General features: G+C 65.2%; 106 protein-coding genes (1 of these 106 cut by a window edge). 58 read left to right on the top strand and 48 right to left on the bottom strand.

Features of this window, described 5'->3' with window-relative positions:
- The 3 genes from panC to DAAJ005_RS08575 all read left to right on the top strand — a co-directional run.
- Window positions 1-273, top strand: partial view of a pantoate--beta-alanine ligase gene (gene panC, locus DAAJ005_RS08565; RefSeq protein WP_226342687.1) — the end only. It extends 615 nt beyond the left edge of the window; the window shows 273 of its 888 coding nt (coding positions 616-888); the start codon falls outside the window, past its left edge; its stop codon occupies window positions 271-273.
- The gene (locus DAAJ005_RS08570) at window positions 270-1,346 is read left to right on the top strand and encodes a PilT/PilU family type 4a pilus ATPase (RefSeq protein ID WP_151846747.1); all 1,077 of its coding nucleotides are present in this window, start codon (window positions 270-272) and stop codon (window positions 1,344-1,346) included. Before panC ends, DAAJ005_RS08570 begins: the two co-directional genes overlap by 4 nt.
- Before the next feature lie 233 nt (window positions 1,347-1,579).
- On the top strand, window positions 1,580-2,797 hold the full coding sequence (locus tag DAAJ005_RS08575) for an ABC transporter ATP-binding protein (RefSeq protein WP_075832611.1): 1,218 nt from the start codon (window positions 1,580-1,582) through the stop codon (window positions 2,795-2,797).
- 84 nt (window positions 2,798-2,881) lie between these two features.
- On the opposite strand, the gene DAAJ005_RS08580 is transcribed toward DAAJ005_RS08575, so the two are convergent.
- From DAAJ005_RS08580 to DAAJ005_RS08590, 3 genes are read right to left on the bottom strand one after another with little or no spacing between them, the layout of a single operon-like run.
- A complete protein-coding gene (locus DAAJ005_RS08580) occupies window positions 2,882-3,670 on the bottom strand; it encodes an ABC transporter permease subunit (protein WP_151846748.1) in 789 nt (262 codons plus the stop codon).
- The gene (locus DAAJ005_RS08585) at window positions 3,660-4,571 is read right to left on the bottom strand and encodes an ABC transporter ATP-binding protein (RefSeq protein ID WP_151846749.1); all 912 of its coding nucleotides are present in this window, start codon (window positions 4,569-4,571) and stop codon (window positions 3,660-3,662) included. Before DAAJ005_RS08585 ends, DAAJ005_RS08580 begins: the two co-directional genes overlap by 11 nt.
- Window positions 4,568-5,071 carry a GbsR/MarR family transcriptional regulator gene (locus DAAJ005_RS08590; RefSeq protein WP_192930905.1) on the bottom strand — a complete coding sequence of 168 codons (504 nt, stop codon included), beginning with the start codon at window positions 5,069-5,071 and terminating at the stop codon, window positions 4,568-4,570. The genes DAAJ005_RS08585 and DAAJ005_RS08590 overlap by 4 nt, the downstream gene beginning before the upstream one ends.
- Window positions 5,072-5,407: 336 nt before the next feature.
- Here DAAJ005_RS08590 and typA point away from each other — a divergent pair, with 336 nt between their 5' ends.
- A complete protein-coding gene (gene typA, locus DAAJ005_RS08595) occupies window positions 5,408-7,189 on the top strand; it encodes a translational GTPase TypA (RefSeq protein ID WP_151846751.1) in 1,782 nt (593 codons plus the stop codon).
- Between the two features lie 93 nt (window positions 7,190-7,282).
- On the opposite strand, the gene DAAJ005_RS08600 is transcribed toward typA, so the two are convergent.
- The 4 genes from DAAJ005_RS08600 to DAAJ005_RS08615 all read right to left on the bottom strand — a co-directional run bounded on the left by DAAJ005_RS08600 (window position 7,283) and on the right by DAAJ005_RS08615 (window position 10,982).
- Window positions 7,283-7,846, bottom strand: coding sequence for a hypothetical protein (locus DAAJ005_RS08600; RefSeq protein WP_151846752.1), 564 nt, complete (start codon window positions 7,844-7,846; stop codon window positions 7,283-7,285).
- Between the two features lie 97 nt (window positions 7,847-7,943).
- Complete coding sequence (locus tag DAAJ005_RS08605) at window positions 7,944-8,960, bottom strand: prohibitin family protein (RefSeq protein WP_226342647.1); 1,017 nt, start codon at window positions 8,958-8,960, stop codon at window positions 7,944-7,946.
- A gap of 290 nt (window positions 8,961-9,250) precedes the next feature.
- Complete coding sequence (locus DAAJ005_RS08610; RefSeq protein ID WP_151846753.1) at window positions 9,251-9,925, bottom strand: outer membrane lipoprotein carrier protein LolA; 675 nt, start codon at window positions 9,923-9,925, stop codon at window positions 9,251-9,253.
- 73 nt (window positions 9,926-9,998) lie between these two features.
- Entirely contained in the window at window positions 9,999-10,982 is a 984-nt protein-coding gene (locus tag DAAJ005_RS08615; RefSeq protein WP_151846754.1) for a hypothetical protein, read from the bottom strand.
- 76 nt (window positions 10,983-11,058) lie between these two features.
- Here DAAJ005_RS08615 and DAAJ005_RS08620 point away from each other — a divergent pair, with 76 nt between their 5' ends.
- From DAAJ005_RS08620 to DAAJ005_RS08635, 4 genes are all read left to right on the top strand, one after another.
- On the top strand, window positions 11,059-11,553 hold the full coding sequence (locus tag DAAJ005_RS08620; protein ID WP_151846755.1) for an LEA type 2 family protein: 495 nt from the start codon (window positions 11,059-11,061) through the stop codon (window positions 11,551-11,553).
- A gap of 89 nt (window positions 11,554-11,642) precedes the next feature.
- Window positions 11,643-12,818 (top strand): amidase, encoded by a 1,176-nt coding sequence (locus DAAJ005_RS08625; protein ID WP_151846756.1) that lies wholly within the window; start codon window positions 11,643-11,645, stop codon window positions 12,816-12,818.
- Complete coding sequence (locus tag DAAJ005_RS08630) at window positions 12,815-13,237, top strand: hypothetical protein (RefSeq protein ID WP_226342648.1); 423 nt, start codon at window positions 12,815-12,817, stop codon at window positions 13,235-13,237. Before DAAJ005_RS08625 ends, DAAJ005_RS08630 begins: the two co-directional genes overlap by 4 nt.
- Window positions 13,238-13,242: 5 nt before the next feature.
- A complete protein-coding gene (locus DAAJ005_RS08635; RefSeq protein ID WP_151846757.1) occupies window positions 13,243-13,797 on the top strand; it encodes a DUF1572 family protein in 555 nt (184 codons plus the stop codon).
- Here DAAJ005_RS08635 and DAAJ005_RS08640 read toward each other — a convergent pair.
- Entirely contained in the window at window positions 13,790-14,206 is a 417-nt protein-coding gene (locus tag DAAJ005_RS08640; RefSeq protein WP_151846758.1) for a hypothetical protein, read from the bottom strand. The two genes, DAAJ005_RS08635 and DAAJ005_RS08640, sit on opposite strands and share 8 nt — an antisense overlap.
- Before the next feature lie 77 nt (window positions 14,207-14,283).
- Here DAAJ005_RS08640 and DAAJ005_RS08645 point away from each other — a divergent pair, with 77 nt between their 5' ends.
- The 4 genes from DAAJ005_RS08645 to DAAJ005_RS08660 are packed head-to-tail and all read left to right on the top strand — an operon-like array spanning window position 14,284 to window position 18,401.
- Window positions 14,284-15,246 carry an NAD(P)-dependent oxidoreductase gene (locus tag DAAJ005_RS08645; RefSeq protein ID WP_151846759.1) on the top strand — a complete coding sequence of 321 codons (963 nt, stop codon included), beginning with the start codon at window positions 14,284-14,286 and terminating at the stop codon, window positions 15,244-15,246.
- Window positions 15,243-16,088: an MBL fold metallo-hydrolase gene (locus tag DAAJ005_RS08650; RefSeq protein WP_151846760.1), complete on the top strand. Its 846-nt coding sequence runs from the start codon at window positions 15,243-15,245 to the stop codon at window positions 16,086-16,088. Before DAAJ005_RS08645 ends, DAAJ005_RS08650 begins: the two co-directional genes overlap by 4 nt.
- Window positions 16,081-17,415, top strand: a complete 1,335-nt coding sequence (locus tag DAAJ005_RS08655; protein ID WP_226342649.1) for a F390 synthetase-related protein — start codon at window positions 16,081-16,083, stop codon at window positions 17,413-17,415. Before DAAJ005_RS08650 ends, DAAJ005_RS08655 begins: the two co-directional genes overlap by 8 nt.
- On the top strand, window positions 17,412-18,401 hold the full coding sequence (locus DAAJ005_RS08660) for a 3-oxoacyl-ACP synthase III family protein (RefSeq protein ID WP_151846761.1): 990 nt from the start codon (window positions 17,412-17,414) through the stop codon (window positions 18,399-18,401). Before DAAJ005_RS08655 ends, DAAJ005_RS08660 begins: the two co-directional genes overlap by 4 nt.
- Window positions 18,402-18,540: 139 nt before the next feature.
- Here the strand turns inward: DAAJ005_RS08660 and DAAJ005_RS08665 are convergent, their stop codons facing one another.
- A complete protein-coding gene (locus DAAJ005_RS08665; RefSeq protein ID WP_151846762.1) occupies window positions 18,541-18,978 on the bottom strand; it encodes an OsmC family protein in 438 nt (145 codons plus the stop codon).
- Window positions 18,979-19,074: 96 nt separating this feature from the next.
- On the opposite strand from DAAJ005_RS08665, the gene DAAJ005_RS08670 reads away from it, so the two are divergent.
- The gene (locus DAAJ005_RS08670) at window positions 19,075-19,929 is read left to right on the top strand and encodes an alpha/beta hydrolase (RefSeq protein WP_151846763.1); all 855 of its coding nucleotides are present in this window, start codon (window positions 19,075-19,077) and stop codon (window positions 19,927-19,929) included.
- A gap of 43 nt (window positions 19,930-19,972) precedes the next feature.
- Here the strand turns inward: DAAJ005_RS08670 and DAAJ005_RS08675 are convergent, their stop codons facing one another.
- Complete coding sequence (locus DAAJ005_RS08675; protein WP_151846764.1) at window positions 19,973-20,914, bottom strand: DUF808 domain-containing protein; 942 nt, start codon at window positions 20,912-20,914, stop codon at window positions 19,973-19,975.
- A 119-nt stretch (window positions 20,915-21,033) separates the two neighbouring features.
- Here DAAJ005_RS08675 and DAAJ005_RS08680 point away from each other — a divergent pair, with 119 nt between their 5' ends.
- On the top strand, window positions 21,034-21,936 hold the full coding sequence (locus DAAJ005_RS08680) for a UbiA family prenyltransferase (protein ID WP_151846765.1): 903 nt from the start codon (window positions 21,034-21,036) through the stop codon (window positions 21,934-21,936).
- Window positions 21,921-23,282 (top strand): NAD(P)/FAD-dependent oxidoreductase, encoded by a 1,362-nt coding sequence (locus DAAJ005_RS08685; protein WP_151846766.1) that lies wholly within the window; start codon window positions 21,921-21,923, stop codon window positions 23,280-23,282. Before DAAJ005_RS08680 ends, DAAJ005_RS08685 begins: the two co-directional genes overlap by 16 nt.
- A 45-nt stretch (window positions 23,283-23,327) precedes the next feature.
- Here the strand turns inward: DAAJ005_RS08685 and pruA are convergent, their stop codons facing one another.
- The 10 genes from pruA to DAAJ005_RS08735 form a co-directional block, all read right to left on the bottom strand.
- Window positions 23,328-24,899: an L-glutamate gamma-semialdehyde dehydrogenase gene (gene pruA / locus DAAJ005_RS08690; RefSeq protein ID WP_151846767.1), complete on the bottom strand. Its 1,572-nt coding sequence runs from the start codon at window positions 24,897-24,899 to the stop codon at window positions 23,328-23,330.
- A gap of 58 nt (window positions 24,900-24,957) precedes the next feature.
- On the bottom strand, window positions 24,958-25,890 hold the full coding sequence (locus tag DAAJ005_RS08695) for a proline dehydrogenase family protein (RefSeq protein WP_151846768.1): 933 nt from the start codon (window positions 25,888-25,890) through the stop codon (window positions 24,958-24,960).
- A 59-nt stretch (window positions 25,891-25,949) separates the two neighbouring features.
- On the bottom strand, window positions 25,950-26,627 hold the full coding sequence (locus DAAJ005_RS08700) for a GntR family transcriptional regulator (protein ID WP_151846769.1): 678 nt from the start codon (window positions 26,625-26,627) through the stop codon (window positions 25,950-25,952).
- Between the two features lie 62 nt (window positions 26,628-26,689).
- The gene (locus DAAJ005_RS08705) at window positions 26,690-27,160 is read right to left on the bottom strand and encodes an MgtC/SapB family protein (RefSeq protein WP_151846770.1); all 471 of its coding nucleotides are present in this window, start codon (window positions 27,158-27,160) and stop codon (window positions 26,690-26,692) included.
- 79 nt (window positions 27,161-27,239) lie between these two features.
- Window positions 27,240-27,827, bottom strand: a complete 588-nt coding sequence (gene msrA / locus DAAJ005_RS08710; protein ID WP_151846771.1) for a peptide-methionine (S)-S-oxide reductase MsrA — start codon at window positions 27,825-27,827, stop codon at window positions 27,240-27,242.
- A 366-nt stretch (window positions 27,828-28,193) separates the two neighbouring features.
- Window positions 28,194-30,530 carry a DNA polymerase III subunit gamma/tau gene (gene dnaX / locus DAAJ005_RS08715; RefSeq protein ID WP_151846772.1) on the bottom strand — a complete coding sequence of 779 codons (2,337 nt, stop codon included), beginning with the start codon at window positions 30,528-30,530 and terminating at the stop codon, window positions 28,194-28,196.
- A gap of 133 nt (window positions 30,531-30,663) precedes the next feature.
- Complete coding sequence (locus tag DAAJ005_RS08720; protein WP_151846773.1) at window positions 30,664-30,849, bottom strand: hypothetical protein; 186 nt, start codon at window positions 30,847-30,849, stop codon at window positions 30,664-30,666.
- A gap of 48 nt (window positions 30,850-30,897) precedes the next feature.
- Window positions 30,898-31,272, bottom strand: coding sequence for a histidine phosphatase family protein (locus DAAJ005_RS08725; RefSeq protein WP_151846774.1), 375 nt, complete (start codon window positions 31,270-31,272; stop codon window positions 30,898-30,900).
- Entirely contained in the window at window positions 31,224-32,969 is a 1,746-nt protein-coding gene (locus tag DAAJ005_RS08730) for an NAD-dependent malic enzyme (RefSeq protein WP_151846775.1), read from the bottom strand. The genes DAAJ005_RS08725 and DAAJ005_RS08730 overlap by 49 nt, the downstream gene beginning before the upstream one ends.
- Window positions 32,970-33,067: 98 nt before the next feature.
- Window positions 33,068-33,502, bottom strand: a complete 435-nt coding sequence (locus DAAJ005_RS08735; RefSeq protein WP_151846776.1) for a thioesterase family protein — start codon at window positions 33,500-33,502, stop codon at window positions 33,068-33,070.
- Between the two features lie 54 nt (window positions 33,503-33,556).
- Between DAAJ005_RS08735 and DAAJ005_RS08740 the strand changes: the two genes are divergently transcribed.
- The gene (locus DAAJ005_RS08740) at window positions 33,557-34,726 is read left to right on the top strand and encodes a YihY/virulence factor BrkB family protein (protein WP_151846777.1); all 1,170 of its coding nucleotides are present in this window, start codon (window positions 33,557-33,559) and stop codon (window positions 34,724-34,726) included.
- A gap of 25 nt (window positions 34,727-34,751) precedes the next feature.
- On the opposite strand, the gene DAAJ005_RS08745 is transcribed toward DAAJ005_RS08740, so the two are convergent.
- Window positions 34,752-35,771 (bottom strand): hypothetical protein, encoded by a 1,020-nt coding sequence (locus DAAJ005_RS08745; RefSeq protein WP_226342650.1) that lies wholly within the window; start codon window positions 35,769-35,771, stop codon window positions 34,752-34,754.
- A gap of 239 nt (window positions 35,772-36,010) precedes the next feature.
- Here DAAJ005_RS08745 and DAAJ005_RS08750 point away from each other — a divergent pair, with 239 nt between their 5' ends.
- On the top strand, window positions 36,011-37,330 hold the full coding sequence (locus tag DAAJ005_RS08750) for a sodium:proton antiporter (RefSeq protein ID WP_151846778.1): 1,320 nt from the start codon (window positions 36,011-36,013) through the stop codon (window positions 37,328-37,330).
- Here DAAJ005_RS08750 and hisA read toward each other — a convergent pair.
- Complete coding sequence (gene hisA, locus DAAJ005_RS08755) at window positions 37,327-38,058, bottom strand: 1-(5-phosphoribosyl)-5-[(5-phosphoribosylamino)methylideneamino]imidazole-4-carboxamide isomerase (protein ID WP_151846779.1); 732 nt, start codon at window positions 38,056-38,058, stop codon at window positions 37,327-37,329. The two genes, DAAJ005_RS08750 and hisA, sit on opposite strands and share 4 nt — an antisense overlap.
- Before the next feature lie 381 nt (window positions 38,059-38,439).
- Here hisA and DAAJ005_RS08760 point away from each other — a divergent pair, with 381 nt between their 5' ends.
- The 5 genes from DAAJ005_RS08760 to DAAJ005_RS08780 all read left to right on the top strand — a co-directional run bounded on the left by DAAJ005_RS08760 (window position 38,440) and on the right by DAAJ005_RS08780 (window position 43,762).
- Complete coding sequence (locus DAAJ005_RS08760; protein ID WP_151846780.1) at window positions 38,440-39,594, top strand: glycosyltransferase; 1,155 nt, start codon at window positions 38,440-38,442, stop codon at window positions 39,592-39,594.
- A gap of 58 nt (window positions 39,595-39,652) precedes the next feature.
- A complete protein-coding gene (locus tag DAAJ005_RS08765; protein ID WP_151846781.1) occupies window positions 39,653-41,218 on the top strand; it encodes a DUF4127 family protein in 1,566 nt (521 codons plus the stop codon).
- 34 nt (window positions 41,219-41,252) lie between these two features.
- Window positions 41,253-41,603, top strand: coding sequence for a hypothetical protein (locus DAAJ005_RS08770; RefSeq protein ID WP_151846782.1), 351 nt, complete (start codon window positions 41,253-41,255; stop codon window positions 41,601-41,603).
- Between the two features lie 49 nt (window positions 41,604-41,652).
- On the top strand, window positions 41,653-42,042 hold the full coding sequence (locus tag DAAJ005_RS08775) for a hypothetical protein (RefSeq protein ID WP_151846783.1): 390 nt from the start codon (window positions 41,653-41,655) through the stop codon (window positions 42,040-42,042).
- Window positions 42,043-42,184: 142 nt separating this feature from the next.
- Window positions 42,185-43,762 (top strand): L-glutamate gamma-semialdehyde dehydrogenase, encoded by a 1,578-nt coding sequence (locus tag DAAJ005_RS08780; RefSeq protein ID WP_151846784.1) that lies wholly within the window; start codon window positions 42,185-42,187, stop codon window positions 43,760-43,762.
- A gap of 191 nt (window positions 43,763-43,953) precedes the next feature.
- Here DAAJ005_RS08780 and DAAJ005_RS08785 read toward each other — a convergent pair whose 3' ends face one another.
- The gene (locus DAAJ005_RS08785) at window positions 43,954-44,232 is read right to left on the bottom strand and encodes a cold-shock protein (RefSeq protein WP_029476324.1); all 279 of its coding nucleotides are present in this window, start codon (window positions 44,230-44,232) and stop codon (window positions 43,954-43,956) included.
- Between the two features lie 356 nt (window positions 44,233-44,588).
- Between DAAJ005_RS08785 and DAAJ005_RS08790 the strand changes: the two genes are divergently transcribed.
- On the top strand, window positions 44,589-45,101 hold the full coding sequence (locus DAAJ005_RS08790; protein ID WP_151846785.1) for a gamma carbonic anhydrase family protein: 513 nt from the start codon (window positions 44,589-44,591) through the stop codon (window positions 45,099-45,101).
- Between the two features lie 150 nt (window positions 45,102-45,251).
- The gene (locus tag DAAJ005_RS08795; RefSeq protein ID WP_226342651.1) at window positions 45,252-46,352 is read left to right on the top strand and encodes a hypothetical protein; all 1,101 of its coding nucleotides are present in this window, start codon (window positions 45,252-45,254) and stop codon (window positions 46,350-46,352) included.
- Window positions 46,353-46,411: 59 nt separating this feature from the next.
- Here the strand turns inward: DAAJ005_RS08795 and DAAJ005_RS08800 are convergent, their stop codons facing one another.
- From DAAJ005_RS08800 to DAAJ005_RS08815, 4 genes are all read right to left on the bottom strand, one after another.
- Window positions 46,412-47,293, bottom strand: a complete 882-nt coding sequence (locus DAAJ005_RS08800) for an SDR family oxidoreductase (protein WP_226342652.1) — start codon at window positions 47,291-47,293, stop codon at window positions 46,412-46,414.
- 311 nt (window positions 47,294-47,604) lie between these two features.
- Window positions 47,605-49,950, bottom strand: coding sequence for an ATP-dependent DNA helicase RecG (gene recG / locus DAAJ005_RS08805; protein WP_151846786.1), 2,346 nt, complete (start codon window positions 49,948-49,950; stop codon window positions 47,605-47,607).
- A gap of 106 nt (window positions 49,951-50,056) precedes the next feature.
- Window positions 50,057-50,941 (bottom strand): phosphotransferase family protein, encoded by an 885-nt coding sequence (locus DAAJ005_RS08810; RefSeq protein WP_226342653.1) that lies wholly within the window; start codon window positions 50,939-50,941, stop codon window positions 50,057-50,059.
- A 129-nt stretch (window positions 50,942-51,070) separates the two neighbouring features.
- Window positions 51,071-52,144, bottom strand: coding sequence for an HD-GYP domain-containing protein (locus DAAJ005_RS08815; RefSeq protein ID WP_226342654.1), 1,074 nt, complete (start codon window positions 52,142-52,144; stop codon window positions 51,071-51,073).
- 481 nt (window positions 52,145-52,625) lie between these two features.
- Here DAAJ005_RS08815 and DAAJ005_RS08820 point away from each other — a divergent pair, with 481 nt between their 5' ends.
- A complete protein-coding gene (locus DAAJ005_RS08820) occupies window positions 52,626-53,906 on the top strand; it encodes an RsmB/NOP family class I SAM-dependent RNA methyltransferase (protein ID WP_151846788.1) in 1,281 nt (426 codons plus the stop codon).
- Window positions 53,907-53,914: 8 nt separating this feature from the next.
- On the top strand, window positions 53,915-54,583 hold the full coding sequence (locus DAAJ005_RS08825) for a hypothetical protein (RefSeq protein WP_151846789.1): 669 nt from the start codon (window positions 53,915-53,917) through the stop codon (window positions 54,581-54,583).
- Between the two features lie 65 nt (window positions 54,584-54,648).
- Here the strand turns inward: DAAJ005_RS08825 and deoD are convergent, their stop codons facing one another.
- The 7 genes from deoD to gluQRS form a co-directional block, all read right to left on the bottom strand.
- Entirely contained in the window at window positions 54,649-55,359 is a 711-nt protein-coding gene (gene deoD, locus DAAJ005_RS08830) for a purine-nucleoside phosphorylase (RefSeq protein ID WP_151846790.1), read from the bottom strand.
- A gap of 29 nt (window positions 55,360-55,388) precedes the next feature.
- Window positions 55,389-56,567, bottom strand: a complete 1,179-nt coding sequence (locus DAAJ005_RS08835; RefSeq protein ID WP_151846791.1) for an alanine--tRNA ligase-related protein — start codon at window positions 56,565-56,567, stop codon at window positions 55,389-55,391.
- Window positions 56,564-57,562, bottom strand: coding sequence for a thioredoxin domain-containing protein (locus tag DAAJ005_RS08840; protein ID WP_151846792.1), 999 nt, complete (start codon window positions 57,560-57,562; stop codon window positions 56,564-56,566). Before DAAJ005_RS08840 ends, DAAJ005_RS08835 begins: the two co-directional genes overlap by 4 nt.
- A gap of 59 nt (window positions 57,563-57,621) precedes the next feature.
- Entirely contained in the window at window positions 57,622-59,415 is a 1,794-nt protein-coding gene (locus tag DAAJ005_RS08845; protein ID WP_151846793.1) for a diguanylate cyclase, read from the bottom strand.
- A gap of 62 nt (window positions 59,416-59,477) precedes the next feature.
- Window positions 59,478-60,278, bottom strand: a complete 801-nt coding sequence (gene trpA / locus DAAJ005_RS08850) for a tryptophan synthase subunit alpha (RefSeq protein WP_151846794.1) — start codon at window positions 60,276-60,278, stop codon at window positions 59,478-59,480.
- On the bottom strand, window positions 60,275-61,537 hold the full coding sequence (trpB, locus tag DAAJ005_RS08855) for a tryptophan synthase subunit beta (protein ID WP_151846795.1): 1,263 nt from the start codon (window positions 61,535-61,537) through the stop codon (window positions 60,275-60,277). Before trpB ends, trpA begins: the two co-directional genes overlap by 4 nt.
- A gap of 56 nt (window positions 61,538-61,593) precedes the next feature.
- Window positions 61,594-62,508: a tRNA glutamyl-Q(34) synthetase GluQRS gene (gluQRS, locus tag DAAJ005_RS08860; RefSeq protein WP_151846796.1), complete on the bottom strand. Its 915-nt coding sequence runs from the start codon at window positions 62,506-62,508 to the stop codon at window positions 61,594-61,596.
- 57 nt (window positions 62,509-62,565) lie between these two features.
- On the opposite strand from gluQRS, the gene DAAJ005_RS08865 reads away from it, so the two are divergent.
- A complete protein-coding gene (locus DAAJ005_RS08865; RefSeq protein ID WP_151846797.1) occupies window positions 62,566-63,318 on the top strand; it encodes a TSUP family transporter in 753 nt (250 codons plus the stop codon).
- A 404-nt stretch (window positions 63,319-63,722) separates the two neighbouring features.
- Here the strand turns inward: DAAJ005_RS08865 and dtd are convergent, their stop codons facing one another.
- The 4 genes from dtd to DAAJ005_RS08885 all read right to left on the bottom strand — a co-directional run bounded on the left by dtd (window position 63,723) and on the right by DAAJ005_RS08885 (window position 65,736).
- Window positions 63,723-64,163 carry a D-aminoacyl-tRNA deacylase gene (gene dtd / locus DAAJ005_RS08870; protein WP_151846798.1) on the bottom strand — a complete coding sequence of 147 codons (441 nt, stop codon included), beginning with the start codon at window positions 64,161-64,163 and terminating at the stop codon, window positions 63,723-63,725.
- Entirely contained in the window at window positions 64,163-64,450 is a 288-nt protein-coding gene (locus DAAJ005_RS08875) for a DUF1844 domain-containing protein (protein WP_192930907.1), read from the bottom strand. The genes dtd and DAAJ005_RS08875 overlap by 1 nt, the downstream gene beginning before the upstream one ends.
- A 184-nt stretch (window positions 64,451-64,634) precedes the next feature.
- The gene (locus DAAJ005_RS08880; RefSeq protein ID WP_151846800.1) at window positions 64,635-65,306 is read right to left on the bottom strand and encodes a uracil-DNA glycosylase; all 672 of its coding nucleotides are present in this window, start codon (window positions 65,304-65,306) and stop codon (window positions 64,635-64,637) included.
- A gap of 13 nt (window positions 65,307-65,319) precedes the next feature.
- Window positions 65,320-65,736, bottom strand: a complete 417-nt coding sequence (locus DAAJ005_RS08885; protein ID WP_151846801.1) for a hypothetical protein — start codon at window positions 65,734-65,736, stop codon at window positions 65,320-65,322.
- A gap of 390 nt (window positions 65,737-66,126) precedes the next feature.
- Between DAAJ005_RS08885 and DAAJ005_RS08890 the strand changes: the two genes are divergently transcribed.
- The 7 genes from DAAJ005_RS08890 (at window position 66,127) to DAAJ005_RS08920 (ending at window position 73,187) form a co-directional block, all read left to right on the top strand.
- Window positions 66,127-66,753 carry a C40 family peptidase gene (locus DAAJ005_RS08890; RefSeq protein WP_151846802.1) on the top strand — a complete coding sequence of 209 codons (627 nt, stop codon included), beginning with the start codon at window positions 66,127-66,129 and terminating at the stop codon, window positions 66,751-66,753.
- A gap of 97 nt (window positions 66,754-66,850) precedes the next feature.
- On the top strand, window positions 66,851-67,843 hold the full coding sequence (gene galE / locus DAAJ005_RS08895; protein WP_151846803.1) for a UDP-glucose 4-epimerase GalE: 993 nt from the start codon (window positions 66,851-66,853) through the stop codon (window positions 67,841-67,843).
- Window positions 67,844-67,860: 17 nt separating this feature from the next.
- Complete coding sequence (locus DAAJ005_RS08900; RefSeq protein WP_151846804.1) at window positions 67,861-68,421, top strand: Uma2 family endonuclease; 561 nt, start codon at window positions 67,861-67,863, stop codon at window positions 68,419-68,421.
- A 17-nt stretch (window positions 68,422-68,438) separates the two neighbouring features.
- On the top strand, window positions 68,439-69,785 hold the full coding sequence (locus tag DAAJ005_RS08905) for a M20/M25/M40 family metallo-hydrolase (protein ID WP_151846805.1): 1,347 nt from the start codon (window positions 68,439-68,441) through the stop codon (window positions 69,783-69,785).
- Window positions 69,786-69,971: 186 nt separating this feature from the next.
- Complete coding sequence (dxr, locus tag DAAJ005_RS08910) at window positions 69,972-71,132, top strand: 1-deoxy-D-xylulose-5-phosphate reductoisomerase (protein ID WP_192930908.1); 1,161 nt, start codon at window positions 69,972-69,974, stop codon at window positions 71,130-71,132.
- Window positions 71,129-72,259: an RIP metalloprotease gene (locus DAAJ005_RS08915; RefSeq protein WP_151846807.1), complete on the top strand. Its 1,131-nt coding sequence runs from the start codon at window positions 71,129-71,131 to the stop codon at window positions 72,257-72,259. The genes dxr and DAAJ005_RS08915 overlap by 4 nt, the downstream gene beginning before the upstream one ends.
- A 79-nt stretch (window positions 72,260-72,338) precedes the next feature.
- On the top strand, window positions 72,339-73,187 hold the full coding sequence (locus tag DAAJ005_RS08920; RefSeq protein WP_151846808.1) for a hypothetical protein: 849 nt from the start codon (window positions 72,339-72,341) through the stop codon (window positions 73,185-73,187).
- A 75-nt stretch (window positions 73,188-73,262) separates the two neighbouring features.
- Here the strand turns inward: DAAJ005_RS08920 and DAAJ005_RS08925 are convergent, their stop codons facing one another.
- Window positions 73,263-73,826 (bottom strand): peroxidase-related enzyme, encoded by a 564-nt coding sequence (locus DAAJ005_RS08925; protein ID WP_151846809.1) that lies wholly within the window; start codon window positions 73,824-73,826, stop codon window positions 73,263-73,265.
- Between the two features lie 32 nt (window positions 73,827-73,858).
- Between DAAJ005_RS08925 and DAAJ005_RS08930 the strand changes: the two genes are divergently transcribed.
- The 5 genes from DAAJ005_RS08930 to DAAJ005_RS08950 all read left to right on the top strand — a co-directional run bounded on the left by DAAJ005_RS08930 (window position 73,859) and on the right by DAAJ005_RS08950 (window position 79,952).
- Complete coding sequence (locus tag DAAJ005_RS08930) at window positions 73,859-74,515, top strand: MBL fold metallo-hydrolase (protein WP_151846810.1); 657 nt, start codon at window positions 73,859-73,861, stop codon at window positions 74,513-74,515.
- A gap of 61 nt (window positions 74,516-74,576) precedes the next feature.
- Complete coding sequence (gene hrpB, locus DAAJ005_RS08935; protein ID WP_151846811.1) at window positions 74,577-77,102, top strand: ATP-dependent helicase HrpB; 2,526 nt, start codon at window positions 74,577-74,579, stop codon at window positions 77,100-77,102.
- Window positions 77,099-77,728 carry a class I SAM-dependent methyltransferase gene (locus DAAJ005_RS08940; RefSeq protein WP_151846812.1) on the top strand — a complete coding sequence of 210 codons (630 nt, stop codon included), beginning with the start codon at window positions 77,099-77,101 and terminating at the stop codon, window positions 77,726-77,728. The genes hrpB and DAAJ005_RS08940 overlap by 4 nt, the downstream gene beginning before the upstream one ends.
- Window positions 77,729-77,846: 118 nt before the next feature.
- The gene (gene wecB, locus DAAJ005_RS08945; RefSeq protein ID WP_151846813.1) at window positions 77,847-78,983 is read left to right on the top strand and encodes a non-hydrolyzing UDP-N-acetylglucosamine 2-epimerase; all 1,137 of its coding nucleotides are present in this window, start codon (window positions 77,847-77,849) and stop codon (window positions 78,981-78,983) included.
- A 33-nt stretch (window positions 78,984-79,016) separates the two neighbouring features.
- On the top strand, window positions 79,017-79,952 hold the full coding sequence (locus DAAJ005_RS08950; protein ID WP_151846814.1) for a diacylglycerol kinase family protein: 936 nt from the start codon (window positions 79,017-79,019) through the stop codon (window positions 79,950-79,952).
- Window positions 79,953-79,979: 27 nt separating this feature from the next.
- On the opposite strand, the gene DAAJ005_RS08955 is transcribed toward DAAJ005_RS08950, so the two are convergent.
- The 3 genes from DAAJ005_RS08955 to DAAJ005_RS08965 form a co-directional block, all read right to left on the bottom strand.
- Entirely contained in the window at window positions 79,980-80,450 is a 471-nt protein-coding gene (locus tag DAAJ005_RS08955; RefSeq protein WP_151846815.1) for a hypothetical protein, read from the bottom strand.
- Between the two features lie 41 nt (window positions 80,451-80,491).
- Window positions 80,492-81,835, bottom strand: coding sequence for an asparagine--tRNA ligase (gene asnS, locus DAAJ005_RS08960; RefSeq protein ID WP_151846816.1), 1,344 nt, complete (start codon window positions 81,833-81,835; stop codon window positions 80,492-80,494).
- Window positions 81,836-81,951: 116 nt separating this feature from the next.
- The gene (locus DAAJ005_RS08965; RefSeq protein ID WP_151846817.1) at window positions 81,952-82,656 is read right to left on the bottom strand and encodes an ABC transporter ATP-binding protein; all 705 of its coding nucleotides are present in this window, start codon (window positions 82,654-82,656) and stop codon (window positions 81,952-81,954) included.
- Between the two features lie 57 nt (window positions 82,657-82,713).
- Between DAAJ005_RS08965 and upp the strand changes: the two genes are divergently transcribed.
- From upp to DAAJ005_RS08995, 6 genes are all read left to right on the top strand, one after another.
- The gene (upp, locus tag DAAJ005_RS08970) at window positions 82,714-83,337 is read left to right on the top strand and encodes a uracil phosphoribosyltransferase (protein ID WP_151846818.1); all 624 of its coding nucleotides are present in this window, start codon (window positions 82,714-82,716) and stop codon (window positions 83,335-83,337) included.
- An 80-nt stretch (window positions 83,338-83,417) separates the two neighbouring features.
- Complete coding sequence (locus DAAJ005_RS08975) at window positions 83,418-84,557, top strand: MraY family glycosyltransferase (RefSeq protein WP_151846819.1); 1,140 nt, start codon at window positions 83,418-83,420, stop codon at window positions 84,555-84,557.
- A gap of 169 nt (window positions 84,558-84,726) precedes the next feature.
- The gene (locus DAAJ005_RS08980) at window positions 84,727-85,530 is read left to right on the top strand and encodes a nitroreductase family protein (RefSeq protein ID WP_151846820.1); all 804 of its coding nucleotides are present in this window, start codon (window positions 84,727-84,729) and stop codon (window positions 85,528-85,530) included.
- A 173-nt stretch (window positions 85,531-85,703) separates the two neighbouring features.
- Complete coding sequence (locus DAAJ005_RS08985) at window positions 85,704-86,552, top strand: tetratricopeptide repeat protein (protein ID WP_151846821.1); 849 nt, start codon at window positions 85,704-85,706, stop codon at window positions 86,550-86,552.
- Between the two features lie 111 nt (window positions 86,553-86,663).
- Window positions 86,664-88,130, top strand: a complete 1,467-nt coding sequence (locus DAAJ005_RS08990) for an NAD(P)H-hydrate dehydratase (RefSeq protein WP_151846822.1) — start codon at window positions 86,664-86,666, stop codon at window positions 88,128-88,130.
- Between the two features lie 78 nt (window positions 88,131-88,208).
- The gene (locus DAAJ005_RS08995; RefSeq protein WP_151846823.1) at window positions 88,209-88,952 is read left to right on the top strand and encodes a DUF4388 domain-containing protein; all 744 of its coding nucleotides are present in this window, start codon (window positions 88,209-88,211) and stop codon (window positions 88,950-88,952) included.
- Between the two features lie 75 nt (window positions 88,953-89,027).
- Here DAAJ005_RS08995 and DAAJ005_RS09000 read toward each other — a convergent pair whose 3' ends face one another.
- Window positions 89,028-90,719 carry a chloride channel protein gene (locus DAAJ005_RS09000; protein WP_151846824.1) on the bottom strand — a complete coding sequence of 564 codons (1,692 nt, stop codon included), beginning with the start codon at window positions 90,717-90,719 and terminating at the stop codon, window positions 89,028-89,030.
- A gap of 211 nt (window positions 90,720-90,930) precedes the next feature.
- Here DAAJ005_RS09000 and sodA point away from each other — a divergent pair, with 211 nt between their 5' ends.
- Window positions 90,931-91,554, top strand: a complete 624-nt coding sequence (gene sodA, locus DAAJ005_RS09005) for a superoxide dismutase [Mn] (protein ID WP_151846825.1) — start codon at window positions 90,931-90,933, stop codon at window positions 91,552-91,554.
- 473 nt (window positions 91,555-92,027) lie between these two features.
- Here sodA and DAAJ005_RS09010 read toward each other — a convergent pair whose 3' ends face one another.
- Entirely contained in the window at window positions 92,028-93,167 is a 1,140-nt protein-coding gene (locus DAAJ005_RS09010) for an NAD(P)/FAD-dependent oxidoreductase (RefSeq protein ID WP_151846826.1), read from the bottom strand.
- 309 nt (window positions 93,168-93,476) lie between these two features.
- Between DAAJ005_RS09010 and DAAJ005_RS09015 the strand changes: the two genes are divergently transcribed.
- From DAAJ005_RS09015 to DAAJ005_RS09035, 5 genes are all read left to right on the top strand, one after another.
- Window positions 93,477-93,971 carry a (2Fe-2S)-binding protein gene (locus DAAJ005_RS09015; protein ID WP_151846827.1) on the top strand — a complete coding sequence of 165 codons (495 nt, stop codon included), beginning with the start codon at window positions 93,477-93,479 and terminating at the stop codon, window positions 93,969-93,971.
- Window positions 93,972-94,056: 85 nt separating this feature from the next.
- Window positions 94,057-96,453, top strand: a complete 2,397-nt coding sequence (locus DAAJ005_RS09020) for a xanthine dehydrogenase family protein molybdopterin-binding subunit (protein WP_151846828.1) — start codon at window positions 94,057-94,059, stop codon at window positions 96,451-96,453.
- A 122-nt stretch (window positions 96,454-96,575) separates the two neighbouring features.
- Window positions 96,576-97,370 (top strand): xanthine dehydrogenase family protein subunit M, encoded by a 795-nt coding sequence (locus tag DAAJ005_RS09025; RefSeq protein WP_151846829.1) that lies wholly within the window; start codon window positions 96,576-96,578, stop codon window positions 97,368-97,370.
- A gap of 158 nt (window positions 97,371-97,528) precedes the next feature.
- Entirely contained in the window at window positions 97,529-98,002 is a 474-nt protein-coding gene (locus DAAJ005_RS09030; protein WP_151846830.1) for a (2Fe-2S)-binding protein, read from the top strand.
- Between the two features lie 133 nt (window positions 98,003-98,135).
- The gene (locus DAAJ005_RS09035) at window positions 98,136-100,319 is read left to right on the top strand and encodes a molybdopterin cofactor-binding domain-containing protein (protein ID WP_151846831.1); all 2,184 of its coding nucleotides are present in this window, start codon (window positions 98,136-98,138) and stop codon (window positions 100,317-100,319) included.
- A 12-nt stretch (window positions 100,320-100,331) separates the two neighbouring features.
- On the opposite strand, the gene DAAJ005_RS09040 is transcribed toward DAAJ005_RS09035, so the two are convergent.
- A complete protein-coding gene (locus DAAJ005_RS09040) occupies window positions 100,332-100,778 on the bottom strand; it encodes a TlpA family protein disulfide reductase (RefSeq protein WP_151846832.1) in 447 nt (148 codons plus the stop codon).
- A 44-nt stretch (window positions 100,779-100,822) separates the two neighbouring features.
- Here DAAJ005_RS09040 and DAAJ005_RS09045 point away from each other — a divergent pair, with 44 nt between their 5' ends.
- Entirely contained in the window at window positions 100,823-101,590 is a 768-nt protein-coding gene (locus tag DAAJ005_RS09045) for an ABC transporter substrate-binding protein (protein WP_151846833.1), read from the top strand.
- Between the two features lie 210 nt (window positions 101,591-101,800).
- Here DAAJ005_RS09045 and DAAJ005_RS09050 read toward each other — a convergent pair whose 3' ends face one another.
- Window positions 101,801-102,328: a hypothetical protein gene (locus tag DAAJ005_RS09050; RefSeq protein ID WP_151846834.1), complete on the bottom strand. Its 528-nt coding sequence runs from the start codon at window positions 102,326-102,328 to the stop codon at window positions 101,801-101,803.
- 271 nt (window positions 102,329-102,599) lie between these two features.
- Window positions 102,600-104,444, bottom strand: a complete 1,845-nt coding sequence (locus tag DAAJ005_RS09055) for a hypothetical protein (RefSeq protein ID WP_151846835.1) — start codon at window positions 104,442-104,444, stop codon at window positions 102,600-102,602.
- Between the two features lie 220 nt (window positions 104,445-104,664).
- On the opposite strand from DAAJ005_RS09055, the gene DAAJ005_RS19155 reads away from it, so the two are divergent.
- Complete coding sequence (locus DAAJ005_RS19155) at window positions 104,665-104,811, top strand: hypothetical protein (RefSeq protein WP_226342655.1); 147 nt, start codon at window positions 104,665-104,667, stop codon at window positions 104,809-104,811.
- An 11-nt stretch (window positions 104,812-104,822) separates the two neighbouring features.
- A complete protein-coding gene (locus tag DAAJ005_RS19160) occupies window positions 104,823-105,008 on the top strand; it encodes a hypothetical protein (RefSeq protein WP_226342656.1) in 186 nt (61 codons plus the stop codon).
- 206 nt (window positions 105,009-105,214) lie between these two features.
- On the opposite strand, the gene obgE is transcribed toward DAAJ005_RS19160, so the two are convergent.
- Complete coding sequence (gene obgE, locus DAAJ005_RS09065; RefSeq protein ID WP_151846836.1) at window positions 105,215-106,555, bottom strand: GTPase ObgE; 1,341 nt, start codon at window positions 106,553-106,555, stop codon at window positions 105,215-105,217.
- A 452-nt stretch (window positions 106,556-107,007) separates the two neighbouring features.
- Between obgE and uvrA the strand changes: the two genes are divergently transcribed.
- The 4 genes from uvrA (at window position 107,008) to DAAJ005_RS09085 (ending at window position 112,045) form a co-directional block, all read left to right on the top strand.
- Window positions 107,008-110,034, top strand: coding sequence for an excinuclease ABC subunit UvrA (gene uvrA, locus DAAJ005_RS09070; protein WP_151846837.1), 3,027 nt, complete (start codon window positions 107,008-107,010; stop codon window positions 110,032-110,034).
- Window positions 110,031-110,804: a hypothetical protein gene (locus DAAJ005_RS09075; protein ID WP_151846838.1), complete on the top strand. Its 774-nt coding sequence runs from the start codon at window positions 110,031-110,033 to the stop codon at window positions 110,802-110,804. The genes uvrA and DAAJ005_RS09075 overlap by 4 nt, the downstream gene beginning before the upstream one ends.
- Window positions 110,805-110,872: 68 nt before the next feature.
- A complete protein-coding gene (locus DAAJ005_RS09080; protein WP_151846839.1) occupies window positions 110,873-111,586 on the top strand; it encodes a DsbA family protein in 714 nt (237 codons plus the stop codon).
- A gap of 21 nt (window positions 111,587-111,607) precedes the next feature.
- Complete coding sequence (locus DAAJ005_RS09085; RefSeq protein ID WP_151846840.1) at window positions 111,608-112,045, top strand: disulfide bond formation protein B; 438 nt, start codon at window positions 111,608-111,610, stop codon at window positions 112,043-112,045.
- The last annotated feature ends 31 nt before the right edge of the window (window positions 112,046-112,076 follow it).

A 112,076-nucleotide genomic window follows, 5' to 3' on the forward strand; every position in this document is an offset into this window, starting at 1 on the left:
GCTGCCGTACTGTCGCGCGCCCTGATGGCGGTACAGGCCGCCTACGCCAGTGGCGAGAGGTCAGCCCTGAAGCTGCGTCAGGCCGGGCTGGACGTGCTGGCCCAGGACCCGGAGGTGGCACTGGATTACCTGAGCGTTGTGGGCCGTGACATAGAAGAAAGAGAAGTTGTGGACAATGGTCCCATGACCCGTGTTCTGGTGGCTGCCCGCATGTTCGGCGTCCGGCTGATCGACAACATGCCCCTCGTTTTCGGGGAGCCTGATTCCGCATGACCCTCGACGAGCTGCTGCGCGAGATGGTGGGCCGCCGGGCCTCCGACATCCACCTGCAAGCGGGCAGCCCGCCGATGGGCCGCGTGGACGGCCATCTGGTCCCTTTCGGCACGCAGGCGCTGATGCCGCCCGACACCGAACTGCTGGCGCAGGCGCTGATGTCCGCCGAGCAGTGGGACGACTTCGCCTACCGCAACGAGCTGGACATCGCCTACGGGGTCTCGGGGCTGGGGCGTTTCCGCTGCAATATCTTCCGGCAGCGCGGCTCGGTGGGGATCGTGATGCGGGTGGTCAGCGACGCCATTCCTGGCTTCGAGTCGCTGGGCCTGCCCACCGGGGTCCTGCAACGGCTGGCCGACGCCCCGCGCGGTCTGATTCTGGTCACGGGTCCCACCGGCAGCGGCAAGACCACCACGCTGGCCAGCTTGGTCGATCACATCAACCGGACCTTTGCCTATAACGTCATCACGGTGGAAGACCCCATCGAGATCCTGCACAAGAACAAGAAGAGCATCGTGGTGCAGCGTGAGATCGGCAGCGACACCCGCGACTTCCGCACTGCCCTGAAATACGCCATGCGCCAAGATCCCGACGTGATCATGATCGGTGAGATGCGCGACAAGGAAACGGTGGAAGCGGCCCTGAGCGCGGCGCAGACCGGGCATCTGGTCCTCAGCACGCTGCACACGCAGGACGCGGTTCGCAGCGTCAACCGCATCATCGATTTCTTTGCCCCCTACGAGCGCGATCAGGTCCGGCTGCAACTGGCCGAAACGCTGGTGGGCATCGTCAGTCAGCGTCTGCTGCGGCGTGCGGACGGCGTGGGCCGCGTGCTGGGGCTGGAAATCATGTTGAATACGCCGCTGATCCAGGATTACATCAAAGACGAGGATAAGACCCCCCTGATCAAGGACGCCCTGATGGAAGACGATATCCGGGGCATGCACACCTTCGATCAGCATCTGGCACAGCTTTACCGCCACAACCTGATTAGCATCGACGAGGCCACCGCCGCTGCCACCAGTGCCCACGAACTGAAACTGATGGTGACGCGCAGCGGCTACGCATACTGAACGCGGGTTGTCCGCCTAAAACTCATTTTACGCCTGTATAGAAGGCATGTCCCGCCCGCCGGGTTTCTTCCGTCTGGCCTGACCGCTGTGTTACACTCTGAGCGTCAGATTGGCATAAGCGTAAGCAATGGGTTTCTCGTCCACGTACCCCGGTTGTCCGAACCCGTATCGGCGCGCTCCGGCGTGTCCTGTACACACTCACGGACAAGAGTAGGGGCAAAGGCAGGCACAACATGGCAGAAGTTATCCTGGAACACATCGAAAAGATGTACGGCAGCAAGCAGCACGCGGTAAAGGACTTCAATCTTCATATTCAAGACCGCGAGTTCATGGTCTTCGTGGGACCGTCCGGCTGTGGCAAGTCCACCACCCTGCGGATGATCGCGGGCCTGGAAGACATCAGCGACGGCATCCTCAAGATCGGTGACCGCGTGGTCAACGACGTGCCGCCCAAGGACCGCGACATCGCGATGGTGTTCCAGAACTACGCGTTGTACCCGCATATGAACGTGTACGAGAACATGGCCTTTGGCCTGAAGCTCCGCAAGACGCCCAAGGACGAGATCGAGCGCCGCGTGCGTGACGCCGCCAAAATTCTCCAGATCGAGCACCTGCTGGGCCGCAAGCCCAAGGAACTCTCTGGCGGTCAGCGTCAGCGTGTGGCGATGGGCCGCGCCATCGTGCGCGAACCCGCCGTGTTCCTGATGGACGAGCCGCTGTCTAACCTGGACGCCAAGCTGCGCGTGGAAATGCGCTCGCAGATCAACCAGCTTCACCGCCGCCTGGGCGCAACCATCGTCTACGTGACCCACGATCAGGTGGAAGCCATGACGCTGGGCAACCGGATCGTGGTGATGCGTGACGGCCTGATCATGCAGGTCGATACCCCGATGAACCTCTACGATTTCCCGCAGAACAAATTTGTGGCGGGCTTTATCGGCAGCCCCAGCATGAACCTGATCACGGGCACCGTGAAGAATGGTCAGTTCATGGTCGGCAACGATCCTGTGGCCGCGATGGGCAAGCTGGCGCAGAGCCTGAAAGCCTACGAGGGCAAGGAAGTCCTGATGGGCATCCGCCCCGAACACATCGGGCTGATCGGGCTGACCGAGACGCCGGTGGGGACCAACGTGATTCATGGCAAAGTCGTGGTCGTCGAGCCGCTGGGCGCGCAGACCGATCTGATCGTGGAAGTGGCCGGGCAGGACATGACGGTCAAGGTGGAAGGTCAGGCGCTGGTGCAACCCGGCGACGACATCGAACTGGTCATTGATCAGACCCGCCTGCACGCCTTCGATACCGCCACCGAACAGGCGATTGACCGTGGCACGGCCCTGGGCAAGCGTGGACAGGCCGATACCCCGGACCTGGGCTATGAGTACCCCGGCGTGGCCAAGAAAGGCGCCGAGGCTATTTTGAGCAAGGAAAGGATGGCTGCCAGCAGCGACTGACCCGGATCAGTCAATCTGGAGATCAGACAGTTCAGAAGGGGGCCAGAAGCGTGATCGCTGTCCGGCCCTTTTCTTGTACCAGAATCAGCCCCGCACGTCCCGCTTGCCGAACGTGGGCGCGGCGATCCAGACCAACGAGGCGCCCAGCAGCAGGCAGATCAGCAGGGGCGTGGGGCTGACCGCGTGTTCCAGCGGCAGGTCGCTCAGCGCGTATTTCCAGGGGTTGAGCCACGCCAGATCGCTCAGGAGTTGCACCTGCGAGGCCACGCTTTGCAGCACCACCAGCCCGATGCCCAGGCCCGCGCCGATGCCCACCGCCAGCCCGCCCCGCCCTGTCGCCGCGCCGATAGCGAGGGCCAGCGCTCCGAACAGCCACGCGCCCAACGTGTGCAGGGCCACTGCGTCCAGCAATCTTCCGGCAGGTAGCGGAGCCTGAAAGACCTGCCCGGCCAGCCAGATACTCAGGAACAGTATCAGCCCCAGAACCAGCAACATGGTCAGTAGCGCGGCGGCGCGTCCCAGCAGCAGCGTGGCGCGCGGCAGCGGCTGGGCCAGCGGAAATTCCAGCCAGCCGCGTTCCTCCTGTCCGGCGATCAGCGCCGAGCCTTGCAGGGCGGCGAAGACGGTCAGCAGAATCGGCATCATGCTCAGCAGCTTGCCGCCCACATATCCGGCAGGGGTGCCCAGGTTGTCTCCGGCCAGCGCACGCAGCGATTCGGGCAGGCTCTGCATGAGGTCATTAATAGCGCTGTTTCCCTTCAGCAGCGGGAAAAAGGCCAGCAGCATCACCGTGTACAGGGCGATCCCCACCGCCCACCACAGCAGGCTGCGGCGCGAGTCCTGCATCGTCTGAGACCACGCTTCAAGCCACATGCGCTTCCTCCTTTCGTGGCGTTTCGCTGCGGTACTCGTCCATGAAGGCGTCCTCCAGCGTGGACGGCGTGAGGCTGAAACTGGTCAGCGATTCGCCCGCCAGCGCCCGGATCAGTTTGTCGGGACTGCCGCGCCACTGGCCCCGGAAATCCAGGCCATCGGCCACGGCACCACTCATCCCATCCAGTGTCATCAGGTCTACGCGCGGGGGCAACGCGAAACCCACGTCCACCTGCTGCGGGAGGCTGGCCTTCAGTTCCCGCACCCCTTCTACCCGGATCAGTTCGCCGCGCCGGATGATGCCCACCCGCCCGGCAATGCGCTCGATCTCGCTCAGGACGTGGCTGGACAGAAACACGCTGCGGCCCTCGCTCCCGGCCTCGCGCAGCAGGTCCAGCACGGTTTCCTGCACCAGCGGGTCCAGGCCGTCGGTGGGTTCGTCCAGCATCAGCAGTTCGGGGCGGTGCATCAGCGCCAGGGTCAGGCCCACCTTCTGGCGGTTGCCCTTGCTCAGCGTGCCCAGGCGGGCGTCCAGCCGCAGTTCCAGCCGCCGGGCCACGTCCAGACCGTAGGTGTTGCTGGCCCCGCCGCGCAGCCTGCAACTGCGCCCCATCAACTCGCGGGCGGTGTGGTCACGCGCAAGATGGACCTCGCCGGGCAGGTAGCCCACCCGGCGGTGAACCGCCACCCGCTCCTGCCACACGTCATGGCCCAGGATGTGCGCGCTGCCCCCGCTGGGCCGCAGAAAGCCCATCAGCGTGCGGATGGCCGTCGTCTTGCCCGCCCCGTTTGGCCCGATAAAGCCGAAGATCTCGCCCGCTGGCACACTCAGATTCAGTGGGGCCAGTCCCACGCCGGGGGCATACAGTTTGCTGAGGCCGGTGGTTTCTATTGCATTCATGACTCCTCCCTCTCCTCTTTGCTGAGCTGATGCCATTCCTCCAATACGGCGGGGAACAGGCGCAGCCAGTGGCCGTAGAACTGCTCCATCTCACGCAGGGGTGCGGCGTCTGCTCCCTGAGGCAGCGCCCGCAAACCCTCGGCGGCCAGATCGTGCAGCGTCTGCAATTTGCGGTTGCCCTGCTCAGTCAGGGTGGCCCAGGCGTTGGGGCGCACCCGGAAACGGTCTGCGCGTTCGCCGGGGTTGGGCGCACGTTCGGCCAGGCCCATCAGGGTCAGGTACTTGATCGCGCCGCTCATGCTGGCGCGGCTGGCCTGCAAAGAGGCAGACAGTTCGGCAGGGGTAAGCCCGCCTGCCGGGGCCACCAGAAGCGCGCCCAGCACACGCCCCGCCGCACGCGGCATCCCCACCATCTCGAACAGCAGGCCGGCGCGTTCCATGAACTGCCCGCTCTCGGGGGTGGGGGCGAAACTGGCGGGGGATGGCGGCGTGTCGGACATGGCTGAATGATACGACTTTTTAGTCATTTGTGAAATCTAAAAAACTGGCATTCAGTTTATTCCTTCATCTTTGGTCTCATGAGGGCTATCGTGACCTGGACCTGACATCGCGGGAGCGCGAATCTGCTAAAATCTCCGTTTGGGTGTCCCGCCCACTGCACATGGCCGTCAAGGCGCGGCAGTCGAGGTGGGCTTTTTGAGGTCGGTTCTGGCTCCCCAGCGCGCTTTTTCCAGCATCTGACGCAGACCGGCAGCACCACGCAAACAAGAGAACTGTCCTCCACCCTTGTCGGGCGTCTCCCGGCAGGCCGCGCCGGGCAGAAGAGAGGCAAAAATATGGAATACCGGAATATCGCCATCATCGCGCACGTCGACCACGGCAAGACCACCCTGGTGGACGCCCTGCTTCGCCAGACCCTCAAGCTCGGCCACGGTGAGGAAATTGCCGAGCGGGCCATGGACAGCAACGATCTGGAAAAGGAACGCGGCATTACCATTCTCGCCAAGAACACGGCGGTGGAATACAACGGCGTCAAGATTAATATCGTGGACACCCCCGGTCACGCGGATTTCGGCGGGGAAGTCGAGCGCGTGCTGGGCATGGTCAACGGCTGCCTGGTGCTGGTGGACGCGGCGGAAGGCCCGATGCCCCAGACCCGCTTCGTGCTGCGGAAGGCCATCGAACTGGGCCTCAAGCCCATCGTGGTCATCAACAAGATCGACCGCATTGACGCCCGCCCGGAAGAAGTGGTCAACCTGACCTTCGACCTGATGGCCGATCTGGGCGCGAACGACGATCAGCTCGACTTCCCGATCCTGTACGCGATTGCCCGTGAAGGCAAGGCGTTCAAGGATCTGGACAACCCCCAGGAAGACATGCACGAGCTGTTCGAGATGGTGCTGGAGCATATTCCCGCGCCGCCCACCGATCTGGAGGCGCCCTTCCAGATGCTGGTGACCAACCTGGATTACTCCGAGTACCTGGGCCGCATCGTTCTGGGTCGGGTACAGCGCGGCACGGTTAAGAAGGGCGACTATGTGCAACTGATGCACAAGGACGGCACGATGACCAAATCGCGCATCGTCCAGCCCTTCACCCACATGGGTCTGCGCCGTATCGAGGCCGATCAGGTCAGCGCGGGCGACATTGTGGCGCTGGCCGGCATCGAGGACGCGCAGATCGGGGAAACCGTGGCTGATCTGGCGGACCCCGAAGCCTTGCCGATCATCACCGTGGACGAGCCGACGGTCAGCATGACCTTCCAGCCCAACACCAGCCCCTTTGCAGGCAAGGACGGCAAGTACGTCACCAGCCGCCACCTGAATGACCGCCTCAAGCGCGAGGTCATGACCAACGTGTCGCTGAAGGTGGAAGAAGTCCGTCCCGACGAATTCATCGTGTCTGGGCGCGGCGAACTGCACCTGTCGATCCTGCTGGAAACCATGCGCCGCGAGGGCTACGAGGTTCAGGTCGGCAGCCCGCAGGTGATCATCCGCGAGATCGACGGCGAAAAGCACGAGCCGGTGGAGCATCTGGTCATCGACGTGCCCGAGCATCACGCCAGCACCGTGATCGGTGTGCTAGGGGGGCGCAAGGGCCAGATGGTCAACATGGAGCCGCAGGGCAAGCGCAGCCGGGTGGAATTCAAGATCCCTTCTCGGGCGCTGTTCGGCTTCCGCAACCAGTTCCTGTCCATGACCCAGGGCGAGGGCATCATGAGCCACGTCTTCGACGGCTACGCGCCGTGGGCCGGGGACATCAAGATTCGCCAGAACGGCTCGCTGGTCAGCATGGAAGACGGCGCGGCCTTCGCGTACTCGATCTGGAAGTTGCAGGACCGTGGAGCGTTCTTCATCGACGCGGGCGCGGAAGTCTACGTGGGCATGATCGTCGGTGAAAACGCCCGCGAGCAGGACATGAACGTCAACGTCTGCAAGAACAAGAAGCTGACCAACGTGCGCTCCAGCGGCGCTGACGATGCTTTGACGCTGACCCCGCCGCGCAAGATGAGCCTGGAAGACGCCCTGGAATACATCGGCAGCGATGAACTGGTGGAATTGACCCCGCACAACATCCGGTTGCGTAAGAAAGTGCTGAACCCCAGCATGCGGAAGTAAGCCGAACCAGACTCAAGATCAAAGCCCCCGCTGCCTTTGCAGGAGCGGGGGCTTTTGCAGTGGGTTGTAGTCGTGATACGCCCGAATTCGTGCTTAGCCCTTCCGCAGCCCCGGCTTCAGGCTCAATTCCGATTCCGCTGCGCCGAAGCGTTCGCGCAGGAAGCGGCCCTGGCTCAGCAGGCGGTCTGCGGTGGCGTGGTCGTGGCGCAGGGCCTCGCGCACGCCGTCTTCCAGCAGACCCAGTTGCTCGGACAGCAGGGTTTCTGGCGGCTGGCCCTGGCCTTCCAGCGTGCGCCGCGCGCCGTCGGTGAGGCTCAGGTAGGCGCGCAGGGTATCAGGCAGGTACGACTGACGGGTTTGCGAGAGCAGGTAGGCGGTGCGGGTGTCGCCGTTCACACCGTCCTTGCGGGCGTCGATGACCATACACAGCAGCTTCCACGCCTGGGTGCGCGCGGGTTCGGGCAGGCGCAGGGCCAGCGATTCCGGGGTGTCGGCCTGTTGGGCGGGCAGAGCGGTCTGTGCGGCAGCAGGCAGCGGCTGGGCCTGCTCCTGGGTGGACTGGGAGAGGGCCTTTCGGCCCGCCTTGCCCGCGTTGTCCACGTAAACGATGGCGGTGATGCCGCCGAAGATCACCAGAAGGATCAGGACGGCGATCATGCGGCGAACCTCCTGCGGACAGGCTGCGGAAAGGGCGTTCGGCTCATTTCAGACAGTCTAGCGCCCGCGTGGGACGCGCCGCTACGCTGTTCCCTGCTCAATTGCCGGGTTGGGCAGGTGTGGCTGACGTCTGGGCCACCTTCGGGAGCGTCTGCGTTCCCAGCGATTTCAGGTCCAGCAGAAAGTTGCCATCGCTGGGCAGCATCACGGTCTGGATGCCGGGGGCCAGGCGCTCGGCCACCGTGAGCTGGATCAGTTGTGGGTTCTCCTTGAGGGCGCGGCCCCGCAATGACAGCGCCTCGGCCTGTCCCTTCGCCGTGGCGACGGCGGCCTTGGCCTCGCCCTCAGCCTTGACCACCGCGCGCTGGGCACTGATCTCGGACTGGCGCAGTCGGTTGGTCTCGACGGCCACCTGCTGCTCTGCCGTCTGTTTTTCCTCAATGGCGTTGGCCACACTCTCGGGAATCTTCAGCTCGCGCAGCAGGATGGCGTCCAGAACCAGGTTGTTGCGGGTAAAGGCCTTTTCCAGCTCGGTGGTGATGCTGGTTTCCAGTTGCGTGCGCTGGTTGCTGATCAGGTCGGCGGCCCCGAACTGCCCGATAGAATCGCGCACCTTGCTGCGAACCTGCGGGCGCAACACGGTGTTGATGTAGTTGCGGCCCAGTTCCTTGTGCAAAATGGCCGCCTTGTTGCGGTCAATGCGGAACTGCACGGTCACGTCTGCCGTGATGTCCAGGCCCTCCTTGCTGCGGGCGCGGATGGATCCCTCGTCGCTCTGGGCCGTTTCGCGCGCCAGCGTCACTTCCTGAAGGCGGGCGTCGTACAGCGTCACCCCATCCACGAAGGGCATCACGAAATGCAGCCCGGCTTCCAGTGGAGTGGGCTTGACGCCGCTCAGGGCGCTGAAGACCACACCAACGAAGCCCGCCGGGATGACCCGCACACTCTGCGACACGATCAGGCCCACCACCACCACGCCGCCAATGATCCAGCCCAGGCGGGGCGAGAAGCGCATCTGGGGGCCGGGGGGAGGGCCGCTGGGATTGTTCACCGGATTGGGTCGCAGGGGCGAGGAGCCACGGTTATTGTCATTGCCAGGGTTGGTCATGCTCATGGATACGCGGCTAGACCGCCAAAAGTTGCGTTCAGGCGATTGGCGGCGCTGGATTCAGCCTGCCTAGGGCATCAAAAAAGGGAGCGGCATTTGCGCCCCTCCCCCTGGATCAGCTCTTATACGGATTCCGTCTGTTCCGTTAACAAACTGGGAAAGCGCCAGTTTGCTAACTCCACGCCCGGAACCCGTTCTTCTCATTCTCGCTCTCGTCATGAACAGACGCCCATGAAGACGCTATTCCTCCCGCTCGGATTTCACCGTTTTTGCAAACGATTCAATCGGAGTCCGTATTACTGCCGGATGATCTCGGCGTCCTTGGGCAACTGCTTGAGTCCGGCCACGCTGAGGCCCGAATTGACCTTGTAATTGCTCACGTTCAGATCGGCCAGCGACTTGCCCGCGCTGCTGACGATCTGGATGCGGGTGGGCCGCCAGCCCGCCTCGGTGATGTACACGCGGGTCTTGTCGGTGGTGTTCCCCTTCTTGGGAATGGCCTCCAACTGAAACAGGCGCTTGCCTGCCGCGCCCGTGGTGGACAGCAGTTTCACGTCGTACTGTGAAAGCAGCGAGGCCGTGTTGCTGAGCTGTGTGAAATCCAGCCCGCCGAAGCCCGCGCCGTCTGCCGCCTTCTTGGTGGAGGTCACGGTGACCTGGTTGGTCAGGAACAGGTACTGGCGAATCTCGTTCTTGTCGGCCACCACGATGTTATCGGCCAGCGCGTCGGGGGCGTTGAATTGCAGGCGGGCCAGACCCTGCGCCGGAATGCTCTTGACCGTGAAGTCAATCTTCTGTGGGCTGGATTCCAGCGAGGCGCTGCCGCTCAGGCGAAAGGAAATGTCCTTGGCGGCCTTCTGTGCGGCGTCCACTTTGGAGATGATGTCCTGAACACTCTGGGCGCTGGCGGAAGGGATCAGCAACACACCGCTCAGGGCGGCGAGAACAGTGAATTTGAGAGGTTTGCTCATGCCAAAAGTATCGCGTCCGTTCTCATGAGAAGGCGGCGCAGCGGCTGACGTGGGGTTCACGCTATAGAGGGGTTCAGGGCTGGCTCTCTGCTCCCAATGGCAGGCTGTAGGTCAGCCGTGCGCCGTACCCGGTCTTGCCGTTCACGCCCCGTCCGCCGCTGACGTTCAGGCCCACCTCGCCGCTCTCCAGGGGCCGGGTGGCCGTGATTCCGGCCCGCAGCGGGGTGCTGGCGGTGCGCCACGGCTCATAGGCCGCGTACAGCCGCACGCTGCTGCCGGGGCCGAGCAGTTCGCCCGCGTCCACGCTGCCCGTGATGCCAAAGGTCTTCGGCCCCACCAGCGCGTCCAGACCCAGATTCAGCCCCGATTCGGCTGCGTAGGACACGCCTCCAGTGACGCCCAGGATGTTCTGGCCCGCCCGGACGCCCGCGCGCCACGTCAGCGTGCCGATGGTTTCGGTTTCCGGTTCATCGCCGGGCTGCGCTCCCTCGTCCAGTGGCAGAATGCGGGTCAGTTCGCGGCGGCCCTCCACGCCCACCGTGCCCATATTCTGCCCGCCGAACTCGCCGCCTGCCACGGCGATCAGGTTGCGGCTGATGCGGTAGCGGGCGCTCACGTCGGCGTTGAAGCCGCGCTCCCGGCTGTCGGTGGCGTCAAAATTCCAGACCGAGAGCGGATCAATTCGCGCTGCCGAGGTGCTGAAGACAGTCGCCCCCAGGTTCAGCGCCACCGGTCCCGCGCTGCCGCCCAGCCGCGTGGAAGCCCGCACGCCTCCGGCAAAGGCCACCGCCACATCTGCGCGGGCGGTGACCACGCCCAGCGGCGGCAGCGCCAGACTGCGCGCGTACCCTACCTCGGCGGCACGGGTGGACAGGCCCGCCGAAAAGCGCCCGCCCAGCGCCGGAAAATCTGAGACCCCCACGCGTGCCCAGCCACCGCTCTGCCCATTTCCAGCCTGGACGCCGCCGTGATAGGACACGCCGAAGTCCAGAGTTGTCGCCCCTGCCGTTCCTGCCAGCGTTCCCGCTAGCGCCAGTGCCATCCACCTGTTGATCATGGGTGCAGGGTAACAGCGCCGGGCCGCTAAACTTCCCCATCAGCTTTTTCAGAGTCGGGGCGGGTAGGCTACCTGCATGCGTCTTCTTCTTCCCGCCGCCCTCGCCGCCTGTGGTCTGGCTGCCTGCGCGCCCGTGCCTCAGGCTTTGCAGGTTCCCACCATTGAGGTCCAGAGCGTCCGCCTGACCCGCCTATCGCTCCCCGGTGGGCTGGGCGGCGCGCCCGTGGCGGACGTGAAGCTGAAACTGCGCGTGACCAATCCCAACGCCGTGCCACTGAAGATGAGCAACATTGAGGCCAAGCTGGTGATTGACGGCGCACAGGTGGGTCAGGCGGAATTTCCGCGCGTGAACGTCCCGGCGCGCGGCTCGGCAGATCAGGACGCCGACGTGAGCCTGCCCGTCACCCTATCCACCGCTGCCTCATTCCTGAAGGTGGCACGCGGGCAACAGGTCACGTACCGTCTGGACGGCACTTTTACCGCCGATTTTGGCCCGCTGGGTCCGAAGAATTTTGGCCCTTTTACGCTAAGCCAGGGGCAGTGGAAGCAGAATCCGATCATTCCGTTTTGAGGCGAGCAATGGAAGAGCGGGCGTTTGGCAGTCCGGTGGAAACGGCACTCTGACGCCGCCTAGCGGTCTCAACGCCGTACCCTGTCCTCATGTCCACCCCTCCAGAGTTCCCCGATCCCCAACGCGCCTGGGCCTACCGTCCCGCCGAAGCCCTGGCGGGCGCACCGGGCGGGCCGCTGTCTGGCCTGAGCTTCAGCGTCAAGGACCTGTACGGCGTTCCCGGCTGGCCGCTGACTGCCAGCACCCGCGCGCCCGTCACTGATCCCGGCGAGAGCGTGCTGGTGCGCCGCCTACTGGGGCTGGGAGCGTCTGCTGTAGGCAAGACCCACCTGCACGAGATCGCGCTGGGCATCACGGGCATGAACGGTTACGGCAGCACTACTCACCCGCAGGACTCGGCGAGGATTCCCGGCGGCAGTAGCAGCGGCGCAGCGGTCAGTGTGGCGCTGGATCAGGCCGATTTTGCGCTGGGAACGGATACAGGGGGCAGCATTCGCGTTCCAGCGGCGTGGTGCGGCGTGGCGGGCTACAAGCCGACGAAGGGCCACCCGGACTGGAGTACGGAAGGTGTTCTGCCGCTGTCGTGGACCTGTGACCACACCGGGCCACTGGCGCGTGATCTGGCAACCATTGCGCGGGTGCAGGAGGCGCTGACCGGGCAGCAGATAGAGGCCCAGGACTGGAACGGCGTGCGCGTGGGCCTGTGGCTGCCAGAAGGCTGGACGGACCGCACAGTGCGCGAGGCGACGCTGGCCTTCGCCACCGATCTGGAACGGCGCGGCGCAACCGTCACGCCCGTCCACCTGCCCGAGATGCTGGACGCCTACTCGCCCATCGTCCTCAGTGAGGCAGCCACCATCCACGCCGAGGCGCTGAAACTGGATGACCCCGGTTTCCAGCCCTTCACGCTCGCCGCCTTGCGCCAGGGGGCTGCGCTGAGTGATGAGGAGGTCCAGAACGCCTTTGACCGCCGCGCCGATTACGCGTGGCTGCTGAACGGGCTGTTCACCGCCTTTGACGTGCTGCTGGCCCCTGCCGTTCCCACTCCACCCCCCCTGATCGGGCAGGATGAGGTGGAGGTTGAAGCTGGAACGCTGCCCCTGCGCCGCGTCGTCCTGCGCCTGACCGCGCCGTTCAGCATGCTGGGAGTGCCCACCATCTCGCTGCCCACGACTACACCGTATGTTGGCGTGCAACTCGTCGGACGGCACGGAGAGGATGACCGTCTGCTGGGTCTGGGACTGGCCTGGGAGGTTGGAGCTTGAAGCGATTGCTTCCCATCGCCCTGTTGCTGGCGGCCTGCGCGCCCGCTGTCCGGCCCCAGCCCGTGCAGGTCTGGGAGGGTTCGGCGCGCGTGCTGCTGACCGTGCAGCAGTACCGCCTGACCTTTACGGTCAATCCGGTGAATTACGCCCTGAGCGGCACCCTCGCCAACCTCAGCAGCGGGGACCGCTTTGAGGCGACAGGCACGCTGCTGCCCGGTACAGATGGGGCGGAAATGAGCGTCCAGGTCACGCCGGGCAATGTGCCTCGCTTGAACGCGGGCATCCTGGGCTTCGGCATCAGCGGTGTGGCCCTCAAGTCAGATGCCTTTCTGAGCGGTCAGGTGCGGGACGGGCTGTTTGACGGCAGCCTGCGCGTCAACGGCATTCGCTCCCCTATGACGCTGCGGCGGGTTCAGTGAGCGGTATGGACGTGGCTGCGCTGTACCTCTCGGACGTGCGCGGGCGGATGCGCGGTGTCAAGGCACTGGGGGACAGGGCGCTGGCCCAGATCGGAAACGACGAGTGGCACACGCCGCTGGCCCCGGACGGCAACTCCGCCGCCGTACTGGTGCAGCATCTGGCGGGCAACATGCACTCGCGCTGGGGAGGCTTGCGCGGTGGCTACAACGCAGGAATCGAGGGCGAGAGTGCGGTCCGCAACCGTGACGCGGAATTTGAGGAGGGCACGCAGGATGGGGCTGCCCTGATAGACCGCTGGGAGGACGGCTGGCAGGTCTTTCTGGACGTGCTGGACCACCTTAACCCCGAAGACCTGACCCGTCCGCTGACCATCCGGGGCGAGGTCCATACCGTGCTGGAAGCTGTTCAGCGGCAGGTGGCACATTACAGCGGGCATGTCTATCAGCTTATTTTGCTGGTCAAGACCCTGCGCGGCCCGGCGTGGCAGACCCTGAGCATCGCGCGCGGGCAGTCGGCGGCGTACAACGCGGCCATGCTGACTGGGCCAGACTCTACTTGAGCTTGTTCTTCTGAAACAGCGGATTGCCCTCGGATGGGCGCGGCGTGTTCACGGCCTCTTCCAGCGCCGTCACGATCTGCGCGACTTCCAGCGTGAAGACGCCCGCCTCGCCCCGCTCGTGCGCCCCACGCCACTGCTCGTAGCCACTCTGGTCCTCGGGCAGCGGCGCACCTTCCTCCAGCAGATCGGTCACGCTGGCCCGCAGCGCGCCTGCGGAAATGGGCGAGTGCGGCAGATCGGTCTGGACGCCGCCCGCCGTGTACGGGTTTTTCAGGTGCAGGCCGTCCACCGTGATGTGCCAGGTGTCCCCGCCGCCGCGCAGGATCAGCAGCGTGGAGGTTCCCTCGCTGGGGCGGGTGTGATAGGCCCAGCGCTGGCCGGGGGCAAACGGCGTTTCGGGGGCGGTCATGGCTCCACGATACCTGATCACTTGAACGGCGTTCCAATCCACGCGGGGAGAAGTGGCGCACCCTTTAAGCTGCCCCCATGCGAATCCTGGTGACGGGAGCAACCGGCTTTCTGGGCGGCGTCACGGCCCGTGAGCTGGCAAGGCGCGGTCACACGGTCACGGGGCTGGGCCGCGATATGGGCAAAGGCGCGGCGCTCCAGGCAGATGGAATTAGTTTTCTGCGTGCCGATCTGCGGAACCCCGCCGACTGGCTCCCCGCTCTGGCCGATGCTGACGCCGTGCTACACGCTGCCGCCCGCTCAACCTTGTGGGGTCAGTGGGACGATTTTGTGGCCGACAACATCACGGTCAGCCGGGAGATTGCACGGGCCTGTACTGAGCGGGGCTTGCGACTGGTTCACATCAGCACGCCCAGCGTGTACAACGCTACCGGACTGTCCCAACGCGTACCGGAATCTGCGCCGATTGGCCCACACTTTGACAGTCTGTACGCCCGCAGCAAGTTTCTGGCCGAACTGGAGGTGACGGCGGCCCATCCAGAGGCCACCATCCTGCGCCCACGCGGCATTTACGGCGTCGGTGACACATCCATCATTCCCCGCCTCAGCCGCGCCCTGCGTTCGGGCCGGTTACCGCGTCTGGTGCGGGGCGAGGTTCACACCGAACTGACCCACGTCCGCAACGTTGCCCACGCCGCGCGGCTGGCGCTGGAGGGGTCTGCTCCCGGCATCTACAACGTCACCGACGGCGAAACGGTGCCGATCTGGGCCATGCTGGACGCGCTGGCCGATGCGATGGGGGTGGCCCGTCCGGCGCGCTATGTTCCGGCCCGTCTGGTTGAGAACGCGGCGCGAGTGGTGGAACTTGCCGCCCGCCTGCACCCCGCCCGGCCCGAGCCGACGCTGACCGCCAGCGGTGTGCGCCTGCTGACCCGCCCAATGACTCTGGACCTGACCCGTGTACGGGCACGGCTGGGTTATGTCCCTGTCATTCATCCACGGGAAGGGCTGGCGGAAGTGCTGAGAGGCATGCGCCCATGACCCATCTGCGCGTGATTCCCCTGGCGGCGGGCGAGTGCCTGAACATCTCGGCGCTGACCCAGCGCGGGGCGGCGTGGCGGGTCCAGACGTACCCGGCGGGGTTCGCGCTGCTGCTGCGCCCGCTGCTTGGCCCGGCGCTGTTTGACACGGGCTATTCGGTGCGGGTGCAGGCGTCCATGCGGCGCTGGCCCGGCGTGCTGTACGGCCTGCTGACCCCGGTGCGTCTGGACCCCCGCGAGACGGCGCTGTCGCAACTGGCCCGCCTGGGCTTCGCGGCAAACGAGGTGGGGGAGGTCATCGTGTCCCACCTGCACGCCGATCATGTGGGCGGCCTGCGCGATTTTGGGGCGGCGCGTTTCCATCTGGACGCGGCAACCTACGCGCCGCTGCGTGATCTGCGCGGCGTGGCCGCCATCCGCAAGGCGTTCATGCCCGAACTGCTCCCCGATGACTTTGAGGCGCGCCTGCACCCGCTGGATTTCCAGCCTGCTCCGCCGGGGCTGTCGCCTTTCGCAGTCGCTGCTGACGTATTCAGGGACGGCAGCGTCTATGCGGTGAAGGTCCCCGGTCACGCGGCAGGAATGATCGCGCTGATTGTCCGCACCACGCCAGAAGCCGTGCTGGACGGCGACGGCGCAGGCTTGATGTTGCTCGCCGCCGACGCCGCCTGGAGCGTGCGCGGCTTGCGCGAGGGATTGGAAGTTCATCCGCTGGCCCGCGTGATCTTTGACGATGCCGCCGCCGAACGCCGCAGTGCTGGACAGTTGCGCCAGTGGCTTCTGGCCCACCCCCGCGCCGGGGTCTTCGTCAGCCACGATGCGCCGGAGACTGGACATGTCTGAAGTGCTGGACCGTCTGACCGTTCTGAAACACGCGCTGAGCGAGGGTGGTTTGATGTTCCGTGACCGCGCCACGCTGGAAAAGCATCAGGGGCGGCTGGCGACAGAACATCTGCGCTGGGTGGCGGCGCACAGCCCATTCACCGCCGGGCGATTCCTGAGCGCGGGTCTGGGCCTCAGCCAGTGGCGCGAGTTACCGCCCGTGGGGAAGGCGGAGATGATGGCCCATTTTGATCAGCTCAACACCGCCGGGCTGCACCTGAAGGATGTGCTGGAAATCGCCCGCCGCGCCGAGGACACCCGTGATTTCACGCCCACGCTGCCCACTCCGCGCGGCCCCGTTACGGTGGGCCTGTCCAGCGGCACCAGCGGCAACGCGGGCGCGTTCGTGGTGTCGCGCGCCGAGCGCTTGCAGTGGGCCGGGGTGGTGCTGCGGCATCTGCTGCCCGCTTTCCCACTGGGCCTGCTGAAAAGGCAGCGCGTCGCCTTCCTGCTGCGGGCCGACGGTGGCCTGTACCGCAGCGTGGGCAGTGGACGGCTGGACTTCAACTTTCTGGACCTGCTGCGCCCGCTGGACGAACTCGCTGCCGAACTGAGTGCCTACGATCCCACCCTGCTGATCGGCCCGCCCAGCGTGTTGCGCGCCCTGCTGGACGCGGGAGCCACGGTACAACCCGAACGGGTGGTGAGCGTGGCGGAGGTCCTTGAAGACGATGACCGCGCGGCGTTGGAACGCGGCTTCGGCCCGGTGGTGCAGGTGTATCAGGCCACCGAAGGGCTGCTGGGCCTGCCCTGTCGGCACGGAAATCTTCATCTCAACGAGGCGCATGTTCACTTTGACTTTGAAGCGGCGGGGGACGGGTATCTGCGCCCCATCCTGACCGACTTGCGCCGCACCACCCAGCCGATGGTCCGGCACCGACTGGACGATCTGCTGGTGCTGGCGGACGGGTGTTCGTGCGGACTGGCTTCCTGCCGGGTGCTGCGCGTGGCCGGGCGGCAGGACGACGCACTGGACCTGCCGGGAGCATCGGGGCGCGTCACAATCTGGCCCGATTTTCTGCGTGGAGCCATGAACCGCGTCCCCGGCCTGCGCGAGTACCGGGTGGAACAGACTGGCCCAGCCGAACTGCGTCTGTTGATTCAACCTCTCACGCCTGAAATCCGGCAGGAGGCGTGCGCCCAGGTTCGCCGCGCGCTGGAGTGGGGTGGGGGAGACGTTGCGCGCATTCAGCTTACTGTTCAGCCCTTGCCCGCCACGCTGCCAGGTTTCAAACGCCGCCGGGTCAGCCGTCTCTGGCTGCGTGGTGAAATGGGAGAATCGCCATGAATCAAGTTCTCGGTCTGCGAATCCTGTCCACGGCTCAGGCATTGCCCGCTCGCATCGTCTCTACCGCCGAGGCCGCTGCCCTGTGCGGGATGCCGCCCGAAATCGCCGTCAAACGCACGGGCGTTCAAGAACGCCGCTGGCTGTCCGGTTCTGAAACGGCCTTGACCCTGGGTGCACAGGCTGCGCGGGAGGCGGTGGCGGCAGCGGGGCTGGAACTTTCCGACATTGACACCCTGCTGAACGCCAGCGGCAGCCAACTCCAGCCCATCCCGGACGGCGCGGCGCTGTTTGCCCGCGAGTTGGGCCTGCGCGGCGCGGCCACCTACAGCATTCACGGCACCTGCCTCAGCTTTCTGCTGGCGCTGAACCATGCGGCCCTGCTGATCGGCGCAGGTCAGGCAAAGCATGTCCTGATCGTCAGCAGTGAGGCGGGCAGTCCCGGTCTCAACTTTGCCCAGCCGGAAAGTGCGCTCCTCATCGGGGACGGTGCGGCGGCAGTCGTCGTCGGTCCCGCCACGCGTGACGGTCAGGGTATCCACGCCATGCGCGTCGCTACCTACCCGGAGGGCGCGGACCACACCCGTATTCGCGGCGGCGGCTCCCTGCTCTCGCCCCGGCACCCGGACGCCGTCCCGACAGACTTTACTTTTGACATGCACGGCCTCTCGGTGCTGCGGCTGGCCTCACAGGTGGTTCCCGATTTTCTGGAAACGCTGCGCCCTGGCCTCAGCACGGGGCTGCCCGGCATTGACCGCGTCGTGCCCCATCAGGCCAGCGCGGCGGGCCTGGACCTGATGCGCCGCTACGGCTGGCCCGCCGAGCAGACTGAGGTGACCCTGACGCATCTGGGCAACGTGATCGCGGCCAGCCTCCCGCTCACGCTGCATCAGGCACTGACTTCGGGCCGGGCAGGGGAGGGCGACACGCTGCTGTTCGCGGGAACCGGGGCGGGGTTGATCGCGGGAGGAGTGATTCTGCGGCTGTAGCCGGGTCAGAAGGATAGGCTTTTCCCATCTTTCTTGCTGGGCCGTGTGCAGTGGCTAATGTCCAGATGTACTACCACGCTCGCTGACTCACGAAAACGCCCCAGCCGAAGCGGGGGCGCAAGATTTCACTTTCTACAGACTATTCCAGCACGGCCTCGTGCGTGATCTCCACGTTGCCATTCATGACCCTGCTCATGGGGCACAGCTCGGCAGCCTGGGCCACATGCTTCTCGAATTCGGCCTGATCGATGCTGCCCACCTTGCCGCGCACCATCAGCTTCATGGCGCTGACCTTGAATCCGGGGCCGTCCTTGACCATCTCGCAGGTGGCTTCGGTCCGCACGTCTTTGGGGTCATGGCCGTGGTCTGCCAGCATGGCGCACAGTTGCATGGTGAAACAGCCCGCGTGCGCGGCAGCCAGCAGCTCTTCCGGGTTGGTGCCGGTGCCGTTCTCGAAGCGCGTGCCGAAGGAATACTGCGCGTCCTTGACCGTGCCGCTCTCCGTGCTGATGTTGCCCTTGCCGCCCTTGAGGTCGCCCATCCACTGGGCATTCGCCTTTCTCGCAATGTCTGCCATGCGTCCAGTCTGCGCTTGTGCCTGTGCGCGCCGTGACGAAACCGGTTTACAGAGGCTTTATCAGGGTCACCGCACGGGGGACGCTACACTCGCTTCATGGAACATCAGGAATGGAAGGTGCCGGGTGCGCCTGTCAGTGGCTACGTCTGGAAGGCGCAGCACCCAGAAGTCCAGCAACCGCGCGGCGAGGTGCTGATCTCTCACGGTGTCGGGGAGTACGCACAGCGCTACGTTGAGCGCTACCACGCCCTGATTCCCACACTGGTCCAGGCAGGATTTACTGTCTACGCCTACGATCAGCGCGGCCACGGCCATTCGGAGGGACGGCGCGCGGTGGTGGATCTGAACGTGCTGGTGGAAGACCACCTGAAGGCGCGCGAGGCGCTGCGGGGCCGTCCCGGCGACGATTCACCGCTGCCGCTGTTCGCGCTGGGCCACAGTATGGGCGGTCTGGTCACGGCAGCCAGCGCGTCCCGTGATCCGCGAGGCCTGAGCGGCGTGATCCTGTCCAGTCCGGCGCTGCTGGTGGGCCAGAATGAATCCGCACTGGTCAAGGCTCTCGCGCCATTGCTGGCAAAGGTGGCCCCCGCTGCGCCCGTAACCGATCTGGGCACGGGCGGCCTGTCGCGCCTGCCCGAACAGGTGGCCGCCTATGAGGCCGACGAGTTGGTGTATCACGGCAAGGTCCGCGCGCTGACCGCCGCCACCATGGTGGGTCTGAGCGAGAAGTTATGGCCCGAGTACGCGAACTGGAAACTCCCTACCCTGGTCATTCACGGCACGGCGGATAAAATTACTGATCCAGCGGGCAGCCAGCGCTTTTTCGACACGATTGCCAGCCCCGACAAGACCCTGATCTTGCAAGACGGTGGTTACCACGAACTCCTGAACGACGAACCGCGTGAGAAAATTCGTGCGGCCCTGCTGGCGTGGTTGCTGGAGCGCTCCTGATCCGGGAGGAGGGCAGAAGATAGCCCTCACCCCGTTTGGGCGTTCAGTGCGCCGCAGCTTTCGCGGGCCGCAGGTGCAGCGCCGCCACGGTGATTCCGCCCAGCACGATGCCCACCAACGCGGACCCCAGCGTTTCCACCAGCCACTCCACCACGCCCTCTAAGGAGGGAATGGCGTGGCCCGCCGCCAGGGCCAGATCGTGCAGGGTGTGTGCGGGCCAGCTCAGCCCGAACTTGTCCAGCCCGTCGATGATGATGTGGCCGCCCACCCACAGCATGGCCGCCGTGCCGATCACCGACAGCGCCGACATCACCACCGGCATGCCCTTGACCAGTCCGCGCCCCACCGATTGCGCCGTCTTGGAATCGGTGGACGCCAGTCGCACGCCAAAATCGTCGGTCTTGACGATCAATCCCACCACGCCGTACACCAGTGCCGTGATCATTAAAGCCACCACCACCAGGATAATCGCGCGGGAGAATAGTGGCTGGGCTGCCACTTCCGCCAGCGAGATCGCCATGATTTCCGCCGAAAGGATAAAGTCGGTGCGAATCGCGCCCGAGACCATCTTTTCCTCGTGGGCGTCGCTGGCGAGCTTGATGACGTCCTCGCCCTCTGAGTTGTGGTGGCCCCAGATGGCCTCGTACAGCTTCTCGGCCCCCTCGAAACACAGGTAAGCCCCGCCCACCATCAACAATGGGTTCAGCGCCCACGGCAGAAACTGGCTCAGCAGCAACGCGGCAGGCAGGATAAACACGATCTTGTTCTTCAGCGAACCCTTGGCGATGCGCCAGATGATCGGCAGTTCGCGGTCTGGCGTGAAGCCAGTGACATAGCGCGGGGTGACCGCCGTGTCGTCCACCACGACGCCAACCGCCTTGACCCCGGCCTTGCCCGCCGCCGCGCCGATGTCGTCAATGGAGGCAGCGGCCAGCTTGGCCAGCGCGGCCACGTCGTCGAGCAGGGCGACGAGGCCGCCGCTCATCGGCAGCCCGGCGTGAAGGGGGTTTGAAGGCTGGCAGGACGGCAAAGGGTCATCAGTCTTTACATCCTAGCAAGCTCGGGGCATCCTCCCCTGAGCGCCGCTCTTACAATGCGCGTTGAATGCGAACGCGCGCCCGCCTCCACAATCTGGCCCACCCTGCGCTGCTGCCCCTGCGCCGCCTCCTGGTGGTGTCGCGGCCCGCGCTGTGGATCAATACGGTGGGCACACTGGTTACAGGCGTGTGGCTGACCGGGCGGCTGTACACGCTGGACCCCGGCGTGCTGGCGCTGCTGCTGTACCTGATCCTGCCGTTTAACCTGCTGATCTATGGCCTAAATGACCTGTCTGACCGCGAGGAAGACGCCCGCAGTTCCCGCAAGGGCGGCTGGCAGGGCGCGCGCCTGACGGTAGCCGAGGGCGGCCCGCTGCTGACGGCCACGCTGGCGATCAACCTGCCCGCGCTCGTCCTGCTGGCTGTGCTGCTTCCGCCTGCTGCGTCGCTGCTGCTTGCCGTGTCCGCCGTGCTGTTCGCGGCTTACAGCCTGCCGCCGCTGCGTCTGAAGGGCCGCCCGTTTCTGGACGGCCTGAGCAACGTGGCCTACGCCCTGCCGCTGGCGCTGCCCGCACTGGCTCTGGGAACCGCCGTGCCGTGGTGGCCCCTGCTGGCGCTGATGGCCTACGCGGTGGGCAAACACGCTTTCGACGCCGCGCAGGACATCCCCGCAGACCGCGAGGCTGGAACGCGCACGGTGGCGACGGTGCTGGGCGTGCGGGGAACGGCGGCCTATGCGTTGGCGTGGTTTGCCGTGGCGGGAGCCTTACTGCTGCCCGTGTCCCTGCTGACCGCCGCCGCGTTGTGGCTGACCTGCGGTGGAATGGCTGTGGCGCTGCTGCGTGACCCCACGCCCCAGCGCGCCGCCTGTCTGTACCCGCTGAGCATCGTGACCCCCTGGATCGTCGGCGCAGTGGCAGGCGTGGGGCTGGTTTACCTGCTGGCCCGTGGCCTGTGGACCGGAATCTGAAGTCCAATCTGAGCGTCGGCATCCTGGGCGGAGGGCTGGCGGGACTGGCATTGGCCTGTCTGCTGGCGGGGCGCGGCCACCGCGTCACCGTCTATGAGAGGGACCGCGCGGGCGGCAAGCTACGGCGGGAGGCGGTGGGTGGTCTGAGTTTTGATACTGGCCCCAGCCTCTTCACCTTTCCAGGCGTGTGGGAAAGGTATTTACAGCGGCTGGGCGAGGCGGACACGCTCCATCTTCAACCGCTGCCGGGTGGTCTGGGAATTCACCACACCGCATTCGGCCCTGTGCCTTTGCCTGTGCCGCCGGGCCACCCACTGTATGCGTTCTGGGAAAAATATCGCGCGAAGGTTCAGCCCCTCGCGCCCCACATCATTTCTCTCCTGACCACGCCGCCGCGCCTGACCGATCCGGCTTTTCTGCGGGCCAGTCAGGCGCTGTTTGGTGTTGTTGGCCCACATCTCACCGCCGAGAGCTGGATTCGCGCCCAGCGGTTTCCGCCCGCCCTGGCCCACGCCATCCGCACACACGCCCTGAACGCGGGATTGTCTCCTGCCGACGCGCCCGCTTTGTATGCGCTGATTCCGGCTCTGGTGGGCGAGAAAGTTTATCGGCCTGCTGGTGGTATGGGAGCGCTGCTGGACGCTCTTCTCAGCTTTGCTGCGGCGCGTAGTGCGGAGGTTCGGGAGGGAGTGGAGGTCACGGCAGTCAACGGCTCTGCCCTGACGCTGAGCGGCGGCAAGACAGTCCAACACGATTTCCTCGTGAGCGCGATTGACCCGTATCGACTAGCGAAATTGCGAGGCTTTCCCGCCGTTTCTCCTAAATCAAAACGAACGGTCAGCGGTGTGGCAATTTACGCGGCTCTGCCCGAACCTGCACCCCTGCCCGCCACTTCCATCATTCCGCCTTCCAACTTCCAGACCTTCCGCGCTGCCATTCATGCCGGAGCATTGCCACCCGACACGCTTGCCCTCATCCACGCCGACGGGCGCAAACTGGCCGTGCTGCTGACCGCCCCTGCTACCGCGCGCCCGCTGGAGCTGGAGCATCCCTGGGTCCGTGCCCAGGTGGAACGTGTGGAACAGACTCTAGGCGTGCCGGGATTGCTGGCCTCCGCCGCCGACGTGCTGGTTCTGCCCCCCGAACACTACGCGGCGGGCGGTCATCCCGGAGGCGCGATTTACGGTGCGGCCCTGCCTGTATGGCGCGGCGGCCCCTTCCACCCGCAGCCCTACCGCCTGACCCCCCGGCTGTGGCAGGTGGGAGCAGGCGTTCACCCTGGCGGCGGTATTCCGGCAATTCTGGGCGGCGCGTTGATGGTGGATACGCTGCTTGCCAGGACATGAAAAAAGCCCCCTCCGCAGTGGAGAGGGCTGGAGCGTGGGGTTTTCTTACCAGCGCTCTGTGACCGTCTTGAGCTGCATGAAATACGCCAGATAATCCGGCCCACCGGCCTTGCTGTCGGTGCCGCTCATGTTGTAGCCGCCGAAAGGCTGCACGCCCACGATGGCCCCAGTGATCTTGCGGTTGAAATACAGGTTGCCCACTTCCAGTTCCTGGCGGGCCTGTTCCAGTCGGGCGCGGTCACGGCTGCACACGCCGCCGGTCAGGCCGTACTCGGTGGAGTTGGCGATGTCCAGCGCGTCCTGCCAGTCCTTCGCGCGGATCACCGAGATCACTGGCCCGAAGATTTCTTCCTGCGCCAGCCGGGCGTCACGCTTCACGTCTCCAACAATGGTGGCCTGCACGTAGTAGCCTTGCTTGCCGTTACACTCGCCGGGGGCCTCGCCGCCCAGCAGCACCTTGCCTTCCTGCGGCGCAATCTCCAGATAGCTCTTGATCTTGTCAAAGCTCATCTGGTTGACCACGGCGGTCACGTTGGCATTTTCCTCGCCCGTACCCATTTTCAGCTTGCCCGCGCGTTCCACGAAGCCGTTCACCACGTCGTCGTACACAGCGTCCACCACGATCAGGCGGCTCATGGCGCTGCATTTCTGGCCGTTGAAGCCGAATGCGCCCTGTACGGCGGCGGTAATGGCGACTTCCAGATCGGCGGTTTCGTCCACAATCATGCCGTCCTTGCCGCCCAGTTCCAGCACCACTTTCTTGATCCACTTCTGGCCGGGCTGCACTTTGGCTGCAACCTCGTTAATGTGGAGGCCAACCGCGCGGCTGCCGGTGAAGGTGATAAAGCGCGTTTTGGCATGCGTGGTCAGATACTCGCCCACTTCCTTGCCCACACCGGGCAGGAATTGCAGCACTCCGGCGGGTAGGCCAGCCTCGTACATGATGTCGGCGATGAATCCGGCGATCAGGCCGCTGTCCTCGGCGGGTTTGGCGATCACGCAGTTGCCCACCACGATGGGGGCGGCCAGCATGCCCACGAAGATGGCGCAGGGAAAGTTCCACGGGCTGATGCTCACGCCCACGCCCAGCGGCAGCGACATCAGGCCGTTTTCCTCGCCTTCAAACCAGGTGGTCTCGCTGCTGCCAAAGCCCGAGTACTTCATGGCGCTGCGGGCGTAATACTCCAGGAAATCAATGGCCTCGGCCACTTCCACGTCGGCCTCGGCGTAGTTCTTGCCCACCTCAATGCTCATCAGGGCGCAGGCTTCCAGGTGGCGGCGCTTGAGGATGGCCGACGCCTTCAGCAGAATGCGGGCGCGGGCGTCCATGTCCCAGGTTTTCCACGTCTCAAACGCCTTCCATGCGCCCTGCAAGGCACGTTCGGCGTCCTCAATGGTGGCCTTGGCCGTCGTTCCCACCACCTCAGAGGTGTCACAGGGGTTCAGGGAGGTCAGCTTTTCAGCGGTGTCCACGCGCTCGCCGTCAATGACCATCGGGTAGTGCTTGCCCACCAGTTCGGCGCGGACCTTTTTGAGGGCGGTCTCGTAAGCCTGCACGTTCTCGGCTTTGGTGAAGTCAATGAAGGGCTGGGGGCGGTAATCCTGAATTTTAAGCATGGGGGTCTCCTTGAAGTCGTGTTTGTGGCGGTATGCAAAATCACTGCTCTGAACGGTCTTAGCCCTTGAGCATGCCCTTCAGAATGAACATCACGTTGGCCGGACGCTCGGCAATCCGGCGCGAGAAATAGGGGTACCAGTCGCGGCCATACGGGATGTAGGCGCGCACGCGGTAGCCCGCCGCCGCCAGTTCCTTTTGCAGATCGCGGCGCACGCCGTACAGCATCTGGAATTCGTAGGCGTCCTTCTCAATGCCGTGGGCCAGGGCAAAATGCTTGACATCCTCAATGATGCTCTCGTCGTGCGTGCCGATGTTCACGTAGTTTCCGGCCTTCATGTGCGCGTAGACCAGTTTGCGGTAACTGGCGTCCACGTCGGCCTTGTCGGGCATGGCCACCGATTCTGGTTCCAGATACGCGCCCTTGACGATTCGCAGGTTGGGGTGTAGATCGTCCAGGCTGTCGCGGTCCGCTTCCGTGCGGTAGAGGTAGCTCTGCAACACCGTGCCGACGTGCTGCGTGCCAAACTCCTCGGCCAGCGTGCGGAACTGCGAGAGGGTCTGGTCCACGCGCGGGTGGTCTTCCATGTCCAGGCAGATGAAGCCGCCGTATTCCTTGGCCTTGCCCACAATTCGGCGGCCATTGGTCAGACCCAGGTCTTGTCCGTTCACGGTCTGCCCCTGGCCCACGGCGGACAGCTTGACGCTGGCGTAGGGCATGACCCCGGCGGCGTGCGCGGCGTCCAGCAGGTGCAGCACCTTCTCGGCAAATTCGTTGGCCTTTTCCGGCGAGGCCACGAACTCGCCCAGCAGATCCAGGTTGCCCGTGATGCCGTCGGCAGCCAGTTCCTTGACGGCGGCAATCGCGCCCTCCACCTCCTCCCCGGCCACGAAGCGCTGCGCCAGCCCCCACCCCTGCTTGCGGACGATGTTTTCCACGAACTTCTGTCCCGAAACGGTCAGGACGGCTTTGCGGTAAATCTGGTCAATCATGGGTGGCTCCTTTGGAGGACTGGGGTGTAAGGGTTAAAAGGGCTGAGGAACGGGGATGTTCAGGCACCGGCCTCCAGCTCCTGCAAGACCAGCGCGCCGAACGTGCGGACGTGCAGGCGGGCGGCCTCGCGGGCGGCAGCGGCGTCCCGGTCCAGCACGGCCTTCAGGATGGCGGCGTGTTGCGCGGCGGTGTCGGGGTGGGCGTTGTAGGTGCGGGTCTGGTGCTTGATCAGCGCCACACGCTGCTCCAGATTGCGCGCTAGATCGCCCAGCGCGGCGTTGTGCGCGGCCCCGGTGATGGCGCGGTGGAAACCCAGGTCCAAGCGGGTCTGCTGGCGGTAATCGCCGTCCCTGGCCGCGTTGATTTCGCCCAGTGCGGCCCGTAAAGTGGCGGCATCGGCGTTGGTGTGGGCGGCGGCGGCCAGAGCAGCGCCCAGCCCGTCCAGCTCCTCGCGCACGGCGTAGGTATCGCGGGCTTCCTGAGCGGTCACGGTGCGGACGCGCACGCCCTTGTTGGCGCTGCCCATCAGCAGGCCATCCTGGGTCAGCCGCATGATCGCCTCGCGGATGGGGGTCCGGGACACGCCCAGACGCTCGCCCAGCTCCACCTCGCCGATGCGCTCGCCAGGGGCGATCTCGCCGTCCAGCACGGCGCGGCGCAGGTGTTCGTACACGCCGTCACGCACCAGCACAGGCCGTGCGAAGACCACTGGTGCGGGATACTGGGAGAGGCTCATGTGGATATTGTATACAATATCCCGCGCCGAATGCAACTTAGGAAGGGCTGGGCGTGATCCGGCTATTCCTCTTCCTCCCGGATGGCGTTGTCCTCGTGTTCGGCCAGTCGCCGGACCCCGGCCAGCGTGAACAGAAACAGCAGGGTGGCCCCCGTCGCCAGCACATACAGGTGCAGCCCGCAGGCCACGCCCACCCCTGCCGTCGCCAGCATGCCTGCCGCTGTGGTCAGCCCTTTGGCCTTATGACCGCGTTCCGAGAAGATTGCCCCCGCGCCCAGAAAGCTGATGCCGCTGACCACCGCGCCCAGTAGTCCAATCATGTCGAAGCGCACGCCAGAATCACGCCCCCCGAAATTGCTGATCAACGTTCCAGCCAGTACCACGAACAGCGCCGAACTCATGCCGATCAGCATGTGGGTCCGCAGGCCCGCACTGCGGCGCAGTCGTTCGCGTTCCCAGCCAATCGCGCCGCTGAGGACAAAGGCCACCAGCAGCCCCTGCATCAGCTTCAGCTCGTTCCAGATGGATTCCATGTGGACAGTCTAAGCAGCGCCTGCAAAAAGGGCCGGGGCGCAGATGCACGCGCCCCAGCCCTTTTCAGTTTTTTGGCGCTCAGGCGTTCAGTTTCTCGGCGTAGTGCTTGCGGAGCTTGGCCACCTTCGGCGCGATCACGGCCACGCAATACGGCTGGCGCGAGTTGTCGGCGTAATAGTTCTGGTGGTAGTCCTCGGCCACATGGAACTCGGTGGCGGGTTCCACGCTGGTCACGATGGGCTTGCCGAACACGTCCTGCGCGTCCAGATCGGCCATGACCTCGCGGGTCTGTCGCTCCTGCTCGGGGGTCTGGGGAAACACGGCGCTGCGGTACTGGGTTCCGGCGTCTGCGCCCTGACGGTTCAATGAGGTGGGATCGTGCGTGGCGAAGAACAGGCCCAGCAGGTCCTTGTAGCTCACGACCTGCGGGTCAAAGGTCACGCGCACGGCCTCGGCGTGGCCGGTGGTGCCGCTGCACACACTGCGGTAGTCGGGGTGCGGGGTGTCGCCGCCGATGTAGCCGCTCTCAATCTTGGTTACGCCGCGCACCATCTGCATCACGGCCTCGGTACACCAGAAGCAGCCGCCCGCCAGGATGGCCTGCTGCGGGCCGGAAGTGGCGGGAGACGGGATTTCGCTGGTGGGGGTCTGGATGGCATCAGTCATGCCTATATTCTGGCGCGGCGGGTGCATCCAGAGGACGCCCAAAGGCACGGTTGGGTGTTTAGGGAACGTTGATGCTGAGGGAAGGCGAGGCGTGCGGGGCCATCCCGAATTTTCTAGAACCTCAATTCCTCGGCAATTGACAGACCGTCTGGAAAGTGCATCGTAGGCAGTCAAATGGTTGGAGTCTGGCCTGAAAAAATGGCGAGAATACCCGGAACCCCTTTTCCTCCTTATCGCTCTCGTCATGAACAGACTGTCGTCGTGGGACAGCACCCGTATGGGTCTACTCCTTTGCTTCGTAGCTCTGCGGGTCCCGCCCGGATGTTCATCGTTTTTGCAAACGATTCAATCGGAGTCCGTATGGGTTCAGCTCTCGGTGTCCTCGTCTTCGGTCTCGCTTTCTACCACCGGAGCCACGGGGTTGCGGTTCTTGCCAATCTCGCGCACGCGTCCGCTGAAGCGGCCCTTGATCTCGTCGTACATGGGGTGCGCGCGGATATCACCGGGGCGTGACGGTGCGGCGCTGGCCTGCGCTCGACTGGCCGCAGGCTGAGCGGCCTGAGCTTGATCCGCTGAGGGCGGAGGCGAGGCTACCGGGCGCGGGGCAGGCGTGGGACGTGGCGCGGCCAGACTGGCATACGGCGCGTCGGCCAGATCGGGTGGGTCGGATGGTCCTGCCATGTCCAATGGGCCGCCGATGTCGTCCCAGTCGGGTTCCACGTCGATGGCCTCCACAACATACAGTTCGCGGGAGGGAGCGCGGGCCTCGGCAGGCGGCGGGGGCGCGTCGGCCACATGATCGGCCTGCCAGGGGTCTGGATCAATGGTGGGCAGCGGCGCAGGGGCCACGTCATCCGGGCTGGCGGGGCGGGCCAGTCTGGTTTCGGGCTGCCGGGTCTCAGTAGTGCGCGTTTCGGGCGGGCGTGTCTGGGGGCGCGGAGGTGGGCCGCCAGCAGGCGGTTCCAGCGTCGCCACAACAGCCGGGCGCGGCGGAAGCGCGGTCTGAAGGGGCGTGGCCTGGGCCGAGGCAGACGCCTGCGCTCCCGGTCCCTCTAGACCACGGCTGGCGCGGCGTGGGGCCGGATCAAAGGGGGCGATCTCGATTTCGGCGGCTGGGGCAGCCTGCACGGGGGCAGGGCGCACAGACGGCGCTGGCCGGGGAGTTGGGGCCGGAGCCTCTCCCGCAGAGCTGCCGCCCAGTTTCTGTTTCTTGTTGGCCTCCGCCGTGATCAGCTCGAAAGTGACCGGACCGAACACCTTGAGGGCCAGCACGGAAATATCGTCGAACTTGCTGACCGCCTGCTTGGCGTGAAATCCATTGTCGCTGTACGTCAGGCTGACATACCCGGCCTCGGCGTGCATCCGCGCAGGCTTCAGGAAGGCGCGGAGTTGCATGCTAGCCGCGCGGACCACATCGGCCCAGTTGCCCTGCTGAGGTGCCGGAGCCTCGTCATACATCTGAGGGTCACTCTGGATGGCCGCCACCGCCTCCCGCACCACTTCACGGGCCGGGGCGGGGCCGCGCCGCTCCTGAGTTGCAACCCCACTGACCGGGCCGCCACCCGCACGCAAGCCTGCCAGCTCTTTTTCCATGCGGTTCAGGCGCTGCATCAGGTCCGCCGGTATGGCCCCCACACTTCCACTGGTGGCCGTCCCCCCACCACCGCCCGCATCGGCTGCCAGCAGGGCGTGGGTCAACGCCAGTTCCAGACTCTGCCCATCGGCAGAGCGGGCAAAGCGGGCCTCCTGCTCGTCCAGCGCGGCCTGTAACTTGAGGAGTCGGGGAACATCTGCGCCGTCCAACCGCCCTTCCTCACCCAGACCCAGTTCGGCGTGCAGGGCCGCGCCCAGCGCCGAGACCAGTCCTTCCACCACCGTGCGCGCCGCGAAGCCGTCGCGGTACAACCTCCCGGCTCCCTGCAAGGCCGCGCCCGCGTCACCCGTGACCAACGCCGCCGCGATTGCGCGCACACGCTCGCCAGGGGGCAGGCCCAGCGCCTCCTCTACCCCGGCCCGCGTCACAGCGCTGCCCGCCGCCAGCATGCGCTCCAGCAGACTCTCGCCGTCGCGCATGGCCCCGTCGGCCAGTCGCCCGATCAGGTTCAGGGCTTCGGGTTCGGCGGTCATGCCTTCCTGGACGGCCAGCCCAGCCAGCTTCCCGGCGATTTCCTCGGGGGTCAGGCGGCGAAAACGGTAATGCTGACAGCGCGAGAGGATGGTGGGAATGATCTTTTCCGGTTCGGTGGTCGCCAGAATAAAAATGACGTGACTGGGCGGCTCCTCCAGCGTTTTAAGCAGGGCGTTGAAGGCCGCGCGCGACATCATGTGGGCCTCGTCCAGGATGTAGATCTTCTTGCCGCCGCGCATGGCCGCGAGGCCCACTAGCTCACGCAGATCGCGTACGTCGTCCACGCTGTTGTTACTGGCGGCGTCGATTTCCATCACGTCGGGGTGGGACCCGGCGCGCACGCTGATACACGACTCGCACTCGCCGCAGGGTTTGGGGTCCGGGCCAGTGCAGTTGGCAGTCATGGCGATCAGGCGGGCGGTGGTGGTCTTGCCCACACCACGCGGCCCACTAAAGAGGTAGGCGTGGCCCACGCGCCCGGCTTCCAGCGCGGCCTTCAGCACATCCTTGACGTGTTCCTGGCCCACCACCTGATCCCAGCGGATGGGTCGGGCACGCTGATAGATGGCGCTCACAGGCGCACCTCCAACGTGGTGTGCGGCGTGCGGCGAGTGACTTGCAGGACAGCAAAAAAGACCGATCTATGGACCGCTGGACATTCACCGCACACCGCACACCTCTTCACCCCCACAGTTTAGGGCGGGGCGGTCAGGGGCGGGGTGAGGGCGGGGGGGATTGAAAGGGCTGACCGCCCATGCTCTCGGTCAGTTGCCCGCCCTCAATTCGGTAAATCACGTCCTGCGGATGGCTGAGTGCCATCGCCTGATCCGGTGTCAGGCCCAGCAGACGCATCCGCAGCAGCCTGCCGATCATCTCGTGAGACACGATCAGCACATGGCCCGGATGCGTTGCAGGGCGCGGGCTACGCGAGGTAAGGCCGTTTCATAACTCTCGCCGCCGGGCAGAACCATGCGGGACTTTCCACGCTTCGGCCAGCAGTGGGAAACGGGCCAAGCGCTCAGAAGGTAGCAGTCCTGCCACTTCTCCCATATCCACCTCGGCCAGATCGTCCAGCACGGTCAGCGGCACAGCCAGACCATCCAGCGCAAGGCAGGCAGTGGTGAGGGCAGGGTTGCTAGCGTCTGATGCCCGAGCCTGTTGAATGCCCAGCTCGGTCAACGGGGAATCCAGGCGGCCCTGGCCCCGGCCCTCCACGTTCCAGACGGTCTGGCCGTGGCGCAGAAGGTAAAGAGTGATTTCCGAACCGTCTACTCTGCTCCTCCCGCCTTTCGCAACGGCAGATACTGGGGCAGCCACGCGCGGTCACGGATCACCGTTTCCAGTTGCTCGTCGGTCATGGTGCGAATCCGGCGCTCGGCGCACACGCCGTCGGTGATCGCCTGCCGGGCCACGTTCACCGCCACGCGGATGCTCAGCTCGCGCAGGGAGCTGATGGGCGGGTAGACGCGTTCGCCGTAACTCTGGGTGAACTCGGCCAGCGTTTTTGCCGAGGCCATCACCATGTTGTCGGTGATCTCGCGGGCGCGGGCGGCCACTGCGCCGAAGCCCAGGCCGGGGAAGATAAACGCGTTGTTGCCCTGCCCCACCGGGTAGCTCTTGCCCTGATATTCCACGTCTGGGAAGGGGCTGCCGGAGGCGATGATCGCGCCGCCGTTCGTCCATTTGATCAGGTCTGCAGGCTGCGCCTCGACATGGCTGCTGGGGTTGCTGAGGGGAAAGATGATCGGGCGCGGCGTGTGGTCCAGCATGGCCTCCACGCTTTCCTGGCGGAACAGGCCCGGCACACCCGTAAAGCCCAGCAGCGCAGTGGCGCGGGCGTTGACGATCACGCCGTGCAGCGTGGGATAGTCGCCCGCGTAGGTCCAGTCCGCGATGTCTTCCTTGCGGCGCACGAAACTCATCTGCTGCTCTTCCAGATCGTCCTGCCCGTGCATCAGCAGGCCGTGACGGTCCACCACGTATACGCGGGCGTTGGCCTCGTCGTAGCTGAGGCCGTCGGCTTCCAGCCCCTGACGGATGGCGGTGGCGACGCCAATGCCTGCCGCGCCCGCCCCCACGATCACGAAGACCTGTTCGGACAGGCGCTCGCCCTTGATTCGGGCTGCGCTCATCACCCCGGCCAGGGCCATCGCCCCGGTGCCCTGAATGTCGTCGTTAAAGCTGGGGACCACCTTGCGGTAGCGCTCCAGCACCCGGAAGGCCGTGCCGCGCGAGAAGTCCTCCCACTGGATGATCGCCTTGGGGTAGCGGGCCGAGACGGCCTCTACGAAGGAGTCCAGAAACTCGTCGTAGGCGGCCCCGGTCAGGCGCTTGTGGTGAACGCCAAGGTACAGCGGATCGTCGATCAGGTCCTGACGGTTGGTGCCCACGTCCAGCTCGACGGGCAGGGTCTTGTCGGGGCCGACACCCCCTGCCGCCGTGTACAGCGAGAGCTTGCCGATGCTGATCGCCATGCCGCCGAAGCCCTGATCCCCGATGCCCAGAATCGCGCTGCTGTCGGTGGCCACGATCATCCGAACGTCGTTGACGGTGATGTTTTCCAGCATGTCCTCTACCCGGTCAATGTCCTGGGTGCTGACCGTGAAGCCGCGCGGGTAGCGGTAATTGCTGGAGAAGAACTTGACCGCCTCGCCCACCGTGGGGGTGTAGATGATCGGCAGCATTTCTTCCAGGTGGTCTTCCAGCACGCCGAAGAACAGCACCTCGTTGCGGTCCTGCAGCGCCCGCAAGTATTCGTGTTTTTCCAGGTCATTGATGCAGCGCGAGTAACGGTGGTAGGTGCGGTTCTTCTGCTCCTCGAAGCTGCTGATATGCGGTGGAATCAGCCCTTCCAGGCCCAGAGCACGGCGCTCTTCGGGGGTAAAAGCGGTGGTCTTGTTCAGCAGCGGGTTTTGCAACAGCGCCAGACCGCTGACCTGCACGTCGATAAACCGGTTGCCCTGTTCATCGCGCTTGACATCGTAATACCGGGACACGGAGGGAGATTTGGGCATATTGCCCTCCAGCATAGCGGGCCAGCAGACCCTCTACACCCATTTACTTAGAAGTCAAAGTGGTTTGTTGGCCCAGCCCGAGTGGCCAATGGAAGGGGTCAGGGGTTGCTCTCTCCCGTGCCTCTGGCAGCCCAGCGCGCCCGCAACGCCTCGAAATTGGCGTCGATGCGCGCCTGCGGCAGAACGGCCTGGGTGGTGCTGCCGTGGCCGATCTCGTCGCCCAGTTGGGTGACAGCGCGCATGCTGGCGTGGATGCGCCGCCCCGCCTGACCCGTGAAGGTGGCGGTCACGGTCACGGTCATGCCGGGCAAGGCTGGGCCGGTGTGGACTACCTCCACCTGCGAGCCGATGCCGCCCTCGCCGTCTTCCAGAAAAGGCAGGATGATCTTGCGGCCCGCTTCCTCGAAGTGTTTGGCCATCCAGTAGGTGGCGTAGACCGGGTGAACTGCGCCGAGTTCGCCAAAATCGACGGTCATCTCATCGGTTACCATCAGGGTCAGGGTCTGCGTGAAACCGTCAGGAATGGGGCGCATACCTTCAGATTAGGTCAACCGAGCGTGTGCGGGCCTGCCCGTTAGACTGCCCGCATGAGGTTCACGCCCGCCAATCTGTTCACCCTGCTGCGCGAGGCGGCGCTGGCCTTCAGCCAGGACAAGGCCCCACGTCTGGCCGCCGCCCTGGCCTATTACGCCATCTTCGCCATCGCGCCGCTGCTGTTCTTCGTGCTGGCCGTCGCCAGCGGGCTGCTCTCCAATGCCAACGTGCAGGAACGGCTGTTCGAGTTCCTGGCCGCCAACCTCAACCAGAGCGCCGTGGAATTCGTCAAGGGCATTGTGCCCGACGGCAGCAAGCTGCAACAGTCCACGCTGCTTGCCAGTATTGCGGGCTTCGTGACGCTGTTCATGGGGTCCACCGGGCTGTTCGTGCAGCTTCAGGACGCCCTGAACACGCTGTGGGGCGCGGAACCGCCCAAGGGCAACGGCATCCTGAACGTGATCAAGTCGCGGCTGCTGTCCTTTGCGCTGGTCATCGGCATCGGCGTGATCATCATCGCCTTTCTGATCGGCAACACCTACCTGTCGGCCATCGCCGAGCAACTGGGCGAGGCCATCGGACTGGGCACGCTGTTCGTGCGCGTCGCCACTTTCGTGGTCAGCGCGGGCATCCTGACTCTGGTGTTCGCCGCGCTGTACAAGACGCTGCCCAATGTCAAATTGCAGTGGAAAGAGGTCTGGGTCGGCTCGGCCATCACCTCGGTGCTGTTCACGCTGGGCCAGCTCGCCATTGGCATCTATCTGGGCCGGGCCGCACCCGGCAGCGCCTTCGGGGCCGCTGGATCGCTGGTGCTGCTGCTGCTGTGGATCTACTTTTCCAGCATGGTCTTCTTCTTCGGCGCGGAAGTGACCTGGGTATATTCCCAGAAATTCGGCTCCGGCGCGGGCGGTGCGGGCAGCGTGGACAAGAAGGCGGCGCTGGCAGAGAAGGGCGCGCAGATCGATACCACGCCCACCGCGCAGGAGCTGGAAGCCAGTAAGAAGGAACAGAAGGGTTCGCCCTTGCCGGGCCGTCTGGGCGATCTGCTGGACACCGCCAACGCGAAGCTGCCGCGCGTGCTGCCCCACGCCCCCACCCACGCCGAAGGACGGCTGCTGCCCAGCGTGCGCGGCACCGTCTGGAACGCTGTTCGCGCCGTGCTGGCCGTGCCTGCCGTGATCGTGCTGCGGCTGCTGGGCTGGACCGGGGGCAAGGGAAAGTAAGCGCAGCCGTCAATTCCTTTGGCGTTCAGAACGCGGGTTTGACGGGCAGGGCTTCGTAGACCTTCTTGCGGCTGCCATTGCTGAACAGAATGTCGGCGGTGACGTTGATGCTGGTGTACACGCGGTCTGGCCGGGCGCGGACATTCAGCGGCAGCGTGAAGATCAACTGGTTTCCGTTGGAGCGGTAGCGCGTGACCGGGCCAGTCGTGGCGGGCCAGCGGTCCAGCGTATCCAGTTTCAGTTTGCCCGCTGCGTTGCCCTCACGGTATTCCAGCTCGTAGCTGAAGCTGGCGCTGACGGGCTGCGCGCCGTTGGGCACGGTTTCGATGACCAGATCGCACAGGTGGGCACTTCCGGCCAGCAAGCCTGTACGGACTGCGCCGCTGCTGGCATCCCGGCAGGTGGTGAAGTACCAGCGGGTAAATTTGGGAGCCGCGCCTCCCACCACCGGAGTTGTCAGCGTGACCTGCGGAGCGGAGGCACGGGCGGTCAGCGCGCCACAGCCCCGCACCTGCGCCCAGGCTGTAGCAAATCCATTCGCCGCGAAGGTGTAGGTCAGCGCCTGCCCGCCAGCCGCACGGTTGACGCGCACCACCAGCCGTTTGCCCGCGCTCAGGCCATTCACGATCCGCCGCACCGTCGCCCCGCTCAGCGCTAAAGATTCAGATTTCACGGTGTCGTTGGGCGTGACCACCGAAGTCAGATCACCGCCTGGCAAGACCACAGGCGCGTCCTCGCCCAGCCGGATGGTCACGGCGGGCATCAGGCCCAGATCGGCGTCTGCGGCGGGGATCAGGGTGTTCTTGGAAGTGAGGGACGCCCACAGATCGGGCACACCGCCGTTCGAACAGTTGACCCGGAACAGGGTCTGTGCGCCGTTGTCGTTAATTTCCTGCAAAGTCACGAAACTGGTGTTGATATCAGTGATCGGGTCCCTGGAGACGGAGTAGTACGTCTGGGTGCCAGGAACCACCTCCACCGCCCCGGCCCCAGCAGGCAGCATGGCGGCGCAAAGCAGGGCAGTCAGCCGGAACAGCAGAGACAATGTTCTAATTCCATACTTATTTCATCTCCGTGCTGTGCGGGCAAGCCTCCCCGGTAGGGGTCCTTAGCCCCGCAAACTTCTCAGCCCTGCAAACTTCTCAGCCCTGCAAACTGCTCAGCTCAGCCAACCCCTCAGTTCAGCGAGCAACAATGGCCTGGACAGGCGACAGACCTGACGCCGCACCATGAAGCGCAACATAAAGAAAAAGGCCCACAGATGCGGGCGGCATACTTGACCGCATGGCATCCAGCGAAACCTTCGGAATCTTCATGGTGCTGCTGGCCGCGCTGTCGTTCATCAACAGCCGTTACTGGAAGTTGCCTCCCACCATCGGTATCCTGATCGGCGGGCTGCTGCTGGCCGGGGGCGTGGCCGTGCTGGACCGGCTGGGCGTACCGCTGGCCAACCAGTTCCAGGCCACCGTGACCTCGCTCCCCTTCGGCTCACTGGTCTTCGACTGGCTGCTGGGCTTCCTGCTGTTTGCCAGTGCCATCCAGATCAACGTGCGCCTGCTGTTCGAGCAGCGCCTGTCGGTGATCGCCGTGACCCTGCTGACCACCCTGATCACGCTGCTGACGCTGGGGGGCGGCCTCTATTGCCTGCTCCAGTGGGCGGGGATGCCTGTTCCGTGGGCGGCGGCCCTGCTGTTCGGGGCCATCGTCGCCCCGACTGATCCGGTGGCGGCCCTGCCACTGCTCAAGGCTGCGAAAGTGCCGGAGAAAGTAGAATCGCTGATCGCCGGGGAATCGCTGTTCAATGACGGCGTGGGCGTGGTGGCCTTTACCGTGCTGATCTCTCTGCTGCCGCCCAACCCACAGGACGTAACCCTGGCCAGCACGTTGCTGCTCTTTGGGCGCGAGATGCTGGGCGGGCTGGTGCTGGGCGCGGCGCTGGGCTGGGTGGCCTTCGCCTTCATCCGCCGCACGGCGCTGGATGAGAACACCCGGCTGGTCATCTCACTGGCGCTGGTGGTGGGCGGCAGCGCGCTGGCACAGTGGCTGGAGGTTAGCGCGCCCGTCACGGCGGTCATGAGCGGCCTGACGCTGGTGGCCTTGCTGCAAGTGATTCGCAGGAAGATTCAGGAGGCAGCGCAGAACGATGAACGTGCTGCACGCTGGGAGCGCATGAACCGCACCCGACTGGACACGATCCGGGATCACCTCTTTACTTTCTGGAACTTCGTGGACTACCTGCTGAACGCCGCACTGTTCACGCTGATGGCCTTCGAGATCCTGAGTCTGGACCTGGGCTGGCCCCTGCTGGCGCTGCTCCCTGCCGTGATCGTGCTGGGGCTGGGCGCGCGGGCGCTGGGTGTGTGGTTGCCGATCACGCTGCTGAAACGGCGCAACACGTTTCCGCCGTACACCCGCCGCCTGATGGTCTGGTCTGGCCTACGCGGCGGCGTGACCCTGGCCCTGGCCTACAACGTGCCGGAGAGCGATTTTCGCAACACCCTGCTGGTCCTGAGCTACGGCGTGGTCATTTTCAGCCTGCTGGTGCAGGGGCTGACCATCCCGAAACTGGCCCGGCGGGCGACGGCGGCAGCAGAGACAGGTTAGAAGATGACTGGATACGCCAGCGTGCCCTCGTAGATCGCCCGGCCCACGATGGCCCCCTGAATGCCTTCCTCGGCTAGCAGGCGCACGTCGTCCGCGTTGGCGACGCCGCCGCCCACGATCAGGGTGTTGGTCCACAGCCGACGTACCTCCCGCATCAGTTCGCGGTCCAGGCCCTTGAGGGTTCCGTCGCGGGTCACGTCGGTGAAGATCAGGGTTTCCAGGCCCGCGTCAGCCAGCCGGGGCGTCAGCTCGGCCACCTGTATGCCGCTGCCCTGCGCCCAGCCGTGGGTGGCGACTTCCAGCCCGCGTGCATCCAGGCTGACCACCACGCGTTCGGGGCCATGCGCGGCGATCAATTCGGCCACCAGCTCGGGGTTCTTGACGGCGGCAGTGCCGATCACCACCCGGTCCACGCCACTTTTCAGCAACGCCTCGGCTCCGGCCCAGTCCCGGATCCCGCCGCCCACCTCCACCGGCACGCCGAGTTCGGTCACGATCTGCGCGATCACCGCGCGGTTCTCGCCTCTTCCGGTGGCGGCGTCCAGGTCCACCAGATGCACCAGCCCCGCGCCCAGGCTTACCCAGTGGCGCGCGGCTTCCAGCGGCGATTCGAAATACACGGTCTCGCGGTCAGGATCGCCCTCGTACAGGCGTACGGCGCGGCCCGACTGGATATCCACGCAGGGGATGATGAGGGGTGCGGTGGAAGAACGGCTGGAGGCAGTCATGACAGGCAGCATAGCGAGGAGGGGGTGGACAGCGCTCAACCCGTCAAATGGGCAAACGGTGAAAGACAGGGCTTTAACCTGTACGTGACCTGCTCAGTACATGCGCAGAACGCGGAAAAGGCTTGAGATGTATTGGCCGAAAAGTAGCTCTGGACCGCCACTTCGCCTTACAACCTCCCCAACCCTCTCGCAGGCGGGCTGTGCCAGTTCCTCATCAAGCCAGTTCCCCATCAAGAAGGAGGGAGAAAAGACCGTGTTTATCAGTTTGCCGAGTGATATCGCGTAAGTCCTGCTGCTCTTGGTACTGAGACGGCGGGCCTCCTGAGTGGTCCGCCGTCCTGTTCACCCTCCCCGCCGCCATGCTCTAGACTGCCGCCCAGTGTGAAAATCGGGATCATCACCGCGACCTACCTGCCGTCCCGCAACGGCGTGGCCACCAGCACGGCGCTGTTCGTGCGCGGTCTGCGGGAGCGCGGCCATGAGGTCCGCGTGTTCGCCCCGCGCCACCCGCTGATGCCCGCGCACGAGGACGGCGTGTACCGCCTGAACAGCTCGTTTCTGGGGGCGCGGGCGCTGGGCGCTCCGGCAGATTACCCGGTGCTGCTGGCCCCTGGCCCGCTGCTGACCTCCCGCCTGCCGCTGCGCGATCTGGACGTGCTGCACACCATGCACCCGTTTCTGGCGGGGGGACTGGCGCTGAAGTGGTCCCGGCTGTCGGGCGCTCCGGTGGTGTTCACGGCGCACACCCAGTACGACGAATACCTGCACTACACCCCGATGCCTCCTCGCCTGGGCCGCGCCATGCTGCGCCCGCATGTCAGCGCCTTTGCCCGCCGGGTGGACGCCGTGCTGGCCCCAGGCCGCGCGATGGTGCAGATGCTGCACGGCTACGGTTATGCGGGGCATGTCGAACAGTTTCCCAATCCGGTGGATCTGGCGGCGTTCCGGGCCGCAGACGGGCGGGCCTTCCGGGCCGAACACCACATTCCCCTGGACGCGCCGCTGGTGATGTACCTGGGCCGCCTTGCCCCGGAGAAGAATCTGGAGGTGATGATCCGGGCCTTCGATCAGGCGCGGGCCAGCCGCCCGGAACTGCGCCTGCTGGTGGTGGGCGATGGTCCCAGCCGCATGTCGGCAGCCAGGGAAGCCCCGGAGGGCGTGAGATTCACCGGCCCGGTCCCCTACGCCCGCGTGCCAGAAGCGCTGGCCGCCGCCGACGCCTTCCTGACCGCCAGCACCAGCGAGGTGCTGCCCATGAGCATGATCGAGGCGCTGGCGGCGGGCGCGCCGCTGGTGGCCGCCCACAGCCCCGCCGCGCTGGACCTGATCGGAGAGGGAATCAACGGCACGGTGCGTGAGGCCACGCCGCAGGCCCTGGCCGACGGCCTGCTATACGCCCTGCACCCGGACCGACTGGGCGCGTTACAGGCAGGCGCGCGGGCCAGCGCCGCCCGGTATGATCTGCCGCAACGGGCGCAGGCACTGGAAGAGGTTTATGAGCGGGTGCGGGCAGGCCACCGCAGACAGAAAATCTGAGCGAGTGAGACGACGGGTTCTGCCCACTGCCCCGCCCTGTGAATTACGCTGAGGGCCGATGCTTCCTCCATCCGACAAGCCGCCCACGGTGCTGCTGATTCCGCCCGACACCCGCCCGCAGACGCTGGAGCTGCCCGCGCAACTTGCCAGGATGACCGGGGCCGCTGTGCGCGTGCCGCCCGCTGAGGCGTTGCCAGATTTCTTCACGCCTGGAAATACGGATCTTCTCAAACACTGGCTATTGAAGGAGGCAGATCAGGCCGATATCCTGATCGTCTGTCTGGAAACCCTGTGTCTGGGCGGCATGATTCCGGCGCGGCGCGTGTCTGACCCACTGGAGATAGTGCTGGAGCGGCTGGCCGTGCTGGCCGAGGTCAAGCGGCGCGAGCCAGACCTCCAGATTTACGCCTTCGGGGTGATCGTGCGGGTGGCCCACGACAACGATCCGCACGAGGAGAAACCGTATTACGGCCAGTGGGGGCGCGAATTACGGGCCTACAGCGCGGCATTTGACCGTCACGCCCGCCACGGCGTAGCAGATGCTGAAGCGTTGGAAGTCGCCCGCGCTGCCCTGCCTGCCGACATTCTGGCCGATTGGACCGGGACCCGCGAACGCAACCGCGCCCTGCATCTGGCCGCGCTGGACCTGCTCTCAGCGGGTGTGCTGAGTCATCTGTGCCTGACACTGGACGACACGACGCCGTATGGACTGGCCGCCTATGACCGCAGAATGCTGGAGGCGCGGGCCGACGAGCTGGACGTGTGGCCGCGTTTGGACATCTACCCCGGCGCAGATGAGGTGCCGTGCGCGCTGCTGGCACGGGCGCTGGCCCCGGCAACGGCGCGCGTGTGGGTGCGCTACAGCGGTCTGGGCGGCGCGGGCGCGGAGATGATCTACGAGGACCGTCCCGCCGGGGAACTGGTCCGCGCCCACCTGCGGGCTGCGGGCTGCGGGCTGGCCGACACGCCAGATGAGGCGGACTTTGTGCTGGCGGTCAACACCCCTGGACTGCGGCAGGCCAACCGGCAACCGGATTTCGCCACGGTGGACACGCCTCACCGTCACCTCCCCGCCTTCGTGGACGCGCTGCGGGCCGATCTGGAGGCCGGATACGCGGTCTCGCTGGCCGACATCGCCTATCCCAACGGGGCCGAGCGGCGCCTGTGGACCTTGATCCAGGGGCTGCCACTGGCAGAACTGGCAGGCTTCAGCGCCTGGAACACGGCGGGCAACACGCTGGGAACGGCCATCGCCTTCGGCAAACTCGCGGCGCTGGGAACGGACCGGGCGGCCCACGCCGAAGCACTGTTCGCGCGGATGGTGGACGACACGCTGTATCAATCCTTTGCCCGGTCAGAGGTGCGGGAGCGGCTGAGCAATCCCAGCCCCTTCGATCTGGGCGAGCAGCGGGAAGCGGCAGAGGCCCACCTGCGCGAGATCATCACGCCGCGCATTGAGGCGCTGTGGCAGCGGCATTTCTCCGAGCTTGGGCTGGAGCTGGAAGTGGGCGCGGCGCGTCTGGCGTGGCCCCGGCTCTTCACGGGCGTCTTTCCGCTGAAGGCTAAAGTGTCCGCCATCGAGAGACACGGGCCACCCCCGGCGGGCGATGGGCCATTTGTATGATGCGTAGCAGACCCTCGTGTGTAACTTTGGGGCCATGAGTGACCGTCTGGCCCTTCCCACTGCCGCTGCCCTGGCCTTCCTGACACTGGCCCTGTGGCTGTACCTGCTGCTGTTCGGGGCGGCGGGGGTGCAGGTGGCCAACCGCAGCGGCGCGGTGATCGGCGGTCTGACGGTCTGCCAGAGCGGCGGCGACTGCCTGCACCGCGAACACCTGTGGCCCCACCAGACCTGGCGTGTCCCGCTGGAACGGGCGCAGACGGGTCAGGTCAAACTGACCGTGCAGGAGGCGGGCGGCCAGCGCCAGTCGGCTTCCCACTCGCCAAAGACCACCGGAAGCCGCCCGTCGTTCGTGGTGGGTCAGGGCGGACGCATCGAAGTGCAGTGAGTTTGAGATGTCATGAGGCTGGTCCTCGTCCGTGGAGCACAATAGCCCCGTGACCGAGTCCCGCCCCCGCAAACCCCTTTTCACCGCTGGCTCAATCCTGCGCAAACGGCCCCCGGCCACCCCGGCCCGGCTGGCGGTGGGCGCGGTGTTGTTCGGGCTGTGCGCGCTAGGGGCGTGGCTGACTATTCCCCGCCCGGATGTGCGCGTGATCAATGCCAGCGGCCAGATCGTGACCGTCTCAGTCCAGAGTGACGGGGCGGCAGCGACGCGGCAACTGGGCGTGGACCGCGTCTGGGCCGTCGAGCAGGATTTCGCGCCGGGGACACTACGATTTCAGGTCAAGCTGCCGGATCGGCCCGAGGTCAGCACAGCCCTTGCCTCGCCCACCCTGCCCCTGCGCGTGGCGATTGCGGAGGATGGACGGATCGCGCCCCGCTAGCCGACTTTGCATTCGCCAGGTCTGCTCTTAAGAACGCCCATCTCGCAGCAGCCCGTCTCGACTGGATCGCAGCGCCTGAAAAAGCTGCCCTGTCCGTTCTGACGGGCGTGTTAGCCTCTGCCTCAAGCACAAGGAGGCACAGATGACGGACAGTCTTGCAGGCGGGTTTCTGCCTTTCGGGCACGAACCCTATTTCGACTTCACTCAGCCGGACGTGGCGGATTTGCAGCGTGCGGCGTTTCAGCAGGTGCGCGAGAAGTACGTCGGGCAATCCTTTCCCCTGTACATCGGCGGCCAGCAGGTAGAGGGCAGCGAGACCTTCGGGGTCCGCAACCCCGCCGACACGCGCGAGACCGTGTGGCACTTCCCGAAAGCCACGCCACAGCAACTGGAGGAGGCCATCGCCGCCGCGAAAACAGCCTTTGAGAGCTGGCGCTGCAGCGATCCGCTCCAGCGCGCCACCATCTTCAAACGGGCGGGGGAACTGTTGCGGGCGCGGCGCATGGAATTCAACGCGGTCATGACGTTGGAAAACGGCAAGAACTGGCCCGAGGCCGACGGCGAGGTGGCCGAATCGGTGGATCATTTCGAGGTTTTTGCCCGCGAAACCCTGCGCTGGGCGGCGGGCAAGCCGGTCTACCCGATGCCCGACGAGCATGTCACCACCGTCTATGAACCGATTGGCGTGGTGGCCTGCATCAGCCCCTGGAACTTTCCCAGCGCGATTCCGCTGGGCATGGCGCTGGGCGCGATCGCGGCGGGCAACACCGTGATCTGGAAACCCGCCAGTGAAACGCCCCTGAGCAGCCTGCTGATGGTGGAACTGCTGTACGAGGCCGGACTGCCCCGAGGCGTGATCCAGTTTCTGACCGGCACCGACGACGTGCTGGGCGATCCGCTGGTGGACCACAAGGACATCCGTATGGTGGCCTTTACCGGCAGCCGCGAGATCGGGTGCCGCATTTTTGAGCGTGCCGCGAAGGTGCAGCCCGGCCAGAAATGGCTCAAGCGCGTGATGGCCGAGATGGGCGGTAAGGACCCCACGGTGGTCTGCGCCGACGCCGATCTGGAGGCCGCTGCCTTGGGCATCGTGCAAAGTACCTTCGGCTACGCAGGCCAGAAATGCAGCGCGTGCAGCCGCGTGATCGCCGAGGAAAGCGTGTACGACGAGCTGCTGGAGAGGGTCACTAAACTGGCGACGGAAATCAAGATTGGTCTACCCGAAGAGAATTCGCCACTCGGCCCCGTAATAAGCGCGGGCAGTGCTGAGCGCATCATGAAGTACGTGGAAAGCGGCAAGAAGACAGCCCGGCTGGTGCTGGGCGGTGAGCGGGCAGATGTGGGCGAACGCGAGGGCGGTTACGTGCAACCAACGATCTTTGCGGACGTGGACAGCACCGATCCCCTCTTTCAGGAGGAAATCTTCGGCCCGGTCCTAGCCTTCTCTAAGGCGCGCGACTGGCGGCACGCCATCGAACTGGCGAACGACAGCGATTACGGCCTGACCGCCGCCTTCTACAGCCGCGATCCGTACAAGCTGGCCGAGGCGCGCAAGTTGATGCAGGTGGGCAACCTGTACCTGAACCGCAAATGCACCGGGGCGCTGAGCGGCACCCACGCCTTCGGCGGCTACGGCATGAGCGGCACCAACGCCAAGGTTGGCGGCCCCGATTACCTATTCTGGTTCCTGCAAACGAAGACGATAGCCCAGCGCTACTGATCTTGAACCGGGAGGGCAGGCGTCGGCAGCGGCGTCTGCTCTTTTCATCGCCCTGAATGGATAGCCCCTCGGAACAGGCTGGTAAGGACAGAAGATGCGCAATCTTTCCAGCCCCCGCACACGAAAAGCGGACGCCCGAGAGCGCCCGCAAGAGAAAGAGAAGTTGGAGTCCTGATCAAAAGATCAGGGATTTACCAGCGGCTGCCGCCACCCCGGTTTCCGCCGCCCATGCCGCCGTTGCCGCCCATAGGGGCAGGTGCAGCGTTGGTCACGACGACGTTCTTGGCCTGTGGGCCTTTGTTGCCCTGACCAGCTTCGACTTCGAATTCCACTTCGTCGCCTTCGTTGAGCTTGCGGAAACCGCCGCTCTGAATGGCGCTGTAGTGCACGAACACATCGGGGTTACCTGGATGCTCGATGAAACCGTAGCCTTTCTCAACGTTAAACCACTTTACTCGTCCTTGAGCCATAAATCTCCTTACATCTCCAAGTCCGCCGCCCGGTAAGCCGCCCTCTGGGCTGCAACCGCAAAATGGCGCGGGGCTTGAGACCGCTGTAGTATCGCACGTTCTGCCCCTTAAATGTAGAACCATGAAGATGCGGAGGGAATGCTCTGGCGCTCAGCCAGCTTTCAGGCGCGTCCCAGACATGTTTTTGAACCGGGTTCAAGGAGGGCCGTATCAGAACAAGCTGCTTTGATAGGCCCTGTCTATGCATTCGCTGGAAGAGGACGTGGGGAGACAGGGTGATACCTTGAACGCAGAACCATTCCAATCTGCCGGGTGTGGGGCCAGGACGGTTCACTGGTCCGGTCCCGGAGGAATATATGCCGCTTTACGCTCTCGATAAACTCTTTCCCCAGGTTGACGCCACCGCTTTTATTGCGCCCAGCGCCGATCTGATCGGACGGGTGACCGTTGACTCGCAGGCCAGCGTGTGGTTTGGCGCAGTCCTGCGCGGCGATCTGGAGGCCATCACGGTGGGGCCGGGCAGCAACGTGCAGGACGGCGCAGTGCTGCACACGGACGCCGGGCATCCCTGCGTGCTGGGGCCGGGCGTCACGGTGGGCCACCGGGCCATCGTCCACGGCGCAGTGTGCGGGGCGGGCAGTCTGGTGGGCATGGGCGCAGTGATGCTCAGCGGCTCCAGCCTCGGTGCGGGGGCCGTGCTGGGCGCAGGCGCGCTGCTGCCGGAAGGCGCACACGTCCCAGACGGTATGCTGGCGCTGGGCGTTCCCGCCCGTGTGGTGCGCCCCGTTTCCCAGGGCGAACACGCCCTCCGTTACGTTCAGAATGCGGCCCGCTACAATGGACACCTTCAGATGATTCGCCCCAGATGATTCGCCAGAATGTCCAGGGCAGCGTGGCAGTTTCTCAAGAGGATCAGACCGAAGTTCTCCCGTCCGGCGAATAGTTCGTGGAGAGTCAACCCCCAACAAATCAGGCGTAGCCAAGCGCCCCAAAGCCCCGAAGGAACTGGTGGAGCATCCGTGACCGACGATCCCAATTCACCCCAGAAGCCGAAACGCCCAGCAATACAGCGCCCGGAAACTCTACGCGCGGAAACACAGCGCAAGCCCGCGCAGGTGCCCCTGGAGCCTGTCCAGCCTGAGCCAGAACAGGCCGCGGCCTCCCTGGAACCGGCAGCGCCCCGCGCCTCGACGATCCGGGTCACCCCTTCGCCGCAGGCCATGTCGCCCCAGCCCGCCGCTGCCCCGGAAGCTCAGGCGCAGAACTTGTCTGCCCCGCAGGACCCCGCAGCGCAAATGTCTGCTGTACAGATGTCCACTCCACAGCCCCCAAGTGCGCCCGCCGAGGAACTGGCTGAACTGGTCCCGGAACTGACACCCATGTTCCCCGGCGCGTCCCCATTTCTGGCGCGGTTCCTGCCGCACTCGCCCCCCACCTATGCCGGGTTGAATGAGAGTTTCTGCGATCTGCACGCCTTTCTTAAATACCTGCACGAGCATTCCTGGTATGGCTACCTGTATGCCGTACTGGGCGATCAGACCGCCTACGTGTTGCTGTTCGAGGGCCGCACCGTCACCGCTGCCGCCGCGAGCGCCACCGGAGAGCAGGCGCTGGGCGAGCTGCTCAACCTGTACGAACAGGGCGCGTCGCTGAGTGCCCACCCACTGAGTCCAGTCTATGCCCACGTCCTGAGCGGTATCGGTTCGCGGGCCTGGAAGTTCAATCTGACTGAGGACTTTACTGGTCTACACGCCCGGCCCACCGGCGCAATCTTCTACGCGCGCGGCGAGATCGTGGCGACGCTGCCCGCCACCCTGCCCTACGAAGGTGCGTTTCCGGCCCCGCTGCGCCCGCAGACGCTGATCCTGCCGCGCAGTCTGGCGGGCTGGGCGCACCACCATTACAACCTGACCCTGCGGGGCCGCGACGGCATGAACGCCATCACCGACGTGTATCAGGTGTTCAGAAACGAATACGGCGTGACAGGTCTGGCGTTTATCAAGGCATTGGGCGAGAAGCTGACCCCCGCCGAGTACGCCATGCGCTCGGACGCTGCGCTGCACGATCTGGAACCGATGGTCCACAGCTTTCTGAAAACTGGGTACATCCGCGAGGTCTAGCCCTGAACGTGTAAAGAGCGGGGCAAGGAGATCAATCCTTGCCCCGCTTGCTGTTCTGATTAGTGGGCAGGCTGCTGACCGCGCGACTGTGACCCTGGGGCAAGCTGCGACGCGCCGCCCACGTCCTCCTCGCTGAGCATCCATAGCCTGTACGCCGCTCCGTCGTCCAGTGCCTGCGCGGCGGGCAGCGTCTCGCGCGACTCCACGAAGTAGCGGCCCGACACCAGGATCTGGTCCGCCGCCAGATGAATGCTGGTCTGCGCGCCCTGCTGCGGCGAAAGGCCCAGGCGGCTGCCCAGGGAGAACAGCGGATTGTCCTGCCCAAAGCCAGTGGAGACGAAACCGGGGTGCAGCGTGTTCGCCTGGAGCCAGGGATTGCGCCGCGCCAGTTCGCGCGTGAACAGAATGTTGGCCAGTTTGCTCTGACCGTAGGCGGCCCAGCCACTGTAGCCGCGCCGGAATTCTGGGTCGTCGAAACGAATGCGGCCCATCGCGTGCGCGCCCGAGGACACGGTAACCACCCTGGGGGTGTCTCCTGCCCGCAGCATCGGCAACAACTCCCGCGTCAGCAGGAAGGGAGCGAGGTGGTTGAGTGCCCAGGTCAGCTCCACACCTTCGCGGCTTTCCTGACGCTTCGTGTAGAAAGCCCCGGCGTTGTTGACCAGCACGTCCAGGCGGCCCACGCGGTCCCGGAATTCGGCGGCCACCTGCCGCACCTGGCTCGATTCGGCAAGGTCTGCGATCAGCGTTCCAGCGGCCCCGATTTCGGCGGCCACCCGCGCCGTCTTCTCCGGGTTGCGGCCCAGCACCGTCACCGCAGCCCCCCGCCGCGCCAGCTCCCGCGCGGTTTCCAGCCCAATGCCGCCCGTCGCGCCCGTGACCAGCACGGACCTTCCCTGCATGCTCTGTGTGTTGCCTCCAGCCGTAGTGCGCGGTGTCATCGGTCCAGCATACGGGGCAGGCGCGGGCGCAACAGGGTGTGTGGACGCCAGATCAAGGCCAGCCACCAGAGGACAAAAAGAAAGGACCCGATCCTTTTTCGATCCGGTCCCTCGGCGCTGTGGACTTCACCCGGCCCACCTTTAAGTTGTGCGCTGTGATGACAGAGTAAACGATTTCCCATCACAGCGTTGTCACCACCTGATGAGAGGCGGCAAAACTTCTCTTGGGAAGAGGCAAAGATGATGAGAAGGCCAGAAAAAAAACAGGCTGGCCTCCTGTCCATTTTCTGTCAGGAGTGGTTTTTACAAGCTCAGATCACCTCACGGTAAGCCACGCTCTCGCTGCGGTTCTGCAACTCGCTGCGCAGGTATTGCAACCGGGGATGCTCCAGCCGGGGATCGTTTGCCAGGATGTGCTTGGCGAGTTCGCGGGCACGCTCGATGACCTCCGTATCATTCGCCAGATCGGCCAGCCGCAGATCGGGGATGCCGCTCTGGCGGGTGCCGCGCAACTCGCCGGGACCGCGCAGTTTCAGGTCCGCCTCCGCGATCACGAAGCCGTCAGTGGACCCCTCGATGATCTTGAGGCGTTTGCGGGTCTTCTGGCTGTGTTCCCCGGCGATCAGCACACAGTAACTCTGCTGGTGTCCGCGCCCCACCCGCCCGCGCAACTGGTGAAGCTGCGCCAACCCGAAGCGTTCGGCGTTCTCAATCACCATGACCGTGGCATTCGGCACGTCTACCCCCACCTCGATCACCGTCGTCGAAACGAGAATGTCGAACTCGTGGGCACGGAAGCGTTCCATCACGTAGTCCTTCTCGGCAGCGCTCATTCGCCCGTGCAACAGATCAATTCTGGCTTCGGGAAGGATGACCTTGAGGTCCTCGGCCAGTTGGGTGGCGGCCAGCAGTTCCAGCGTGTCGCTTTCCTCAATCAGGGCCGTGACCACGAACGCCTGCTGGCCCTCGCGGATCTGCTTCATCACGAAACCGTACGCCTGGACGCGGTGGGTGTCCTGCAAGAGCTTGGTTTCAATCGGGGTGCGCCCCGGCGGCAATTCGTCGATGATGCTCAGTTCCAGATCGCCGTAAGCGGTCAAGGCGAGGCTGCGCGGAATGGGCGTGGCCGACATCACCAGCACGTCTGGGCGGCTGGCCAGCAGCTTGCGCCGCTGCTGCACGCCGAAGCGGTGTTCCTCATCCACCACGGCCAGACCCAGGTTATCGAAGCGCACGTTCTCCTGAATCAGGGCCTGGGTGCCCACCACCACGTCCACCTCGCCCTGGGCAATGCGGGTATGCATTTCCAGCTTGTCCTTGGGGGTCATCGCGCCGATCAGCAGGCCCACTCGCACGTCCAGTTGCCCCAGGTAGCCGCGCAGATTGGTGTAATGCTGGCGGGCCAGAATCTCGGTGGGGGCCATCAGCGCACCTTGGTAACCGTCACGCACCGCCAGATACAGGGCGCAGGCGGCCACCGCCGTCTTGCCCGATCCCACGTCGCCCTGAATCAGCCGGGCCATCTGCTGATCGCCGCGCATGTCGTCGGTGATTTCCAGCAGCACGCGGCGCTGGGCATTCGTGAAGCGGAAAGGCAGCGCGGCCTCGAAGCGGTTGATGTCGTCCCCGGTGGCCTGGAAGCGCTTGCCCTGCAACACCGAATCCTCACCCTGAAGCAGCATCCGCAATTCCAGGAACAGGTACTCGTCGAAGCGCAGGCGGGAGGTGGCCCGGCTTAAATGCGCCTCGTCGCTCGGAAAGTGCTGGCCCCACAGCGCGTCGGCCAGATCGGTGATGCCGTATTTCTTACGCCAGTGGACGGGCAGATAATCGTCCAGCGGCGCAGCCCCCAGCGCCCGGAAGGCCGCGCGGCGCAGGAACTCCTGCGAGATGCCGTCCTTGGCGTCGTACACGCCCACGATCCGCCCGGTGCTGAGGCTGTCCTGGGCATTGTCCAGAGTCTCCAGATGCTCCACACCCAGTTGCACGCTGCGGCCAAACTTCTTGACGCGCCCGGTCAGCACCAGCGCTGCGCCCTCGCGCAGTTGTTTTTCTACCCACGGCTGGTTGAACCACGTCGCCTTGACCCTCCCGCCCGAGGGCGTTTCCAGCGTCACATCAATGACCAGCATGCCAGGGCGCGGGCTGCGGCGCGACTTGGCCACCACCCGGCCCTCCACGGTGACCTTCTGGCCTTCCTCCACGTCCGACAGGTCCGGCAGCGCGCGGCGGTCCTCGTGGCGGTGCGGGTAGGCATGCAACACGTCGCGCAGGGTGTGCAGGCCCAGCGTCTGCAATTTGCGCGCTCCGCCGGGGCCAGTGTCCAGACGTGCCAGAGGGGCGTCGATGGGCAGGCGTTCGCCGGGAGCGGCAGTAGGGACGGCCTGCCTGGCGACAGGGCGAGGAGTGCGGGCAGGTTTGGCTTTCTCCCCATCCGAGAGGGCCGCCAGCGCCGTTTTCAGAACCTCCTCGCGCTCGCCCACGCTCAGTTCGCCGTAGCCGCCCAGCACTTCCCGGATTTTGGGAAAGGGGTTGCCCAGCGGCGAGGCCAGCAATTTGTCCACGCCCCCGGCCACCACGCGGTTCTGACACCCGGCGGCCAGTTCGGCAGCCAGGGGCCGCCTCAACCGTTCGCGCAGTTCTGCCACCGTTGCCATGCTTCCTCACCCCCTAGTTCCATCTTTCGGGCCGCAGGCTAGCAGAGGCACGGGCGAACGTCCGTGACGCGCTTCGCGGTGAGGCAGAAGCACACCGAGGCTCAGCTCAGCCTTGTTCCGGCAGCCGGGCCAGCGCATGCCGGGCGCGGGCCACCTTGAATTCCTTCTGGGTGTCAAATTCGTAAGGTTCGTTCATCAGAAACCAGTACAGGTCATGCAGGGTGGTCAGGGCAAGATAGGCGCGGTAGCGGGTCAGGGTGGCGGGGGCGCGGTCCGGCAGGAAACTCAGGGCCGCTTCCAGACTGCGCCCGGCCCCCAGCAGGTCCAGCGTGCCGGTCTTGAGCAGGGCCAGATCACGCAGGGGATCGTCCCAGTCGGCCCGCGTCCAGTCGATCAGCAACACTTCCTCCGCCTGACCCGCGCCGTCCTGAGCGGAACGCGCCGCATCTGGAGCGTCCGTGATCAGGATGTTGTCGTGCCACATGTCCAGGTGGCAGAAAACGGCTTTCTGATCCAGCAGCCCGCGCTCTAGCGGCAGCTCCACCGCCCCGAACAGGTCCGAGAGCGGATAGGCGGCCAGGGCGCTGCGGAAGCGCATCAGGCGCTCGCGGACCCTGTCCAGATCGACGCGTCCCCCCTGCTGGCTGTGCAGCGTGGCCACGATCTGGCGCAGGTGGGGCAGGGCGCGCGGCACGTCGGCGGCAGCCAGGGGATGGCCCGCGAAACGGCGCATGATCAGCGCCTCTACCCCGTCGGCCTCGGTGACGCCCAGCAGCCAGCCGCCCATGCCCGCCTGGAGCATATTCCGGGCCTCGGTGCGGTGCTGGCCTTTACGGTTGCGGTAGACCTTGACCACTGCCGCGCCGTCCTGGGTGGTGTACACGCGGCTCTGCATCCCCGAATCCATCGGCGTCAGGGGGCCGTAGCGGGCCTCCAGTTCCGGGAAGTGCTGGGGCCGCGCCGTGCCGGAAGGGGTGGAACGCAGGGTCACGCCCGTCTCACCGGAGCGGCCCGGCCCTGAACACACGGATTCCAGATACACAGAGTCCAGCTACGCAAATTTCAGACACACAGATTCCAGGCGCGCAGATTCTGGACAGACAGGCCCGGGCCAGACCGTTCATTTTGCAGGCGGCTCGGCGCTGACCTTTTCCATCAGACCGACCAGCCGGGGATCCAGCCCCTTACCCGCCTGACCGCGCAGCCGTTCGGGATCGCCCAGCCGCACGTAGGCGTTGGCGACGGCCAGAATGCGGGCGTACAGCGGAATGTCCTCTCCAGTCAGCTTGTCGGGTTCGCCCTGACCGTCCCAGCGCTCGTGGTGGTGGCGCACGGCCTTCTGTGCTTGTGCCAGATGCGGCACGCCATGCAGGAAATTCGCACCGACCTGCGGGTGGCCCTTCTCGCCGTGGATCTTGCCCAGATCGTGCAGGGTGGCGGCGAACCACAGCTCGTCCAGTTCGCGGTCCGCCAGACCCACGGCGCGGCCCAACTTCACGCTGGCCTCGGCGACAGCCTGGGCGTGCCCCAGCCCATCGAACTCCTGGCTCTCGAAGGCTTCCACCACCGCGCTGCTGACCTGCCGCGCGGTCAGTTTCCATTCCTCGCGGCTTTCCAGCAGCCCCAGCAGCGGCGCAATGGCGGTGGCCCAGCGTGTGATCAGTTCCTGCGCGGCCGTCCCGATGTCCTCCGACGAATTGCGGTCCAGCACCAGCGCGCCCAGATTGCGCCCCCGGTCATTGACGGGCACCACCAGCGACAGCGCCACGTCCCGCATCCCACAGGTGTCCAGAATGCCGTGCAACTCCGGCGGGTTGGCTGCGTACAGTTGGCCCGAGCCGTCATTCAGCACCCGCGTGCGCAGGGTGGCCCAGGGGCCAGACAGCGGCGTGCCGACCAGCGCCTTGGGGTAGCCGAACACCGCCGCCACCCGGTCCTGTGCAGACCTGTCCGGTGCGGCCCGGTCCTGGCCCTGCGAACGGTGCGTCACGGCGTAGCCGCGCAGGTTGCCGCCCAGCAGAAAGCTGGCGTGGCTCAGCGCGCCCTCCAGCACGCCTTCATGGGTGGGCCGCGCCAGCAGATCGTTTAGCACGCGCACGGCCTCCATATCGCCCGCAGGAGCGCTGGGAGAGGGAACGCGCGCCTCGGCGGACGCGAGCGGGGGCGGCTGGGGGGGGCGGGGGCGTCGGAACACGGTGAGGGCAGTATAGCCGCGTCTCAGGAAAAGGGGAGTGAAACATCTGCCTGACGGAACAGACCAGGCCATATCAGGTCAGCAATTTAGAAGGGATGCTGTGGGACACGGAATTTCTCTTTCCCGGATTCGCTGGGGGGAGGGGGGGGGTATTCAAACCGTCCGACAAACGAGAGTGATGCTGCGCGCGCTCCCCGAGCATCCACTGCACCCTCTCTCTGCCCGGCCATACGCCACCCGGCCTACCCACACTGCGACTTTCGGCGGATGCGCGGGCAGAGGCAGCGGCGCAGACTGACATCACTTTCGGGCGGGGCCTTCCACACAGCGGAGAGCATCGACAACCCGCCCGCAAAGTTGCTGGCCCTGCCGTCCGAGTGAAGATGGCAGGGCTGTTTTGCATGTGGCGTTTCCATGTGGGCGGCCCGAATCCCGAATCCCACTCCCTTAACCCCCGCCGCAGACCGTATGCTGGCGCTGAATGACGTTTACCCCCCGGCCCAGACCCGAAACCTTCAACCCCGCCCGCGAGCTGGCCGTGCGGGTGCTGCTGCGCGTGGTGGCGGGCGAAAGCTTTGCTGCACCTGCGCTGGACGCCGCCCTCCAGCAGGCCCGTCTGCCGGGCCGCGATTCGGGGCTGGCGACGCACATCGTCTACGGCACGCTGCGCCATTTTCCCAGCCTGGACACCGCGCTGACCCCCATGCTGACCGGGGACACCCACCCCAAGGTCCGCACGCTGCTGCTGGCTGGGGCCTTCGAGAAGCTGTACCTGGAGACGCCGCCACATGCGGTGGTCAGCGAGTACGTGAATCTGGCACGCGGCGCACGGCTGGCCCCGCCGGGACTGGTGAACGCCGTGTTGCGGCGCATTGAGGCCCCCGCGCCATCGGAGGTAACGCGCACCGAACTGCCCGGCTGGCTGGCCGACATCTACCGCACGGTGTATGGCGAGGATGCCGACGCCATCTTCGCCGATCTACTGACCCCACAACCACTCTGGCTGAGCGTGTCCGACGCGGGCTTCAAGTCTCTGGAAACTGAGGGGAGCCGCATGCAGCCCGGCCCCCAGGGGACAGACCGCGTGGAGCTGTCGCGTCCCCTGCGCGAGACCGAGGCCTTCGCGCGCGGCTGGGCGCAGCCGATCAACCCCGCGAGTCTGGCCTGCGTGGACGCGCTGGGAGATGTGGATGGTCAGCGTGTCCTCGATCTGGCGGGCGGCGCGGGCATCAAGGCCGCCATGCTGGCCGCGCGCGGCGCGCAGGTGACCAGCGTGGACCTGCTGCCGCGCAAGCACGAGCAGGCCAGTGCCAACCTGGAACGCCTGGGCCTGAAGGCCGAATTCCTGACCCACGATCTGACCCGGCCCATTGACCTGCCGCCCGCCGCCCATGTGCTGCTGGACGCCCCCTGCACCGGCAGCGGCACCCTGCGCAGCCACCCTGAGATCAAACTGCGGCTGACCCCGGAAGCTGTTGAAGGCATGGCGGCATTGCAGGCGCGGATGCTGCCCAACGCTGCCGCGCTGGTGGCTCCGGGCGGCACGCTGGTCTACTCGGTCTGCTCGGTCACGCCGCAGGAGGGGCCAGGGGTGGTGGCCGATTTTCTGGCCGCGCATCCCGAATTCGTGGCCGAGGACGTGCCCGAGGTGGAGGTGCCACATGTTCCTGCCGGAGACGGCCTGCTGACCGTGCCAGAGGGCGGGATCGACGGCTTTTTCATTGCCCGCCTGCGTAGACGCGCCGATTCTTCCATCGGCTAAGCTGTGCCATGAATCCCGCGCGCTGGCTGCTGCCTGTTCTGCTGACCCTGAGCATTTCCGCCCATGCCCAGACCGCGCCGAACTGTGCGCTGGCAAATCTTCTGGACGACGGCTCATATGCCACGCTGGCCGTCGGGCAGTGGAATGAGGTAGATCAGGACGCCGCCGACTTCGACTGGGCCGAGTGCCGCGCAGCACGGTTAAAAAAGGAACTTACTGCCTTCCCCAAGCTCAGCGCCCGTATTGATGGCCTGCGTCAGCAGTACCGCGATATGCGGGCGCTGGAGGGCCAACTGGCGGGCATCCGCGCCGGGGGCGGCACGCTGTATAGCCACGCCGTTCCGCGCATGTACCCTTACCTAGAAGATCAGTTGCAGAGCCTGTCCGCCCTGGCCCGCAGCTCACTGGGCGCGCAGACGGGGCAGCTCTACGGCCAGAGGATCGCGCAGGCCACTGCCGAACACATCGCGTATATCACCACTCTGCGTGCTTACAAGCCCGGTCCAGACGAGGACTATGGCCTGTACAACCCCCAGGAATGGACGGCGGCAGTGGACCGCTACGAGGCGCTGGGCCGCGCCATCATATCCACGCTGGGCAGCCGCAATGACGCGGCCACGGCGCTGGGCTACAGCATTCTGGACAACACGACGTTTGGGGCCAGCGACACGAATTGAACTGCAAATGAAGGAGCCAGTTGGAAGGTCGATTCTTCCGACTGGCTCCCACAGCGTCACTGAACTTATTTCAGGTCTAGAGCTGCGTCCAGCGCCACCTCGATCATCTGATCGAAGGTCTGCTGGCGTTCTTCAGAGGTGGTGACCTCATGCGTGACCAGATGATCGCTGATGGTCAGGATGGTCAGCGCCTTGACGCCGTGCTTGGCAGCCAGGGTGTACAGCCCGGCGGCCTCCATCTCCACGGCCAGAATGCCGTAGTCGGCCCAGATCTTGTACTGGTCAAAATCGTCGTGGTAGAAGGTGTCGCTGCTCATGATGTTGCCGACGTGGGTGGTGAATCCGCGTTCCTGGGCGATCTGGTAGGCGCGCATCAGCAACCCGAAGTCTGCAATGGGGGCGAAGGTCTTTTCGCCAAAGCGGATGCGGTTGATGTTGCTGTCGGTACTCGCGGCCTGTGCCAGCACGATGTCGCGCACATGCACGTTTTCCTGATAGCTGCCTGCCGTGCCGACGCGGACCAGATTCTTGCAACCGTAGTCGGTGATCAGTTCGCTGACGTAGATCATCGAGCTGGCAATGCCCATGCCTGTTCCCTGCACGCTGACGCGCTGGCCCTTGTAAGTACCCGTAAAGCCCAGCATGCCGCGCACATTGTTGTGCTGGACGGGGTTTTCAAAGAAAGTATCGGCGATGTGCTTGGCGCGCAGCGGGTCGCCGGGGAGAAGCACGGTTTCGGCGATCTGGCCTTTTTCGGCGTTGAGGTGAATGCTCATGGGGACACAGGTTAGCAGGGTCAGGAGGTTTAGGTGGAGGTCAGCCCCGCCCGAACAGCGGCCAGAAATCCCCCTGGCTCCAGCGTGCTGCCCTGGGCCAGTTCGGGCCGCCCACCCCCCTTGCCCCCGGTAACGGCCAGTGCCGCCCGCAGCAGTTCACCCGCATGAACTCCAGTCCGTGCGCTGGCAATGCCGCAGCGTCCGTCTTCCGCCAGAGCCACGCGCACCTCTCCGGCGGGAAGGTCGCCCAGAACGGGGACGAGCAGAGACGGGTCATCCAGCTCCAGCCAGCGCAGACCCTGGGCGTCGGGCGACGTGGCCTCCACCAGGACGCGGGCCAATTTTCCCCTCAGCCCCACAGCGTCCACTTTCGAGTCCGTGAGGTCCGTCCGTAGCGCCTCCACCCGCTCCGTCAACCGCTCCACGGGCACGCTGAAGGCCTGGGCCAATGCGCGGGAATCACGGTAGATACCGCCCAGATACACGCTGGCCTCCTCACCCGCCATGAAGACCACGCGGGTCACGCCGCCCCGGATGCGCTCGGTTCGCAGCACCACCATCGGGGCCGCCAGACTGGCCTGTGGAACGTGCGTGCCGCCGCAGGCGCTGACGTCGAAGGGCTGGCCGTCCTCGCCTTTGAAGATCACCAGACGCACCTGCCCGCGCACTTTCGTTTCGCGGCGCAGCGGGTAATTTACCAACTCCGCTTCAGAAACGGTGGGCGTGTCCAGGGTCAGGGTTTGGCGGGCCAGCGTTTCCCGCAGCAGCGTCTCGGCGGCGCGCACGTCGGTCTCTGTGGGATCGCCGCGTAAATCGAGGGTGCATTCGGGATGGGTCATGTTGACCGCGTCCACGGCAAAGGCCGGGTTGATCCGCACGAAGCACTGCGCCAGCAGATGTTCGCCGCTGTGCCGCGCCATGTGCCTCCAGCGCCGCGCGGCGTCCACCTCGCCCATGATCTGCGTGCCAGGTGCCGGCGGGGTGCCCTCCAGTCTGTGCCAGATCAGGCCCGTCCCCTTGTCCTTGCGGGTATCGACAACGCCCGCCTCGACCCCGTCCCAGCGCAGCATTCCGTGATCGGCGCTCTGCCCGCCGCCTGCCGGGTAAAAGGCGGTGGCGTCCAGCGCGACTTCCGAATCACTGACGGCCTGAACGCTGGCCGTAAAAGACAATGCTGCCGAGTCCTGATGGTAAAGAGGCCGGGTCAAGGCTTCATGCCTTCCACTGCGCGGGTGTACTTGATCAGTTGCAGCAGGGCCGCCGCGTCGTAGGGGTCCGCGGCCTTGTAGGGGCCGACAAACACGCTGGGCGTGCCGTTCAGGCCCAGTCGCCGGGCTTCAGCCAGTCCGGCGTCCACCGCCGCCTTGCCGCCGCGCGTGGACAGGCAGGTTTTGAAGGTGTCGGCCTTCAGCCGCGTGTCTGCGGCCAGGGCGATGAAGACCGGGGCCGGATCTTTCCCTGCCAGCCACGACTGATCGCGGAACAGAGCGTCCTTGTAGGCCCAGAATTTGCCCTGCTGGGCCGCACACTCGCTGGCCTCGGCGGCGGGGCGGGCGAATGGATGGATGGATTCGAGGGGAAACTGATGGAATTCCACGCGCACATCGTCGGGTAGGGCACGCAGCAGGGCGGGCAGGGTCTGGCTCTCGAACTGGCGGCAGTAAGGACACTGGAAATCGCTGTAGACGCGCAGCACCACGTCACTCTTTCCAGCCTTCCGGGCAGGCAGGGCGTTGGTGGTGGGCGCGAACGTTCCGGCAGCCACACGGTCCAGACTCAGGTTCACAGTCAATAGTTTGCCCTCGGTTTTCAGGCCGATGGTGAAGGGGTCTGCGCCGATGGTCAGGCCCGCTGGCAATTGCCCCACCACGGCATCCCGCTTCAAAAATTCCAGCATCGGCCCAGCCAGCCCGCTGCCGAAGCCGCTCAGCACCCCCGTCAGTTCTGCTGCCCGCGCTGCCGCCCCATCCGAATTCGCCACGATGATCTTCGCGGCGCTCAGGTAGCCACCTTTGCTTTGAAGCACCGCGCTGGAGCCGTCTGCAAAGGTCAGCACGCCCGACGCACCCTGCTTTGCAGTCGCCAGGGCCGGACTTTTCAGAAACGGGGCGAGAGGCTGGCCCACCTGCGCTCCGGCGCTGCCCAGAATGCCTCCCAGCAATAGCGAGGCCAGCAACGTTGAAGACTTGATTTGAACGGTCATGCCGACATGGTAGGGGACACAGGCGGAAGACATTCAGTCCAGGCGGATCAAGCGCTCGTTCAGGCGGGCGACAGGGTCAGCCACGCTTCGGGATTCAGCGGCTGTGACGCCACCACGCGGTTGCGGCCCTGGCGTTTGGCGCTGTACAGGGCCTCGTCGGCAGCGCGGACCAGCGCGCCAGGGGTGGACAGCGGTGCAACGTACCCGGCCACGCCCAGCGACACCGTAAGCTGCCCCAGCGAGATGCCCGCATGGGTCAGGGTCCAGCCCGCGATCTCGGCGCGCAGGCGTTCGGCCAGGGCGGTGGCCGCCGCCAGATCGTAACCGGGCAGCAGCAGCGAGAATTCCTCGCCGCCGGGCCGGGCCGGGGTGCTGCCGGGGGGGGCCAGATCACGCAGCAGGGCGCTCAGGCGCACCAGGGCAGCGTCCCCGGCGTCGTGACCAAAGGTGTCATTCAGGCGCTTGAAATGATCCACGTCCAGCGCGATCAACGACAAGGGCTGACCGCTGGCGGTGGCGTGGGCGGTCTGGGTGTCTAGCTCGTCTTCCAGGCGGCGGCGGTTGAACAGGCCAGTCAGCGGATCGCGGATGGTCTGCTGAAGCAGGCGGTCTTGCAACCTCAGCCCTGCCAGTGCCAGCGACACCTGCCGCACGATGCCGGGCAACAGGGCGAGCAGATCGGCGGGCAACTCCGCGCCCTCTGTCCCCGGACGCAGCCGCATGATGCCTAGCGTCTCACCGTGCGAGAACAGCGGCATGCAGGTATAGGTGCCCCCTGGGCCGCCCAGGCAGGCCGGGGCCAGCCGGTCTGCCCCAGGCGTCACGGCCTCGCCCCGGCGCAGCGCCCAGCAGCCGTCCGGCGGGGTGGCTGCTCCTGTCTCGCCGCCCCAGACTGCCAGCGGCAGAAGCAGATTGCGCGAGGCGTTGTGCTGGAGCAGCGTGCCACGCGTGCCAGGGAGCAGTTCTGGCAGGGCGCATTCCAGAATCCGCGCGCCTTCTTCCAGACTGCGGGCGGCCTGCATCCAGTCTCCAAATTCGCCCAGGCGGCGCATCCACTCGTTGCGGGCGGCCAGGGTCTCGGCGTGGGTCCGGGCCAGCCCCTGCGCCAGTTCCAGCCCCCCACTCATATGGTTGAAAGCCCCCGACAGCGTCTGGATCTCGGTGGGGCCACGCGTTTCCACCCGCACCCCGGTCTCGCCGTCAGTCAGGCGCTGGGCGGCGGTGGTGAAACGGCCAAAACTGCCAGAGATTCTCTGCGCGCTGACCAGCGTGGCGATGATGCTGGCCAGTAGCGCAACGCCCGCCACCCCGTACAGCGTCAGCCGCAGCCGCCGCAACTGCGCCGAGGCCGCCGTGTCTAAGGCCACGAGCTGCTCGGTCTGCCCTGAGCGGTAGGTTTGGACCTCAGCGCGGATCGCGTCCAGAATCTTCTTGCCTGCCCCCGTCCTGACCAGGGCGCCCGCCTCGGCCTCGCTGCGCTGGCGGGCGGCGATCTCAGGCAGGGCCACCTCGGTCTGCCAGCGGTCAATCAGGGTACGGACGCGGCCCAGGTGCTGGCTCCCGCCGCCTGCCCGGTTCAGTGCGGCCAGTTCGGTGGGCAAGGCGGCGCGGGCGGCCTCATAGGGTGCCAGAAACTCTGGCTGCCCGGCGATGATATAGCCCCGCAAACCCGTTTCCAGATCCACCACATGCTGCATGACCTGACCGATATCCATCAGGCTGGCGCGGGTCTGGGCCGCCTGTTCAGTGGCCTGCACGCGGGCGTCCAGTGTCCCCGAGAGCAGCACGAAGGCGGCCACCAGCAAGATCCAGAAAGGAAGCTGGGACAGCAGAAGCAGGCGGCGCAGGGTCATTCTGCCGCCCACTTTAAAAAGGTGGAACGTGCGGTGTTCTTACAGCCTCAGAAGATTGAGACTCAGCGCACGCAGCCGTCTGCCAGACTCTTTGCCAGCGCTGGCACATCATGGCCCTCGCGCACCGCGTTGATGAAGGCGCTGCCCACCACCACGCCGTCAGCCAGATTCGCGACCTGATGCGCGGTCTGCGCGTCCTTGACGCCGAAGCCCACGGCAATCGGGACATCGGTGTGCTGGCGGGCCAGTTCCAGCATGGCGGGAACCTCGCCCAGCGCCGTGCCTTCTCGCGCTCCAGTCACTCCGGTCACGCTGACGGCGTACAGAAAGCCGGTGCAGGCTTCGGCCACCAGCTTGATGCGCTCCGGCGTGCTGGTGGGCGCGATCAGAAAGGTGACGGCAATGCCGTGTTCGGCGGCCAGATCAGCGATTTCCAGGTCCTGGTCCGGGGGCAGGTCCGGGAGGATTAACCCGTCCACCCCAGCCTCCTGTGCCAGCTCCATGAATTTGCGTGGGCCGACGGCATAGATGGGGTTCACGTAGGTCATGATCACGATGGGCTTGTCGTGCCGGGTCCGCAGCTCTTTGACCAGTTCGATGGTGCGGCGCGTGCTGGTGCCGTCTGCCAGCGCCTGTTCACTGGCCCGCTGGATGGTGGGGCCGTCGCCCAGCGGATCGCTGTAGGGCAGCCCCACTTCCAGCAGATCGGCGCGGGCCAGCAGATCGTCGGCCAGCGCGGGAAAGGCGGCGGCACTGGGATACCCGGCGGTCATGAAGGGAATGAAGGCGGCGCGGCCCTCTGACTTCGCTTTCTCGAAGGCGGCACGGATGCGGGCCACACCCTTAGACTGAACAGCGGTCATGCCAGAACCTCCTGACGCTCAGTATTCTTGGGCAGGTCCTCCGCTTTCGCCAGCAGACGCATCACCTCGGCCACATCCTTGTCGCCGCGCCCGGACAGGTTGATCACGATGATCTGATCCGGGGACATGGTGGGGGCCAACTGGACGGCATGATAGATGGCGTGCGCGCTTTCCAATGCAGGAATGATGCCTTCCAGACGGGTGAGCAGTTGCAAGCCTTCCATCGCCTGCGCGTCGGTCACGGGCACGTACTCGGCCACGCCCGTCTCGCTGTACAGGCAGTGTTCGGGGCCAATGCCAGGGTAATCCAGGCCCGCGCTGATGCTGTGCGGCGGGGTGATCTGGCCCTCGTGGTCATGCAGCAGGTACATCATCGCGCCGTGCAGTACGCCGACCCGGCCCCCGGCCACGGAGGCGGCGTGGCGGCCCGTCTCCACACCCTCGCCCGCCGCCTCGGTGCCGATCAGGCGCGGGCGCTGGTCTTCGGGCAGATACGCATATGGCGCGAAGATGCCGATGGCGTTGCTGCCGCCACCCACGCAGGCGATGATGACGTCGGGCACTTCGCGGCCCTCCAGTTCCTTGAGCTGCCACTTGGTTTCCTCGCCGATCACCGACTGGAAATCGCGTACCATCGCCGGGTACGGGTGCGGTCCCACCACGCTGCCCAGGATGTAGAAGGTGTCGCGCACATTGGTCACCCAGTCGCGGATGGCCTCGTTGGTGGCGTCCTTGAGGGTGCCAGTGCCACTGGTCACGGGAATAACCTCCGCGCCCAGCAGCTTCATGCGGAACACGTTCAGTTCCTGGCGGCGAATGTCCTCCTCGCCCATGTAGACCACACAGTCCAGGCCCAGCAGGGCGGCGGCGGTGGCACTGGCGACGCCGTGCTGCCCCGCCCCGGTCTCGGCGATCACGCGCTTCTTGCCCATCCGCACGGCCAGCAGCGCCTGCGCCAGACAGTTGTTGATCTTGTGCGCCCCGGTGTAGTTCTGGTCCTCGCGCTTCAGGTAAATCTTCGCGCCGCCCGCGTGTTCGGTCAGGCGGGCGGCCAGATACAGCCCGCTGGGACGGCCCACGAAATCGCGCAGCAGACGTTCCAGTTCGTTTAAAAAGGCTGGATCGGTCTTGGCCTCGCGGTAGGCGGCTTCCAGGGTGTCCAGGGCGGGAATCAGGGTTTCGGGAACGTAGCGCCCGCCGAAGCGGCCAAAGCGCCCGCGCTCGTCCGGCTGTGGATAGCTGGGGAGAGTCAAGGTCATGCCATCAGCGTAGGATTCTGCCAACGGGACAATGACGAGAAACTTAGACAACCTGTCTAAGTTTGTGACAACGATTTCATTGGGTGAAAAAGACCAGTCTCGTAACACAGGGGGATCAGGTCCATAGCCGAAATCTCGTCTGGAACAGCGTTAAAGGGTAGCCAGCCCAGGCTCCGCACCAGCTCAGAGAGGACTTTTCCCGGCGATTCACCCGCTTCGCGCAGGGCCATCAGGGGGGGCGCACCGTCCCGTTTAGCCAGACGCTCTCCCCGGAAGTCAGTCATCAGCGGGACGTGGAAATAACGCGGCGTGGGAAATCCTAAATCCCCCTGCAAGGCCACCTGACGCGGCGTGGCCGTCCACAGATCCGTGCCGCGCAGAATGTCGGTTACACCCATGTCTGCGTCGTCCACCACCACGGCGAAGTGATAGGCAAATACACCATCATTGCGCTGCAATACGAAGTCGCCCACCTCTGAACCGAGATGCTGACACAGGGTTTCGCTCGTCAGATCGTCAGAAACACAGACTGTCCGGTCCGGCACATGCCAACGCTGGGCTGCGGGACGGTCAGGATCACTTCCAGAGCGGCAAATGCCCGGATAGATGTCCTCCTCCCCGTGCGGCGCTCCGGCGCTGGCCTGGATGGCAGCGGCGATTTCCTTGCGGCTACAGGTGCAGGGGTAAGTGTCCAGACGATTTAGAGCCTCGGCGTACAGTCCCAGCCGCCCCGATTGCCGGTATTCGGCGTCCCAGTCCAGGCCCAGCCACTCCAGATCGCGGCGGGTGGTGTCGTAGGCCCAGTTCCGCATTCGGCCTGAATCCAGATCTTCAAAACGCAAGATGTGGCGGCCTCCGTGGGCGCGGGTATGCAGCCACGCCAGCAGCGCCGTGCGGGCGTTGCCCAGGTGCATGGCCCCGGTGGGACTGGGAGCGAAGCGGCCCACCATCGGCTGATCCACCACGTTCATGTGGGGGAGGCTAGCAGGATTGTTGGCGGAACCCTTACAACTGCTACAGTCCTCTTCGTGCCCGGTCCTGAAGTCCTCCTCTACGGCCTCCCACTGGCCTTTCTGGCCGGATTTATAGACGCGGTGGCAGGGGGCGGCGGCACCATCACGCTGCCCACACTGTTTTTCATGGGGCTTTCGCCCGCGCAGGTGGTGGCCACCAACAAACTACTCGCCATCTTTGGTTCGGCCAGTTCAACCTTCCAGTACTGGCGCAGGGGGCATGTGGAGATCGCGTTGATCGTGCGTCTGCTGCCGTTTGCTGTGGTGGGCAGCGCGCTGGGCGCGTATCTGGTGCATTTCGTCAACCCGGACGCCTTCCGCACCCTGATCGGCGTGGTCATTTTAGGTGTGGGCGCACTGGTGCTGGTCAACAAGCGCTTTGGCCTGGAGGACCATTACCCCGGCCTGACCGCCCGCACGCTGGCCATCACACTGCCCGGCGCATTCATCATCGGCATCTACGACGGCTTCCTCGGCCCCGGCACTGGCACGTTTCTAATGTTCCTGTTCGCGCTGGCGGGCTTCAATCTGGTGGGCGCAAGTGGCAATGCGCGGGCCATCAATTTCGCCACCAACCTGGGAGCGTTCATCTTCTTTTTCATCGGCGGAAAGATGGTGTTCTGGATCGGTCTGCCGATGGGCGTCGCCAATGCACTGGGCGCAACGCTGGGCGCACGCATGGCGATGTTGCGCGGTAGCACCTTCGTGAAGTGGATTTACGGCGGCATCGTGCTGGTGGTGGCGGCGCGGCTGTTTCTGGGGAATTGATAGACTGTCTGGAAAGTACATCACAGAGCGTGGAGGGGTAGGAATCTGGCCTGAAAAAATGCCGAGAATGCCCTGGTGCCCGAGTGATCTGAGCGAGGCAGACTGGGCAGTTGCCGAGCCGCTCGTCCCAGCCTCCTGTTTGGGTTGACGTCCAGCTACGTACCGCCGCTGCGACATTCTGAACGCCATCATCCATGTCACATGTGGCGATGTGTCCTGGCCAATGCTGTCATTGATTGTCCCCGCTGGAAAACGGTCTACGATTATTGCCGAATCTGGAAGCACGAGGGCATGTCTGAGCGTATCAACGACGCGCTCCACGTCTGGCAAATGTTGTTCTCATTCTCGCTTTACTCTGATGTTTATCGTTTTTCCAAACGATTCAATCGGAGTCTGTATTACTATTACTCCAACTCCAGCGTGATCGTCACCGGGCCGTCATTGCTCAGGTCGATGACCATGTGTTCGCCGAAACGGCCCTCGCCTACCGTCAGGCCCAGGGCGCGTAGGGCGGCATTGAATGCACCGTACAGCTCGCGGGCGTGTTCAGGCGGGGCCGCGCCGGTAAAGCTGGGGCGGTTGCCTGCGCGGGTGTCGGCGTACAGCGTGAACTGGCTGATGCTCAGGATGCCGCCGCCTGTGTCCACTACGCTGCGGTTCATCTTGCCCGCGTCGTCGCCGAAGATTCGCAATTTGGCTATCTTGGCCGCCAGCGCCCGCGCAGTCTGTGTTGTGTCGCTCGGCGCGACGCCCAGCAGGACCATCAATCCCGGTCCGGTCTTTCCAGTGACCTCACCCTCCACGGTGCAGGTGGCGTGGTTCACGCGCTGAATGACGACTCTCACTAGTTGTCCTGCGGACTGGCATTGTGTGAACTGGTATTGAGCCGTTCACGCAGGCTGGACACGGCTTCAGTCAGCAGGTCGGCCTCAGCAAAATCGAGGTTGCCACGCGTCTTCTCGGCCAGCATGGTCAGCAGCTTTAAACTGCGTTCGGCGGTCTGGCGGGCGCGGCCCTCCTGCAACAACCCGTCGCGGGCGGCGCTGGCTGTGGCGGCGTTCAGATCGCCCAGCGCGGCCTCGGCGGTGGCCTGGAGAGAATTGACGAGTCCGACGAATTCAGGATGGGGCATGGGCGTCAGTGTACGGGGCGGGGGAGGGCCGGGCGTCCTCCAGGATTTCAATTCTGGAATGGACATGCGGCGGTATGGCCACTTTCACGCAGGTCAGGACCACAATCAGGTCCTTGCGTCAGCCACATCATCTGACGCCGATCAACCCAGAGTGACGCTCACCCACGCAGCAGGGGCCAGAACTTCAGAACAGCCCCGGCTGACCGTCCATCTCCGGCGGCGTGATCTGTGCCAGTTCCCCCGGCTCCTTATCGCCGCGCAGCACGGCGGCCACCTCGCGGATGTCACGCCAGGTCAGCGCCTTTGGACTGCCGGGAGTGCGGGCGGCATTTCGCAGCAGGTAGGCGGGGTGAAACATCGGCATCAGCAGCGCCTCATACGTCCCGCCCTCTCCGTCGCTGTGCGTGAATCCGAACCACTGGCCACGCAGGCTGGCGACGCCACGCGTGGTCTTCAGCAGGTGCTGGGTTGCGGTGTTGCCCAGGCTCAGGAGGATGCGTGGGCGCAGAAATGACAGTTGGGCGTCCAGCCATAGCGCTGTGCAGGTCTCGATCTCATCGGGCCTGGGGGTGCGGTTGCCGGGCGGGCGGCAGCGGACGGTGTTGGTCAGGTACGCCTCATCCCGTGCGATCCCCGCCGAGGCCAGGATGCGGTCCAGCAGTTCTCCACCCTGGCCCACGAAGGGGCGGCGAAGGCGGTCCTCCTCGCGCCCCGGTCCCTCGCCGACGATCACCAGCCGGGCAGAGGGATCGCCCTCGGCCACCACAACCCCTGTGCAGCCGGGGCGCAGGCGGCAGGCGACGCAGCCGGTACTCCGCAGCTCAAGCGCCCCAAGCGCGGCCCGGCGTGAAGTCATCCGGCGGTCAGCGTCAGCTTCCAGCGGCAACTTCTTCAGGTATTTCTCCGGGTGATAGAGCTTCAGGGGCGGTCAGCTTGGGGCGGCGGCTGCGGGCCTCGCGGCGGGTTTTGGGGTCCAGGCCCACCAGCAGAAAGAAGTTCTCCAGCGCGTTCTCGCGGCCTTTCAGATCGGGATATTCGTTCTCGGGCGTGCCTGTGGAAAAAGGAATGGTCTGATACAGCTCTAGGGCATGCGTAATCACGTCGTCCGGCGCGTGCTTCTCGGCGTAGGTGCCCAGCGCCACATAGACCTCGCGGCGGCATTCGGCGTGTTTCAAGAAGGCGTCCGGCCACGGCGTCTCGGGGGCGCGCAGCATGTCCTGGCGGGCAATCCGGCGGTAGTGCTTCAGACCTTGCAGGAGCTGATCGGTGGTCATGGGTTCCTTCATCGGTCCTCCAGATCGGGCGGTTGGGCGGTGGGCAATCGGGCGGTGGTGGCCTGGGCCAAGTATAGGAGGCTGATCCTCCAGAAGTCCTCCGGTCTGTGTGGGTATCATCCTGGATCGGACCTGAAACCGGTCTCAGCGAACACACTTTTGGCACATGAGCAAAATGAGAGCGTGATAAATCGTGCAAAAGGGGTTCAGGCTGTGACTGTCAGCACTTTTGCTGCCCCTCCGAACATGAGCTGAAATCTGAGAAGCTTGAGCCAGACGCTGGATTCCCGCCTCATGTGTCTCTGGTCCGAACGCATAAACAACGTATAGGCGCATAAAGGTGACGTTTAAGTTCGAGAATTAAGAACAAATAAATAAAGTTGGGATAAACTTCTGGAGTCGATGACTTACTCCCGCTTTCTTCTGCCCCTCGCTTTCGCCGCCCTGATCAGCCCCGCTGCACTGGCTTCCACGTATACCGTCAAGAGCGGTGACACCCTGTCTGCGATCTCGCGGGCCACGGGTGTGGACGCCGGAACACTGATGCGCCTGAACGGCCTGAACAGCAGCACCATCCAGATCGGGCAGAAGCTGAATATCGGCGGGGCCACCGTTTCCGCGCCTGTCCGCGCTGCTGCGCCCGCCGCTACCAACTCTGGCGGCGCGTTCGTGCGGACTGCCGCTGCCCGCTTCCTGGGGGTGCGCTACGCGCTGGGCGGCAGCGGCAGAAACGGCCTGGACTGCTCCAGCTTTACCCAGAGTGTGTTCCGCAGCATGGGCATCAGCATTCCGCGCACCGCTGCCTCGCAGTGGAACTCGGGCCGCGCGGTCAGCCGCCGTGACCTGCGCTCGGGCGATCTGGTGTTCTTCAACACCATGGGCCGCACTGCCAGCCATGTGGGGCTGTACGTGGGTGACGGCATGATGGCCAACGCCAACAGCTACCGGGGCCGGACCGTCATCGAGCCGCTGTTCGCCAACGCGTACTGGGCCAGCCGCTACAACGGCGCACGCCGCATCATGAACTGAACGCAGACCACCCTGGAAGGCTGGCGGACGACATCGACTCGTCCGCCAGCCTTCTTTTGGTCCGTCTTGCTCCCCTGCCCTGCTACCCTGAGTCCCGATGAAACTTCTGGTGGTTGGCGGCGCGGGGTATATCGGTTCACACACGGTCCGGCAATTGCGGGCGGCAGGTCATTCGGTGGTGGTGCTGGACAACCTTTCCAGCGGTCACGCCGAAGCCTTGCCCGGTGATGTGGAGCTGGTTAGAGCTGATCTGCTGGATTTCCCCAGCGTCAAGGCCGCCCTGGAAGCCCATAAACCCGACGCCGTGATTCACTTCGCCGCATTGATCGAGGTGGGCGAGAGCATGCGCGCTCCGGCCCGCTACTACCGCAACAACGTGGTGGGCAGCCTCAACCTGCTGCAAGCCATCGTGGACACCCGCAAGGTGCCGCTGGTCTTTTCCAGCACCGCCGCCGTCTATGGCACCACCGACGCCGTGCCGATCCCCGAAGACGCCGCTATGCAGCCTGAAAGCGTCTACGGCGAGACCAAGCTGATGACCGAGCGCATGATCCACGCCTTTCATACGGCGCACGGCCTGCCCTATACGATCCTGCGGTACTTCAACGTCTGCGGCGCGTCTCCCGCCGGGGACATCGGCGAGGCACATCCCAGCCAGTCGCACCTGATTGAACTGGCCTGCATGACGGCCCTGGGCCAGCGCGAGAAAATGATGATCTTCGGTGAGGATTACGACACCACCGATGGAACATGCATCCGCGATTACGTGCATGTGCAGGATCTGGCCGACGCGCATGTGCTGGCGGTGGAAGCCCTACACGCCGGAAAGGCCGATGCCGCCACCTACAACGTGGGATTAGGCCACGGCTTTTCCGTCAAACAGGTGCTGGACGCGGTGGATGCGGTGGTGGGCACGCCGCTGGACCGTGAGATCGCTCCCCGCCGTGCAGGCGATCCGCCCCGGCTGGTGGCCGACGCCACGAAGATCGTGCAGGAGCTGGGTTTCGCGCCGCAGTTCACCGACTTGCAGGAGATCGTGCAGACGGCCTGGAACTGGCACAAGGGGCATCCGCACGGCTTCGAGAAGTAGGGGCGTAAAATAGCCCTATGACAGACGCCGCTCCTCAAGCCATGACGGAAGCGGACTATCTGCGAACCGAGCGCGAGAGTCCCTACAAGCGCGAATACGTGGGCGGTTTCGTGTACCCGCTGCACGCTCAGGCAGGGGCCAGCGGGGAGCATGTGCGGCTCAGCGGGCGCATCATGGCAACCCTGTTGCCCGCTGCTGACGCCCAGGGCTGCCGCATTTACCAGTCCGATATGCAGCTCTCCGTCTCTGGTGCGTCCAGCTACTTTTACCCTGATGTCATGCTGGTCTGCGGCGCTGATCAACCGGGGCGCTATCACGAGTCGTCTCCGTGTTTTCTGGCCGAAGTCCTTTCAACAAGCACCGCGCACAATGACCGCCGCCACAAATACGCCGTTTATACCGCTATCCCCACCCTGCAAACCTACCTGCTCGTGTCGCAGGACGAGCGTTATGTCGTGGAATATCAGCGCGAGGGCGAGGGCTGGACCATGCGCGAACACCGGGACGCCGGACAGGTGGACGTTCCCTGTCTGGGACAGGTGCTGACTCTGGACCAGATGTACCGGGGCGTGCTTTAACCCTTACCCTGTAGGACATGACCTCAACTGATCTGAGCGCCCACATCGAACGCGGCCTGTCTGACCTGCGTGATCTGGTGGCCATGCAGAGCGTCTCCGCGCAGGGCCGTATGTTGCCCGAGACGGCGGACGCCGTGACCGCGCTGCTGGAGGCCGAGGGCTTCACGGTGGCCCGTCATCCCGGTCAGGTGGCCCCGGTGCTGGTGGCCGAGGCTGGGGACGGCCCGTTTACCCTGCTGATCTACAACCACTATGACGTGCAGCCGGAAGACCCCTTGAACCTGTGGGATACCCCGCCCTTCGAGCTGACTGAGCGCGACGGACGCCTCTACGGGCGGGGCGCATCCGACGACAAGGGTGAATTCGTCTCCCGACTGGCCGGACTGCGGGCGCTACGTGAGCGGCACGGTGGCCAGATCCCCCTCAAGGTCAAGTGGCTGCTGGAGGGCGAGGAGGAAGTGGGCAGCCCCAGCCTGGAAGCCTTCGTCAAGGACCACGCCGCCGAACTCAAGGCCGATGGTGTGTGGTGGGAATTCGGCAGCGTGACCCCCGAGGGGCGGCCCATCCTGTACGCGGGCCTCAAGGGGATCGTGTGTCTGGAATTGCGCTGCCGGGTGGCGGCCAGTGAGCTGCACAGCAGCACCGGGGCGGTGGTGGACAACCCGCTGTGGCGGCTGGCGAAGGCCGTGGCCAGCCTGCGCGACGAGACTGGACGTGTGACCATTCCCGGCTTCCACGACGACGTGCGCGAAACTTCTGAGGCGGATCGGGCCGCCATCGCCAGCATTCCCGGCCAGGGTGAGTCGCTATACGACGCCTACGAGGTCACGCGCCGCCTGGGAGCGTCAGAAGACTTCAACACCCGCACCAACCTGATGCCCGTGCTGAACGTCAACGGCTTTCACGGCGGCTACGGCGACGGCGGCAGTAAGACCGTGCTGCCCGCCGAGGGTTTCGTCAAGATCGATTTCCGTCTGGTGCCGGACCAGCACCCCGACAAGATCGTGGAACTGCTGCGCGCCCATCTGGACGCCCAGAACTTAGGTGACGTGGAAATCGTCGAGCTGGAAAGCCACCAGCACCCGGCCCGCAGTGACTTGAATGACCCCTTCGTGCAGACCGCCGTAGCGGTGGCAAGGGAAGTGTACGGCCAGGACGCCATCCTCCATCCCAGCAGCGGCGGCAGTGGCCCCATGTACCCCTTCATGCAGCATGTCGGTGCGCCCGTGGTGGCGCTAGGCATCGGCAACGTGGCGGGTCGCGTCCACGCCCCCAATGAGAATGTGCTGCGCCGCGACTTCGAGACGGGGGTGCGGTACGCGCTGGAATTGATGGAGGCGCTGGGAAGCAAGACCAGGGACTGAAAGAAATAGCTTTTATCCCCTCTCGCCGTGTGGGAGAGGGTGGAGCCGCGTAGCGGCGGGGGGTGAGGTGGCCACGGGCAGGCCGCAACTCAATACGTTGCCCAGTCGTTTCCCCCACCTCACCCGCCTTTCCCCACACTCTGCCCGTCCCGGATGCCTCATGCTGGGGTCAATGAGCGGACGGGCATGGAACTGACGGTTTTGGGCAGCACGGGGAGCATCGGCACGCAGGCGCTGGATGTGGCGCGCGAGCGTGGATACACCGTGTCGGCGCTGGCGGCGGGGCGCAATCTGGAACTGCTGGCTGCACAGGTGAAAGAGTTTCGTCCAACACTGGTCAGCGTTGATCCAGCCGTCTACGGCGAGGCAAAAAAACTGCTGCCCGATGTACATCTGACTGCCGATGTCAGCGAGGTGGCCGCCATGAACACCGATGTGGTGGTCAACGCCATGAGCGGCCTGATCGGGCTTGCCCCCACCCGCGCCGCCCTGCAAGCGGGGCAGGCGGTGGCGCTGGCCACCAAAGAGGCGATGGTCACGGCGGCGGGCCTGATCTGGGAGGCGGCGGCGGCGGGCGGCGGGCGCGTGGTTCCCGTGGATTCCGAACACACGGGCGTCTTTCAGTGCCTGACCGGAGAGGACATGGCAGACGTGGCCGAGGTGATCCTGACCGCCTCCGGCGGCCCCTTCCGCGACGGCCCCGCCGATCTGGGCGGCGTGACGCCCGCGCAGGCCCTGAAGCATCCGTCGTGGAGCATGGGGCCGAAGGTGACCATCGACAGCGCCACTTTAATGAACAAGGGGCTAGAGGTCATGGAGTGCGCCAGTCTATATGGATTGCCGCTGTCACAGGTGGGCGTGGTAGTTCACCCGCAGAGCTTGATCCACGCGGCGGTGCGCTTCCGCGACGGCAGCCTGAAAGCGCAGTTCGGCCCCACCGACATGCGGCTGCCGATTGCCTATGCCATAGACGCCGCCCCCACCGGAATGCAGCGCCCCGGTGACGTGCGCGGCGCGCGGCGTGGGCCGGAAGTGGCTGGACACCTGGGGTGGCCGATGCGCGGCACCTGGGAATTCCGCGAGCCGGATTTTGAGCGCTTCCCCTGCCTGGGTCTGGCCTACCGCGCGGGCGAGGTGGGCGGGTTGCAGCCTGTCGCCCTGAACGCGGCAGACGAGGTGGCGGTAGAGGCATTCCTGGCCGGACAACTGAACTTTACGGGCATTCCCAGATTGCTGGAGCGTGTGCTGGATGAAACTCCTGCTGGAACACTGGGCTGGGATTCGCTGGCGGAAACCGATGCCTGGGCGCGTGTGCGGGCCTGGGAACTGGTGGGGGTGAGGGCGTGAGCTTCATTCAAAGCATCTCTGCCGCGCTGACCCCGCTGGGCCTCATCTGGACGCTCTTGATCATCAGCATTGCCACCTTCCTGCACGAGCTGGCGCACTATGCGCTGGCCCGCTGGCAGGGCGTGCGGGTCAATTCGTTTTCCATCGGCATGGGACCCATCATCTTCAAGCGGCTGTGGCGCGGCACCGAATGGCGGCTCTCGCTTCTGCCCATCGGCGGCTACGTGGAAATCGACGGCATGGCCCCCGAGGAGGTCCGGGGCAACGAGGGCGAGGTCAGTTACCGCCAGGCCAGCAAGGGCTTCGCGGCGCTGCCCGCGTGGGGCAAGATCGCCGTGCTGTTCGCCGGGCCGCTGATGAACCTGCTGCTCGCCATCGGCCTGATGACGCTGACCTTTTCCTCGCAGGGCATCCCGGCTCCCGACCGGGCGCGCATCGAATCCGTGCAGCCGAATTCCCGCGCGCAGACGCTGGGCTTCCAGACCGGGGACGTGATCAGCGCCATCGACGGGCAGGACATCCCCGACACCGTGCAGGTGGACGGAAAGACCGTGACCGGCTGGGAAAACCTGCGCAATGTGCTGGGCACGCCGGGGCCGCATACCTTCACAGTGGAGCGGGCCGGGCAAGCGCGTGACGTAACCTTCGACTGGACACCCACCGTGGCTGGCAAACGGCAACTGCTGGGCATCGGCTACGGCCCGGACATCGTGCCAGCGGGTGTGGGGACCGCCTTCCAGACCTCGCTGACCACCACGGTCGAGGCTGTTCCACAGGTTCTCAAAGCCTTCGGAAATCTGTTCGGGCGCTTCCTGACACTGAATTTCTCGCAGGACGAGAACGTGACGGGGCCTATCGGCACCACCGAGATCGTCAGCCGCGCCGCTACCGTCGGCCCCTGGGCGCTGGTGCAGATCGCCACCCTGCTGAACCTGTCGCTGGCCTTTTTCAACCTGATCCCGATTCCGGGGCTGGACGGCGGGCGCATCCTGCTGGTGCTGGTGGGTGTGGTGCGCCGCCGCCCGCTGAGCTTCTCGCAGGAACAGGCCATCAATGTGGCAGGCTTCGCTTTCGTGATCCTGCTGATGACCTTCGTGGTGGTGCGCGACGTAAGCCGTTTTTTCTGAAGCCGGAAAGCAGCATCCTGAGAGGGGAAATCCCATTCACTCACGCGCCATATCCAAAGGCTGTGTTAAAACAGTCTTCATGATTGCAAAAGCGAAGATGATGCTGGCCCTGGGTCTGGCGACGGTGGGACTGACCACCCTGGGCACAGCAGGGGCAGCGGACGTGCGGCTGGGCCTCAACAGCAGCGTGGGCCTGGGCTGCCAGATTGTGGGCGGGCGCGTGGGCTTTCAGGAGGGCCGTTTCGGTCTGTACGGCCAGGGGGCCTACTGCACCAGTAACGTGGAGGGCAAGTCGGGCACCGGATCCTTCGGCGGGCTGGTCACGGGCGATCTGTTCACCTTCAGCAACGTGACCACCTACGCCCTGATCGGTGCGGAGATCCAGGGCAGCAATACCGCCATTCAGGGCGGCCTGGGCCTGCGCTACGGCATTGCCCTGTTGCCGGTGGAAGCGTATGTGGAAGTGGGCGCGCAGCGCATCAGCACGGCGCTGCAACCCATCTACGGGCCGCGTCTGGCGGTGGGCATCAACTACCGCATCAATGTCGTCAACCTCCAGGGTCAGATTCCCGCGCCCCTGAAATTCGAGGACGGCGAGACCACCCAGTACGCGGGCAGCGCCCCCGCCGAGTGCAAGCTGACCCCCGAGCAGGACCTCGCCGCAGCGCGTGGAGCGGCCCGCGCTGCGGCGGACGAGGGACTGGGTGCGGCGGCGGGGGCCTACGGCGCGGCCTACTCGGGCGTGTCCTACAAGGTAGAAATCACCAACGTGGGCATCAACGGCAACACCGGCAGTGCGGGCGGCAAGGTCACCATCACTGCCACGCAGAACAGCAACGGTGAGAAGGTCAACGGCACCTACGGCGGCACCATCAAACTGGTGCGCTCCGGCTGCGGCTGGCAGGCCACCGGCTACACCCGGAGCTGAGAAACGGCCCTGAGCGTCTGACCGCTGAAATGCCGCGCCTGTTCGTGGCTGTTCAGCGGTCAGATTTTTGTGGCTTTACCGGCCCTTCGAGTGGTATTCCGCGTTCGGAATGAAGCCCAGAGCGCTGCTGACCCGGTTGGTCATGTTGAACATGCCGATCACCTGTACGGCCTCCAGAATCTGGGCGTCGTCTAAACCCACGTCACGCAGAGGGGTCAGGTCCGATTCCATCATCCCGGCGGGTTGCAGGGTCAGCTTCTCGGCAAAGGCGCACAGGGCGGCCTCACGCGCGGACAGATTGGCGTGCCGCCAGTTGACGGCCACCGTGTCGGCCTTCTGCGCCTCCATGCCGTGTTCGCGCAGGGCCGCGCCGTGTGAGACCGCGCAGTACACGCAGCGGTTGAGGCCGCTGACCACCACGGCCATCATCTCGCGCTCGATGTTGCTCAGGTGGCCTGCCTTGTTGACCAGCAGGTTGAAATAATTCCACCACGCCAGAAACTGCTCGCCGTTCAGCGCCTGTGCGCGGAAGACGTTGGGCACGAAGCCCAGATTCGCCTCCGCCTTGTTCCACAGTTTGCGGATGCCCTCATGCGCGCCCTCTTCGGTGGGCACGGCCAGCCAGGAAATTTCATTCATGTGGATTACAGCTTACGGCCCCGCTCCGTGAAATGATCGCGCCAGTGACCGTTCTAGCCCCGAATGTCCGTGTTCAGACCCTATATGCCAATGTGTATCTACTGAGCAGCCCGGCGGGCCGTTTGCTGGTAGACGCCGGGGCGTGGCCCTACGCGGCCCGCTTTGACCGCCTGCTGCGCGACTTTGCCCCCGACGCCGTGCTGCTGACCCACGCGCATGTGGACCATTCCGGCGGCGCGTACAGGGCTGCCCAGCGCGGCATTCCGTTGCTGGCGCACCCGCTGGAACACCCGCAACTGACCGGCGAGGTCCACGATCTGCCGTATCCGGCGGGCCGCCCGGAGATTGGACGAATGGTGTCGCGGGCGCATCCCAAGGTGGCTGCCGACGCCCTGCAAGCTGTTCACCCCGGCGAGACGGTGCTGGGCTGGGAAGTCGTGTCCTTGCCCGGCCACACCCCTGGTCAGATCGGCGTGAGCATGGACGGCGTGCTGGTGGCCGCCGACGCGGTGATCGGCGCGAAGGACGGTGCCCATCTGCCCAAAGCCACCTACAACGCCGATCATGCCCAGGCCCGCCAGACCCTTCGGTATATGGCCGAGATGGATCTGCGCGCCATACTGCCCGGTCACGGCGGCCCCCTGACGCCGGAGCAGGTGCGGAAGCGGGCGGGGCGGCGGGAAGGTTGAAGCTGCGGTAATCGTCTGAACTGTCATCCACAGCCTAGCGCCACCCACTACACTTCTGCCCATGCCTCCCCAGCCCCCCACCCTGCCCATTGCCGAGGTCATCCCAGCGGTGCGCGCGGCCCTGGCGGCGCACCCGCTGGTGGTGGTACAGGCCCCCCCTGGCGCGGGCAAGAGTACGGCGTTGCCGCTGGAACTGCTGAACGAACCGTGGCTGGCCGGACAATCGGTGATCATGCTCCAGCCCCGGCGGGTGGCGGCACGGGCAGTGGCCTCGCGGCTGGCCGAGGGCCTGGGCGAGCGGGTGGGCGAAACTGTGGGTTACCGCGTGCGCTTCGAGGCGCGCGTGTCAAAGCAGACCCGCCTGGAAGTCGTCACCGAGGGCATCCTGATCCGTCGCCTCCAGCGTGATCCGGAACTGGACGGGGTGGGGCTGGTCATTCTCGATGAGTTCCACGAACGCAGCCTGAACGCCGATCTGGCACTGGCCCTGCTGCGCGAGGTGCAGGGGGCGTTGCGCGAAGATCTGCGCGTGCTGGTCATGAGCGCCACCCTGGACCCGGACCTGCCCGCCCGCCTGGGTGCGCCGCTGGTGGAAAGCGCGGGCCGCGCGTATCCGGTGGAGGTGCGATACCTGCCCACAGACCCGGTGGGCCGTGTTGAGGACGCCGTGGCCCGCAGGGTGCGGCAGTCTCTGACTGAGGATGAGGGCGACATCCTGGCTTTCCTGCCCGGCGTGCGCGAGATTCGTGGGGCCGCCGCGCAACTGGCCGATGTGCAACTGGGAGAGGGGGGGGTGCTGGTACTGCCGCTCTACGGCGATCTGAGCGTCAAAGATCAGCGCCGCGCCCTGTTGCCTGATCCTGATGGGCGGCGCAAGGTGGTGCTGGCCACCAGCATTGCCGAGACCTCGCTGACCATTGACGGCGTGCGCGTGGTGGTGGACGGCGGACAGAGTCGCACCCAGGCGTTTGATCCCGCCACGGGATTGAGCCGCATGGTCACGGGCCGCGTCACCCGCGACAGCGCCACCCAGCGGGCCGGACGCGCGGGCCGCACCGCGCCGGGCGTGGCCTACCGCCTGTGGCCGGAGCGCACCCAGCCGCTGCTGCCCCCCGCCCGCCCGCCGGAGGTGCTGGAGGCAGACCTCGCGCCGCTGGTGCTGGAGCTGGCCGCCTGGGGTGCGCCAGACCCCGCTGGATTGGCGTGGCTGGACGCGCCGCCCGCCCCCCGTGTGGAAACGGCCCGCGCCCTGCTGCGTGGCCTGAACGCCTTAGATGACACGGGCCGCGTCACCCCGGAAGGTCAGCGTCTACTGGAATTTCCCACCCATCCGCGTCTCGCTCATCTGCTGACGGGCGGGGCAGAGGCTGGCCTGGGACCACTGGCCGCCGATCTGGCCGCGCTGCTGGAGGAACGCGATCCGCTCCCTCCCGGCTCAGGCGCGGACCTGACCGAACGCGTGGAGGCGTTACGGGTGTGGCGGGCTGGGCACGGCAGCAGGGGAGACGTCGCCGTGCTGGAGCGCATCGAGCGGCTGGCCAAGCAGTGGCGTGGGCTGCTGGATGTGCGCCCAGACAACGCCGAACCCGATCCCTACGATCTGGGCGAACTGATTGCCCTGGCCTATCCCGAACGCCTCGCATTGCCGCGCGAGGTACTGCCCAGCGGTCTGCGGGGCCGCTTTCTGCTGGCGGGCGGTCAGGGCGTGGCGCTGCCGGAGGGGGACGCCCTGGCCGGAGCAGAGGCGCTGGCGGTGGCCCACGTGGACGCCCGCGCCCTGAATCCCAGCAACGCCGAGGGCCGCATCTATCTGGCGGCTCCCCTTGCTCTGTCTGCCCTGGAATCCCGCGCCGCATGGATGGAAAGCGTCCGCTGGGACACCCGCACGGGAACCCTGCTCGCCCAGAATGAACGCCGCGTGGGGGCGCTTGTCCTTGAAACCCGTCCCCTGAAGGAATTGCCTGCCGAGCTGCGGATAGAGGCCCTCAGCGGGGCCATCCGCGCCGAGGGGCTGCACCTGCTGACCTTTCCCCGCGAGGCCGCGGGTCTGCGCGCCCGCGTGCAGTCGTTGCGCCACTGGCACCCCGAAGGCGACTGGCCCAATCTCTCCGATGCTGCGTTGCTGGGGACGCTGGGAGACTGGCTCGGCCCGCATCTGGGCATGGCGCGCACGCGGGAAGACCTGGGGCGCATCAACCTTCTGCCCGCATTGCAGGCGCTGCTGCCCTGGCCTTTGCCGCAGCAACTCGAAGACCTCGCGCCTACGCACCTGGGGGTTTCCACGGGCAGCCGCATCCGGCTGGAATATCGTTCAGACGGTTCGCCTCCTATTCTGGCCGTCAAGTTGCAGGAACTGTTTGGGCTGGCCGACACGCCCGCCGTCAACGGGGGCCGCACCCCAGTGCTGCTGCATCTGCTGTCGCCCGCCGGACGGCCCGTGCAGGTTACGCAAGACCTGCGGAGTTTCTGGAATTCGTCGTATTTCGAGGTTCGCAAGGACCTGCGGGGCCGCTATCCCCGGCATCCCTGGCCGGATGACCCGTGGACCCACGCGCCGATGAAGGGGATCAAACGACGCGGCGTATGAATCTCTGGCCGCGCATGATCTCTGCGGCCTACGCCCCGCTGGGCTGGCGGCGGGCGGGCTTCGTGCTGGACCTGATTCTTCCCCACCTACCACCTGGACGCGTGCTGGACCTGGGTGCGGGAACGGGCCACACGGCGGCGCTGCTGACCCAGAAGGGTTGGGCTGTGACGATGGCCGATGTCTCGCCGCACACTGGAGCGCTGGGGCAGCGGTTGGTGGCGCACCCCATCGCCGCGCGGCTGGGCCGTGAATCTGGCGTGCCGCGCGTGCTGTATGACGGCTCGACATTGCCTTTTCCAGACCGCTCATTTGACGTGGTGCTGCTGGCCTTCGTGCTGCATCACTGCCCCCATCCGGCGGCGGTGCTGCGGGAAGCGGCGCGGGTGTCACGGCGCGTCTTGGTGCTGGAGGACGGCAATGGCGAGTCCGCTCCGAACCGTCTGGACCGCGTGACCGACGCCCTGATCAATCTGGAATTCGGCCACCCGCACGGCGAGCGCTCGCGCCTGGAATGGCTGGGGATGTTTGCCGCCTGTGGCCTGGGCGTGGAGCAGGAGCAGGGCTTCACCTCCCGCTTCGGTGGACTCAGGGGCAGGCACCGGCTGTACGTGCTGAATCGCCTATAGTGTGCAATTGTTCACCACGCGGGTTTTCTGGCGTGGCCCCTCAACTTCCATTCGCCCACGGGCCGCAACGGTCTCCCGAATCCGGCCCGCGCTGTGATGTCTCCCGCAAGGAATTCCCATGACCGATAAACGTATTGTCCTCGCCTTCGGCACCCGCCCGGAAGCCACCAAGATGGCCCCCGTCTACGCAGCTCTGGCTGCCCAACCCGGCCTGACGCCGCTGATCCTCTCCACCGGGCAGCAGCGCCAGATGCTCGACGGCGCGCTGAATGTGTTTGGCCTGACGCCGGACCGCGACCTGAACGTAATGACCGAGCGCCAGACCCTCGCGGACCTGACCGCCCGCATCGTGCCACAGGCCGGGCGCGTGCTGCGCGAGATGGAGGCCGATCTGGTGCTGGTCCACGGCGACACCTCCACGTCGTTCTGCGTGGCCCTGTCCGCCTTTTACGAGGGGATTCCGGTGGGCCACGTCGAGGCGGGCCTGCGAAGCGGCGACTTGCAGGAACCCTTCCCGGAGGAAGCCAACCGCCGCCTGACTGGCGTGCTGAGTGCGCTGGACTTCTCGCCCACTTCGGGCAGCAAGGCCAACCTGACCCGTGAGGGCAAGCCGGAAGTGGGCATCTTCGTGACCGGGCAGACCGCCGTGGACGCCGTGCGCGAGGTGGCCGGGCGCGTGCCGCTGCGCCCCGAATGGCAGGCCCGCGTGGACGCCGGGCAGCCCCTGGTGACCGTGACCATGCACCGCCGCGAGAACCAGCCGATGATGCGCGAGATGGCTCAGGCGCTGGCCCGCGTTGCTCAGGCGCACCCAGATCACCACTTCATCTATCCGGTCCACCTCTCGCCCGCCGTGCAGGAGGCTGTGCGCCCGGTGCTGGAAGGCGTGAGTAACTTCGAGCTGACTGCGCCGCTGGACTACAGCGACATGGCCCCCCTCATGGCCGCCTCCGTGCTGCTGGCCACCGACAGCGGCGGCTTGCAGGAGGAGGGTGCAGCGCTGGGCGTGCCAGTGGCTGTTCTCCGCAACGTCACCGAGCGCCCCGAGGGGCTGGAGGCGGGCGTGCTGAAACTGGCGGGCAATGACCCAGCGCAGCTCGAAGCGGTGTTGAATCACCTGCTGGATAGCCCGGAGACGTTAAAGGGCATGCGCGAGGCCCGCAATCCCTACGGCGACGGGCAGGCCGCTGGACGGATCGCGCGTGCCATCGCGTGGCACTTCGGCCTGGGCGAGCGCCCTGCGGATTGGAGCTGAACTCAGGCTCCTGGCGCGTATGATGTGCCTGACGTGAGCGCCCCCCAATCCTCGGTTCCCCCGCTGGCCGTCGTCCTCAACCCCAACGCGGGCGGGGGACTGGCCACGCGCGAGTGGCCGCGCCTTGAAGCCGAGTTGAAGCGGCGCGGCCAGCCCTTCGAGCTGATTCTGGAAGACAGCGGCGAGGACGCCCTGGCCCGCATTCAGGCTCTGCCGCCGCACATTGCTGTGCTGGCGGTGGGCGGCGACGGCACGGTGGGCGCGCTGCTGCCAGCGCTGGTCTCCGTCCCCAAGCGGCAGGGCCGCCCGCTGGCCGTGGTGCCGTTGGGAACGGGCAACGACTTCGCGGGGATGCTGGGCCTCAAAACTGGACAGTTCGCGGAGGCGCTGGACCGCCTGACCTTCCAGCCCCGCAACGTGGACGCCCTGGAGGTCCGCATTCTGGATGGCGATGGCGCGGGCCGCACGCATGTGTTGCTGAATGGCCTGGGCCTGGGCTTCGACGCCGCCGTGACCGCCAACATGGCCCGCGCTCCCAGGCAGTTTCAGGGCTTCGCGCGCTACGCGTGGTCCGCCGTCGCCACTGTCCGCGAGCTACACCTGTCTGAGGTGCAGATCACGCTGGACGGGCAGCCTTTTTACAGCGGTCCCAGCCCCATTGTGGCGGTCATGAATGGCACCCGCTACGGCGGCGGCTTCCTGATCAGCCCGCAGTCCAGCCCACGTGACGGCCTGCTGGACGTGGTGGCGGGCGGCCCGATGAACCGTTTTCAACTGGTCAAACTGATGTTGCGCGTATTGCGCGGCACCCATCTGGATCAGCCGCAGGTGCGCACGGCGCAGGGTCGTGAAGTCACGGTGCGCTGGGATACGCCTACGCCGCTGCACCTGGACGGCGATCTGCATGGACAGGTGACGGCGATCAAGGTACGGGTGTTAGAGGGCGTGGTGAAGTTGCTGAATGGGTGAGCGGGATGTCCCGGCCCAGACCTGAACTTACTGAATCCTCTTCATGGTGCAGTTCGATAGACCTGCTTTGTCGCCCGTTCTGACGTAGTCCCCATATATGCCACGGCCCGTCTGGAAAGCGTAGACGCCCTGAACTGTCTGTCCGATTTCGACAGGGGTATTGATCAGGCCGTTGCAATCCCGCTTCTGGTCGTAAGGAGCCTTCGTCACGTTGATGGAGATATGGGGCCTGATCTCTCCGCCAGCCGAGTAGGATGCCGACGCGTTATCAACACCCTTGACGTCTTCACCCACGTAGAACACCACACCTCGCTCGTTGGAATAGAGGACTGGAATCGTCACTGTGGACGGCTTCAGCCCATCCTCCCACGCCACTTCCCAGACCTGGCCGGGGGTAAACACCGGGTCAATGAGGGGCTGTTCCTGAGTTGTTGTGGGAGCGCAAGCGCCGAGAAAAGCCACCATAACCGGAGCCAGAAGAGCGGAAGACAGTTTCATCGGCGAGCGCACAACCCACGCCCCTCTTTCGGAATTCTGACTCAGGGCCGCATCCGCGTCAGCATGCGCGGGAAGGGAATCGCCTCGCGGATATGGTCAAGGCCGCAGATCCAGGCAATCACGCGCTCCAGGCCCATGCCGTAGCCCGCGTGCGGCACGCTGCCCACCCGCCGCAAATCCAGATACCAGTCGAATTCGTCCAGCGGCAAGCCCTGTTCCTCAATCCGCGACTTGAGCAGCCCGTAATCGTGAATGCGCTCGCTGCCGCCGATGATCTCGCCGTAGCCTTCGGGGGCAATCACATCGTCGCACAGGGCCACGCGGGGGTCTTCGGGGTCCGGCTGCATATAGAACGCCTTGATGGCCGCCGGGTATTTCTCGATGATCACCGGGCGGTCAAAGTGGTGGCCCAGAATCGTCTCGTGCGGCGCGCCCAGATCGTCGCCCCACTCCACGGGCTGCACGTCCTCCTGCACGTTGGGAGGTAGATCCTTGTTTTCGATGTGCTGCCGCACGATTTCCAGCGCCTCGGTGTAGGTGATGCGCGGGTAGTTGCCCTCGGCGGCTCCGGCCAGTTTGGCGGTGTCGCGGCCCAGCAGTTCCAGCTCCGGCGCGCACTCGTCCAGCGCGCGGTGCACGATGAAGCTGAGCATCCGCTCCTGCAAATCCAGATTCTCGCGGTGGGTGCTGGGGGCCACCTCCGGCTCGATCATCCAGAATTCCAGCAGGTGGCGGCGCGTCTTGCTCTTCTCGGCGCGGAAGGTGGGGCCGGAGGTGTAGACCTTGCCGAAGGCAAACGCCCCCGCCTCGGCGTGAAGCTGCCCGGTTTGCGACAGGTACGCCTTGTCCTCGCCGAACAGGTCGATTTCAAACAGCTCCGTGGTGTCCTCGGCGGCGTTGGGCGTGAAAAACGGCGCGTCGAAGCGGATGAAACCCTCGCCGTGAAAGAAAGTGGCGATTGAGCGCTGAACGCAGTCGCGCACCCGCATCACGGCCCACGGGCGGCGGTGCCTGAGCCACAGGTGACGGTGATCCATCAAAAACTCGATGCCGTGTTCCTTGGGCGTGATGGGGTATTCGCCGTGGTTCTCAGAAATCGGCGTGATCTCGCGCACGCTCAGCTCCACGCCGCCGGGGGCGCGCTCATCGGCCCTGACCTCGCCAGTGATGGTCACGGCCTGCTCCTGGGTCAGCCGTTTGGCGGCCTCAAACACGTCCTCGGCCACGTCGCCCTTGAACACGGTGGCCTGTACGAAGCCGCTGCCGTCGCGCAGTTTCAGGAATTGCAGCTTGCCCTTGCCGCTCTTGTCGGTCAGCCAGGCATGAACGCTGACGGTCTGCCCGAGGTGGTCTTTAAGGTCATGAATGCTGGAAGTTGGTGCCATGCGCGGAATTATGGCAGAGGCGGGGGCGGCGGCGCAGGTGGCCCGCTGCTTTCTCCGGGTGTCCCGGTAGGAGAGGAATGATCTGGCGGCAAACCCGCGCGTGCAAGGTCCAGTCGCTAGCCGTAAACAGGAGCCTCTTCCGTAAAACGCCCGTCCAGCAGGTGTAGCGCCCGGTCCGCGTACCCGGCCAGACGTTCGTCGTGGGTGACCAGCAGTACGCCCGCACCCTCCTCGCGGGCCAGGGCCACCAGCAGGGCGGCCACCGTGGTGGCGTTGGCGCGGTCCAAGCTGCCCGTCGGCTCGTCGGCCAGCACCACCGCCGGGCCGGAAGCCAGCGCGCGGGCCACCGCCACCCGCTGACGTTCGCCGCCGCTCAGAACCTCGGGCATGCTTCTCTCACGTCCCGACAGGCCCACGCGGGCCAGCAGGGCGTGGGCGCGTGCGGTGTCACCCTGCCCGGCCAGACGGCAGGGAATCATCACGTTGTCCAGTACGTTCAGGTCTTCGAGCAGGTAATGGTGCTGAAAGACCAGCCCCACCCGCCCGGCCCGCCGCAGCGCCCGCGCCTGGGTGTCCAGCGTGTCGGTGCGCTCCCCGGCCCACCAGATCTCGCCGGAATCTGGCACGTCCAGCCCGCCCAGCAGATGCAGCAGCGTACTCTTGCCGCTGCCCGAAGGCCCGGTCACGGCCACCACTTCTCCCGGCTGCACGCTCAGGGAGACGCCGTGCAACACGGTCAGTTCGCCAAAACTCTGGCGAACCTCGCGGGCTTCCAGAGCTGGAATAGTTGAAGAAGAGGCGGGGACGGTCACGCGGCGCATCTTATCCTGACCGTTCCTGTACCCGGTTCCACTCTGCTGAGGCGATATGCTTTCCACATGGTCACCGTTGTCTCCCATCCCCTGATTCAACACAAGCTCTCGCTGATGCGCGACACCGGTACCGGAGTCAAGGAATTCCGCGAACTGGCCGCCGAAATCAGTATGTTGCTGGCCTACGAGGCCATGCGAGATCTTGAATTGGCCCCCCAGACCCTGACCACACCGCTGGAAACGGGTCAGTTCCCGATGCTGAGCGGCAAGAAGCTGGCGCTGGTGGCGATTCTGCGCGCTGGGCTGATCATGACCGACGCCATCGTGGCGCTGGTTCCGGCGGCCAAGGTGGGGCATCTGGGCATGTACCGCGATCCGCAGACCCTCAAACCCGTGGCGTATTACAACAAGCTGCCCGCCGACATCTCCGAGCGCCGCGTCTTTCTGACCGATCCGATGCTAGCGACGGGCGGCAGTGCCAGCGCCGCCATCGACAGCCTCAAGGAAGCCGGGGCGCAGAGCATCAAGCTGATGTGCATCCTCTCGGCCCCCGAGGGCATCGCCGTGATCGAGCGCGATCACCCGGACGTGGAGATCGTGACCGCCGCCATCGACTCTCACCTGAACGATCATGGCTACATCGTGCCGGGGCTGGGGGACGCGGGGGACCGGATCTACGGCACGAAATAAAATAGACGTCGCTGAACGAGCCGCCTCCACCTTTCGGCTAACCCCCTGGCACGGCGAAACCCTTAGACTCGGGGCACTTTATGGATTCACTTTCTGCCTTCGCCCAGCAACTGGGCATCGCTGACCTGTTCGGACGGGGTTTTTTCAGCGTTCTCGTCACCTTTCTGACCGCCTGGCTGTTTACCTGGCTGTTCATTCCCCGTCTGCGTGAATTTGCCGTGCAGGTCGGCTGGGCTGATCAACCCAACGCACGGCGGCTGAACACCGAGCCGCTGCCCAATGCCGGGGGTCTGGCGATCTTCGCGGGCTTTATCGTCAGTGTGATCGTGGCCTGGGCGCTGCGGCCCATCGTGGTGGAGATCGTCAATATTCAGGTGCTGGCGATCCTGCTGGGGGCGTCCCTGCTGGTGCTGGTGGGTTTTATCGACGATCAGTTCGGGTTGTCGCCGCTGTCACGTCTGCTGGTGCAGGTGTTGGCTGCCGTGCTGCTGATCGTCAACGGTCTCAAGATCGACTTCAACGCCATTCCCTTTTTACCCATCGTTCCCGACGCCATCAACGGCCCTATCAGCGTCTTTCTGACCATCCTGTGGATCGTGGGCCTGACCAACGCGGTCAACCTGATGGACGGAGTAGATGGCGTGGTGGGCGGCGTGGGTTTCGTGGTCAGCACCGTGCTGCTGGCGACGGCGGCGCAGTTTCCTGACCGGGCTGCCGCCGTGGTATTGCTGGCGGGCCTGTCCGGCGCGGCGCTGGGGTACTTACGCCACAACTTCAACCCCAGCCGGATCATCATGGGCGACGCCGGGGCTTATCTGTTTGGCTACACTCTGGCCGCCGTCAGCCTTCTGGGCACGCTGAAATTCAGCGCAGGGGCCAGTCTGCTGGTGCCGCTGATCGTGCTGGCGCTGCCGGTGCTGGACACGACTCAGGTGGTCATTGGGCGGCTGGCCCGCGGCATTCGCAATCCGCTGGGGCACCCGGACAAGACCCACATCCACCACCGCGTGCTGGCCCGCACCGCCAGCGCGCGGCGCACCGCTGTGATCCTGTGGGGCGTGGCACTGGTCTGCGGCATGGTGGGCATGGCCTTGCAGGGTGTGAACTGGCGGGTGACCGTGGTGACGGGCGTGCTGATTGCCGCGTGTCTGTGGTTCGTGGCCCACCGCCGCGTGCGTGCCCAGAACATTGAGGACCGGAACAGCGAAACGGTGCGCTAGGCGTTGCCTTTCACGGCAGCTCGATATCGGCGCGGCTGTGCGGACAATGGGAGAGGAGCATTTCAATTTCCAGAGAAATGCAGAGTAGAAAGAAGAAGCTGATCCGGGCATCTGGGGGCTGTGGGACTTGCCTTTCTCTGTCGTCTGCCTGACCGCTATGCTGCCCCCCATGCTTGCAACCCTGTCCACCCGCACCCAGAGCGCCGAAGAAGTCACCGCGTTCTACGACGCCCACCGCACCGTCCGCCAGTACGTGACCGTTCCCGACGGCTCCCCGCTGCCGCTGCCCGCAGACCACCTGGAAGCCATCCTGCATGCCGCCCAGCGTGCCCCCACCGACGCCACCGCGCAACTGTATTCTCTTGTGCGCCTGACCCGCCCAGAGGTCCGCGCCCAGATGGTCACCCTGACCACCAACGCGCACATCGCCACTGCCTCGGAGGCGTTCGTGGTCTGCGCCGACGTGCGGCGGGTGGCGCGGGTGCTGGAAGTGACCGGGCAGACGCCGGGGCACTGGCCCGCCATCGCAGTGCATTTCGGCATCGGGGACGCGGTAATGGCCGGAACCAACCTGCTGACTGCCGCCGAGATGCTGGGCTACCAGGGCTGCTGGATCGGCGGCGTGATGAACGGCCTGGACGGCATCATCGATCTGCTGGAACTGCCCCCTGGCGTGTTGCCCTTCGCCGCGCTGACCATCGGCACATCTGCTGAGGACACGCCGTACCGCCCCCGCGTGCCGCGCCCGCTGGTGATCCATACCGACACCTACCACGCGGGCACCGACGATGAAATCCGCGACGCTGTGGACATCATGAATCCCATCGCGTCCCGAAATGGTCAGTCCGGCGACTGGGCCAGACTGCTAGGGGCCTATTTCGCCGTAGGCGGCGGCATGGAAGGCCGCGAACCCCGGCTGGTGGCGGCCCTCACACGTCAGGGCATGTGGTCCGGCGAGGTTTCTTTGGATTGACGGAAGGGGTGGGCGTGTCGTCTGGTGGAGACGGCCTGTCACTTTTTGTGCGCAGCCAACCCGAAAGGAGTAGCTTTTCGTCGTCTATTTGATGTGGAACGACCGCCCTGGTACAGCCGGAATGCGAGGCCCCCACCCCTCTCGCTGCCCAATCCGGCCTATCATCGGTGCAGATGTCTGATCCTGTTCGTTCCGCCAGCAAATCTCCTGTTCAGCCCACTCCCGATCCCGCTGCTCTGCCCGATCTGAATGAGGTCATTCGCGCCGGGGAGTGGCGACGGGCGCTGGCCGTCTCGCGCATCAAGCAGTCGGAGGTGGAGGTTCAGGAGGCGCTGGAGGCGGTCTTCCGTTTTCAGGAAACGGTGCGGGCGCGGCGTTATCCCTCGGCCCGGCGGGCGCTGGCCGATTACCGCGAGGCGCTGGCCGGGAAAGCCGACGCCGCCGAGCTGAGCGTGCTGCGCCGCGCCGCCGATCCAGACGCGCTGGGTGCGGCGCTGGACGCCCTGAACGCCCATCTCAAGGAGCCGGACCCGGAGGTGCTGGCCGCCGGACTGGCCCCCGCGCTGGCCCAGCCGCTGACCCGCGCCGAGGCGCTGAACATTCAGGGCGTGCTGCGGGCGTTGCAGGAAGCAAGTGCTGAGGCCAGAACCCTGTTTGAGGAGGCGCTTGAAGCTGACGCCGGGCATTACCGCGCGCTGACCAATCTGGGCAATCTGGACATTGAAAACGGTGACCACGCTGGGGCCGAGGTGAAATACCGTGAGGTGATCCGCCTGAACCCCGACTATGACGGTGGCTGGCATAACCTGGGTGTGGCCCTGCGCCGACAGGGCAAGATGGCCGAGGCGGTGCGCTCGATCCGGCGCGGCCAGCGGCTGGGTATGAAACGCTCCAAGGAGGACACCGACGCCGAGGTCAAGGCCCAGTTCGCGGGCAATCCGCTGTTCAAGGGCCTGCGCTGGGTACTGATCGCCGTGGTGATTTTGGTGCTGTTCCTGGCCCTGCGCGGCGCGATGACCTGACGCCTTAACCTGGCGTGGTGCCGGACTGCGGAGAGGGGACTCCTCCGTGGGTCCTTTGCACCGGAAGGATGCGTCTGGAGTGTCTGATCAACGAGTGCGCTATAAGCGGGCATGAGCGAATTCATCCTGAGTCCAGAGGGTGCGCGGCGGGTAGATGCCCGCCTGGAGCGTGCCGGGCTGCTGGATCTGGCGATGGAGGAGGCCGGGCGCGCGGTGGCTGACGCCGTGCAAGCCTCCTTTCCAGACGGTCCGGTGCTGCTCCTGGCAGGCGGCGGGGCCAATGGGGGAGACGCCCTGGTGGGCGCCCGTCATCTGCTGGCACTGGGCCGGACGGTGCGCGTGCTGGCGCAGACTGCCAGACACCCCCTGACCCGTCTGAACCGCCGACGCCTGCGGGCCGTGGGGGGCGAGGTCCAGCCGCTGAATCCAGCTTCACTGCACCGCGCCTCCGTAGTCTCCGGGGTGCTGGTGGACGGCCTACTGGGAACGGGATTTGTGCCGCCGTTGCGCCCGGCTCTGGCAGCGGTCATTGAGGTTCTGAATATTGCCCATGACGCGGGCCTGCCGGTGCTGTCCATCGATATTCCCAGCGGTCTGGATGCCTCCTGTGCAGACGTGGAGGGTTTGAGTGTGCGCGCCGACATGACGGTGACATTCATGGGATTCAAGACGGCCTCGCTGTTCGGTGAGGCCGCCACACGCTCAGGCCGGGTCACGCTTGCACCGCTGCGGGTGCCGCCCGATTGGGTGCGTGAGGAAGCCCTTGGCATTCGCACGGACGATGTGGGAGTGGCCGCGCTGCTGCCCGTGCGAACGGCGAGCGCACATAAGGGCACGGCGGGGCGGGTCTGGATCGTGGGCGGCCACCCCGGCATGGTGGGAGCGGCGGCGCTGGCCGGACTGGGTGCGCTGCGGGCCGGAGCGGGGTTGGTGACGGTGCATTCGCTGGCGGACGTGCCCCTGGTCACCCCTGAATTGATGGTCCGGCAGCACACCGATTGGCACCATGCCCTGCCCGAACTGCGCGCCTCTGGCCTGCCCGATGCCGTGGCGCTGGGCATGGGTCTGGGATCGCAGGCTGTGGATGTGGCCCGCGAGGTGCTGGCCTGGGGCATTCCCACCGTGCTGGACGCCGACGCCCTGCACCCCGAACTGGTGGGCCACGGCCATCCGCAGTGTCTGTGGACCCCGCATCCCGGCGAGGCGGCGCGGCTGCTGGGGGTGGGGACTCCAGAGGTTACGCGCGATCCTCTGGCGGCGGCGCGGCGTTTGCAAGAGGTACTGGGCGGCACGGTGGTTCTCAAGGGTGGCCCCAGTGTCGTCGCCTCAGCCCACGCCCTGAGCGTCGCGCGCGGCGGGCATCCGGGCATGGCCTCGGCGGGGATGGGAGACACGCTGTCGGGCGTTCTGGTAGCGCTGCTGGGCCAGGGCCTGAGCGCCGCCGACGCCGGGGTGGCCGGGGTGCGGCTGCATGCCCGCGCGGGCGAACTGGCCGCCAGGGCGCATGGCTACGGTCTGATCGCCAGCGACGTGTCGGATGAGCTGGGGGCCGCGTGGCTGGACTTGAAGCTGTCGTGAAGGTCAGTTCGATAAAGCTTGACTTGTCCTCCCAAGTGCGAGAGTCGTAAGACAGCCAGTGCTAACTTGTTCACATTGATGCAGGGACTTCTTGAGGACCTACCACTGCTGGGCATTCTGGAACTGATCCACACCACGCGCCAAACTGGTGTGTTGGACGTTCAGGCCGAGGTGCCGTACACCGTGACCTTCGTTTCCGGTGAGATCATCTCGGGCGGCATCTTGGACTGGATGGGGCTGGACGCGCTGTACGCCAGTCCTCTGCTGCCCGAGAGCGGCACATTCGACTTCACGCACCGTCCGGTAGCGGGGCAGCCGCTGGGACCCTACGGCCACCTGACCACCGACTGGGCGCGCGTCAGCGACGAATGGGAAAAGGTCTGCGAGGCCATCGTCAGCCCCAGCCGCTGCTTTCAGGGTGATCTGTTTCCTTTCAGCGGCCAGAACGGCAGTTCGGTGCGTGGCGCGGCCCGCGAGCTGGATATTCCGGTGTTCCAGGCGGCGCAGATGGTGGTGGGCGCGCTCAAACAGGGACGGCTGTGGCCGCTGGACCGCTACGAGTGGTACCGGCTGCGGCTCCAGCCTGCCGGGCCGCGCGCCAAGCTTCATCCGGTGGCCCGCCACCTGAACGGCAAACGCACGCTGGGCGAGGCCACTGGGGCGGGCCTGCCCCAGCATGACGTGCGCGATTATCTGCTGGGCGAGCTGCGGCTGGGCCTGCGCTTTCCAGGCAGTGGCTGGGTGCTGCGCGACCTGGTCTGGGAGCAGAAATATGGACATGTCCCGGTGCCCAGCACAGACCAGCTCCCCTCGCCCTCTTGAAGAAAGGCAGGAGCCAGAAGCACCGTCACTCTCGGTGAAGCCAGGTTCCTGCGTCCGGTCCTGCCCTGCCCAATCTCAGGCCCCCGGCAGTCTCAGCAGGCCCTCCAGCGCGGCGTAGGCGTCCGGGCGGGCCAGGAAAACCAGTTCGTCGTCGGTGGTCAGGCGCATTTCTGGGTGGGGCAGCCGCACCGTGCCGTCCCGGACAAGGCCCACCACCTCTACCCCAGGCGGCAGGCTCAGCAATTTCAGGCGCGCGCCGCGCCAGCCCGGCGGCACGCCCCGGCGGTACAGTTCGCGCTCGTTGGAGGGCAGAGAAGGCAGATCGGGCAGTGCCTCGGCAGATGGTGTGGGAAGCCCGTCATACGGAACAGCGGGCGCGTCCTGGGCCGTTTCCGGGGCAGGGTCCACGGCGCGGCGCGGGATAAAACGCACCGAGTCTGGTAACTGGGCCAGCCCACCGATCAATCCCGGCCCGCCCTGATGCACGCCGCTCTGGGCGCGGGAGGCGACCTGTCCCGGCACCAGACCGTCCGTGCCGCTCAGGACGTGGGCCAGTCCAGCCGCCAGAAGCGCGCTGGGCAGCAGGGCCTCGCCGCCCCAGGCCACCGCCAGCAACGTGGCGGCCAGCGGCACGTTCAGGGTCACGGTCAGGTAGGCCACCAGCCCGATCAGGGTAGACAGTGCCGGGTCCACGCCCAGCAGGCTGCCCAGCCCCGCGCCGATCAGTCCCCCCACCCCCACCGAGGGCAGCACGCCGCCGCCGAAGGCCAGCCGCGCGCCCAGCGCCAGCAGCAGCCAGCGCCATGCGCCCGCCACGCCGCCGTCTGTGCCCACGAAATCCGAGACGCCCAGTTGTACCCAGCCGCTGCCGTCGCCCAGCACGGCGGGGGTGCCGTAAAAGGCGACAGCGGCAGTCAGCAGCCCGAACAGCCCGCCCAGCAGCGGACGCAGTTTGCCACTGGCCCAGCGTTCGGGAACGGCGCGCACCGCCAGCAGCGACAGCCACCCGGCCAGCGTCGCGGCCAGGGCCACTCCCAGCAACGCTGGAAGCTGGGCTGAAGACGGCACCCCCAGCACTGGCACGCTGAGCAGCGGCGTGAAGCCGAAGGCCAGCCCGTACACCGCTGTTCCTGCCACGGCGGCTAGCACACAGGGCATGACCACCTCGAACTCGAACTCGAAGCGGCAGTACAGCACCTCCGCAATCAGTACGGCGGCAGCCAGTGGCGCATGCAGCACGGCCCCCAACGCCGCCGCCGCTCCAGCCAGGGTCAGCGTGCGGGCCTCCACGGCGTCCAGCCGCGTGAAGCGCCCCAGCAGCCGCGCGCCCAGTTGCCCAGTAGTGGTAAAGGCCGAATCGCGGCCCACCAGCAGACCCGTTCCGTAGGCCAGCACCGTGCCCAGTAGCGTGCGGAGCTGAATCACGGGCGCAGCCCACTGCCCGCGTGCGTGGTAGCCGCGCACCAGTTGGCCCAGCGCGTCTCCCGCTGCCGCCGGCACCAGCCACGCGTACAGCGCCCCCACCACGGGCAGGGCCAGCAGCCCCCAAGGCAACGCGTCGCCAAAGGCCATCAGCAGGCCGCCCTCGCCGGGAGTGCCGGGGGGCGCGTAGCCCGTCACCAGCGCGCCCAGGCGCAGGACTGCTTCCAGCAGCAGGCGCAGCAGGATACTCAGGCCGCCCACCAGCGCCCCCACCAGCACACTGAGAACCACCACCCGTCCCGTTTCCAGTCGGGTCAACACGGCGCGTGGCAGGGGGGAACGCATACGCGGCCCATGCTAGAGCAAAGTGATGGTGGGCGCTGCCTCCAGTCTTCACGGCACACCTCAGGGAAGCCTTCTCATTTTAGGATCACCTAAAACTTCATGGTTTCTCAGGCTTCCGGGGGCGGCGCGTAAGCTGGACCTAAGTTTTTCCGATGGGAGTGTGCGCACCGTGCGTGACCTCCAGCTTCGGCTTGCAAGGAGCAACCCTGTTATGGCTTACCAAGTTCCCCCCCTGCCCTACGGCTACGACGCCTTGGCCCCCCACATCGATACCCGCACCATGGAAATCCACCACGACAAGCACCATCAGGCGTACGTGGACAACGCCAACAAGGCGCTGGAAGGCACCGAGTTCGCCGACATGCCCGTCGAGGAACTGATCACCAAGTTGGACAGCGTGCCTGCCGACAAGAAGACGGCTCTGCGGAACAACGCGGGCGGCCACGCCAACCACAGCCTGTTCTGGACCGTGATGGGACCCCAGGGCAGCAAGCAGCCTAGCGGCGAACTGATGACCGCCATCGTGGGTGCGTTCGGTTCCTTTGAAGACTTCAAGAAGAAGTTCGAGGACGCCGCCAAGACCCGCTTCGGCAGTGGCTGGGCATGGCTGGTCGTGCAAAGCGGCAAGCTGGCCGTGGTCAGCACTGCCAACCAGGACAACCCCCTGATGGGGGAGGCGATCTCTGGAACCAGCGGCACCCCGGTCCTGGGCGTGGACGTGTGGGAACACGCCTATTACCTCAACTACCAGAACAAGCGCCCCGACTATCTGGAAGCGTTCTGGAATGTCGTCAACTGGGATGAAGTCGCCAAGCGCTACGCCGCCGCGAAGTAAACCTGTTTACTAAGATGCCCCCTGGCCGACTCTGGCTGGGGGGCATTTTGTGGTGATGGACTTCGGATTCACAACGGCGGTGGGGAGGGTGATCAGGGATGCGGCGGAGGCACTCATCTACTACTCTCCAGATTACGGGCGGATTTGCGCGGTAGCTGTGAAAGTCGAATACCAGCGCCATCACACTTGATACGGACCCCGATTGAAAGGTGTTGGAAACACATAGAAATCCGAACGGGACTCGCAGAGCTGCGCCGCAGAGTAAGAGCGTCCTCTCTTCGAGCTGTGCCAGTCATGGGCGTCTGTTCATCACGAGAGTGAGCGGGAGAAAAACATCCCTCGGAGCGTGGAGCGGAGGAACCCTGCGATGTCCCGATTTCTGCCGCGTTACAGACGGCAGTCCGTATGACCACAAAAAACCCCCTCCACAGGAAAGGGGTCAGGTGCAGAACTATGAAAGCAGGACTGTAAAATCAGTCGATGCTGGCCCGCCAGCGCCATTCCGAGGCGCGCTTCATGACGTGGGCTATGCCGCCAGTGATGGCAAGTTTCTGGTTCCACGGCAGCTTCATCCAGCCCACGGCCATCAACCCGCCGAGGCTCACGAACTCGCCCAGGGTGGTGGGTTCGTAGGTCTCGATCTCCTCGCCCCTCGCCAGACGCATCAGGTTCTTGCCCGTCAGGCGGCCCTGCTGTCCGGCGTGCTGGGCGGTGGTGGGTACGGGCTTGCCCTCCTGGTTCAGTGCCAGGCCCATATCACCGATCACGAACACTTCGGGGTAGCCCCTGGCACGCAGCTTGTCGTCCACGGCCACGCGTCCACCGGGGCCTTTCTCCAGCTTCTCACCCTTCAGAATGTCGCGGGCCTGAATGCCGCCGGTCCAGATGATCTTGCCTGCCGGAATGATCTTCTGCTCGCCGTCGGGGGTCTGCACGGTCACGGTCTCGGCGGTGGCCTGCATCAGGCGGTGGCCGGTCATGACGTGGATACCGTAATCCTCCAGCGTGCGCTGGGCCTTCCCGCGCAGGGCGTCGTCCAGCACCGGCAGGATCTTGGGTCCGGCTTCTACCAGATAGATGTTCATGGGGGGCAGGCCACGCGCCTTGCTCAGCAGTTCGGCGCGCTGGGCCAGCTCGGTGACCAGTTCCACGCCGGTCAGGCCCGCGCCGCCCACCACGATGTCGCGCACGCCCTGGAATTCACCGCTGAAAGCGCGGTTGACGAAGTTGAAGATGTCGTCGGCGTCGCTGAGCTGCTTGAGTTCACTGGCGTTCTCGGCCAGACCGGGAATGCGGTAGAAGTTGGTCACGCTGCCCAGACCCACCACCAGGGTGTCGTAGGTCAGCACGCGCCCGTCTTTCAGGGTCACCTCACGCTCGTCGAGATTGACCCCCTCCACGCTGGCCTGCTCTAGCTCCACGCCGGTGCCGCGCAGCAGCGGAGCCAGCGGTAGGGTCACGCGGGTGTTGTGTGCGGCGGCCTCGTGCAGACGGGTTTCAAAGGTATGAAAAGCGTTCTGCTCGACCAGCAGGGCTTCCAGACCAGCGTAGGGCTTCATTTTGGTGGCGACGGCCAGACCTGCATAGCCAGCACCGAGGATCAGGGTTTTCATCGACATGCTCCTGTGAACGAATTCACGAGTTGAAGTACTGGCCAGTAAACCAGCTTTGAACAATTGTACACCGTCTCTGAGACAGAGCTGTACCCGTGGCAACCGTTGTCTGATCATCTTGCCGGGACCGTGGTGATCTATCCAGCAGAGGGGGCCGTACAGGTGGGCGATGGAGTACAGCGCGGCGCCTGCGTTGTGTGCTTGAATATGAACGGTCAGACAACCCAGATGAGACGCCGCCGGATGGCGTCCACCTCATTTTCACCCGGCATCTTCACTCACCTGAGCCAGCTTCGGCAGGAGGCACCCATGAACGTGACCGTCAACGTCAACGGCAAACCCTACACCCGTGATGTGGAACCCAGAACGCTCCTCGTCCATTTTCTGCGTGAGGACCTGCTGCTCACCGGCACGCACGTCGGCTGCGACACCAGCCAGTGCGGGGCCTGTACCGTGCATGTGAACGGCGAGGCCGTCAAGAGCTGCACCGTGCTGGCCGTCCAGGCCGATGGAATGGATGTCAAGACCATCGAGGGCATGGGCACGCCCGGCGATCTGCACCCCCTCCAGACCGGCTTCTGGGAAAAACACGGCCTGCAATGCGGCTACTGCACCCCCGGCATGATCATGGCGAGTGCGGAACTGCTGAAGCATAACGCCAACCCCAGCGAGGAAGAAATCCGTTACCACCTGGAAGGCAACTACTGCCGCTGCACCGGCTATCACAACATCGTCAAGGCTGTGCAGCACGCGGCGGAGATCATGGCGCAGGGCGAGCAGGCGGGACAGGCAGCGGACGACTAAGAGGGCTTGATGGTCAGAGATTGACAGGCGCTGGAAAAGGCCCGTCCATCCACTTTCAACCGTCACTCTCTCGGAGGCACACAAGATGACTGGCAACGAATCCAGAACCGACAAGTATTTCGGACAGGCCCTCAAGCGCAAGGAAGACCCGCGTTTTATCACCGGCGCGGGCAATTACACCGACGACATCGTGATTCCGGGCATGCTGCACGCCGCGATGGTCCGCAGCCCGTATCCGCACGCCAAGATCAATGGCATCAACAAGGACAGCGTTCTGGGTATGCCCGGTGTAGAGGCCGTGCTGACCGGACAGGACATCGTGGATGCGGGCATTGGAAGCATTCCGGTGGGCTGGCTGCTGCCCGAACTCAAGACGCCCGCGCACCCCGCGATTGCGCTGACTGAGGCCAATCACGTGGGCGATATCGTGGCGGTCATTGTGGCCGAGAACCGTGCGCTGGCCGAGGACGCCGCCGCCATGCTGGAAGTGGATTACGAGCCTCTTCCCTCTGTGGCCTTCGCAGGTGCGGCTATTGCCGAGGGTGCGCCCGTCGTTCACGATGACGTACCGGGTAACGTGGCCTTCAACTGGGAAATCGGGGACGCCACCGCCGTTCAGGAGCAGTTCAACGTCGCCCACAAGACGGTCAAGCTCAAACTCAAGAACCAGCGGCTGATTCCCAACGCCATTGAGCCGCGCGCGTCGCTGGCGCAGTTCACTCCATCCAGCGGCGAGTATCTGCTGTACACCACCTCGCAGAACCCGCACATTCACCGCCTGATTCTGGCGGCGTTCGTTATGAACATCCCCGAACACAAGCTGCGCGTCATCAGCCCGGACGTGGGTGGGGGCTTCGGCTCCAAGATCTTTCAGTATCAGGAGGAAGTCATCATGCTGCTGGCCGCCCGCCTGATGGGCCGCCCGGTCAAGTGGACGGCGCGGCGCAGTGAAGCGTTCGTGAGCGACATGCAGGGCCGCGATCACGAGACCGAGACCGAGATGGCCGTGGACAAGGACGGCAAGATGCTGGCCTTCCGCGTCAATACGCTGGCGAACTTGGGCGCGTACCAGACGCTGTTCGCGCCCGCTGTTCCTACCTATCTGTACGGCACCCTCTGCAACGGCGTGTACAAGCTGCCCGCCGTGCATGTGAAGGTGCAGGGTGTCATGACCAACACCGTGCCAGTAGACGCCTACCGTGGTGCAGGGCGGCCCGAAGCCACCTACGCCATCGAGCGCACTGTGGACGCGATGGCCCACGCCATTGGCGAAGACCCCGCCGAGTTCCGCCGCAAGAACTTCATCCAGCCCGAGGATTTCCCGTACCAGACCCCAGTGGCCTTGGTCTACGACAGCGGTAACTATGAACCCGCGCTGGACATGGCCCTCAACATGATGAAGTACCCCGAATTGCGTGCCGAGCAGGAACGCATGAAGGGCAGCAACAAGATCCTGGGCGTCAGCGTCATCAGCTACGTGGAAGCCTGTGGCCTCGCTCCGTCTGCCCTGGTGGGCCAGTTGGGCGCGCAGGCCGGGCAGTGGGAATCCAGCTTGGTGCGCGTGTATCCCACCGGCAAGGTGGAGTTGTTCACCGGTTCGCACAGCCATGGGCAGGGTCATGAGACGGCTTTCCCGCAGATTGCCGCTGACGAACTCCAGATTCCGATTGAGGACATTGATCTGGTTCACGGCGACACGGGCCGGATGCCCTACGGCTGGGGAACCTACGGCAGCCGCTCGGCAGCGGTGGGCGGCAGCGCCCTGAAGGTGGCGCTCCAGAAGATCACTGCCAAGGCCAAGAAGATCGCCGCGCACCTGCTGGAAGCCTCCGAGGAGGACGTGGAACACGAGAACGGCGTCTTCCGCATTAAGGGTGCGCCGGACAAGTCCAAGACCTTCTTTGACGTGGCACTGATGGCCCACCTGGCGCACAGCCTTCCTGAAGGCATGGAGCCGGGGCTGGAGGCCACCGCCTTCTACGATCCCAAGAACTTCGTCTACCCGTTCGGCACGCACATGGCCGTGGTGGAAATCGACACGGACACGGGCAAGGTGGACCTCCGCAACTACGGCTGCGTGGACGATTGCGGGCCTCTGATCAACCCGCTGATCGTGGAGGGTCAGGTTCACGGCGGTATCGCCCAGGGTGCGGGTCAGGCGCTGTGGGAAGAGGGCGCATACGACGAGGAAGGCAACCTGCTGGCCGCCTCCTACATGGAATACACCATGCCGCGCGCCGACGACCTGCCCATGTACCAGATTGACCATACCGTGACCCCCAGCCCCCACAACCCACTGGGCGTGAAGGGCATCGGCGAGTCCGGCACGATCGCCAGCAGCTCTGCCGTCGCCAACGCCGTGCTGGATGCGCTGTGGGTGGAGTGCGGCATTGAACATATGGACATGCCCTACACCGCCGAGAAGGTCTGGAAAGCCATCCGGGACTCGCGTGCAGGGATGGAACAGGCAGCGGACGATTAAGAGCTGTCAAACCGTCTAACGGTCTGAAGGTCTAACCGCAAAAAGAAGAATGAGCAGCAGCTTCTTAGTGGCTAGACGGTTTGACAGTTGAACCGTTTGACGCCGACCAAAGGGAGGCAAACATGTATCCAGCCAATTTCGACTATCAGAAAGCCGCCAGCGTAGATGACGCCCTCAAAGCCATGTCCGAAAATCCCGATCTCAAGATCATTGCCGGGGGGCATTCGCTGCTGCCTGCCATGAAACTGCGTCTGGCCCAGCCGCCCGCACTGCTGGATATCTTCAATCTGGAGGAACTCAAGGGCATTTCAGAAGACGGCGACTTTTATGTGGTTGGCGCGATGACCACGCACGCCGACGTGATGCGTAGTCACCTCCCCCTCTTTCCCGAAGTGGCGGGCTGGGTGGGTGATCCGATGGTGCGTAACCGTGGGACCATCGGCGGCTCTCTGGCGCATGCCGATCCCAGCGCGGATTATCCGGCAGCAGCACTGGCAACGGGAGCGGAGTTCGTCATTCGCGGCATGGGCGGTGAGCGCACGGTGGGCGCGGACGAGATGTTCCTGGGCATGTTCGAGAGTGCCGTGGAAGCGGGCGAACTCCTGACCCACATCCGCATCCCTAAAGGCATCAGCTCAAGCGTGTACGAGAAATACCGTCACCCGGCCAGCCATTACGCCATCGTGGGTGTGGCGATGGCCCGGCATGCCGACGGCCAGATTCGCGCGGCTTACACTGGGGCGGCAGAGAAAGCGGCGCGTTTGCCCAAGCTGGAAGAACGCCTGAATGCTGGACAGGACGTGGGAACCGGCTTGGTGGAGGGCGCAGACCTGCTAGGAGACCGTTTCGCCAGCGCCGACTTCCGCGCACATCTGGTGGACGTGCTGTCTGACCGGGCGGCCAAACGCTTAGGCTGAGTAGAGTCTCCATTCCCATAGCAATCATGCGCTGAGCATCACCACAAACCTTGTATTCCCCTTTCCACTGGGAAAGGGGACTTTCTTTGCATGTTTTGCAGGACAGCGCCCCGTCATTTTGTGCCCCTCCCGGTATGTTGGGTTCACGGAGGTGGCCCATGCAAGTACAGGTCAATGGAAAGACGCGGCAGGTCCAGCGCGAGGACGAACTGCTGCTGTGGGTGCTGCGCGACGAGCTGGGCCTGACCGGCACGCATTACGGCTGCGGCATCGGCATCTGCGGCAGTTGTACCGTGCTGGTGGACGGTCAGGTGACGCGCAGTTGCCTGACCCCTGTGGCGAGCGTGGCTGGGAAAGCCGTGACCACACTGGAGGGACTGGCAAAAGTTGGGCGGGGCGGCGTGGTGACACTGCACCCCGTTCAGCAGGCATTCGTGGAAAATCCCCTCCAGTGCGGGTGGTGCCTGCCGGGACATGTGCTGTCGGCGGTGGCGCTGCTCGATGCCAACCCTGCGCCCACGCCAGAGCAGATCGATGACAGCGCAGGCATCAACCTATGCCGTTGCGGGGGCTACAACAACGTGCGGAAGGCCGTGGCGCGGGCGGCGGAATTGAAGCGGGGCAGTTTGTGATACGGATTCCGTCTGTTTCGTGCAGGAATCGGGACAGCGCCGATCCCTCCACTCCACGCCCGGAACCCGTCCTTCTCCTTCTCGCATCCGCTCGGATTTCATCGTTCCTGCAAACGATTCAATCGGAGTCTGTATGAGTACCCTCAAGCCTAATAAGGTCCTTCGCAAGAAAGTCACGCGCCGCCGGGTGCTGATCGGGCTGGGCACCACGGCGGGCGTGCTGGTGGTGGGCGTGCCGCTGGCGATCAACGCGGGCCGCCCTGCGCTGGTGGAATATGTCGTGGAAAACGGCACCGGGCCGCAGGAAGCGCCATTCAATCCAGACCTGTGGTTCGAGGTCACGGCCACGGGCATCACCTTCTACGTCCCCAAGATGGAGATGGGCCAGGGCATCCACACCGCGCTGGCGCAGATCGCCGCTGAGGAACTGGAGGTCAAGCCCGAGCAACTGACCGTGAAGCAGGCCGATACGGTGCGCGGGTACGCGGGCGGGACGATGTTCACCTTCGGCTCCAATTCGGTCAATGCGCTGTACACGCCGCTGCGCGAGGCTGCCGCCACGTTGCGGGAGCTGCTGCGTGCGGAGGCGGCGCGGCAACTGGGCGTACCCGCCAAAAACCTGACGGCGGCGGGCGGGCAGTTTTTCATCGCCGGGCGGCGCGACACACTGAGCTACGGCAAAGTCGTGGAGGGCAAGCAGGGCGAATGGACGCTGCCCGACAAGCCTGCCCGCCTCAAGGCCCGCAAGGATTTCAAGCGCATTGGCAAGGCCATGCCGCGTGTAGATTTTCGGGACAAGGTGATGGGTCTCAGCTCCTACGGTTACGACGCGCGGGTGGACGGCATGCTGTACGGCGCGGTGGCCCGCCCGCCCCGCTACGGCGCGACGCTGGCGGCGGCTTCGGCAGGAGGGGCGTCCGCTCAGCCCGGCGTGAGCAAGGTGGTGATTGACTTGAAGGCCAACTTCGCGGGCGTGGTGGCCGACAGCCGCACCCGTGTCCGCAACGCCGTGAAGAAACTCGATCTGCGCTGGGAGGGTGGCACAAACGTCAATCAGGCCGAGATCGACGCGCAGGTCAGGGCCGGGGCGGGCGTGGTGGTGCGCCGCCGGGGCAATGTCGGCGCGGCGCTGAAACAGGGAACGCAAATCGAGGCCGAGTACAGCACGCCGCTGGCCGCGCACGCGCATCTGGAACCGCTGGCGGCGCTGGCCCAGGTGGCACCGGGGACAAACGGCAAAATAGAAATCTGGACCGCCACCCAGTACCCGCAGAAGGTCATGGACGACATTCGCGCCGCACTCGGCAAGGACCGCGAGATTCTGCTCCATCCCATGCAACTGGGCGGCGGCTTCGGGCGCAAGGCGGGGCAGACCGCCGCCGTGGAGGCCGCGCGGCTGTCAGCGGCGTGCGGCAAACCAGTGCATGTCGGCTGGACTCGTGAGGAGGATTTGCAGCAGGCGTTCTTCCGCCCGCCGTCGCACCACATCCTGCGCGGCAGCGTCAGCAGCAGTGGGCGCATTCTGGGCGTCGAGCAGTTCACAGCCAGCGGCGACATCATCTGGCCCGCCAGCATGCCAGAGTTCGTGAAAGACACGATTGGCTTTGACCCAGGTGGAATTCTGGGGCTGTTCATGCCCTACGACATTCCGGCCTATCACGTCACCAATCGCCGCGAGGCGCTGCCCGTTCCCACGGGCTTCTGGCGCGGGCTGGGTGTGTTTCCCAATACATTTGCGGTGGAGAGTTTTACCGACGAATTGGCGCACGCCGCGAAGATGGACCCGCTGGACTTTCGCCTGAACAATCTGCCGGACACCGAGAACGGTCAACGGCTGCGTGCCGTGCTGGAGCAGGTGGCCATCCGCTCGGGCTGGCGTATGCCACCCCCCGCAGGCCGGGCGCGCGGGATTGCCTGCGGTCTGGACGTGAACACCGCCAGCGCGCAGGTGGCCGAGGTCTCGGTGGAAAACGGTCAGGTGCGCGTTCACCGCATGAGCGTTGCCGTCGATCCAGGCATGGTCATCAACCCACAGGGCGCGAAGATGCAGGCCGAGGGTTCGGTGGTCATGGGCCTGAGTTCCACCTTGCACGAAGTATTGACCGTCAAGGACGGCATGATCGAGTCGGCCAACTTCGACACCTACCCGCTGCTGACCCTGCGCGAGACGCCCCAGATCGACGTCGATCTGCTGGAAAGTGGCGACACGCCCTACGGCATGGGTGAACCGATCATCGGCCCGGTGGGCGCAGCGGTGGCGAACGCGGTGTTTGCGCTGACTGGAAAGCGGTTACGCGATCTCCCCCTGCGGCTCTGAATCCAATCCGGCCTATTCCCCCAGTAGCAGCTCCTCCAAAAGATAATGCAGGCGGGTCTGGGCGTTGTCTTGGCTGCCGTAGACACTCCTCAGCAACTCGCCGCCGGGGGCGAAGGCCAGCCAGTGCGGCGTGCCCTCGGTCTGCCACGCGCGGGCAAGATCGCCGGACACGTCTAGGGCGACGGGAAAGGGCAGGCGAGCGAAATCGCGGGCGAATTTGACCAGCGTCGGCTCCACCTCCTCGCGTGGCAGCAGACGGTGACCGTGACTGGTGTGGAGGGCCAGCAGATTGACCTGCTCTCCAAACTCCGCGTGCAGCCGCTTTAAAAAGGGAATGCCGCGTGAAACGCAACCCGCGCATTCCAGGTTGAAGGTCATCAGCAGCCCGGGGCGCGTCCAGTCGGCGGGCGGCGGCAGAGGTTCGCCATACACGAAATCAGCGGGTTCAGGCCAGTCCATGCAAAAGAGGGTAGCGTCCCCGCCGCCCGCCTTATCCTGTCCCTATGAAACGTGCCCTTCTGCTTGCCGTGGCCCTTGCTGCCTCTACCTTATCTGCCGCCGGGGCCACCACCGTTGCCGAAGTCAAGAAAAAAGGCGTGCTGGTGCTGGGCACCGATCCTACGTTTGCCCCGTTCGAGTTCAAGGACAAGACCGGGCAGATTACCGGCTTTGATGTCGATATCGCGCGGGCGGTGGCGAAAGACTTGGGCGTCAAACTCCAGATTCAGGCCGTGGGCTTCGGGGCGCTGATGCCGCAGTCGGTCACATCCGGGCGGGTGGATATAGCCATGAGCGCCATCACCATCACCGCCGAGCGGGCCAAAGTGGTGGCCTTCAGCAACCCGTATTACCGCAGTGCCCAGGTCTTTATTGTCAAGGGCGGCAACCCCGGCAAGTTCACTTGGCCCGCCGATGTCAAGGACACAGTCATAGGGGTGCAGGCCAACACCACTGGGCAGTATGTGGCCGACGACACGCTGAAGCCCAAGGGAGCGGCGCTGAAAGTCTACGACGACTTTGCGGCGGGGCTGGCCGACATCCGGGCCGGGCGGATCGCGGCCCTGATCGGCGACGCGCCCACCGTGACCGACCTGCAAAAGCGCCTGCCGGGGCAGTTTCAGCAGGCAGGCAAGGATCTGGCCGCCGAGGACTACGGCATGGTGTTTGCCAAAAACAGCGATCTGGCCGCCGCCGCCAACAAAACCCTGGCCCGGATGAAAGCAAACGGCGAGTATCAGAAACTGCTGGACAGGTGGATCGTGCAGAAGTAGGAGTTTTCAGGTGTCTGTAGGCAGAGGAGAGCGTCGTTGAGCTTTTTCAGCATCGCCCCAATTGAAGCCTTCGCTGGGCAGTGTCATCGGGCTGTCTGGCTCTGACCTGGACGCGTCCTCTGTTCAGTACAAAAAATCTGGAATCCATCTGAACGCAGACCGCGCGGAGATGGATTCCAGACCTTATGATCGTTGATTTCTGGTTGTGAATCAGTTCAGGCGGACGCTGTTGGTCAGGTTGCGGATCACGGCCTCGTTACGCGAGTAGTCCTTGACATTTCCGGCAATGGTGACCACCAGCATGCGGCCCCCGGCACTGGTGACCATCAGCTCCCGGCGCAGGTCGTCGGACTGACTTGGCGTGGTGAACACAAACTGCGCCCACGGCGAGCCGCCCATCTGTACCAGACTGGCCTTGAGGGTTTTGACATTGGGCACCTGTGCGCGGATCACGGCGGGAAACTGGGCCACCAGCTTTTCCACCTCGTTCGCCGCCAGTTTGCTGGTTCGCCACTCGAAGGCGACGCTGACCTTGCGGTCCTCGGTCATGAAGACGGCGTCCGGGCGACCCGCCGCCGAGGGGAAAGCCGCGCGAATTCCGGCCTGGTTCAGGGTCAGGAGTTTGGCGTTGGGTTCCACCGAGAGCGGCAGGCTGTCCAGCTTTACCGGCACAGCCTGGGCCTGGCCTGGAAGTAACAGACCCACCAGCAGGGTCACGGTCAGAAGAGGACGGATCATTTCGCTGTCAACCCTAACCTCCCCGCCCCAGCAGCTTATGAGCCGGCTGTGAGGAACGTGCGGCGGCGCGTTGCTGGTTCATCATTTTCTGCGGTCTGGAGGGCCATTTCGCATCTTCACAGGCGCATCCCCAGGCTGGCTGCATGTAGGCCGATTTCCCTGCCAAAGCCTTCAGGTAAGAGAGGCGCGAACTTTATTTCGCTGTCTGGCGCGTCTCTCTCTGGCTGTCGGTTTCGGCTGCCATCCGTCTCCGGGCAGTGATGCTGGGGGATCAGGATCGCTCTGGATTCTCGGCGGGTGATTCGTCTGTAGGGGGCGCGGCGGCGGACAGCCAGCCGTCGTGGCGGGCCAGAATCAGGCTGAAGCCCGGCCCACGCATCACGGTCAGGTCTTGCAGGGTCAGTGCCGGATGCCCGGGCAGCAGGGCCGTCCACTGGCCCCGGAAATCGCGGCGCAGGGTCACGGCCCGCGCGCCGAAGTGCAGGGTTAATGGGGGATCGTCGCGCAGTTCCACGCACAGGGCTGTGCCGTCTTCGGGCAGTTCCACCCGGCTATGCCGCAGGGCGCTGGGTGGAGTTTCCAGGTGATGCGCGGCCACGGTCAATGCCGCTGCCAGATGCCCGGTCAGGGGGCCGCCCAGGCCCAGGGGTCGCGCCGCATCGTGGACGGTCTGCTGGATGCCCGGCGTGCTTCTCCGGGCCAGCAGGCCACACAGGATCTCGGCCCCCTTGCGGGCGAAGTTATGCAGCGCGTCCGGGGCTGCCCCGGCATAGCTGGCCGCGCTGCTGGCCGATACCGAGTCCGTGTCGATCCGGCCCACGCGCAGCAGTTGAGCGGCGGCGCGGGTTAGGCGTAGCGCCGCATAGTCGTCGGCTGGGTCCAGCAGTAGCGCGATCACGCGGCCCAGCGAGGTCAGCCGGGTCAGGTCTTCCTGCGGACCGCTCTGGGCGCGCAGCAGCAGGTATGCCCCGCTCACGAATGCGCGCAGCCGAATCTGTGGCAGCTCCAGCGTCAGGCATCGTTCGGTGGCTTCAGCCCTGGGCCGCAGCAGCGCGATCTGTTCCCCGGCCTGGAGCTGCCACTGTGCCCCCAGCGGCTGCCAGCGGAAGTCGGTGCCGCGCCAGTGCGTGGTCTGGCCCCCTGGCAGGCAGATGACCAGTTCGCTGGCGGCGTCGTCCGGGGCATCCAGGGCAGTGCCCGGCTGGGCGGCGTACAGCACGCTGTGCTGGGGGACGCCGCCCAGGGTGGCCTGCGGGCCACTGTTCAGCAGCGGCTCCAGGCTGTGTGCCAGCGCCCGCGCGGCCTCGCGGATGGCCGGACGCTCACGCGGGTCCCTGGGGGCCGGATGCAGGGTTCGTAGCGCCTGGATCAGCGTGTTCCTGGCCTGCGGGGCCAGCGGCTCACGCCCGGCGGCCTCCAATCTGGCCTGCAAGACGTCCTCATCGGGGTGGCGCGGAAAGGGCACCTCATGCACCTGTGAGAGGGCCAGCTCCAGCCGTCCGCGTCCGTCCGGTTGCACCAGCAGGGCGACGACGGCCTCGGTCAGCACCTGCAAGACCTGGGGATTGTCCAGATCGGTCAGCGGGTCGCGCACGGCGGGCACCGGAAAGGACACCTGTCCGGCCAGCCCCGCCTGTCCCGCCCGTTCGGCGTTTTCCAGCGCGGTGTACAGGACCCGCAGGGTCAGCAGGCTGGGTTCACGTTGCCAGATGGGCAGGTAAGCGCGCAGGGTGGCGTGCGCCGCGTCGCCCCAGGCCAGCAGATGCAATTCCTGCCATGCCCGCGACTCGGCGGACTCGCCCCCCAGCGGGGCGTCCCACAGGGCGGGCGGCGGCGGCACGGCGGCAGGCTCGGGCTGTTGCGTTGGCCGGGCTGATTTGCGGTGGGCCAGGTACTCTCGGTCCGCTTCCAGCAGTCTTCGGTGCAGGGCCGATTCCAGCGGAGCGCTCAGCAGTTCTTCCCGCAGGTCGGCCAGCGAGCGCCGCCCGCCGCGCGGCACCCTGCCCTGAAGGGTATCGGCCACCCGGTACTCGTACAGTTCCACCAGTTCGGCCCAGCGGTCCCCGCCCGCCCCTGAACGGGGCACGGCCTCACTGGGCTGTGGACTGCGCGTCATGGGCCGGTCCAGCAGTATCCGGTTCCGGCTGTGGCCCTGGCGCAACGAGCATGTGCAACGGCTTCCCGCATCTTGCCCCCACTATGCACCGAAGGGTCATACAAAATACTGTCCGGGTTGTGGGTCAACTTCCGGCCTTGCCCTGTGGCCTGGGTAGATCTGAAGGGTTTCTTGACTTGTGGAGGCAATACACCTTCTTCTCGCGGCGTGGAGTGGCACGGTGGGTAGGGCTGACATCGCCCTCTCCATCCCCAAAAAAGTTCAGAGCAACGCAAGAAAAGCGCTTGAACTGCGTAATGAATATGGCTTCGGCGGCATCGAGGGCGGCGAACACATGGCCGATCAACTCGCGGGGGCGGCCAACTGACCGAGGACGAGGTGCGCCACGTTTCCCAGTATTTCCCGCGCCACGCCGGGGACAATCTGGACGAGACGGGTCAGGGGAATGAGAAGCCCTCGCGTGGGTATATCGCGTGGATGCTGTGGGGCGGAGATGAGGGCCGGGAGTGGAGTGAGGGCGTGGTAAAAAAGCTGGACGAGCGCGATGAGAAGGACTCTGATTAAAGGGTGTTGAGAAACACCTGTAATCCGAGCAGAGCGAGAAAGAGAGAAACGGGTTCCGGGCGTGGAGTGTGGAGACCCTGCGTTGTCCCGATCTCTACACGGAACAAACGGAATCCGTATGAGAAGGCGAAGAACGGCTGAACAGGGCGAAAAACAAGCGGGGGCTGAGGCGAATCGAACGCCCCAGCCCCCACTATGTTTAATGGTCAGTTCTTCTCGGCCTCGTCGTCGAAATATTCGAAGCGGAAGCTGCCGATTTCCACAGTGTCGCCCTCGCGCGCCCCGGCCCGCCGCAGGGCGGCATACAACCCCTGGCGCTTGAATACTCCACCCAGGTACTCGGCGGCGTCCTCCATATAGCGCGTGAAACGTGCGATACGTGCCTCGAACCCCCCGCCCTGAACTTCCCACACACGCTCGTTCTCGCCCGTGGTGACAATGCCCACGCCTCTGGCAGGTGCGTCTTCGCGGAAGGTCACAGTCAGTCCTTCCTCGCGCACCTCGTCGGACTCGATTTCCAGGGCGTTCTTCTGCGCCCACAGCTCGCGGTCTGGCATCATCTGGAACAGCGTTTCGCGCAGCATGTCCAGCCCGTTGCCTTCCTTGGCACTCACGCGCAGCACGGGCAGGCCAAATTCGGCCAGCTCATCTTCCACCATCACGCCCAGGTCAACTTCGACCAGTTCCACCTTGTTCAGGGCGATCAGGGCGATGTTTTCCAGCAGGACGGCGTCATAGGCGCGCAGTTCAGCCTGAAGCTGGCGCAGTTCCTCCACCGGGTTGCGGGTCACGTCCAGCACGTACACCAGCACGCGCGTGCGGCTGATGTGGCGCAGGAATTCCAGTCCCAGCCCCTTGCCCTCACTGGCCCCCTCGATGATGCCGGGAATGTCGGCCAGCGTGAAGCGCTCCTCGATCTGGGTGCCGTGTTCATCGCGCCGGTCCACCACGCCAAGAATGGGCGAGAGGGTGGTGAACGGGTACTCGGCAATGGCCGGATTGGCCCGTGAGAGGGCCGCCAGCAGGCTGCTTTTGCCCGCGTTGGGATAGCCCACCAGCCCCACGTCCGCGATCAGGCGCAGTTCCAGGCGCACCCGGCGCTTTTGCCCCGGCGTGCCCAGCTCGGCAAACCGGGGGGCCTGCCGCGTGCTGCTGGCGAAGGTGCTGTTGCCGCGCCCGCCGTAACCGCCACGCGCAATCACCTTTTCCTGGCCCACGCGGATCAGATCGGCGATGACCTTGCCACTGTCCTCGTCGAAGGCAGTGGTGCCCACCGGAACGTCGATGTAAATGTCTTCGCCGTCGCTGCCCTGCCGCAACCGGCCTTCGCCGTACGCGCCGTTGGAACCCTTGAACTTGCGGCGGCCCAGCAGCCGTTCCAGCGACTCCACGCCCTCGATGGCCCGCAGGATGATGCTGCCCCCGCGTCCGCCGTGGCCGCCGTCCGGCCCGCCCTTTTCCATGTATTTGGCCCGGTGGAAACTCATTGCACCGTCGCCACCATTGCCCGCATTGACCTCAATATTCAGTACATCCCGAAACGCCACAACCCAACTCCTTTGCACGGGTTCAAACCCGGTAAAAACCGACCTGACCGTCTATCCGCAATCCTCAGCGCCCTCATGCCCGTGTGTTCTACGAACGCGGCGCTGGGACCGCAACATCAGGCACAGCTTATCAGGCGGCAGGGAGATGGGGGAGAGGATAGAGACAGTTGATGCGGAATGGAGAGAGGTGCCACCAGGACGACATTCAGAACAATGTCTTTGACTCACCCTGGCTCGCCTCCGACGGAATCTGGAGTGAGGGGTCTTCTGGAAACCTCTCTTCACCTTGAATTAGAAAAGCGGCCTCGCCCTAGTCCCAACCCGCCCTGACCTGATAGAATATCCCGTTTCAGAGCGGAGGAGAGGCTATCCCTTACGCATCAGACAGAATCTTGAGCGGCCTGATTTGACGTGCTGGCCGCACTTTTCTTAAAAGTCAAGGAGCGATCCTCTTGCAAAATAACTTAGTGGTGCGCGGCGCGAAGGAACACAATCTCAAAAACATCACCGTGGAGCTGCCGCGCGATCAATTTATCGTGATTACCGGCGTGTCGGGCAGCGGCAAAAGCACGCTGGCCTTCGACACCATCTATGCCGAAGGCCAGCGCCGTTACGTGGAAAGCCTGTCGGCCTACGCGCGGCAGTTCCTGGGTCTGATGGAAAAGCCGGACGTGGAGAGCATCACGGGCCTGTCGCCTGCCATCTCCATTGACCAGCGCACCACCAGCCACAACCCGCGCAGCACGGTGGGCACCGTCACTGAAATTCACGATTACCTGCGTCTGCTGTACGCCCGCGTCGGCACGCCATACTGCCCGGTCTGCGGGCGCAAAATTGAGAAACAGAGTCCCAGTGAGATCACGGACCGTCTGATCACCGAGTTCCCGGAAAAGCGCGCCATTCTGCTGGCTCCTGTCGTGCGTGGGCGCAAGGGCGAGTACCGCAAGCTGTTCGGCGATCTGCGCCGCGAGGGCTACGCGCGGGTGCGGGTGGACGGCACGCTGTACGAGCTGGACGAGGCCGAGAAGCTGAAGCTGGAGAAATTCGAAAAACATGATGTGGACGTGGTGATTGACCGCGTGACGCTGCGCGAGGCTGACCGCAGCCGCATTGCCGAGAGCGTGGAGCTGGGATTGCGCCGGGGCGAGAGCTTATTGCGCGTATTGATGCCCGATGGGGGCGAGGGCGGCGAGGCCCACGAGGAGCTGTACTCCGAGAAGTTCGCCTGCCCCGAACACGGCAGCGTGCTGGAGGAACTGGAGCCGCGCTCCTTCTCCTTCAACTCGCCCTACGGCGCGTGCGGCGACTGCGCGGGCCTGGGCACCAAGAACGAGTTCTCGGCGGATCTGGTCATTGATGACAAGCTGAGTATCGCCGAGGGCGCGATCCTGCCCTGGAGCAAAAAGGGTACGGGCGGCGGCGTGTACTACTGGGACAAATTGCAGGCGCTGGCCGAGCATCTGGACTTCAGCCTCAAAACGCCGTGGCGTGAGCTGCCCGCAGCGGCGCAGAAGGCCGTGCTGCACGGCCCTGGTCAGCCTTTCGAGGTGGTCTACAAACGGGGCGGCAAGGAAACCATGCGCTTCATGACCGAGTTCGAGGGCGTGATCACCAATCTGGAGCGCCGTTACTCCGACACCGAATCGGAGTTCATGCGCGAGAAGTTGGAAGAACTGATGGAACTCAGCTCCTGCCCCATCTGCGGCGGCACCCGTTACAAGCCCGAGATTCTGGCCGTGCGCGTCGGTGGCCTCAACATCGCGCAGGTGGGCGGTATGAGCGTGCTGGAGGCCGACGCCTACTTTGGGCATTTGCAGGACGGCGCTCTGGACCACGACGCCATCGCTCCTTACCTGAAGGGCCATCTGGGCGGTACGGCCCGCGCCCATGCGCCCCGCCATTACGAGTACGTGCAGAACGCCTTTGGTGCGGCAGTCTCGGTTCCCGTTCTCAAGGCCATCCGTACCCGCCTGAAGTTCATGGTGGACGTGGGGCTGGATTATTTATCGCTGGACCGCACCGCCAACACGCTGTCGGGTGGCGAGGCGCAGCGCATCCGCCTTGCCACCCAGGTTGGATCGGGTCTGACCGGCGTGCTGTACGTGCTGGACGAACCCAGCATCGGGTTGCATCCCAAGGACAACGGACGGCTGATCGGTACCCTCAAGAACCTGCGCGATCTGGGGAACACGCTGCTGGTGGTGGAACACGACGAGGACACCATGCTGGAGGCCGATTACCTGGTGGACATGGGGCCGGGTGCAGGCGTCCACGGCGGCGAGGTGGTGGCAGTGGGCACGCCGCAGGAAGTCAAGGCGAATCCCAACAGCCTGACCGGCAAGTACCTGCGCGGCGAGCTGAAAATTGACGTGCCAGAAAAGCGGCGGCGCAGCAATGGTAAGAAGCTCAAGATCTTTGGGGCGCGTGAACACAACCTTCAGAACGTGGATGCCGAGATTCCGCTGGGCATCATGACCGTCGTTACTGGTCCCTCTGGCAGCGGCAAAAGCACCCTGATTCACGACATCCTGCACGCCACGCTGGCCCGCGAACTGAACGGCGCGAAGACCACACCCGGCAAATATGACCGCATCGAGGGCATCGACAATCTGGACAAGGTGATCGAAATTGATCAGTCCCCGATTGGCCGCACGCCGCGCAGCAACCCGGCCACCTACACGGGGGTCTTCACCGAGATCCGTGACCTGTTCACCCGCACCAACGAGGCGCGGCGGCGCGGGTACCTGGCTGGGCGCTTTTCCTTTAACGTCAAGGGCGGGCGCTGCGAACACTGCAAGGGCGACGGCGTCATGAAGATCGAGATGAACTTCCTGCCCGACATCTACGTGCCCTGCGAGGTCTGCAAGGGCGCGCGTTACAACCGCGAGACGCTGGAGGTCAAGTACAACCACAAGACCATCAGCGACATTCTGGACATGACCGTGGAGGACGCACACAGCTTCTTCGAGCCAATTCCCAACATTGAGCGCAAGATGCAGCTTCTTCTGGACGTGGGGCTGGGCTACATGCGGATTGGGCAGCCCAGCACCACGCTGTCGGGCGGCGAGGCGCAGCGCATCAAGCTGGCTTCCGAGCTGAGCAAACGGGCGACGGGCAAGACCATCTATATCCTGGACGAACCCACCACCGGGCTGCACTTCGAGGACGTCCGCAAGCTGATGGAAGTGCTGGACCGACTGGTGGAGGGCGGCAACACGCTGGTCATCATCGAACACAACCTGGACGTGATGAAGCGCGCCGATCACATCATTGATCTGGGACCGGAGGGCGGCGTGCGCGGCGGCACCATCGTGGCCATCGGTACGCCGGAGGAACTGGCCGCGCATCCCACGAGCTACACGGGGGAATATCTGAGCCGGGTGCCGGGAATCGTGGCAGCGAAGCCGAAGAAAGAGGAGCGTGAACTGGTCCTCGCGGCCCCTGCGCGCAAGCCGCGTGCTAAGAAGGGGGCAGCATGACCAAACCGCCCGCACCTGAGCCGTCTGATCCTCACCCTGAAGCCGTCCAGCCAGCCAGGGGGCAGGCAGCGTCTGAAGTCACCTCCTCCGCGGCGGCAGACGTGGACCGGACGGTGGTGGCGCGGCCCTCTGGCGACGCTGCGGTCAACCTGTCGAAATCTCCGGATGGTGAAGAGCTGGGCCGTCCGTCGCCCGCCCGTGCCGCGCCGCCGCTGACCCCGATGCCCAGCCGGGCCGAGCAGGACCGCCCGCACCGCGCCCGCTTTCTGACCCTGCTGCGCCTGCTAGGCGGCTGGGCGGTGCTGGGCGTGCTGGCCTATGTCATGTGGACCCCGGGCGAGTGGCAGAACAGCCTGCTGCTGTGGGTGGCACTGGTGATCCTGGCCGACGAGTTCGGCGGGTGGTTCGGTTATCTGGGGCTGTTGCTGGGCGGCCTGGGCTACTTCAGCCCCTCGCTGCCTCCGGCGCAGTGGCTGATCATTCTGCCGCTTGTGGGCGGTGCGCTGATGGCGCTGCTGCTGGTCAAGCATTCGGGCGGCGTGCTGGTGCTGCCCTTCGCCGGGCTGATCTTCGCCGGAACACTGCTGGCCGTGGCGCGGTTTGGCTCTAAATTCGATCCCACATTAAAGCTGCCCTCCAACGACACGTTCCTGCGCTCGGCCCTGATCGCCATGGCGGCGGGGTTGGCCTTCAGTCTGGTGCGGCAATTGATCGGGCTGTGGCTGAAGCGGCGCGAGCGGCAAAATGGACGCGTGGGTGTGGCCGCCTGATCTTCTGCCTGCTGTGAAGGACATGCGCCCGGATACGCCTCACCTCCGGGCGCTAAACTTTGGGCCATATGACCAGACTTCAGGGAAACAACCCCAACCGAATCATCCTGGTGGTCGGCACGCTGATCGCCGTCGTACTGATTGCCCTCGCCCTTTTCGCTGTGCGTGATAAACCGGCTGCTGGCGCAGGCAAGGGCCTCAGCGCCAACTTCAAGCTGGATGGTGTGCCGTTCATTGGGAAGGCGGACGCGCCCGTCAATATCGTCACCATCGAGGACTTCAAGTGTCCGGTGTGCAAGCAGTTTACCGAGAGCATTGAGCCGGAGCTGAAGACCAAGTATGTCGATACTGGCAAGGCCAAAATCTACACCCTGATCTGGCCCTTCCTGGCCCAGAATGCCCGTCTGCCTACCGATGACAGCAAGCTGGCTGGGCAGGCCGCCCTGTGTGTCTTTGACGACGGCGGCAACGACGCTTTTGAGTCGTTCAAGAACATCCTCTTCCGCGCGCAGGGGGACGAGACCACCGTCTGGGCCACCAAGACCCGCCTAAAGGATCTGGCGGGCAGTGTCGAGGGCATCGACCAGACCAAGTTCGCCACTTGCCTGGACACCGACGCCACCGCCGCCCGTGTGGACGCCATGGAAAAACAGTCGGTGGACGCAGGTGTGAACTCTACCCCCACCATTTTCGTGAACGGCAAACAGGTACTGGCGGCCAGTGGACAGGGCAGCTACTCGCCCGACGATATCGGCAAGGCCGTGGATGCCGCGCAGCAATAAGCCCCATTCATGTGAACTCCTATGACCCGTGACAACCGCCTGTATCTGGCTTGGCTGGTGGCGCTGGCCGCTACGCTGGGCAGCCTGTACTTCAGTGAGGTCCAGGGCTTTCGCCCCTGCGTGCTGTGCTGGTATCAGCGCATCGCCATGTACCCGCTGGCGGTCATTCTGGGCGTCGCGGCGCTGGGCGCTGACCTGAAGATCCGGCGCTACGTGCTGCCGCTGGCGGCGGTGGGCTGGGTGGTCGCCCTGATCCAGAACCTGGAAGACTGGAACGTCATTGCCACCCTCAAGGCGTGCAGCGCCCTGGTGGACCCCACCGTCGTTCCCTGCAACACCCCCTGGCCGATCTGGGGCGCGGGCGCGCTGTCGGGTCTGAATGGAACAATCACCATTCCAGTGCTGAGCCTGACCGCCTTCACCTTGATCATCGCGCTGCTGAGCTGGCGCAGAAGCTGAGTCTATATATCCTTCCTGAGCCACCGTGCGC

Origin of the sequence: Deinococcus sp. AJ005, assembly GCF_009017495.1 — a bacterium.
Classification (GTDB): domain Bacteria; phylum Deinococcota; class Deinococci; order Deinococcales; family Deinococcaceae; genus Deinococcus.

Excerpts from the sequence above, each read along its gene's own strand:
- DAAJ005_RS08570 (WP_151846747.1), top strand. The coding sequence starts at position 270 with ATGACCCTCGACGAGCTGCTGCGCGAGATGGTGGGCCGCCGGGCCTCC.
- DAAJ005_RS08575 (WP_075832611.1), top strand. The coding sequence starts at position 1,580 with ATGGCAGAAGTTATCCTGGAACACATCGAAAAGATGTACGGCAGCAAG.
- DAAJ005_RS08580 (WP_151846748.1), bottom strand. The coding sequence starts at position 3,670 with ATGTGGCTTGAAGCGTGGTCTCAGACGATGCAGGACTCGCGCCGCAGC.
- DAAJ005_RS08585 (WP_151846749.1), bottom strand. The coding sequence starts at position 4,571 with ATGAATGCAATAGAAACCACCGGCCTCAGCAAACTGTATGCCCCCGGC.
- DAAJ005_RS08590 (WP_192930905.1), bottom strand. The coding sequence starts at position 5,071 with ATGTCCGACACGCCGCCATCCCCCGCCAGTTTCGCCCCCACCCCCGAG.
- typA (WP_151846751.1), top strand. The coding sequence starts at position 5,408 with ATGGAATACCGGAATATCGCCATCATCGCGCACGTCGACCACGGCAAG.
- DAAJ005_RS08600 (WP_151846752.1), bottom strand. The coding sequence starts at position 7,846 with ATGATCGCCGTCCTGATCCTTCTGGTGATCTTCGGCGGCATCACCGCC.
- DAAJ005_RS08605 (WP_226342647.1), bottom strand. The coding sequence starts at position 8,960 with ATGAGCATGACCAACCCTGGCAATGACAATAACCGTGGCTCCTCGCCC.
- DAAJ005_RS08610 (WP_151846753.1), bottom strand. The coding sequence starts at position 9,925 with ATGAGCAAACCTCTCAAATTCACTGTTCTCGCCGCCCTGAGCGGTGTG.
- DAAJ005_RS08615 (WP_151846754.1), bottom strand. The coding sequence starts at position 10,982 with ATGATCAACAGGTGGATGGCACTGGCGCTAGCGGGAACGCTGGCAGGA.
- DAAJ005_RS08620 (WP_151846755.1), top strand. The coding sequence starts at position 11,059 with ATGCGTCTTCTTCTTCCCGCCGCCCTCGCCGCCTGTGGTCTGGCTGCC.
- DAAJ005_RS08625 (WP_151846756.1), top strand. The coding sequence starts at position 11,643 with ATGTCCACCCCTCCAGAGTTCCCCGATCCCCAACGCGCCTGGGCCTAC.
- DAAJ005_RS08635 (WP_151846757.1), top strand. The coding sequence starts at position 13,243 with ATGGACGTGGCTGCGCTGTACCTCTCGGACGTGCGCGGGCGGATGCGC.
- DAAJ005_RS08640 (WP_151846758.1), bottom strand. The coding sequence starts at position 14,206 with ATGACCGCCCCCGAAACGCCGTTTGCCCCCGGCCAGCGCTGGGCCTAT.
- DAAJ005_RS08645 (WP_151846759.1), top strand. The coding sequence starts at position 14,284 with ATGCGAATCCTGGTGACGGGAGCAACCGGCTTTCTGGGCGGCGTCACG.
- DAAJ005_RS08650 (WP_151846760.1), top strand. The coding sequence starts at position 15,243 with ATGACCCATCTGCGCGTGATTCCCCTGGCGGCGGGCGAGTGCCTGAAC.
- DAAJ005_RS08655 (WP_226342649.1), top strand. The coding sequence starts at position 16,081 with ATGTCTGAAGTGCTGGACCGTCTGACCGTTCTGAAACACGCGCTGAGC.
- DAAJ005_RS08660 (WP_151846761.1), top strand. The coding sequence starts at position 17,412 with ATGAATCAAGTTCTCGGTCTGCGAATCCTGTCCACGGCTCAGGCATTG.
- DAAJ005_RS08665 (WP_151846762.1), bottom strand. The coding sequence starts at position 18,978 with ATGGCAGACATTGCGAGAAAGGCGAATGCCCAGTGGATGGGCGACCTC.
- DAAJ005_RS08670 (WP_151846763.1), top strand. The coding sequence starts at position 19,075 with ATGGAACATCAGGAATGGAAGGTGCCGGGTGCGCCTGTCAGTGGCTAC.
- DAAJ005_RS08675 (WP_151846764.1), bottom strand. The coding sequence starts at position 20,914 with ATGAGCGGCGGCCTCGTCGCCCTGCTCGACGACGTGGCCGCGCTGGCC.
- DAAJ005_RS08680 (WP_151846765.1), top strand. The coding sequence starts at position 21,034 with ATGCGAACGCGCGCCCGCCTCCACAATCTGGCCCACCCTGCGCTGCTG.
- pruA (WP_151846767.1), bottom strand. The coding sequence starts at position 24,899 with ATGCTTAAAATTCAGGATTACCGCCCCCAGCCCTTCATTGACTTCACC.
- DAAJ005_RS08695 (WP_151846768.1), bottom strand. The coding sequence starts at position 25,890 with ATGATTGACCAGATTTACCGCAAAGCCGTCCTGACCGTTTCGGGACAG.
- DAAJ005_RS08700 (WP_151846769.1), bottom strand. The coding sequence starts at position 26,627 with ATGAGCCTCTCCCAGTATCCCGCACCAGTGGTCTTCGCACGGCCTGTG.
- DAAJ005_RS08705 (WP_151846770.1), bottom strand. The coding sequence starts at position 27,160 with ATGGAATCCATCTGGAACGAGCTGAAGCTGATGCAGGGGCTGCTGGTG.
- msrA (WP_151846771.1), bottom strand. The coding sequence starts at position 27,827 with ATGACTGATGCCATCCAGACCCCCACCAGCGAAATCCCGTCTCCCGCC.
- DAAJ005_RS08730 (WP_151846775.1), bottom strand. The coding sequence starts at position 32,969 with ATGCCCAAATCTCCCTCCGTGTCCCGGTATTACGATGTCAAGCGCGAT.
- DAAJ005_RS08735 (WP_151846776.1), bottom strand. The coding sequence starts at position 33,502 with ATGCGCCCCATTCCTGACGGTTTCACGCAGACCCTGACCCTGATGGTA.
- DAAJ005_RS08740 (WP_151846777.1), top strand. The coding sequence starts at position 33,557 with ATGAGGTTCACGCCCGCCAATCTGTTCACCCTGCTGCGCGAGGCGGCG.
- DAAJ005_RS08750 (WP_151846778.1), top strand. The coding sequence starts at position 36,011 with ATGGCATCCAGCGAAACCTTCGGAATCTTCATGGTGCTGCTGGCCGCG.
- hisA (WP_151846779.1), bottom strand. The coding sequence starts at position 38,058 with ATGACTGCCTCCAGCCGTTCTTCCACCGCACCCCTCATCATCCCCTGC.
- DAAJ005_RS08765 (WP_151846781.1), top strand. The coding sequence starts at position 39,653 with ATGCTTCCTCCATCCGACAAGCCGCCCACGGTGCTGCTGATTCCGCCC.
- DAAJ005_RS08770 (WP_151846782.1), top strand. The coding sequence starts at position 41,253 with ATGAGTGACCGTCTGGCCCTTCCCACTGCCGCTGCCCTGGCCTTCCTG.
- DAAJ005_RS08780 (WP_151846784.1), top strand. The coding sequence starts at position 42,185 with ATGACGGACAGTCTTGCAGGCGGGTTTCTGCCTTTCGGGCACGAACCC.
- DAAJ005_RS08785 (WP_029476324.1), bottom strand. The coding sequence starts at position 44,232 with ATGGCTCAAGGACGAGTAAAGTGGTTTAACGTTGAGAAAGGCTACGGT.
- DAAJ005_RS08790 (WP_151846785.1), top strand. The coding sequence starts at position 44,589 with ATGCCGCTTTACGCTCTCGATAAACTCTTTCCCCAGGTTGACGCCACC.
- DAAJ005_RS08800 (WP_226342652.1), bottom strand. The coding sequence starts at position 47,293 with ATGACACCGCGCACTACGGCTGGAGGCAACACACAGAGCATGCAGGGA.
- recG (WP_151846786.1), bottom strand. The coding sequence starts at position 49,950 with ATGGCAACGGTGGCAGAACTGCGCGAACGGTTGAGGCGGCCCCTGGCT.
- DAAJ005_RS08820 (WP_151846788.1), top strand. The coding sequence starts at position 52,626 with ATGACGTTTACCCCCCGGCCCAGACCCGAAACCTTCAACCCCGCCCGC.
- DAAJ005_RS08825 (WP_151846789.1), top strand. The coding sequence starts at position 53,915 with ATGAATCCCGCGCGCTGGCTGCTGCCTGTTCTGCTGACCCTGAGCATT.
- deoD (WP_151846790.1), bottom strand. The coding sequence starts at position 55,359 with ATGAGCATTCACCTCAACGCCGAAAAAGGCCAGATCGCCGAAACCGTG.
- DAAJ005_RS08840 (WP_151846792.1), bottom strand. The coding sequence starts at position 57,562 with ATGACCGTTCAAATCAAGTCTTCAACGTTGCTGGCCTCGCTATTGCTG.
- DAAJ005_RS08845 (WP_151846793.1), bottom strand. The coding sequence starts at position 59,415 with ATGACCCTGCGCCGCCTGCTTCTGCTGTCCCAGCTTCCTTTCTGGATC.
- trpA (WP_151846794.1), bottom strand. The coding sequence starts at position 60,278 with ATGACCGCTGTTCAGTCTAAGGGTGTGGCCCGCATCCGTGCCGCCTTC.
- trpB (WP_151846795.1), bottom strand. The coding sequence starts at position 61,537 with ATGACCTTGACTCTCCCCAGCTATCCACAGCCGGACGAGCGCGGGCGC.
- gluQRS (WP_151846796.1), bottom strand. The coding sequence starts at position 62,508 with ATGAACGTGGTGGATCAGCCGATGGTGGGCCGCTTCGCTCCCAGTCCC.
- DAAJ005_RS08875 (WP_192930907.1), bottom strand. The coding sequence starts at position 64,450 with ATGCCCCATCCTGAATTCGTCGGACTCGTCAATTCTCTCCAGGCCACC.
- DAAJ005_RS08880 (WP_151846800.1), bottom strand. The coding sequence starts at position 65,306 with ATGACTTCACGCCGGGCCGCGCTTGGGGCGCTTGAGCTGCGGAGTACC.
- DAAJ005_RS08885 (WP_151846801.1), bottom strand. The coding sequence starts at position 65,736 with ATGAAGGAACCCATGACCACCGATCAGCTCCTGCAAGGTCTGAAGCAC.
- DAAJ005_RS08890 (WP_151846802.1), top strand. The coding sequence starts at position 66,127 with ATGACTTACTCCCGCTTTCTTCTGCCCCTCGCTTTCGCCGCCCTGATC.
- galE (WP_151846803.1), top strand. The coding sequence starts at position 66,851 with ATGAAACTTCTGGTGGTTGGCGGCGCGGGGTATATCGGTTCACACACG.
- DAAJ005_RS08900 (WP_151846804.1), top strand. The coding sequence starts at position 67,861 with ATGACAGACGCCGCTCCTCAAGCCATGACGGAAGCGGACTATCTGCGA.
- DAAJ005_RS08905 (WP_151846805.1), top strand. The coding sequence starts at position 68,439 with ATGACCTCAACTGATCTGAGCGCCCACATCGAACGCGGCCTGTCTGAC.
- dxr (WP_192930908.1), top strand. The coding sequence starts at position 69,972 with ATGGAACTGACGGTTTTGGGCAGCACGGGGAGCATCGGCACGCAGGCG.
- DAAJ005_RS08920 (WP_151846808.1), top strand. The coding sequence starts at position 72,339 with ATGATTGCAAAAGCGAAGATGATGCTGGCCCTGGGTCTGGCGACGGTG.
- DAAJ005_RS08925 (WP_151846809.1), bottom strand. The coding sequence starts at position 73,826 with ATGAATGAAATTTCCTGGCTGGCCGTGCCCACCGAAGAGGGCGCGCAT.
- DAAJ005_RS08930 (WP_151846810.1), top strand. The coding sequence starts at position 73,859 with ATGATCGCGCCAGTGACCGTTCTAGCCCCGAATGTCCGTGTTCAGACC.
- hrpB (WP_151846811.1), top strand. The coding sequence starts at position 74,577 with ATGCCTCCCCAGCCCCCCACCCTGCCCATTGCCGAGGTCATCCCAGCG.
- DAAJ005_RS08940 (WP_151846812.1), top strand. The coding sequence starts at position 77,099 with ATGAATCTCTGGCCGCGCATGATCTCTGCGGCCTACGCCCCGCTGGGC.
- wecB (WP_151846813.1), top strand. The coding sequence starts at position 77,847 with ATGACCGATAAACGTATTGTCCTCGCCTTCGGCACCCGCCCGGAAGCC.
- DAAJ005_RS08955 (WP_151846815.1), bottom strand. The coding sequence starts at position 80,450 with ATGAAACTGTCTTCCGCTCTTCTGGCTCCGGTTATGGTGGCTTTTCTC.
- asnS (WP_151846816.1), bottom strand. The coding sequence starts at position 81,835 with ATGGCACCAACTTCCAGCATTCATGACCTTAAAGACCACCTCGGGCAG.
- DAAJ005_RS08965 (WP_151846817.1), bottom strand. The coding sequence starts at position 82,656 with ATGCGCCGCGTGACCGTCCCCGCCTCTTCTTCAACTATTCCAGCTCTG.
- upp (WP_151846818.1), top strand. The coding sequence starts at position 82,714 with ATGGTCACCGTTGTCTCCCATCCCCTGATTCAACACAAGCTCTCGCTG.
- DAAJ005_RS08975 (WP_151846819.1), top strand. The coding sequence starts at position 83,418 with ATGGATTCACTTTCTGCCTTCGCCCAGCAACTGGGCATCGCTGACCTG.
- DAAJ005_RS08980 (WP_151846820.1), top strand. The coding sequence starts at position 84,727 with ATGCTTGCAACCCTGTCCACCCGCACCCAGAGCGCCGAAGAAGTCACC.
- DAAJ005_RS08985 (WP_151846821.1), top strand. The coding sequence starts at position 85,704 with ATGTCTGATCCTGTTCGTTCCGCCAGCAAATCTCCTGTTCAGCCCACT.
- DAAJ005_RS08990 (WP_151846822.1), top strand. The coding sequence starts at position 86,664 with ATGAGCGAATTCATCCTGAGTCCAGAGGGTGCGCGGCGGGTAGATGCC.
- DAAJ005_RS08995 (WP_151846823.1), top strand. The coding sequence starts at position 88,209 with ATGCAGGGACTTCTTGAGGACCTACCACTGCTGGGCATTCTGGAACTG.
- DAAJ005_RS09000 (WP_151846824.1), bottom strand. The coding sequence starts at position 90,719 with ATGCGTTCCCCCCTGCCACGCGCCGTGTTGACCCGACTGGAAACGGGA.
- sodA (WP_151846825.1), top strand. The coding sequence starts at position 90,931 with ATGGCTTACCAAGTTCCCCCCCTGCCCTACGGCTACGACGCCTTGGCC.
- DAAJ005_RS09010 (WP_151846826.1), bottom strand. The coding sequence starts at position 93,167 with ATGAAAACCCTGATCCTCGGTGCTGGCTATGCAGGTCTGGCCGTCGCC.
- DAAJ005_RS09015 (WP_151846827.1), top strand. The coding sequence starts at position 93,477 with ATGAACGTGACCGTCAACGTCAACGGCAAACCCTACACCCGTGATGTG.
- DAAJ005_RS09020 (WP_151846828.1), top strand. The coding sequence starts at position 94,057 with ATGACTGGCAACGAATCCAGAACCGACAAGTATTTCGGACAGGCCCTC.
- DAAJ005_RS09025 (WP_151846829.1), top strand. The coding sequence starts at position 96,576 with ATGTATCCAGCCAATTTCGACTATCAGAAAGCCGCCAGCGTAGATGAC.
- DAAJ005_RS09030 (WP_151846830.1), top strand. The coding sequence starts at position 97,529 with ATGCAAGTACAGGTCAATGGAAAGACGCGGCAGGTCCAGCGCGAGGAC.
- DAAJ005_RS09035 (WP_151846831.1), top strand. The coding sequence starts at position 98,136 with ATGAGTACCCTCAAGCCTAATAAGGTCCTTCGCAAGAAAGTCACGCGC.
- DAAJ005_RS09040 (WP_151846832.1), bottom strand. The coding sequence starts at position 100,778 with ATGGACTGGCCTGAACCCGCTGATTTCGTGTATGGCGAACCTCTGCCG.
- DAAJ005_RS09045 (WP_151846833.1), top strand. The coding sequence starts at position 100,823 with ATGAAACGTGCCCTTCTGCTTGCCGTGGCCCTTGCTGCCTCTACCTTA.
- DAAJ005_RS09050 (WP_151846834.1), bottom strand. The coding sequence starts at position 102,328 with ATGATCCGTCCTCTTCTGACCGTGACCCTGCTGGTGGGTCTGTTACTT.
- DAAJ005_RS09055 (WP_151846835.1), bottom strand. The coding sequence starts at position 104,444 with ATGACGCGCAGTCCACAGCCCAGTGAGGCCGTGCCCCGTTCAGGGGCG.
- DAAJ005_RS09075 (WP_151846838.1), top strand. The coding sequence starts at position 110,031 with ATGACCAAACCGCCCGCACCTGAGCCGTCTGATCCTCACCCTGAAGCC.
- DAAJ005_RS09080 (WP_151846839.1), top strand. The coding sequence starts at position 110,873 with ATGACCAGACTTCAGGGAAACAACCCCAACCGAATCATCCTGGTGGTC.
- DAAJ005_RS09085 (WP_151846840.1), top strand. The coding sequence starts at position 111,608 with ATGACCCGTGACAACCGCCTGTATCTGGCTTGGCTGGTGGCGCTGGCC.